General features: G+C 46.4%; 111 protein-coding genes and 3 tRNA genes (1 of these 114 only partly in view). 60 read left to right on the plus strand and 54 right to left on the minus strand.

Features of this window, described 5'->3' with window-relative positions; all coding sequences use genetic code 11:
• The 5 genes from hpnD to MDMS009_RS07110 all read left to right on the plus strand — a co-directional run.
• Nucleotides 1–851 (plus strand): presqualene diphosphate synthase HpnD (hpnD, locus tag MDMS009_RS07090; protein WP_008290869.1); only part of this gene is annotated, 851 nt, incomplete at its 5' end.
• Entirely contained in the window at nt 848–2,137 is a 1,290-nt protein-coding gene (gene hpnE, locus MDMS009_RS07095) for a hydroxysqualene dehydroxylase HpnE (protein WP_008291072.1), read from the plus strand. The genes hpnD and hpnE, both read left to right, overlap by 4 nt.
• Before the next feature lie 96 nt (nt 2,138–2,233).
• Complete coding sequence (locus MDMS009_RS07100; RefSeq protein WP_237700490.1) at nt 2,234–2,545, plus strand: hypothetical protein; 312 nt, start codon at nt 2,234–2,236, stop codon at nt 2,543–2,545.
• Between the two features lie 5 nt (nt 2,546–2,550).
• Nucleotides 2,551–3,264 (plus strand): SDR family NAD(P)-dependent oxidoreductase, encoded by a 714-nt coding sequence (locus MDMS009_RS07105; protein WP_008291160.1) that lies wholly within the window; start codon nt 2,551–2,553, stop codon nt 3,262–3,264.
• Between the two features lie 123 nt (nt 3,265–3,387).
• The gene (locus tag MDMS009_RS07110; RefSeq protein ID WP_008290914.1) at nt 3,388–4,320 is read left to right on the plus strand and encodes a GGDEF domain-containing protein; all 933 of its coding nucleotides are present in this window, start codon (nt 3,388–3,390) and stop codon (nt 4,318–4,320) included.
• 5 nt (nt 4,321–4,325) lie between these two features.
• On the opposite strand, the gene rluB is transcribed toward MDMS009_RS07110, so the two are convergent.
• The 12 genes from rluB to MDMS009_RS07170 all read right to left on the minus strand — a co-directional run bounded on the left by rluB (nt 4,326) and on the right by MDMS009_RS07170 (nt 16,837).
• Complete coding sequence (gene rluB / locus MDMS009_RS07115) at nt 4,326–5,207, minus strand: 23S rRNA pseudouridine(2605) synthase RluB (protein ID WP_008290998.1); 882 nt, start codon at nt 5,205–5,207, stop codon at nt 4,326–4,328.
• An 18-nt stretch (nt 5,208–5,225) separates the two neighbouring features.
• Nucleotides 5,226–6,443, minus strand: a complete 1,218-nt coding sequence (locus MDMS009_RS07120; RefSeq protein WP_154646991.1) for a tryptophan--tRNA ligase — start codon at nt 6,441–6,443, stop codon at nt 5,226–5,228.
• A gap of 30 nt (nt 6,444–6,473) precedes the next feature.
• A complete protein-coding gene (locus MDMS009_RS07125; protein WP_008291158.1) occupies nt 6,474–7,151 on the minus strand; it encodes a site-2 protease family protein in 678 nt (225 codons plus the stop codon).
• Nucleotides 7,144–8,418 carry a serine--tRNA ligase gene (gene serS, locus MDMS009_RS07130; protein ID WP_008291170.1) on the minus strand — a complete coding sequence of 425 codons (1,275 nt, stop codon included), beginning with the start codon at nt 8,416–8,418 and terminating at the stop codon, nt 7,144–7,146. Before serS ends, MDMS009_RS07125 begins: the two co-directional genes overlap by 8 nt.
• A gap of 4 nt (nt 8,419–8,422) precedes the next feature.
• On the minus strand, nt 8,423–8,722 hold the full coding sequence (locus MDMS009_RS07135; RefSeq protein WP_036311522.1) for a DUF190 domain-containing protein: 300 nt from the start codon (nt 8,720–8,722) through the stop codon (nt 8,423–8,425).
• The gene (gene crcB, locus MDMS009_RS07140) at nt 8,719–9,093 is read right to left on the minus strand and encodes a fluoride efflux transporter CrcB (RefSeq protein ID WP_008290931.1); all 375 of its coding nucleotides are present in this window, start codon (nt 9,091–9,093) and stop codon (nt 8,719–8,721) included. The genes MDMS009_RS07135 and crcB overlap by 4 nt, the downstream gene beginning before the upstream one ends.
• A 129-nt stretch (nt 9,094–9,222) precedes the next feature.
• Nucleotides 9,223–10,284 (minus strand): class II fructose-bisphosphate aldolase, encoded by a 1,062-nt coding sequence (fba, locus tag MDMS009_RS07145; protein ID WP_008290870.1) that lies wholly within the window; start codon nt 10,282–10,284, stop codon nt 9,223–9,225.
• Between the two features lie 39 nt (nt 10,285–10,323).
• Complete coding sequence (gene pyk / locus MDMS009_RS07150) at nt 10,324–11,778, minus strand: pyruvate kinase (protein ID WP_008290981.1); 1,455 nt, start codon at nt 11,776–11,778, stop codon at nt 10,324–10,326.
• A gap of 14 nt (nt 11,779–11,792) precedes the next feature.
• Nucleotides 11,793–12,980 carry a phosphoglycerate kinase gene (locus MDMS009_RS07155; RefSeq protein WP_036311518.1) on the minus strand — a complete coding sequence of 396 codons (1,188 nt, stop codon included), beginning with the start codon at nt 12,978–12,980 and terminating at the stop codon, nt 11,793–11,795.
• Nucleotides 12,981–13,116: 136 nt separating this feature from the next.
• Nucleotides 13,117–14,115, minus strand: a complete 999-nt coding sequence (gene gap, locus MDMS009_RS07160; protein WP_008291076.1) for a type I glyceraldehyde-3-phosphate dehydrogenase — start codon at nt 14,113–14,115, stop codon at nt 13,117–13,119.
• A gap of 152 nt (nt 14,116–14,267) precedes the next feature.
• Nucleotides 14,268–16,256, minus strand: coding sequence for a transketolase (gene tkt / locus MDMS009_RS07165; protein WP_043888037.1), 1,989 nt, complete (start codon nt 16,254–16,256; stop codon nt 14,268–14,270).
• Between the two features lie 26 nt (nt 16,257–16,282).
• Nucleotides 16,283–16,837, minus strand: coding sequence for a thioredoxin family protein (locus MDMS009_RS07170; protein ID WP_008290996.1), 555 nt, complete (start codon nt 16,835–16,837; stop codon nt 16,283–16,285).
• Nucleotides 16,838–17,243: 406 nt separating this feature from the next.
• On the opposite strand from MDMS009_RS07170, the gene mrcB reads away from it, so the two are divergent.
• Nucleotides 17,244–19,598, plus strand: coding sequence for a penicillin-binding protein 1B (gene mrcB / locus MDMS009_RS07175; protein WP_008291168.1), 2,355 nt, complete (start codon nt 17,244–17,246; stop codon nt 19,596–19,598).
• Nucleotides 19,599–19,607: 9 nt separating this feature from the next.
• Nucleotides 19,608–20,180, plus strand: a complete 573-nt coding sequence (locus tag MDMS009_RS07180; protein WP_008291152.1) for a tetratricopeptide repeat protein — start codon at nt 19,608–19,610, stop codon at nt 20,178–20,180.
• A gap of 48 nt (nt 20,181–20,228) precedes the next feature.
• Here the strand turns inward: MDMS009_RS07180 and dapB are convergent, their stop codons facing one another.
• The 7 genes from dapB to MDMS009_RS07215 form a co-directional block, all read right to left on the minus strand.
• Nucleotides 20,229–21,032, minus strand: a complete 804-nt coding sequence (gene dapB / locus MDMS009_RS07185; protein ID WP_008291016.1) for a 4-hydroxy-tetrahydrodipicolinate reductase — start codon at nt 21,030–21,032, stop codon at nt 20,229–20,231.
• A gap of 67 nt (nt 21,033–21,099) precedes the next feature.
• Complete coding sequence (dnaJ, locus tag MDMS009_RS07190) at nt 21,100–22,224, minus strand: molecular chaperone DnaJ (protein ID WP_008291148.1); 1,125 nt, start codon at nt 22,222–22,224, stop codon at nt 21,100–21,102.
• 92 nt (nt 22,225–22,316) lie between these two features.
• Entirely contained in the window at nt 22,317–24,236 is a 1,920-nt protein-coding gene (dnaK, locus tag MDMS009_RS07195; protein ID WP_008291107.1) for a molecular chaperone DnaK, read from the minus strand.
• A gap of 97 nt (nt 24,237–24,333) precedes the next feature.
• Complete coding sequence (gene grpE, locus MDMS009_RS07200) at nt 24,334–24,879, minus strand: nucleotide exchange factor GrpE (protein WP_008291062.1); 546 nt, start codon at nt 24,877–24,879, stop codon at nt 24,334–24,336.
• A 95-nt stretch (nt 24,880–24,974) separates the two neighbouring features.
• Entirely contained in the window at nt 24,975–25,712 is a 738-nt protein-coding gene (dnaQ, locus tag MDMS009_RS07205) for a DNA polymerase III subunit epsilon (RefSeq protein ID WP_008290958.1), read from the minus strand.
• A 15-nt stretch (nt 25,713–25,727) separates the two neighbouring features.
• The gene (gene rnhA / locus MDMS009_RS07210; RefSeq protein WP_008291167.1) at nt 25,728–26,165 is read right to left on the minus strand and encodes a ribonuclease HI; all 438 of its coding nucleotides are present in this window, start codon (nt 26,163–26,165) and stop codon (nt 25,728–25,730) included.
• Nucleotides 26,152–26,883, minus strand: coding sequence for a class I SAM-dependent methyltransferase (locus MDMS009_RS07215; RefSeq protein ID WP_008290989.1), 732 nt, complete (start codon nt 26,881–26,883; stop codon nt 26,152–26,154). The genes rnhA and MDMS009_RS07215 overlap by 14 nt, the downstream gene beginning before the upstream one ends.
• A gap of 23 nt (nt 26,884–26,906) precedes the next feature.
• On the opposite strand from MDMS009_RS07215, the gene gloB reads away from it, so the two are divergent.
• Nucleotides 26,907–27,677, plus strand: a complete 771-nt coding sequence (gene gloB, locus MDMS009_RS07220; RefSeq protein ID WP_008291113.1) for a hydroxyacylglutathione hydrolase — start codon at nt 26,907–26,909, stop codon at nt 27,675–27,677.
• Here the strand turns inward: gloB and MDMS009_RS07225 are convergent.
• The 5 genes from MDMS009_RS07225 to MDMS009_RS07245 are packed head-to-tail and all read right to left on the minus strand — an operon-like array spanning nt 27,668 to nt 32,075.
• Nucleotides 27,668–28,486, minus strand: a complete 819-nt coding sequence (locus tag MDMS009_RS07225) for a mechanosensitive ion channel family protein (RefSeq protein WP_008291061.1) — start codon at nt 28,484–28,486, stop codon at nt 27,668–27,670. The genes gloB and MDMS009_RS07225 overlap by 10 nt on opposite strands.
• A gap of 1 nt (nt 28,487) precedes the next feature.
• Nucleotides 28,488–29,510: a quinone-dependent dihydroorotate dehydrogenase gene (locus tag MDMS009_RS07230; protein WP_043888038.1), complete on the minus strand. Its 1,023-nt coding sequence runs from the start codon at nt 29,508–29,510 to the stop codon at nt 28,488–28,490.
• Nucleotides 29,511–29,513: 3 nt separating this feature from the next.
• Nucleotides 29,514–30,356 (minus strand): DUF2797 domain-containing protein, encoded by an 843-nt coding sequence (locus tag MDMS009_RS07235; RefSeq protein WP_008291038.1) that lies wholly within the window; start codon nt 30,354–30,356, stop codon nt 29,514–29,516.
• A gap of 60 nt (nt 30,357–30,416) precedes the next feature.
• Nucleotides 30,417–31,259 carry a mechanosensitive ion channel family protein gene (locus MDMS009_RS07240; protein WP_008290963.1) on the minus strand — a complete coding sequence of 281 codons (843 nt, stop codon included), beginning with the start codon at nt 31,257–31,259 and terminating at the stop codon, nt 30,417–30,419.
• A 15-nt stretch (nt 31,260–31,274) separates the two neighbouring features.
• Nucleotides 31,275–32,075, minus strand: coding sequence for a hypothetical protein (locus MDMS009_RS07245; RefSeq protein ID WP_008290947.1), 801 nt, complete (start codon nt 32,073–32,075; stop codon nt 31,275–31,277).
• Between the two features lie 67 nt (nt 32,076–32,142).
• Between MDMS009_RS07245 and MDMS009_RS07250 the strand changes: the two genes are divergently transcribed.
• The 3 genes from MDMS009_RS07250 (at nt 32,143) to MDMS009_RS07260 (ending at nt 38,649) form a co-directional block, all read left to right on the plus strand.
• On the plus strand, nt 32,143–33,726 hold the full coding sequence (locus MDMS009_RS07250) for a lytic transglycosylase (RefSeq protein ID WP_008291017.1): 1,584 nt from the start codon (nt 32,143–32,145) through the stop codon (nt 33,724–33,726).
• Between the two features lie 6 nt (nt 33,727–33,732).
• Nucleotides 33,733–34,206, plus strand: a complete 474-nt coding sequence (gene trmL, locus MDMS009_RS07255) for a tRNA (uridine(34)/cytosine(34)/5-carboxymethylaminomethyluridine(34)-2'-O)-methyltransferase TrmL (protein ID WP_008290948.1) — start codon at nt 33,733–33,735, stop codon at nt 34,204–34,206.
• A 210-nt stretch (nt 34,207–34,416) separates the two neighbouring features.
• Complete coding sequence (locus MDMS009_RS07260) at nt 34,417–38,649, plus strand: EAL domain-containing protein (protein ID WP_008291024.1); 4,233 nt, start codon at nt 34,417–34,419, stop codon at nt 38,647–38,649.
• A 7-nt stretch (nt 38,650–38,656) separates the two neighbouring features.
• On the opposite strand, the gene MDMS009_RS07265 is transcribed toward MDMS009_RS07260, so the two are convergent.
• The 3 genes from MDMS009_RS07265 to MDMS009_RS07275 are packed head-to-tail and all read right to left on the minus strand — an operon-like array spanning nt 38,657 to nt 40,480.
• Nucleotides 38,657–39,610, minus strand: a complete 954-nt coding sequence (locus MDMS009_RS07265; RefSeq protein WP_008290937.1) for a YVTN family beta-propeller repeat protein — start codon at nt 39,608–39,610, stop codon at nt 38,657–38,659.
• Complete coding sequence (locus tag MDMS009_RS07270; RefSeq protein ID WP_043888039.1) at nt 39,611–40,138, minus strand: SRPBCC family protein; 528 nt, start codon at nt 40,136–40,138, stop codon at nt 39,611–39,613.
• Nucleotides 40,139–40,153: 15 nt separating this feature from the next.
• Nucleotides 40,154–40,480, minus strand: a complete 327-nt coding sequence (locus MDMS009_RS07275; RefSeq protein ID WP_036311475.1) for a hypothetical protein — start codon at nt 40,478–40,480, stop codon at nt 40,154–40,156.
• A gap of 217 nt (nt 40,481–40,697) precedes the next feature.
• Here MDMS009_RS07275 and MDMS009_RS07280 point away from each other — a divergent pair, with 217 nt between their 5' ends.
• The 12 genes from MDMS009_RS07280 to MDMS009_RS07335 all read left to right on the plus strand — a co-directional run bounded on the left by MDMS009_RS07280 (nt 40,698) and on the right by MDMS009_RS07335 (nt 51,740).
• Nucleotides 40,698–41,669 carry a histidine kinase gene (locus tag MDMS009_RS07280; protein WP_008291132.1) on the plus strand — a complete coding sequence of 324 codons (972 nt, stop codon included), beginning with the start codon at nt 40,698–40,700 and terminating at the stop codon, nt 41,667–41,669.
• The gene (locus MDMS009_RS07285) at nt 41,670–42,317 is read left to right on the plus strand and encodes a response regulator (RefSeq protein WP_043888040.1); all 648 of its coding nucleotides are present in this window, start codon (nt 41,670–41,672) and stop codon (nt 42,315–42,317) included.
• Nucleotides 42,318–42,574: 257 nt separating this feature from the next.
• Complete coding sequence (locus tag MDMS009_RS07290; RefSeq protein ID WP_008291047.1) at nt 42,575–44,458, plus strand: methanol/ethanol family PQQ-dependent dehydrogenase; 1,884 nt, start codon at nt 42,575–42,577, stop codon at nt 44,456–44,458.
• A gap of 95 nt (nt 44,459–44,553) precedes the next feature.
• Nucleotides 44,554–45,405 carry a methanol oxidation system protein MoxJ gene (moxJ, locus tag MDMS009_RS07295; protein ID WP_154646992.1) on the plus strand — a complete coding sequence of 284 codons (852 nt, stop codon included), beginning with the start codon at nt 44,554–44,556 and terminating at the stop codon, nt 45,403–45,405.
• A 38-nt stretch (nt 45,406–45,443) separates the two neighbouring features.
• Nucleotides 45,444–46,025 carry a cytochrome c(L), periplasmic gene (gene moxG / locus MDMS009_RS07300; RefSeq protein WP_008291129.1) on the plus strand — a complete coding sequence of 194 codons (582 nt, stop codon included), beginning with the start codon at nt 45,444–45,446 and terminating at the stop codon, nt 46,023–46,025.
• Nucleotides 46,026–46,099: 74 nt separating this feature from the next.
• A complete protein-coding gene (locus tag MDMS009_RS07305) occupies nt 46,100–46,366 on the plus strand; it encodes a methanol dehydrogenase (RefSeq protein WP_008290952.1) in 267 nt (88 codons plus the stop codon).
• Nucleotides 46,367–46,431: 65 nt separating this feature from the next.
• Entirely contained in the window at nt 46,432–47,466 is a 1,035-nt protein-coding gene (locus MDMS009_RS07310; RefSeq protein WP_043888041.1) for an AAA family ATPase, read from the plus strand.
• The gene (locus MDMS009_RS07315) at nt 47,463–48,269 is read left to right on the plus strand and encodes a DUF58 domain-containing protein (protein WP_154646993.1); all 807 of its coding nucleotides are present in this window, start codon (nt 47,463–47,465) and stop codon (nt 48,267–48,269) included. Before MDMS009_RS07310 ends, MDMS009_RS07315 begins: the two co-directional genes overlap by 4 nt.
• Before the next feature lie 8 nt (nt 48,270–48,277).
• Entirely contained in the window at nt 48,278–49,213 is a 936-nt protein-coding gene (locus MDMS009_RS07320) for a hypothetical protein (protein ID WP_008291114.1), read from the plus strand.
• The gene (locus MDMS009_RS07325) at nt 49,210–50,190 is read left to right on the plus strand and encodes a vWA domain-containing protein (RefSeq protein WP_008290972.1); all 981 of its coding nucleotides are present in this window, start codon (nt 49,210–49,212) and stop codon (nt 50,188–50,190) included. The genes MDMS009_RS07320 and MDMS009_RS07325 overlap by 4 nt, the downstream gene beginning before the upstream one ends.
• The gene (locus MDMS009_RS07330; protein ID WP_008290977.1) at nt 50,187–50,756 is read left to right on the plus strand and encodes a hypothetical protein; all 570 of its coding nucleotides are present in this window, start codon (nt 50,187–50,189) and stop codon (nt 50,754–50,756) included. Before MDMS009_RS07325 ends, MDMS009_RS07330 begins: the two co-directional genes overlap by 4 nt.
• Nucleotides 50,757–50,768: 12 nt before the next feature.
• Nucleotides 50,769–51,740 carry a vWA domain-containing protein gene (locus MDMS009_RS07335; RefSeq protein ID WP_008290980.1) on the plus strand — a complete coding sequence of 324 codons (972 nt, stop codon included), beginning with the start codon at nt 50,769–50,771 and terminating at the stop codon, nt 51,738–51,740.
• A 420-nt stretch (nt 51,741–52,160) separates the two neighbouring features.
• On the opposite strand, the gene MDMS009_RS07340 is transcribed toward MDMS009_RS07335, so the two are convergent.
• The 10 genes from MDMS009_RS07340 to MDMS009_RS07385 all read right to left on the minus strand — a co-directional run bounded on the left by MDMS009_RS07340 (nt 52,161) and on the right by MDMS009_RS07385 (nt 60,261).
• Nucleotides 52,161–52,237: transfer RNA gene (locus MDMS009_RS07340), tRNA-Met, on the minus strand.
• Between the two features lie 60 nt (nt 52,238–52,297).
• A complete protein-coding gene (locus tag MDMS009_RS07345; RefSeq protein ID WP_008290893.1) occupies nt 52,298–53,332 on the minus strand; it encodes a phospholipase A in 1,035 nt (344 codons plus the stop codon).
• 70 nt (nt 53,333–53,402) lie between these two features.
• Nucleotides 53,403–54,494, minus strand: coding sequence for a redox-regulated ATPase YchF (gene ychF, locus MDMS009_RS07350; RefSeq protein ID WP_008291135.1), 1,092 nt, complete (start codon nt 54,492–54,494; stop codon nt 53,403–53,405).
• Nucleotides 54,495–54,503: 9 nt separating this feature from the next.
• Nucleotides 54,504–55,076: an aminoacyl-tRNA hydrolase gene (gene pth / locus MDMS009_RS07355; RefSeq protein ID WP_008290974.1), complete on the minus strand. Its 573-nt coding sequence runs from the start codon at nt 55,074–55,076 to the stop codon at nt 54,504–54,506.
• 23 nt (nt 55,077–55,099) lie between these two features.
• Nucleotides 55,100–55,789: a 50S ribosomal protein L25/general stress protein Ctc gene (locus tag MDMS009_RS07360; RefSeq protein WP_043888042.1), complete on the minus strand. Its 690-nt coding sequence runs from the start codon at nt 55,787–55,789 to the stop codon at nt 55,100–55,102.
• Between the two features lie 108 nt (nt 55,790–55,897).
• Complete coding sequence (locus tag MDMS009_RS07365) at nt 55,898–56,833, minus strand: ribose-phosphate diphosphokinase (RefSeq protein WP_008291166.1); 936 nt, start codon at nt 56,831–56,833, stop codon at nt 55,898–55,900.
• Nucleotides 56,834–56,923: 90 nt separating this feature from the next.
• Nucleotides 56,924–56,998: transfer RNA gene (locus tag MDMS009_RS07370), tRNA-Gln, on the minus strand.
• 16 nt (nt 56,999–57,014) lie between these two features.
• Nucleotides 57,015–57,878 (minus strand): 4-(cytidine 5'-diphospho)-2-C-methyl-D-erythritol kinase, encoded by an 864-nt coding sequence (ispE, locus tag MDMS009_RS07375; RefSeq protein WP_043888043.1) that lies wholly within the window; start codon nt 57,876–57,878, stop codon nt 57,015–57,017.
• On the minus strand, nt 57,875–58,474 hold the full coding sequence (gene lolB / locus MDMS009_RS07380) for a lipoprotein insertase outer membrane protein LolB (RefSeq protein WP_008290967.1): 600 nt from the start codon (nt 58,472–58,474) through the stop codon (nt 57,875–57,877). Before lolB ends, ispE begins: the two co-directional genes overlap by 4 nt.
• Complete coding sequence (locus MDMS009_RS07385; protein WP_008291041.1) at nt 58,471–60,261, minus strand: tetratricopeptide repeat protein; 1,791 nt, start codon at nt 60,259–60,261, stop codon at nt 58,471–58,473. Before MDMS009_RS07385 ends, lolB begins: the two co-directional genes overlap by 4 nt.
• 118 nt (nt 60,262–60,379) lie before the next feature.
• Here MDMS009_RS07385 and hemA point away from each other — a divergent pair, with 118 nt between their 5' ends.
• Entirely contained in the window at nt 60,380–61,639 is a 1,260-nt protein-coding gene (gene hemA / locus MDMS009_RS07390; RefSeq protein ID WP_008291138.1) for a glutamyl-tRNA reductase, read from the plus strand.
• On the plus strand, nt 61,636–62,724 hold the full coding sequence (gene prfA, locus MDMS009_RS07395; protein WP_008291042.1) for a peptide chain release factor 1: 1,089 nt from the start codon (nt 61,636–61,638) through the stop codon (nt 62,722–62,724). Before hemA ends, prfA begins: the two co-directional genes overlap by 4 nt.
• On the opposite strand, the gene hemF is transcribed toward prfA, so the two are convergent.
• The 3 genes from hemF to purD all read right to left on the minus strand — a co-directional run bounded on the left by hemF (nt 62,721) and on the right by purD (nt 65,537).
• Nucleotides 62,721–63,629, minus strand: coding sequence for an oxygen-dependent coproporphyrinogen oxidase (hemF, locus tag MDMS009_RS07400; protein WP_008290999.1), 909 nt, complete (start codon nt 63,627–63,629; stop codon nt 62,721–62,723). The genes prfA and hemF overlap by 4 nt on opposite strands.
• On the minus strand, nt 63,626–64,180 hold the full coding sequence (locus tag MDMS009_RS07405) for an L-threonylcarbamoyladenylate synthase (protein ID WP_043888044.1): 555 nt from the start codon (nt 64,178–64,180) through the stop codon (nt 63,626–63,628). Before MDMS009_RS07405 ends, hemF begins: the two co-directional genes overlap by 4 nt.
• A 61-nt stretch (nt 64,181–64,241) precedes the next feature.
• Nucleotides 64,242–65,537 carry a phosphoribosylamine--glycine ligase gene (gene purD, locus MDMS009_RS07410; RefSeq protein ID WP_008291097.1) on the minus strand — a complete coding sequence of 432 codons (1,296 nt, stop codon included), beginning with the start codon at nt 65,535–65,537 and terminating at the stop codon, nt 64,242–64,244.
• 172 nt (nt 65,538–65,709) lie between these two features.
• Here purD and MDMS009_RS07415 point away from each other — a divergent pair, with 172 nt between their 5' ends.
• The 4 genes from MDMS009_RS07415 to MDMS009_RS07430 all read left to right on the plus strand — a co-directional run bounded on the left by MDMS009_RS07415 (nt 65,710) and on the right by MDMS009_RS07430 (nt 68,901).
• A complete protein-coding gene (locus tag MDMS009_RS07415; RefSeq protein ID WP_008291096.1) occupies nt 65,710–66,381 on the plus strand; it encodes an LOG family protein in 672 nt (223 codons plus the stop codon).
• Between the two features lie 240 nt (nt 66,382–66,621).
• Complete coding sequence (locus MDMS009_RS07420; protein WP_008291028.1) at nt 66,622–68,355, plus strand: chloride channel protein; 1,734 nt, start codon at nt 66,622–66,624, stop codon at nt 68,353–68,355.
• Nucleotides 68,356–68,398: 43 nt separating this feature from the next.
• Nucleotides 68,399–68,485 (plus strand) — tRNA-Leu (locus MDMS009_RS07425).
• A gap of 149 nt (nt 68,486–68,634) precedes the next feature.
• A complete protein-coding gene (locus MDMS009_RS07430) occupies nt 68,635–68,901 on the plus strand; it encodes a hypothetical protein (protein WP_008290938.1) in 267 nt (88 codons plus the stop codon).
• 526 nt (nt 68,902–69,427) lie between these two features.
• Here the strand turns inward: MDMS009_RS07430 and MDMS009_RS07440 are convergent.
• Entirely contained in the window at nt 69,428–70,051 is a 624-nt protein-coding gene (locus MDMS009_RS07440; protein WP_008291039.1) for an arylesterase, read from the minus strand.
• A 27-nt stretch (nt 70,052–70,078) separates the two neighbouring features.
• On the opposite strand from MDMS009_RS07440, the gene MDMS009_RS07445 reads away from it, so the two are divergent.
• The 16 genes from MDMS009_RS07445 to MDMS009_RS07515 all read left to right on the plus strand — a co-directional run bounded on the left by MDMS009_RS07445 (nt 70,079) and on the right by MDMS009_RS07515 (nt 87,289).
• Nucleotides 70,079–70,756, plus strand: a complete 678-nt coding sequence (locus MDMS009_RS07445) for an ABC transporter ATP-binding protein (protein ID WP_008291094.1) — start codon at nt 70,079–70,081, stop codon at nt 70,754–70,756.
• A 2-nt stretch (nt 70,757–70,758) separates the two neighbouring features.
• The gene (locus tag MDMS009_RS07450) at nt 70,759–73,218 is read left to right on the plus strand and encodes an ABC transporter permease (RefSeq protein WP_008291055.1); all 2,460 of its coding nucleotides are present in this window, start codon (nt 70,759–70,761) and stop codon (nt 73,216–73,218) included.
• Between the two features lie 186 nt (nt 73,219–73,404).
• Entirely contained in the window at nt 73,405–74,001 is a 597-nt protein-coding gene (locus MDMS009_RS07455) for a DUF2238 domain-containing protein (protein ID WP_043888046.1), read from the plus strand.
• Between the two features lie 247 nt (nt 74,002–74,248).
• A complete protein-coding gene (locus tag MDMS009_RS07460) occupies nt 74,249–74,806 on the plus strand; it encodes a hypothetical protein (protein WP_008290875.1) in 558 nt (185 codons plus the stop codon).
• Between the two features lie 46 nt (nt 74,807–74,852).
• Entirely contained in the window at nt 74,853–76,040 is a 1,188-nt protein-coding gene (locus MDMS009_RS07465; RefSeq protein ID WP_237700491.1) for a hypothetical protein, read from the plus strand.
• A 9-nt stretch (nt 76,041–76,049) separates the two neighbouring features.
• Nucleotides 76,050–77,492, plus strand: a complete 1,443-nt coding sequence (locus MDMS009_RS07470) for a hypothetical protein (protein WP_008291140.1) — start codon at nt 76,050–76,052, stop codon at nt 77,490–77,492.
• Entirely contained in the window at nt 77,479–79,488 is a 2,010-nt protein-coding gene (locus MDMS009_RS07475) for a PEGA domain-containing protein (RefSeq protein WP_008291099.1), read from the plus strand. The genes MDMS009_RS07470 and MDMS009_RS07475 overlap by 14 nt, the downstream gene beginning before the upstream one ends.
• Nucleotides 79,488–79,625, plus strand: a complete 138-nt coding sequence (locus MDMS009_RS16395; RefSeq protein WP_008290921.1) for a hypothetical protein — start codon at nt 79,488–79,490, stop codon at nt 79,623–79,625. Before MDMS009_RS07475 ends, MDMS009_RS16395 begins: the two co-directional genes overlap by 1 nt.
• Before the next feature lie 3 nt (nt 79,626–79,628).
• Nucleotides 79,629–80,417 (plus strand): MotA/TolQ/ExbB proton channel family protein, encoded by a 789-nt coding sequence (locus tag MDMS009_RS07480; RefSeq protein ID WP_008290867.1) that lies wholly within the window; start codon nt 79,629–79,631, stop codon nt 80,415–80,417.
• Nucleotides 80,418–80,423: 6 nt separating this feature from the next.
• Nucleotides 80,424–81,488: a VWA domain-containing protein gene (locus tag MDMS009_RS07485; protein ID WP_008291079.1), complete on the plus strand. Its 1,065-nt coding sequence runs from the start codon at nt 80,424–80,426 to the stop codon at nt 81,486–81,488.
• A 77-nt stretch (nt 81,489–81,565) separates the two neighbouring features.
• Nucleotides 81,566–82,435 (plus strand): hypothetical protein, encoded by an 870-nt coding sequence (locus MDMS009_RS07490; RefSeq protein WP_237700492.1) that lies wholly within the window; start codon nt 81,566–81,568, stop codon nt 82,433–82,435.
• Nucleotides 82,436–82,655: 220 nt separating this feature from the next.
• Entirely contained in the window at nt 82,656–82,991 is a 336-nt protein-coding gene (locus tag MDMS009_RS07495; protein ID WP_237700493.1) for a winged helix-turn-helix domain-containing protein, read from the plus strand.
• Between the two features lie 80 nt (nt 82,992–83,071).
• The gene (locus MDMS009_RS07500; RefSeq protein WP_008290970.1) at nt 83,072–83,812 is read left to right on the plus strand and encodes a hypothetical protein; all 741 of its coding nucleotides are present in this window, start codon (nt 83,072–83,074) and stop codon (nt 83,810–83,812) included.
• The gene (locus MDMS009_RS07505) at nt 83,769–84,320 is read left to right on the plus strand and encodes a hypothetical protein (protein ID WP_043888047.1); all 552 of its coding nucleotides are present in this window, start codon (nt 83,769–83,771) and stop codon (nt 84,318–84,320) included. Before MDMS009_RS07500 ends, MDMS009_RS07505 begins: the two co-directional genes overlap by 44 nt.
• A gap of 111 nt (nt 84,321–84,431) precedes the next feature.
• Complete coding sequence (locus tag MDMS009_RS07510) at nt 84,432–86,408, plus strand: TonB-dependent receptor (protein ID WP_161596151.1); 1,977 nt, start codon at nt 84,432–84,434, stop codon at nt 86,406–86,408.
• 20 nt (nt 86,409–86,428) lie between these two features.
• Nucleotides 86,429–87,289 carry a hypothetical protein gene (locus MDMS009_RS07515; protein WP_043888048.1) on the plus strand — a complete coding sequence of 287 codons (861 nt, stop codon included), beginning with the start codon at nt 86,429–86,431 and terminating at the stop codon, nt 87,287–87,289.
• 80 nt (nt 87,290–87,369) lie between these two features.
• Here MDMS009_RS07515 and MDMS009_RS16255 read toward each other — a convergent pair whose 3' ends face one another.
• The gene (locus MDMS009_RS16255; protein ID WP_008291004.1) at nt 87,370–87,540 is read right to left on the minus strand and encodes a hypothetical protein; all 171 of its coding nucleotides are present in this window, start codon (nt 87,538–87,540) and stop codon (nt 87,370–87,372) included.
• A gap of 270 nt (nt 87,541–87,810) precedes the next feature.
• Complete coding sequence (gene pqqA, locus MDMS009_RS16580) at nt 87,811–87,882, minus strand: pyrroloquinoline quinone precursor peptide PqqA (RefSeq protein WP_081443609.1); 72 nt, start codon at nt 87,880–87,882, stop codon at nt 87,811–87,813.
• A gap of 179 nt (nt 87,883–88,061) precedes the next feature.
• On the opposite strand from pqqA, the gene MDMS009_RS07520 reads away from it, so the two are divergent.
• Nucleotides 88,062–88,274, plus strand: coding sequence for a hypothetical protein (locus MDMS009_RS07520; protein ID WP_043888049.1), 213 nt, complete (start codon nt 88,062–88,064; stop codon nt 88,272–88,274).
• Here the strand turns inward: MDMS009_RS07520 and MDMS009_RS07525 are convergent, their stop codons facing one another.
• Nucleotides 88,275–89,225 carry a LysR family transcriptional regulator gene (locus MDMS009_RS07525; protein WP_008291085.1) on the minus strand — a complete coding sequence of 317 codons (951 nt, stop codon included), beginning with the start codon at nt 89,223–89,225 and terminating at the stop codon, nt 88,275–88,277.
• A 115-nt stretch (nt 89,226–89,340) separates the two neighbouring features.
• Between MDMS009_RS07525 and MDMS009_RS07530 the strand changes: the two genes are divergently transcribed.
• Together MDMS009_RS07530 and oadA are read left to right on the plus strand one after the other, a co-directional pair.
• A complete protein-coding gene (locus MDMS009_RS07530; RefSeq protein ID WP_008291051.1) occupies nt 89,341–90,756 on the plus strand; it encodes an acetyl-CoA carboxylase biotin carboxylase subunit in 1,416 nt (471 codons plus the stop codon).
• Between the two features lie 26 nt (nt 90,757–90,782).
• A complete protein-coding gene (gene oadA, locus MDMS009_RS07535; RefSeq protein WP_008290895.1) occupies nt 90,783–92,582 on the plus strand; it encodes a sodium-extruding oxaloacetate decarboxylase subunit alpha in 1,800 nt (599 codons plus the stop codon).
• Nucleotide 92,583: 1 nt separating this feature from the next.
• On the opposite strand, the gene MDMS009_RS07540 is transcribed toward oadA, so the two are convergent.
• Nucleotides 92,584–93,132, minus strand: coding sequence for a Slp family lipoprotein (locus MDMS009_RS07540; protein ID WP_008291136.1), 549 nt, complete (start codon nt 93,130–93,132; stop codon nt 92,584–92,586).
• Between the two features lie 170 nt (nt 93,133–93,302).
• Here MDMS009_RS07540 and MDMS009_RS07545 point away from each other — a divergent pair, with 170 nt between their 5' ends.
• Nucleotides 93,303–93,728: a hypothetical protein gene (locus MDMS009_RS07545; RefSeq protein WP_154646994.1), complete on the plus strand. Its 426-nt coding sequence runs from the start codon at nt 93,303–93,305 to the stop codon at nt 93,726–93,728.
• Here the strand turns inward: MDMS009_RS07545 and MDMS009_RS07550 are convergent.
• The 3 genes from MDMS009_RS07550 to MDMS009_RS16485 form a co-directional block, all read right to left on the minus strand.
• Nucleotides 93,704–94,570 (minus strand): HDOD domain-containing protein, encoded by an 867-nt coding sequence (locus tag MDMS009_RS07550; RefSeq protein ID WP_008290889.1) that lies wholly within the window; start codon nt 94,568–94,570, stop codon nt 93,704–93,706. The genes MDMS009_RS07545 and MDMS009_RS07550 overlap by 25 nt on opposite strands.
• Nucleotides 94,571–94,598: 28 nt before the next feature.
• Nucleotides 94,599–97,946: an EAL domain-containing protein gene (locus MDMS009_RS07555; protein ID WP_154646995.1), complete on the minus strand. Its 3,348-nt coding sequence runs from the start codon at nt 97,944–97,946 to the stop codon at nt 94,599–94,601.
• Nucleotides 97,947–98,182: 236 nt separating this feature from the next.
• A complete protein-coding gene (locus tag MDMS009_RS16485; protein ID WP_237700494.1) occupies nt 98,183–98,377 on the minus strand; it encodes a hypothetical protein in 195 nt (64 codons plus the stop codon).
• Nucleotides 98,378–98,446: 69 nt separating this feature from the next.
• Between MDMS009_RS16485 and MDMS009_RS07560 the strand changes: the two genes are divergently transcribed.
• From MDMS009_RS07560 to MDMS009_RS07575, 4 genes are all read left to right on the plus strand, one after another.
• Nucleotides 98,447–99,238 (plus strand): flagellar motor protein MotB, encoded by a 792-nt coding sequence (locus MDMS009_RS07560; protein ID WP_008290881.1) that lies wholly within the window; start codon nt 98,447–98,449, stop codon nt 99,236–99,238.
• Between the two features lie 73 nt (nt 99,239–99,311).
• On the plus strand, nt 99,312–100,952 hold the full coding sequence (locus tag MDMS009_RS07565; RefSeq protein ID WP_008290966.1) for an acetolactate synthase large subunit: 1,641 nt from the start codon (nt 99,312–99,314) through the stop codon (nt 100,950–100,952).
• A 12-nt stretch (nt 100,953–100,964) separates the two neighbouring features.
• Nucleotides 100,965–102,416 carry an aldehyde dehydrogenase family protein gene (locus MDMS009_RS07570; RefSeq protein ID WP_008290978.1) on the plus strand — a complete coding sequence of 484 codons (1,452 nt, stop codon included), beginning with the start codon at nt 100,965–100,967 and terminating at the stop codon, nt 102,414–102,416.
• A 137-nt stretch (nt 102,417–102,553) separates the two neighbouring features.
• Complete coding sequence (locus MDMS009_RS07575; RefSeq protein ID WP_008290909.1) at nt 102,554–104,104, plus strand: S8 family serine peptidase; 1,551 nt, start codon at nt 102,554–102,556, stop codon at nt 104,102–104,104.
• Between the two features lie 115 nt (nt 104,105–104,219).
• Here MDMS009_RS07575 and MDMS009_RS07580 read toward each other — a convergent pair whose 3' ends face one another.
• Nucleotides 104,220–105,032, minus strand: a complete 813-nt coding sequence (locus MDMS009_RS07580) for an alpha/beta hydrolase (RefSeq protein ID WP_008291128.1) — start codon at nt 105,030–105,032, stop codon at nt 104,220–104,222.
• A 202-nt stretch (nt 105,033–105,234) separates the two neighbouring features.
• Between MDMS009_RS07580 and MDMS009_RS07585 the strand changes: the two genes are divergently transcribed.
• The 3 genes from MDMS009_RS07585 to MDMS009_RS07595 all read left to right on the plus strand — a co-directional run bounded on the left by MDMS009_RS07585 (nt 105,235) and on the right by MDMS009_RS07595 (nt 107,944).
• On the plus strand, nt 105,235–106,362 hold the full coding sequence (locus tag MDMS009_RS07585; RefSeq protein ID WP_008291081.1) for a WG repeat-containing protein: 1,128 nt from the start codon (nt 105,235–105,237) through the stop codon (nt 106,360–106,362).
• A 259-nt stretch (nt 106,363–106,621) separates the two neighbouring features.
• Complete coding sequence (locus MDMS009_RS07590; protein ID WP_008290933.1) at nt 106,622–107,416, plus strand: EAL domain-containing protein; 795 nt, start codon at nt 106,622–106,624, stop codon at nt 107,414–107,416.
• Between the two features lie 108 nt (nt 107,417–107,524).
• The gene (locus tag MDMS009_RS07595) at nt 107,525–107,944 is read left to right on the plus strand and encodes a BLUF domain-containing protein (protein ID WP_008291053.1); all 420 of its coding nucleotides are present in this window, start codon (nt 107,525–107,527) and stop codon (nt 107,942–107,944) included.
• Nucleotides 107,945–107,950: 6 nt separating this feature from the next.
• On the opposite strand, the gene MDMS009_RS07600 is transcribed toward MDMS009_RS07595, so the two are convergent.
• The 3 genes from MDMS009_RS07600 to MDMS009_RS07610 all read right to left on the minus strand — a co-directional run bounded on the left by MDMS009_RS07600 (nt 107,951) and on the right by MDMS009_RS07610 (nt 109,764).
• Nucleotides 107,951–108,625: a hypothetical protein gene (locus MDMS009_RS07600; protein WP_008291010.1), complete on the minus strand. Its 675-nt coding sequence runs from the start codon at nt 108,623–108,625 to the stop codon at nt 107,951–107,953.
• Between the two features lie 112 nt (nt 108,626–108,737).
• A complete protein-coding gene (tpx, locus tag MDMS009_RS07605) occupies nt 108,738–109,232 on the minus strand; it encodes a thiol peroxidase (RefSeq protein WP_008291157.1) in 495 nt (164 codons plus the stop codon).
• A 109-nt stretch (nt 109,233–109,341) separates the two neighbouring features.
• Nucleotides 109,342–109,764 (minus strand): hypothetical protein, encoded by a 423-nt coding sequence (locus tag MDMS009_RS07610; RefSeq protein WP_154646996.1) that lies wholly within the window; start codon nt 109,762–109,764, stop codon nt 109,342–109,344.
• Between the two features lie 174 nt (nt 109,765–109,938).
• Here MDMS009_RS07610 and MDMS009_RS07615 point away from each other — a divergent pair, with 174 nt between their 5' ends.
• Genes MDMS009_RS07615 through MDMS009_RS07630 form a run of 4 tightly spaced genes read left to right on the plus strand, consistent with a single transcriptional unit; the run spans nt 109,939 to nt 114,003 of the window.
• Nucleotides 109,939–110,904 carry a mitochondrial fission ELM1 family protein gene (locus MDMS009_RS07615; RefSeq protein WP_008290878.1) on the plus strand — a complete coding sequence of 322 codons (966 nt, stop codon included), beginning with the start codon at nt 109,939–109,941 and terminating at the stop codon, nt 110,902–110,904.
• A 6-nt stretch (nt 110,905–110,910) separates the two neighbouring features.
• Nucleotides 110,911–112,035 (plus strand): glycosyltransferase family 4 protein, encoded by a 1,125-nt coding sequence (locus MDMS009_RS07620; protein ID WP_008291086.1) that lies wholly within the window; start codon nt 110,911–110,913, stop codon nt 112,033–112,035.
• Complete coding sequence (locus tag MDMS009_RS07625) at nt 112,032–113,054, plus strand: glycosyltransferase (protein WP_008291030.1); 1,023 nt, start codon at nt 112,032–112,034, stop codon at nt 113,052–113,054. The genes MDMS009_RS07620 and MDMS009_RS07625 overlap by 4 nt, the downstream gene beginning before the upstream one ends.
• Nucleotides 113,038–114,003 (plus strand): glycosyltransferase family 9 protein, encoded by a 966-nt coding sequence (locus tag MDMS009_RS07630; RefSeq protein ID WP_043888051.1) that lies wholly within the window; start codon nt 113,038–113,040, stop codon nt 114,001–114,003. Before MDMS009_RS07625 ends, MDMS009_RS07630 begins: the two co-directional genes overlap by 17 nt.
• Here the strand turns inward: MDMS009_RS07630 and MDMS009_RS07635 are convergent.
• Together MDMS009_RS07635 and MDMS009_RS07640 are read right to left on the minus strand one after the other, a co-directional pair.
• On the minus strand, nt 113,894–115,150 hold the full coding sequence (locus MDMS009_RS07635) for an O-antigen ligase family protein (RefSeq protein ID WP_008290882.1): 1,257 nt from the start codon (nt 115,148–115,150) through the stop codon (nt 113,894–113,896). The genes MDMS009_RS07630 and MDMS009_RS07635 overlap by 110 nt on opposite strands.
• A gap of 111 nt (nt 115,151–115,261) precedes the next feature.
• Nucleotides 115,262–115,343, minus strand: partial view of a TolC family outer membrane protein gene (locus MDMS009_RS07640; RefSeq protein ID WP_052298150.1) — the 3' end only. The gene runs 1,265 nt beyond the window's last position; 82 of the gene's 1,347 nt are visible here — the last part of the coding sequence; its start codon lies beyond the right edge, outside the window; the stop codon is at nt 115,262–115,264.

Here is a 115,343-nt window from a genome sequence, read left to right on the forward strand (position 1 = left end):
AAATGACGCCTGATGAGTACTGCAAAGACAAAGCGGCAAAAAGTGGCTCAAGCTTTTATTACAGCTTTATGTTTTTGCCGCCCCAAAAGCGCCAGGCCATTACCGCATTGTATGCCTTTTGTCGTGAAGTTGATGATGCCGTTGACGAAATAGCGGATCCCGATGTTGCCGCTAAAACCCTAGCTTGGTGGCGAACAGAAATCGAACAAACCTTTAATGGCTCACCGACACACCCTGTTGGTAAGTCGTTAAAAACAGCACTGGAACATTTTGAGCTTCATCAAGAGTACTTTTTGGAAATCATTGATGGCATGGAAATGGATCTGCAGCAACACCGTTATCCGGCCTTCAAACACCTGGCTTTATACTGCCATCGCGTCGCCAGTGTCGTGGGCTTACTCGCCGCCGAAATTTTTGGTTACCAGAACCGAAAGACACTGAAATACGCTGAAAAGCTAGGATTGGCCTTTCAGATGACTAACATCATTCGTGATGTGCGCGAAGATGCGGAGCGAGGTCGTGTCTACTTGCCTCAAGAAGATCTTGATCGCTTTCATGTCGACGTAGATGACATTCTTGCCTTAAAACAAACACCAGCATTAACGGCTTTATTACAGTTTGAAACTGAGCGTGCACGTCACTTTTACCAGGAAGCCAAAGCCGCCTTGCCGGCTGAAGATCGTTTCAATCAACGTACCGGCCTGATTATGTCTGCCATCTATGAAGCGACACTGGATGAATTAGAAAAAGAAGGGTTCCAGGTCATGCAGCATCGGATATCCTTAACACCACTCAGAAAACTCTGGCTAGCCTGGCGCACAGCACGAAAAGAGAAAAAACACGCTCCATGACGACGCTAGTCGTAGGTGGCGGCTGGAGTGGCTTAGCGACAGCCGTTCGGCTCACACAACAAGGCGAAACCGTTCACTTGCTTGAAGCTGCTAAGCAACTAGGTGGTCGCGCCCGTAATGTCGCATGGCAAGATTTGACGATCGATAATGGCCAACATTTGTTAATCGGCGCCTATCAACACACTCTCGCTATTTTAAATACTGTCGGCGCCAAAGAATCTGATTTATTCCAACGTCAGCCGCTTAACATAGCGATTCACCATCCGCATTACCCCACACTTCAAATCAATGCAGGTGAAACCTTGCCATGGCCAGCGAGTGTCGCCTGGCGTCTATGGAAAGACAATGGCTTTGCCGTTTTCTTACAGGTTTCACGCTTATTAGTTGCCAGTCAGCGCATGAAAGCAACGTCTTCTGATCTCACAGTCAAAGTATGGCTGACACAGCACAAGCAATCGCTACGGTTAATTGAGCAACTATGGGAACCTCTGTGTTTAGCCATGCTTAACACGCCTATTGACTGCGCATCGGCTAAAATCTTTTCAAGTGTATTGGTAGACACATTTAAAACACGCCAAAACACTGATTTGTTGATACCTACTTCAGCCCTCGGTGATTGTTTTCCTCGTCATGCAGCGGCCTATATTCAGCGTCATGGCGGCAAAATTAGTCTACAAGCACGTGTTAAGCGGCTAAAAATAGAAAACAATGCGATTCAGGGCGTTTTCATGGACGATAACACGTTCATCAAAGCCGATAAGCTGGTGATTGCAACCAGCCCAACTAATAGCAAAGCTTTACTGAGCCCATATCTCGACTTTGCAGAGCCCGGTAGCTATCCCATTGCAACCATCTATCTGCAGTATCCTTCAGCAATCACTCTGCCTGAAACCATCATCGGCATGTCGGGCATCAGCAGTCAGTGGTTGTTTGATCGTCAAGATCTAAAACCAGGACTCGTCGCTGTGGTCATCAGTGGGCCCGGTGAGCATGAGCGCCTTGAAAAACCAGCGCTAGTCGAACGGGTCGCGCAAGAACTCAAGCAATTTCTGCCTCAGTTACCTGCCATGCCCAAAGAGAGCTTGGTAATACGGGAAAAACGGGCAACTTTTGCCTGTAACGTTGACATTGAACGTCAAAGGCCCAACAATCGCACTGAGATTACCGGCTTGTGGCTGGCAGGCGACTATATCGCAAATGGTTATCCAGCAACTTTGGAAGGTGCCATCATTAATGGCGTTGAAACTGCGAGGCAGTTAATAGATCACCAGCATATCAGTCGCTAAGCTTGTAATCGCTTGCTATACTCTAAATCTTTGCTTTTATAACAATAAGGGAATGTCATGTTGAACCATATTCGTTTGATGTTTATCGCTTTTTTCATGGGTCTGTTTCTAGTTGCCTGTGGCGACGATAACAGCACTCAAGACACTGCTGAAGAAGCTGCACCAATGGCTTCTGAAGAAATGGCACCTGCAGCTGAAGAGCCTGCTGTTGCTGAAGAAACAAGCTCTATTGATGGCATGACAGAAGAAGAAGCTGTTGCTAAATGGGGTGAACCTGATGTTACTCAAACGCGTACTATTGATGCGTTGACCATTACTCACCATGAATGGCATGGCGAAGATGGTATTACATCTGTGCAATTCCATAATGGCGTTGCCAAATTCAGCCAGAATATTCCGGCTAAATAAGCTTGATGCAACACCCCGCTGAGGGCGGTCTACTCAACGATCGAATCATTCTTATCACCGGTGCCGCTCGCGGCATCGGTGCCTCAGTAGCCAGATCCTGTGCCGCAAACGGTGCAACAGTTATTCTGTTAGACAAACAGATAAAACTGCTGGAGACGGTCTATGATCAAATCGAACAAGCCGGTAACCCTACTCCTGCTATATATCCACTCGACCTCAAAGGTGCCAGTGAGCCTGACTATCAACAGTTAGCCACGACCATTACCGATAACTTTGGTCGTCTAGATGCTGTCGTTCACTGTGCCGCTACTTTAGGGCAACTTGCTCCTGTTGAACATCAGGACACCAAGACATGGCTGGAGACGTTGCATATCAACCTCACTGCTGCCGTTTTGTTAAGCAAAGCCTGTTTGCCTCTTTTAAAGCAACAGCAAAGCAGCCAACTCATTTTCACAACTGATACTCACAGCCATACCGCCTATTGGGGCGCTTATGGCATTAGTAAGGCTGCCATTGAGGCTTTTGCGGCTCAACTTCGAGATGAACTTGAAGCGCAAGGTCGTGTAGCCGTCCACTGTGTTAACCCGGGCACTGTCAAAACAGAATTATTTGCTCGCGCCTTTCCTGCTACGGATCCAAGCGCATTACCGGAAGCCGATGATATCGCACCGCAATACCTAGCTTTGTTATGTGAATCCGATCACAGACAAACCACCTAAAGCTTGATCTCAGACACTGTCAAATCCATGACAGTCACATCTATTCTATTGTTTTTATTTAGCTTAATGTAATTGGCACATTTTTAGCAGGTTAATTGTCATACTTGTTAAGGATGTGCACAAATGGAACATCAGTTACATAGTGGTACGGCGAAACTAACCCTGGTCGAGGGAGGCCGCCACACAGAAATAAATTATGGCAAAGCCAATAGCAAAGCTACCGCTAATGTATTTGCACGCTTGCCCAGTATTCTCCAAACGACATTGATGCTGGAAGAGTTGCTCGGATTATTTCAGGAACAAACACAGCCAATCCTGGCTTTTGATAGCTTTCATTTTCTACATCAAGGTGTTTATCAGGTTGACAGTGACACCGCGCATCATCACCGCTGTCATTACAAACTGGAAATGAATGGTACCTATTTAGGGGATCTGACACTAACCCGTAGGCACAAATTCAGCGACAGTGATATTAAACTGCTTGAAGACTTGCTTTGCCTGCTGGTCTACCCCATCCGTAACTGCCTGCTGTATCGTCAGGCGCTGTCTTCAGCATTGAAAGACAATCTGACGGGCCTAGGCAATCGAAGTGCATATGAAACAAATCTTACTCGAGAAATTGATATCGCACGACGTCATCAAACACCATTGTCATTGCTTGTGATGGATATTGATAACTTCAAAAACATCAATGATAGCTATGGCCACAACAGTGGTGATCGTGCTTTGAAAGTAGTGGCAGATACGGTGGTTCAGGCATTACGCCTCAGTGATGCTTGTTATCGCTTTGGCGGCGAAGAATTTACCATCTTGTTAGGTAATACGGATATTAAAGCAGCACGCCTTGTTGCTGAACGAATTCGCATCGCGGTATCTCAAATACTTTGTAACGATGGCAAGCAGAACTTCAGTTTCACTGCCAGTCTGGGCATCGCACAACTGCATCAGAGAGAGCAGGGTTATCATCTATTTGAACGCGCTGATATGGCCTTATATCAGGCCAAACAGACAGGCCGTAACCTGACTGTCTGTGCGCCATCACCTGCTCAGGTTTAGAATATTTAACGCCCGCGAATTCGCGGTGAACGTTTCCCAGTCGCTTTATCCTGAGTTTGTTTTTTGCCACGGTAAGGTGACTCTTTTTTAGCAGTTGCCTGATTTCTGACCGGTTTCTGCTGACGTTTGCCGGTTTTTTCCGTTTGTTGCGGCTTCATTCCCGCTTGTTCATACAAATGTTCTAGATCGGCACCTTCGACCTTGGTCCAATGGCCCATGCGCAGATTGTTTGGAATAATAATCGGCCCATAACGCACACGCATCAAACGACTAACCTGTACGCCCTGACTTTCCCACAAGCGTCTCACTTCGCGGTTACGGCCTTCCTGAATCACCACGTGATACCAGTGATTAGCGCCTTCACCACCTGATTCTTGAATATCAGCAAAATGGGCTTCACCATCTTCCAACATTACGCCATCGCGTAAATTTTGCATGATTTCAGGGGTTACCTCACCCAACACGCGAACAGCATACTCCCGATCCATTTCATTGGATGGGTGCATCAGGCGGTTCGCCAGTTCACCATCGGTCGTCAATATAATCAAACCGCTGGTGTTTAAATCAAGCCGTCCGACACTGACCCAGCGACCTTGCTCTGGTGTTGGTAACGCTTGAAAAATAGTACGACGCCCTTCGGGGTCGCTACGTGTACACACTTCACCCACGGGTTTGTTATACAAAATAACTTGTTGTGGTTGCTGCCACAGACGCTTCGGAGACAACAGCTTGTTGTCTAGTTTTAGTCTGTCACCTTCACTGATTTGATCGCCCAGCGTTGCCGTTTCGCCATTACAGCTAACTTTGCCTTCTTTGATCCAGGTTTCAACCTGACGTCTGGAGCCATAACCAGCTCGTGCCAGTACTTTTTGAATTCGTTCAGCCATAACTAATTTGAGTGACCTTTATTTATAATTCAGACCCATAGCGGTTCTGACTTCTACTAGCGTTTCTTGTGCTACTTCACGTGCGGCAGCAGTACCATCATCAATGATACGACGAACATCTTCTGGATGCTGACTGAAATCATTGGCGCGCTCACGAATGGGTTTCAGTTCTGCAGTAACCGCATCAATAAGTGGCCCTTTACAGTCCAAACAGCCAATACCAGCACTGCGGCAACCCTCTTGCACCCATTGTTTTTGATCTTCAGTGGCATAGACTTCATGCAACTGCCAAACAGGACAACGGTCTGGATCACCCGGATCACTTCGACGAACGCGATTGGTATCGGTTGGCATGCGTTTAATTTTTTCTGCCAGTGAGTCTTCCGGCTCACGAATAGAAATCGTATTGCCATAGGATTTCGACATCTTTTGACCATCTAAGCCCGGCATCTTAGAAGCGGGAGTTAATAACGCTTTCGGTTCTGGCAAAATGACTTTACCGGCGCCTTCCAAGTAGCCAAACAAACGCTCCATATCACCGAGCGCAAGGTTCTGCTGGTTTTTCAGCAGCTCTCGTGCTGTGGCCAGCGCTTCGCTGTCGCCTTGTTCCTGATAGGCTTTACGCAAATTATTATATAACTTGGCATTTTTCTTACCCATCTTTTTAGTCGCAGCTTCAGCTTTTTCTTCGAAGTCTTTTTCACGCCCGTATAAATGGTTAAAGCGTCTTGCCACTTCACGCGTTAATTCAACGTGCGCGACCTGATCTTCGCCAACCGGCACCTGACCGGCACGGTAAATCAGGATATCGGCACTTTGCAGCAAGGGATAACCCAAAAAGCCGTATGTCGATAAATCTTTTTCTTTCAGTTTTTCCTGTTGATCCTTGTAGGTAGGAACACGTTCCAGCCAAGACAAAGGCGTCATCATCGATAGCAACAAGTGAAGCTCAGCATGCTCAGGTACTTTTGATTGCAGAAACAGTGATGCCGCCGAGGGTTCAATACCTGCCGCCAGCCAATCAATCACCATCTCCCATACACTGTCTTCAATCACACCACTATCTTCATAATGTGTGGTCAATGCATGCCAATCTGCCACAAAAAAGAAGCAGTCAAATTCATGCTGTAATTTGATCCAGTTTTTCAGTACACCGTGATAGTGGCCCAGATGCAATTGTCCGGTGGGACGCATGCCTGAAACAATTCGACGGGACTGTAAAGCGACTGTATCCAAAGTGTTCTCCTGATATTGCCTTAACCAGCGCTATAAAATGCTGAAAATTTGTGGTGGCAAACTAAATATCGTAGCCAGCACACTCAGCAGGCCACTGATCAAAGGCCATAAAATCATGCCGAGGATGCCGAAATACAGCAAACCCAGCAAAATAAAAAATCCATACGGTTCTAAACGGCTCACTTGCCAGCCCACAGGGCCCGGCAACATACTTACTAATATACGACCACCATCAAGCGGGGGGAGCGGTAATAAATTTAACATCATCAGCATCGCATTTATTAGTACTCCAGCAACGCCCATAAACATCATCGCCTCTCCCAGTCCGACACCGGACTGAACCAGAGAAAGACCGATTTTTGCGACCAACGCCCAAATCGTTGCCATCACTAGGTTAGCCATCGGTCCGGCTAACGCCACCCAGGCCATGTCTGTTTTTGGCTTACGCAGGTTTTGGTAACTCACCGGTACCGGCTTTGCCCAACCAAAGATAAAACCGCCCATGAGCAATAAAATGCCGGGCACCAATAAGGTTCCAATCGGATCAACGTGCTTGATTGGGTTCAGCGTTAAACGCCCCATCATTTGAGCCGTTCGGTCGCCTAAGCGTAACGCCACCCAACCATGTGCCACTTCATGCAAAGTAATCGCAAATAACACCGGTATTGCCCAGATAATAACTTTCTGGACCAGACTGAATTCAAGCACTGATTTTTTCCTGACCACCCATATAGGGTTGCAAGGCTTCTGGTATCACAACCGATCCATCCGCTTGCTGATGATTTTCTAGCACCGCGAGTAAAGTACGTCCCACCGCCAGTCCAGACCCATTCAAGGTATGCACAAGCTCTGGCTTACCCGTTTCCGGATTACGCCAGCGCGCTTGCAGACGTCTTGCCTGAAAGTCACCAAAATTACTGCATGAGGAAATCTCACGATAGGTATTCTGACTCGGTAACCACACTTCCAGATCGTAGGTCTTGGTAGAAGAAAAGCCCAGATCGCCAGTACACAAATTGACTTTGCGATATGGCAGCTCTAACAATTGCAGGATCTTTTCGGCATGCGCGGTCAATTCTTCATGTGCCGCGGCAGAATCTTGTGGACGAACGATTTGTACTAGCTCAACCTTTTCAAACTGATGTTGACGAATTAATCCTCTGACATCACGACCGTGCGAACCCGCCTCACTCCGAAAACATGGCGTATGCGCTACAAATCTCAATGGTAATTCGGTGTTTTCGCTGATGGTATCGCGAACAATATTCGTCACCGGCACTTCTGCTGTCGGGATCAGATAAAACTGACCGTCATCGACTTTAAATAAGTCTTCTTCAAACTTCGGTAACTGGCCTGTACCGCGTAAAGAGTCAGCATTAACTAAATAAGGTACATAGGTTTCTGTATAACCATGCTGTTCGCTGTGTGTATCCAGCATAAACTGGGTCAACGCTCGTTGCAGCTTCGCTAATGGCCCCGATAAGGTGACAAAACGCGCCGCACTTATTTTTGCCGCCGTCTCAAAGTCCATGCCGTTAAGACTTGCGCCCAAATCAACATGATCTTTGGGTTCAAAATCAAATTGGCGAGGTTCGCCCCAACGGGTTACTTCTCGGTTATCAGTCTCATCTTTACCCGCCGGCACATCAGCTTGTGGCAGATTAGGAATCCCCATCGCGATATCGTTGATTTTCTCGAGCACAGCATTGAGCTGCACTTCAGCGGCTTTATGGCGGTCGCCCAGATCTTCAATTTCTTTTAACAGCGGCGCAATATCTTCACCGGCTGCTTTAGCTTTACCGATATTTTTTGAACGGCTATTACGCTCTGTTTGCAGTTCTTGTGCATTCAACTGGGCTTTTTTTCGCTCTTGCTCTAACTGCGCCAATTGCTGAATATCGAGTTGAAAACCACGTCGCGCAAGTTCTTTCGCTACGGTTTCAGCTTCATTTCTTAATAACTTTGGGTCTAACATTACTTCAAATTCCAGATTGTGCGGGCCAGCTAATAACAAGCTCTGGCTTAACCAAATTTCCTAACTTTTCAATCACTTCTTTTACGCGTTCAGGTTTATCAAAAAATTCAATGATGATTGGCAACTCAGATGAAAGCGCTAACAACGAAGCTTTATGCAGTCGATGATCAGTGCCGAGTCCGGCGACACCTTTAAATACCGTGAATCCACGGGCGTCTAGTTCGACCATTCGTGTGATAATTTTATTGATATCATCTCTACCTTCAATCAGATAGATCCGTGCCATTGTCACAGCCTGACTCATAACTGCCTTCCTATTCCTAAACCAACCCAGGTTGCTAACAAACAACAGGTGATACTCATGAACACATTAATCAGCGCTTTCGCCCAGTCGCCACTCTCAAGTAACGCTAATGTTTCGAACGAAAATGATGAAAAAGTTGTAAACGCACCTAAGACCCCAAATAGCAGGCCTGATCTCAATTCAATGGAGCTGATTTGTCGCTCAACCAACATGATGAATAAAAAGCCCATCAGAAGCGAACCAAGCACGTTAACAGTTAATGTGCCATAGGGAAAGTCTCTGCCTAGCAGGCGATGAACGTTAGTAGAAACAATAAACCTAAGCGTTGCACCGACTGCACCGCCAATCGCGATTGCTAATAGTTGATTCACGCACCAAACCCCATAGCTAAAAGCGATAGTTTACCGCATTCAGGCATTTTGCTCGCAACTGATTGGTTTATGACAAAAAAGCAGACAAGTTCTGTCTGATTAAAACGTCTGTTTGCTTGCTGATACCAGCTACGGCTTTAATTCACCTTTGGCATAGCGCTCGACCATTTTACCTAATGAAATAGGCTTTATTTTACTAGCATGGCCCGCACTGCCAAATGCCTCATATCGCGCCTGACAAATTGCTTGCATTGCCGCTGTTGACGCTTTGAGGAACTTACGTGGATCGAAAATGGTTTTGTTGGCCTCATCCATCATAAATTGCCGAACGGCACCCGTTGATGCCATACGCAGATCGGTATCAATATTCACCTTGCGCACACCATACTTGATCCCTTCCACAATTTCTTCAACGGGCACGCCGTAGGTCTGACCAATATCACCGCCATGGGTATTAATAATTTTTAACCAGTCCTGTGGTACAGAACTGGAACCATGCATGACAAAATGGGTACCGGGTAACTTCTGCTGTAATGTTTTTAAGTGACTAATCGCTAAGACATCACCTGTTGGTGGCTGACTGAACTTGTAAGCACCGTGACTGGTTCCAATCGCTACTGCTAAGGCATCAACTTCAGTCAGTTTTACAAACTCTACGGCTTCATCAGGATCGGTCAGCAATTGACTGTGATCTAATGACTCTTCTGCACCATGGCCATCTTCTTCGCCCATCATGCCGGTTTCTAATGAGCCTAAACAGCCCAACTCTCCCTCTACCGACACGCCACAGGCATGCGCCATATCAACAACCGTGCGCGTCACCTTAACGTTATAGTCAAACTCAGAAGGCGTTTTCATATCTTCCAGCAGGGAGCCGTCCATCATCACTGAACTAAAACCTGATTGGATGGACCGTGCACAGATATGCGGTGCCGCACCATGATCCTGATGCATTACCACAGGAATATTAGGATACTGCTCGACAGCCGCCTGAATAAGGTGTCTGAGAAATGGCTCACCAGCATAAGCACGTGCACCCACACTGCCTTGCATAATAACCGGACTATCGACAGCCGCTGCAGCTTGCATGATCGCGTGCACTTGTTCCATGTTACTGACATTGAACGCCGGAATACCAAATTCATGTTCAGCCGCATAATCCAACAATTGACGCAATGAAACGAGAGCCATAACTCCTCCCCTAGTTATAAAACGGCGACTATTCGCAGCTTAGTTTATTTGCTGAGGTTCTATCATCGACCCCACCTGAACCAATTTGAGTGCATTGGTACTGCCTGCGACCTCTAAGTCACCTTTGGTAATGATTACTATATCACCCTTACTCACCACACCGCGGCGTTCTAACTCATCGATCATAGCTCGATTCAAGGTCGCATGATCATCATGCGGGCGTGGAAAAAGGATAGGATAAACCCCACGGTACAACGTCACTCGCCTGGCAGTATGGGTATGTGGTGTCATCGCAAAAATGGGGATACCAGAACTGATACGAGACATCCACAAGGTCGTTGCTCCCGACTCTGTTAATGCAGCAATGGCCTTAACATTCAGATGATTTGCCAGATACATCGCCCCCATGGCAATGGCTTCATCCATCAACTCAAAATGCGAATCGATACGGTGACGCGAGACACGGATCTCACGTTCCTGCTCGGCTTGTAAACAAATTCGATGCACGGCAGCAATTGTTTTGATCGGGTTTTTACCCACAGCCGTCTCACCTGAGAGCATGACTGCGTCCGTCCCATCTAATACGGCATTTGCTACATCAAATACTTCGGCACGGGTAGGAATGGGATTGTGAATCATCGATTCCATCATCTGCGTAGCAGTAATCGTGATACGGTTCATTCGCCGCGCCATACTGATAATACGTTTCTGGATCGGTGGTAACGCCGCATCACCCATTTCTACACCCAGATCCCCACGCGCCACCATAATGGCATCGGCAGCGGTGATGATTTCCTCAATTGCATCTACCGCTTCGGCGCGTTCAATTTTAGCCACTATCGCAGCATGTCCACCGGCTTCCTGCAAAAGTCTTCTGGCTTCGTGAATATCATCCGCTGAACGAGGAAACGACACCGCAAGATAATCGGCTTCCATTTTTGCCGCGGTAATAATGTCTTGTTTATCTTTATCCGTTAATGCCGCAGCAGAGAGACCGCCACCTTGACGGTTGATTCCTTTGTTATTGGACAACTCACCGCCAAACACTACTTGAGTCGTTATCCGTGAGCCTTCAACCTTGTCTACCATCAAGACAATACGACCATCATCCAGAAGCAAAGTATCACCCGCAGCGACATCCTCAGGTAGCGCTTTGTAATCAATACCGACTTGTTGTTGATCACCGGCGTTAGTATCAAGATTAGCATCGAGGGTGAAATAATCACTCTCGGTTAAGTTAACTTTGTCATCTTTGAACCGTGCGATGCGGATTTTGGGGCCCTGCAAATCCGCTAGGATGCCAACCGGTTTGTTACAGACTTTGGCTCGCTCACGTACTAGGTTGGCAAGGCCGATATGAGCACTGGGATCACCATGGGAGAAGTTCAGTCTCACCACATTCATGCCTGCCTCAAACATGGCATCCAACACAGCGGGACTTTGAGTGGCTGGCCCCAGAGTCGCAAGAATTTTTGTTCGTCTAATGGCCGTCACTATGAACTCCTTGTTTAACTTGAGGCTGCGCGTTGCTCCAAAATCTCAACCGCAGGCAGCTTCTTACCTTCCAAGAATTCTAGGAAAGCACCGCCACCAGTGGAAATATAGGAAACATCGTCGCAGATTTTGTATTTGGCAACCGCCGCCAGCGTGTCACCACCGCCCGCTATAGAAAAGGCATCGGACTCAGCAATCGCCATGGCAATTTCTTTGGTGCCTTCACCAAATTGGTTAAATTCAAATACACCGACCGGCCCGTTCCAGACAATGGTGCCTGCATTTTTCAAAATTTCAGCTAACTTTTCAGCAGTTTTTGGACCGATATCAAATATCATATCATCGTCCTGCACATCGGCAACGGCTTTTGTTTCCGCCTCAGCATTTTCAGCAAACTGTTTACCGCACACCACATCGGTCGGAACAGGAATATCACCACCGCGTGATTGCGCATCTGCTTGTAGCTTCTTACAGGTACCAATTAAGTCGGCCTCATACAAGGAGTTACCGACATTACCGCCATCAGCAGCAATAAAAGTATTCGCAATGCCGCCACCGACAATCAACTGATCCACTTTCTTCGATAACGTTTCCAGCACGGTCAACTTCGTTGAAACCTTCGAGCCACCCACAATCGCTACCAAGGGACGGGCCGGGTTATCTAAAGCCTTACCAAGCGCTTCCAGTTCTCCCGCTAATAGTGGACCGGCACACGCTATCGGAGCATATTTTGCCACCCCATGAGTCGAGGCTTGTGCGCGATGCGCGGTACCGAAAGCGTCCATCACAAACACATCGCACATCTTGGCCATACGTCTCGACAAGGCTTCATCATTGGCTTTTTCACCTAGGTTGAAGCGGACGTTTTCACATAGAACAACCTCACCTGGCTCTACCGGAATAAACTCAGGCTCTAACCAATTCTGTTCCAGTCTCACTGGCTGATTTAATAAGGCTGACAGAAAGTTGGCTACCGGCGCCATGGAATATTGATGAACATATTCACCTTCTGTTGGTCGACCAAGGTGCGACATAATCATGACCCTGGCACCGGCATCTAATGCTGCCTGAATCGTCGGTAAAGAAGCATGAATGCGTGTTCCATCGGCCACAACGCCTTTTTTCAAGGGAACATTAAGGTCTTGTCGAATTAAGACACGTTTACCAGCCAAGTCTAAATCAGCCATCTTGATCACGGACATGAAAATTTCCTCGTCAACAATTTAAATCGGTAAGCAGCTATTCCAGTATAACGCTCACCTGTTTTTTTGGGGGGCATAAAAAAGGCCTCCTGTGACCAGGAAGCCTTAATTTTATTTTGTCTTTTTTACGTAATGATTACTGACCCACATGCTGCACTAAGCGCATCATATTGCAGGTATAGCCATATTCGTTATCGTACCAAGCCACGACTTTGACAAAAGTTTTATCCAGAGCGATACCAGCACCAGCATCAAAGTTTGAAGGCGCTGTGTGACCACGGAAATCAGTCGAAACAACACTTTCCTCAGTATAGCCCAGGACATCTTTTAACTCGCCAGCCGCTGCTGTTTGCATGGCTTGGCAAATGGCATCATAGGTCGCATCTTTTTCTAACTCAACTGTTAGGTCGACCACAGACACATCAGACGTGGGCACTCGAAATGCCATACCTGTCAGTTTGCCATTCAAGTCTGGCAACACTTTACCGACGGCTTTGGCTGCACCGGTTGATGAAGGAATAATATTTTCCAGAATACCGCGGCCACCACGCCAATCTTTCATCGATGGTCCGTCAACCGTTTTCTGAGTTGCGGTCGCCGCATGCACTGTTGTCATCAAGCCACGTTTAATTCCGAAGCTATCATGTAACACTTTGGCAACAGGGGCTAAAGCATTGGTGGTGCATGACGCTGCCGAAACAATAGCTTGTCCGTCATAATCTTTATGATTCACACCATAAACAAACATCGGTGTGTGATCTTTCGATGGCGCAGACTGCACCACTTTCTTTGCGCCCGCTTCGATATGTGCCTGACAACTTTCCTCAGTCAAGAAGAAACCGGTGCATTCAATGATCAGATCCGCACCCACTTCATCCCATTTGAGATCAGCCGGGTTACGTTCAGCAGTAATACGGATGGTTCTGCCATTCACAACCAAGTTACCGTCTCTGACCTCGACCTCACCATGAAAACGACCATGAACAGAGTCATATTTGAGCATGTATGCAAGGTATTCAGGGTCTAGCAGATCATTGATCGCAACCACTTCAATATCCGTGAAGTCTTTTATCGCCGCGCGAAAAGCCATACGTCCAATACGGCCAAAGCCATTAATACCTACTCGAATTGTCATGCTCAATCCTCTTAAATTCGTTTATCTGTCTAAAAACTACAATCTTTCAAGATTACACTTTTTAAACAATAAAATGCCAGATTAAAAAAAACCAGTGGGCCGCAAAGCCCACTGGTCATTTTATGCTTTAAACGTAACAATAATCGAGGTGATTACAGAACGTCTTTAACAGTTTTAACAACGTTCTCAACAGTGAAACCGAAGTGTTTGAACAAATCACCGCCCGGCGCAGATTCACCGAAGGTGTTGATACCAACACTACCGCCTTCCAGACCAACATATTTAGCCCAGAAGTCAGTCACACCAGCTTCTACAGAAACACGTTTAACACCTGGTGTCAGAACGCTATCTTTGTAAGCTTGGTCTTGACGATCAAACACGTTAGTAGAAGGCATAGAAACGACGCGTGCTTTCACACCGTCTGCTTTCAATGCTTCTTGTGCTTTCACAGCCAGGTCAACTTCTGAACCCGTTGCGATGATGATGACATCAGCAGCGCCACCTTCTGCTTCAGACAGAACGTAAGCACCTTTGCGAATCGCATCGAAATCAGCCACATCGTGTTTAATACCTGGGATACCTTGACGGCTAAATACCAAGCTTGATGGACCATCCATACGTTCAACAGCCGCTGTCCAAGCTACCGCTACTTCGGTCGCATCAGAAGGACGCCATACATCCATGTTAGGGATGTAACGCAGACCTGCTGTGTTTTCGATAGGTTGGTGAGTCGGACCATCTTCACCCTGACCGATAGAGTCATGAGTCAAGACTGCGATAGTGCGTTGTTTCATCAATGCAGCCATACGCAATGCAGACTTCGCATAGTCAGAGAACATGTGGAAAGTACCACCAAATGGCAGCAGACCACCGTGCAGAGCCATACCGTTCATGATGGCAAACATACCAAACTCACGCACACCGTATGAGATGTAGTTGCCTGGCTCTTTACCAGACACGTGTTTGAAGCTTGGGCAGCTTGTCAGGTTAGAACCGGTCAAGTCAGCAGAACCACCCAAGAACTCAGGCAGAACAGGCGCTAGTTCAGTAATAACCATTTGAGATGCTTTACGAGATGCAACGCTTGGCGCATCTTCGTTGATTTTAGCAATCATTGCATCAGTGGCTTGTTTCCAGTTTGCTGGCAAATCACCCGCCATACGACGTGTAAATTCTGCAGCCAACTCTGGGAATTCAGCTTTGTACGCTTCGAATTTTTTGTTCCATTCTGCTTCAGCTGCATCACCGTTAGCTTTTGCATCCCAACCAGCATAAACATCTTCAGGGATAACAAATGGCTCAGATTCCCAACCTAACTCTTTACGAGTCAGTGCAACTTCTTCTTCACCCAGCGCTGCACCGTGGCAGTCGTGGCTTGCAGATTTGTTTGGTGAACCAAAACCGATAATGGTTTTACAGCAGATCAGTGAAGGCTTGTCTTTAACAGATTTCGCTTCTTCAATCGCTTTGTTGATAGCATCTGAATCATGACCATCGACTGAAACAACGTGCCAGCCATAAGCTTCAAAACGTTTAACAGTATCGTCTGTGTACCAACCATCGATGTGACCGTCGATAGAGATGTTGTTGTCATCCCAGAATGCGATCAGGTTACCCAGACCCCAAGTACCAGCCAGTGCACATGCTTCATGTGAAACACCTTCCATCAAACAACCATCGCCCATGAAGACGTAAGTGTTGTGGTTAACGATGTCATGACCTGGTTTGTTGAACTGATCCGCCATCAGTTTTTCAGCCATAGCAAAACCAACACCGTTGGTGATACCTTGACCCAGAGGACCTGTTGTTGTTTCTACACCTGGTGCATAACCGTATTCAGGGTGACCCGCGCACTGAGAGTGCAGTTGACGGAAGGTCTTCAGTGAATCCATTGGCAAGTCATAACCTGACAAATGCAACAATGAATAAATCAACATAGAACCGTGGCCGTTAGACAGCACAAAACGATCGCGGTCAGCCCAATTTGGGTTGTTAGGGTTGTGTTTCATATGATCGTTCCACAACACCTCGGCGATATCCGCCATACCCATAGGCGCACCCGGGTGACCAGAATTCGCCTTCTGTACTGCATCCATGCTCAGAGCACGGATTGCATTAGCTAAATGTCTACGTGTAGCCATTCTCTACATTCTCCTATTAAAAAAAGTTAAGCTGCTCGCCACTTGATCGAGCAACCCATACTAGGGGTTTGATTTTCCGGGCCGTGGCCTGTTTCAGCGACCTGTTTCATTGCTTCAAACAGATCCCGTCTTACATCGGTTGCCGCTGCTTCTTTTCTGCTGGCATCCAGACGACCGCGGTATTGTAACTGCAGGTCTTTGTTGTACCCGAAAAAATCAGGGGTGCAGACTGCCTCATACTGCTGGGCGACCTGCTGTGTTTCATCATATAAATAAGGAAATGAAAACCCTTGTTGCTGAGCAACACGCTTCATATTGTCGAAAGAGTCTTCGGGGTAATCATTCGCATCATTCGCCATAATGGCGACTGAGTTTATACCCATTTTTTTGAGTTCATTGGTATCACGAACCAGCCGATCGATAACTGCTTGGACATAGGGGCAGTGATTGCAAATAAACATGACCAATAGGCCATTTTCACCGCGGCAATCATCCAATGTCCAAATCTTACCGTCTGTTCCCGGCAGAGAAAAATCAATGGCCGGTAAGCCAAAGTCACACACTGGTGTCTCTAAAGCCATAAACTCTCACGTCAGTTGCTGTTTCTCGCGGTTTCAGGTGGAAAAATTACCTATGAAACCAATTTGGAGTTCTGCATATTACCAGACAATTTGAATAATGCGAAATCAAGCAAGCTGCAATGGTAAAGATAGGTAGGCTTTTGTATCACGGGAAAAAACCGCTGCTCACAGTAAACTCAGACATCACAGAAATACGCTTCGATACGCAGGCTGGTCTTATAGTCCGAGGCAAGCAAAAAAGTATGCGCTAGCGGATAATATCTGCCTTAGCAATTGAGGCTCTGGTAGCATGAGTGGCAATGACGTAGTTTGATGCCATCTATTTAACGGAAATCGGCTGCCTAATGGTTTAATCTGGACAACGATTTGTCCGCTAATTTCATTCCTGTTCTGATACTGGTTCTTTATGGCTCGTAAAAAAACCACCAAACCAACAAAACGCAAAACAGCGCGTCGAACTAACAAAAAATCTAATTCCGGCTTTATCAGTAAAGCGACGCTATTCAAACTGCTATTCACATTAGTAGTGCTACTCGGTTTACTAACTCTCTTTTTAGATGTGCAGATCCGCAGTCAATTTGAAGGTAAACGCTGGGCAGTACCTGCCAAAGTGTTCGCTCGCCCCCTCGAGCTTTATGCCGGTGCGCCACTGTCGATTCAAGATTTAAAAATTGAGTTACGCGGCTTAGGTTATCAATTTGTGAGCAAAGCCTCACGGCCCGGACAAGCAGCTTTTTCGGCTTCCCGAGCCATTATTGCTACCCGTGGTTTTGCCTTTACTGATGGACAAGAACCCGCTCGCAAACTGGTAATAGATTTTAATCATCATGCCGTCACCTCACTGAGTGAAGCTAATGGCAATGATTTGGCTCTAGTTCGCCTCGAACCGGTTTTGATCGGTGGTATTTATCCCCTGAATAACGAAGATCGTGATCTGATTCAGTTGGATGATGCACCGCAAACATTAATTGATGCGCTGATCGCTATTGAAGACCGCGATTTCTATCAGCATTACGGTATTTCGCCCAAAGGTATTGCCCGCGCGATGGTGGCTAACATCAAAGCTGGCGGTTTTGTTCAAGGTGGCAGCACACTGACGCAGCAGCTGATAAAGAACTTTTACCTGACCTCCGATAGGAGCTTGATTCGAAAGTTATTAGAAATACCGATGGCGGTTCTGCTGGAGCTTCACTACAGCAAAGATGACATCCTCGAAGCCTATTTGAATGAAGTGTACTTAGGCCAAGATGGGGCACGAGCGATTCATGGTTTTGGCTTGGGTGCCAATTACTTCTTTGCCCAACCAATTCATGAGCTCAAACTGCATCAAGTCGCCTTAATGGCTGGCATGGTAAAAGGGCCTTCTTACTATGATCCTCGTCGTCATCCACAAAGAGCAACAAAACGGCGAAACCTAGTCTTAAAAGTGTTGTTTGAACAGGGTGAAATCACCCAAGAGCAATATCAGCAAGCATCCACAGCCCCCTTAGACGTTGTCGAAAAAGGAACCTTATTAAAAGAAGCCTACCCGGCTTATCTGGATCTGGTTAAACGCCAGTTGCGTCGACATTACCGTGATGATGATCTTAATTCTGAAGGGCTACGCATCTTTACCAGCTTGGATCCCATTACCCAGAATCAGGCAGAAACAGCGCTCAAATCCACCATCGGTAGTTTAGAAAAAACCTACGGAAAACGCGTTGAAAAACTGCAAGGCAGCATGGTTGTAACAGATCCGCAAACAGGTGAAGTCTTAGCGGTTATAGGTGATCGAAATACCCGCTATAAGGGCTTCAACCGTGCTTTGGACTCATTGCGCCCGATTGGCTCGTTAGTGAAGCCCGCGGTGTATCTGACGGCATTAGAAAATGGGTATACCTTAAGCACCCCATTAGATGATTCGCCTTATGTCTTAGATTTACCTAATGGTCAGACATGGAAACCACAAAACTTTGATAAACAATCTCATTCAGAGGTAACACTGCTCGAAGCACTGGCCAAGTCATATAATATTTCAACAGCACGATTGGGGATGGAAGTCGGTCTGGATAAGGTTATCGATACTCTGGTGAGACTTGGGATAAAACGCCGCTTTGATGCATATCCCTCATTATTATTAGGCGCACAAGGACTGTCACCACTGGAAGTCGCCACTATGTATCAAACCATCGCTGCCAATGGTTTCCAAATGCCACCAAGATCAATTCGTACTGTCACTGATAGTGAAGGTAATGCCTTATCCAGCTACCCGTTCCAGCTTAAACAGACAGTAGAAAGTGATGATATTTTTCTGTTACAAACGGCAATGCAGGATGTCACCCGTCAAGGGACAGCCCGCAGCATATATCAGAGCTTGCCAGCCTCGATTAAAGTCGCGGGTAAAACGGGTACCTCCGATGAACAGCGTGATAGCTGGTTTGCTGGGTTCAGTGGCAACCGTCTTGCCGTAGTCTGGTTGGGAGAGGATGACAATTCGCCGTTACCGTTTACTGGCTCAGGTGGTGCACTCAAAGTCTGGAAGCAGTTTATGTCAACCCAGTCTCTTCAATCATTTCACGCCACGACACCAGATAATATTGAATGGGTATGGGTCGATGATGATAATGGCAAATTATCTGCCGAGTATTGCGAAAATGCTCGTCAATTGCCATTCGTGAAGGGTAGCGAACCTGAACTTACAGCTGATTGTTTTGCCAAACCCGGAGAAGACAAAGATCCTATCTCTCGTTCAATCGATTGGATCAAAGACTGGTTCGAATAAGGAACGTATATGACACATAATATCTCGCGCTTTTTTATCATTACTGCCCTGATGGCGCTGATGTCTGCCTGTAGCGTGGCCCCTAAATACGAACCCAGCCAGCCACCGGTAGATGATCGCACCACTGATGCTGAGCCCATCCCTGCTGAGCCGAGTCAAGATAAAAGCTATGAGACTTATGACGAACCGGCGCAGACATCGCCTATGCCCAGCCCTGAAACTCAGGCAATACCAACACCTGAACCACAGCCTCAGGTTCAACAAAACTCCGCCGTGATTGCTTTGTTAGACAACGCTGATCAATCACGCGCTGCGGGTGATTTTCGTTCTGCGCAGAATAGTTTACAGCGGGCTCAGCGTATTGCCCCACGCGATCCAGAAGTCTATTTTTCTCTGTCACAAACACATCTGGAATTAGAAGACTACGATTTAGCAGAGCAGGTAGCGTTAAAAGGGGTGTCGCTGGTGCAAGGGAATAATAACCAACGCAAAAAATTCTGGAATCTGATTGCCAAAATTAGGCTCAGAGCTGGCGATGCAAATGGTGCCCGTCAAGCGGAAGCCAAAGCCAGTAGTTACTAAAAATAGGCCAGCCATAAAGACTGGCCTATTGTGACACCTGTTGGATTGTTACAGGCCTAATACATCCTGCATATCAAACAAGCCGTTTTTGTGTTGCATCAGCCACGCTGACGCTCGCATTGCTCCAAAAGCAAAGGTCATTCGGCTAGAGGCTTTATGGGTAATTTCAACGCGTTCGCCTTCAGCAGCAAACATGACCGTATGATCACCAACAATATCGCCCGCACGCAGAGTCGCAAAACCAATGGTGTCACGGTCTCGTTCGCCAGTACGACCTTCACGCCCATATACTGCACATTGTTTTAAATCACGACCCAACGCATCAGCCACCACTTCGCCCATTCGCAATGCGGTACCTGATGGCGCATCGACTTTATGCCGATGATGGGCTTCAACGATTTCAATATCGACATCATCGCCCAATACACGGGCAGCAATATCTAACAGTTTTAAAGAAAGATTAACGCCGACACTCATATTGGGTGCCAAGATAACGGCAACCTGCTTAGCAGCCTCATCAATCGTTTGTTTCTGTGCATCATCAAACCCGGTTGTGCCAATCACAGGGCGACAGTGATTAGCAACACAATGTGGCAACAAGGCCATTGTTACTTCAGGTAAGGTGAAGTCAATGATGATGTCAGAGTCTTTGGTCGCTTGAGCTACATCGGCTGTAATAGCTACACCTAGTTTGCCAACACCGGCCAGTTCACCTGCATCTGCGCCTAGCAATGAAGAGTCAGCACGATCGATGGCCGCACTCAACTCCAAGCCATCTGTTTGATCGACTGCCTGAATTAAACAACGCCCCATACGGCCAGCAGCGCCATTAATCGCAATCTTAGTTGCCATTTATCTTCCTCAAATTCATTTCGGTCTTTAGCTGAGCAGTATCGCCAGCCGCCCCGTTGGATGCAAGTTATTCGAAAAAACGTTTCACTGCATCTAACCAAGAAGAGTGTTTCGGGTTATGTTTATCACCGCCCCCTTGCATAGTGTCTTCAAGCTCTTGCAACAATTCTTTCTGCTTTTTAGAGAGTTTTACCGGTGTTTCAATAATCACACGGCACATCAAGTCACCGATTGCACCACCGCGAACAGACTGGATGCCTTTACCTCGTAACCTGAACTGTTGACCGGTTTGCGTACCTTCAGGAATTTTTAAGTTAGCCTTGCCTTCCAGCGTCGGTACCTCTACATCCCCACCCAAAGCGGCAGTAACAAAGCTCAACGGCACATCACAAAACAGATTAGTGCCATCACGGGTAAATACATCGTGACGTTTGACCGACACTTCCACATAGAGATCACCTGCTGGTGCACCGTGACTGCCCGCTTCGCCTTCGCCTTGCAGACGAATACGGTCACCGGTATCAACACCCGCCGGGACTTTAACCGACAAGGTTTTATTTTCCTGAACGAAACCTTCACCATGACAATCCGTACACGGATCTTTGATCATCTTACCTGTGCCTCCGCAATGCGGACAGGCTTGTTGCATAGTGAAGAAACCTTGCTGAATTCTTACCTGTCCATGACCGCCACAAGTGGTACAGGTAACAGGTTCAGTGCCTTTTTTCGCACCGCTACCATCACAGGTTTTACATTCCACATTAACTGGAATACGAATTTTAGCGGTTGTTCCCGCCACTGCCTCTTCCAGTGATAGATCAAGTCGATACCGTAAATCTGCACCGCGGTAGGCTTGCTGTCTGCCGCCAGCGCCGCCAGCACCAAAGATGTCGTTGAAAACATCACCAAAGATATCGCTAAAGCCGCCAGCACCGCCGCCCCGGCCAAATCCACCGCCCATCGATTGATCGACGCCATCATGACCAAACTGGTCATAGGCAGTCCGTTTCTGACTATCCGATAAGATCTCGTAAGCTTCTTTGGCTTCTTTGAACTTGGACTCCGCTTCGGCATCATCGGGGTTACGATCTGGATGATACTTCATCGCCATACGACGATAGGCCTTCTTGATTTCGGCCTCTGTTGCCGTTCGCGATATACCTAAAACTTCGTAAAAGTCTCTTTTGGCCATTGTTATTGTTTTCCCACCTGCTTAAACAACAAAACAGGCGCCGGTGTTACCTGACGCCTGTTTGTCTGGTTTCTCATAATCCGGTTTACGGATTATTTTTTGTTGTCATCATCTACTTCTTCGAACTCAGCATCAACAACGTCATCAGCTTGTGCATTATCTTCTGCTGCTGCTTCACCGGCACCGGCTTCTGCATTTTCAGCATAAGCACGTTCTGCCAGTTTCGCTGAGGCTTCACTCAACGCCGCCGTTTTCGCTTCAATATCGTCTTTGTCTTCACCCTTAATCGCTTCTTGCAGGGCTTCAACAGCTGACTCGATATTGGCTTTTTCGTCCGCTTCGACTTTATCACCCAAATCTTTCAGTGATTTGGTTGTCGCATGAACTAATGCATCTGCTTGGTTACGCGCAGTCACCAAGTCGTGGAATTTTTTATCTTCCTCAGCATGAGCTTCTGCATCTTGCACCATTTGTTCAACTTCGTCGTCAGACAAACCGCTTGATGCTTTGATAACAATAGACTGTTCTTTGCCCGTCGCTTTATCTTTCGCTGATACGTGCAAAATACCGTTGGCATCAATGTTAAATGTTACTTCGATTTGCGGTGTTCCACGTGGTGCCGGTGGAATATCAGCCAAGTCAAAACGACCTAGTGATTTATTCGCCGATGCCATTTCACGCTCACCTTGCAGCACATGAATGGTTACAGCAGGCTGATTGTCTTCTGCTGTTGAGAACACTTGATTCGCTTTAGTTGGAATCGTAGTATTTTTCTCAACCAGTTTGGTCATTACGCCACCCATGGTTTCAATACCCAGGCTCAGTGGCGTCACGTCCAGCAGCAATACATCTTTCACATCACCTGCCAGAACCGCCGCTTGAATCGCTGCACCCATAGCGACTGCTTCGTCAGGGTTAACGTCTTTGCGTGGCTCTTTGCCAAACATTTCTTTAACCGCTTCCTGAACCTTCGGCATACGGGTTTGACCACCAACCAGAATGACATCATCAATTTCTGAGGTGGACAGGCCAGCGTCTTTCAACGCCATCTTGCATGGTTCCATACTGCGTGTGATCAGATCTTCTACCAACGACTCAAGCTTGGCACGAGTCAGGCGCATTTCCATGTGTTTCGGACCTGATGCATCAGCTGTGATGTATGGTAGGTTGATATCAGTTTGCTGGCTTGAAGACAGTTCAATCTTCGCTTTTTCCGCCGCGTCTTTCAGACGTTGCAAAGCTAGTGGATCTTTGGCCAGATCAACACCTTGGTCTTTTTTGAACTGCGCAACCAAATGGTCAATGATGCGTTGGTCAAAGTCTTCACCACCGAGGAAGGTATCACCATTTGTGGCTAATACTTCAAATTGGTGCTCGCCTTCAATATCAGCGATTTCGATAACAGACACGTCGAACGTACCACCACCCAGGTCATAAACCACAATGGTAGAATCACCACGTTTTTTGTCCATACCATAAGCCAGTGCAGCAGCAGTCGGCTCATTGATAATACGTTTCACTTCAAGACCCGCAATCTTACCGGCATCTTTTGTGGCTTGACGTTGTGAGTCATTAAAGTAAGCAGGAACGGTGACAACCGCTTCCGTGACTTCTTCGCCGAGGAATTCTTCCGCGGTTTTTTTCATTTTCATCAAAACACGGGCAGAAATTTCAGGCGGCGCCATTTTCTTATCGTTCGCTGAAACCCAAGCATCGCCATTATCCGCTTCAACGATTTTGTAAGGCACCATGTCGATGTCGCGCTGAACGACATCATCTTTGAACTTACGACCGATCAGACGTTTAATCGCAAACAATGTGTTGCTCGGGTTAGTCACGGCTTGGCGTTTTGCAGACTGCCCTACCAATACTTCATCGTCTTTAGTGAAAGCAACGATCGACGGGGTTGTGCGATCGCCTTCGCTATTTTCAATAACACGTGCTTTACCGTCTTCAAGCACTGAAACGCAGGAATTAGTTGTTCCCAAGTCAATACCAATAATTTTACCCATAATTATCACTCCATCATTCTTGTTTCTTGCTGGCTTAACCAGCCTTCGAATACTTATGTGGGGGACGAAATCAGAATTTCAAGTCCAGCCCGAGATTTTATTGAGACACTACTACCATCGCAGGGCGCAGCAGGCGGCCGTTAAAGCTGTAACCCTTTTGCATTACAGTGATGACCTGATTGGCTTCAATACCTTCAGAGGGTTGCATCGATACAGCCTGGTGCAATTCGGGATCAAAGGCCTGACCTTCTGGATTGACTTGCTCAAGGCCCAGCTTGCCAATATTACTCAGCAGCATTTTGAGGGTCATTTCCATCCCTTCACGAACAGTTTCCAAGGTGGCTTCTTCGCCATTAGCTGCACTTAAGCCCAGTTCAAGGCTGTCGCAAATAGGCAAAAGTTCATTCACAAATTTGTCTAAGGCATGTTTGTGTGCGCTTTCTAAGTCACGTGCATGACGACGGCGCATGTTTTCCAGATCGGCTCTGGCTAACAGTAATTCATTCCAGTGCTCATCGGCTTTGCTACGCGCATCTTCCAGCAGCTTTTCTGTGCTCTGCTCGACTTCCGGCTGCACGTTTTCTTCAGAATCGTTTATGTTGTCTTGTTCCAGATCTGGCTTTTCGATTTCTTCGTTACTCATGATGTCATCGTTCCGGTTTGCTTGGGATAGAACGTCAACTTGGGGTCAAAAAAATCAATTTCAAGCCAAGCAAGGCAGAAATTTTACCGTCAGGACTATGAGTTTGTTTCCGCTAGCCAGACACATTGACCATCACTGGCCTTGTTTACTTTCTCCAGCATGTCTTGGTGAGCGGCTAATTCATCATCATTGGCTTTTAGCACCATCAGGCTTTCACGTTTGAGCTGCGTGATTTCTGCCTGGCCGTCACCTTTTTTCGGTGTTGCATCTTCTTTAGCCATCAAGGTCAGGCTCACCTGCCCCCCGGTCATGGCTAGATAGACATCTGCCAAAATCTCAGCATCAAGTAAGGCGCCATGCAATTCACGATTAGCGTTATTGACGTCATAACGCTTGCACAAGGCATCCAGGTTATTTTTCTGTCCTGGATGTTTGTCCCGTGCCATTTTCAGGGTATCTAAGACGGTGGAAAGGGTCTCAACGCGACGTGTCTCCCCATCAAGCTTGGCCAGTTCATGGTTAATGAAACCGACGTCAAACGGAGCATTATGAATAACCAGCTCAGCACCCTCGATAAAACTCAGGAACTCTTCTGCGATTTCTGTAAATAGCGGTTTATCGGCCAGAAACTCGTTGGTAATGCCATGTACTTCAATGGCGCCGGCATCAATGTCACGCTGCGGGTTGATGTACTGATGAAAGGTTTGCCCCGTCAGTCGGCGGTTTACCATCTCAACGCAACCAATTTCGATAATACGGTGATCATCAGCGGTGCTGATACCGGTGGTTTCGGTATCGAGAATAACTTGGCGTTTCTGAGTTAATTCAGCCACAACGAATCCTAAATTTTATCCTGCAATTTGTTCTCTGGCTCGAACCGCCAGCTGATCAGCACGTTCATTTTCGACATGACCTTGATGTCCGCGAACCCATTGCCATTCAACTTCATGTTGGTTGATAGCGTTATCAAGTCGTTGCCATAACTCGACATTCTTAACCGGTTTTTTAGCGGCTGTTTTCCAGTTTTTAGCTTTCCAGCCCGGCAGCCACTCTGTCATGCCCTTTATCACGTACTGTGAGTCGGTGGTAATGGTAACACGGCATGGTCGTTTCAATGCCTCTAACGCTACGATCACCGCCATCATTTCCATGCGGTTATTGGTGGTCTGTTTTTCACTACCTGACAGTTCTTTTTCTGTGCCACTGGAACGTAAAATAGCACCCCAACCACCGGGGCCTGGGTTACCACTACAGGCACCATCGGTAAAAATTTCAACATGATCCATGTTTGTTATCTCGTGTAATCGGCTTATTGACCAGCCCCGGACTTGGAAACAAGCGATGTTGGCGCTTATTCTCCCGCAATGGCGTCAACGGAATGGTACGTTTGGTCGCTACCATAACAGAGACCGCACCAAACCAGGGCCATAATCGTTTTCCCCAACGCTCCAGAAAATGACTCCCTTCCAACCAGCGAGGATGTTTAAATGGCGGTCTGAACAAAATTTTATGTTGCTCTGTCACTTCGAAATTAAGCAAGGCTAACCAGTCTTTCAGCCGTGTTTTTGTGAAAAAGTAACCATGCCAAGGTGCCGCGTCTTGCCAAGAAAATAAACGACGTAATCCCCATAAACTAATCGGATTGAAACAACACAAAATAACTTTGCCATCAGCGGCAAGTACGCGCTCCGTTTCTCGCAATACCTGATGAGGATCATCGGCATACTCCAGAACATGCAGTAATAACAGATTGTCTATACTATGAGATCTGAATGGTAGTGCTTCTGGCAATGCAGTAATGTCGCCCTCAGCGCCAAGCCAAGACTGATTTTCAATGCGGTTGGACAAGGGCTGTAGTCGCGCACCGCCACCAATTTGTATTGTAAAAGACCCCAGTATAGGGCTAGTTAGACCGGCAATTTTCTCCTGCTCAAGCGCCAACACCAACTCACCGAGCGGACTTTGCCACCAATCGCTAATTTGCAAAGGCTTGTTGTCGGTCATCACTCTGCCCCATAGGAGAAATCATGCTACATGTGCACCCAGTGCCCGCATTTCAAGATAATTATATCTGGCTGATTCAAGCAAAGAACAGCCAAAAGATTTTGATTGTCGACCCAGGCGATGCCATACCTGTTATTGAAGCCATCAATCAACACAACTTGCAACCAGTTGCGATACTGATTACTCACCATCATGCCGATCATATTGGTGGCATTCCTGCCTTATTAGAACAGTTTAACGTGCCCGTTTATGGCCCTGCGGCAGAAAATATTCCAATGATTAGCCATCCACTTAATGCTCTTGATGAATTACATATCGATCCAGACTTTCCCTGTTTTCAGGTATTAGATACCCCGGGCCACACTGCAGGTCATATCTGTTACCTGGCGGCGAACAAACTTTTTTGTGGTGACACGCTATTTGCCGGTGGTTGTGGTCGCTTATTAGGTGGCACGGCAACGGACTTGTTTGACTCTTTGCAACGACTATCGAATCTGCCGGCTGATACCGAAATTTATTGTGCGCATGAATATACTGAAGCCAATCTGCGCTTTGCCAAAGCAGTAGAAAAAAATAACCGGGATTTAGACAGTCGCATTAAGCAAACTCGGCAACAACGCGAGGACAATCAAGCAACTGTGCCATCGTTGTTAGCAGAGGAGCTTGCGACAAACCCTTTTCTGCGGAGTCATAACCCCAATGTAAAACGGGCAGCCGAACACTATGCCGGCCACCCGTTAGATAATGCAGAAGCGGTCTTTACCACGCTTAGACAGTGGAAAGATCAGTTTTGATCAGCGTTATTTGCTTCTAACTTATTGAGATGTACATCCATTTGCGGATAAGGAATGGAAATGCCATTCTCATCAAACTTGAGTTTAATTTGTTCAATCAACTCTGAGCGCACTGGCCAGAAGTCTCCGGCACTCACCCATGGACGCACATCAAAGTTAACACTGCTGTCAGCTAACTCAGACACTCGAATCACCGGTTCAGGGTCGGCCATCACTTTTTCATGACCCGTGACGATTTCAGTAATCAGATTCTTCGCTTTAAGTAAATCATCGTCATAGCCGATACCGAATGTCATATCAATGCGACGAGTATCACGTGCGGAATAGTTGGTAATGGTGTCTGAGTAAATCAGACCATTAGGCACAATCACTTCACGGTTATCACCCGTTTTCATGATGGTGTTGAAAATACTGATGTGTTCGATGATGCCCATTGAGCCACCCGCTTCTACAAAATCGCCGATTTTGAACGGACGAAACATGATCAACATCACACCAGCCGCAAAGTTCTGCAGAGAGTCTTTCAACGCCAAACCAACAGCCAGACCCGCGGCACCTAACACAGCAATCATAGACGTTGTGTCGACACCCAGTTGATCCAAAGCTGCAATCAGCACAAACAGCATTAACACAGCGTTAGCTATGACGCTGAGGAAGTTAATCAAAATCGGGTCAATATCAGCTCGTACCATTAATTTACGGGATAATTTGACTAACCATTTCACTACTACGCGACCGACAAAAACGATCAGTGCAGCAAAAAAGATATTTGTCAGCCAAAACCCGACAACGCTTCCTGTAGCTTCCATGTTAGTTCCTCTTTTCGATTGATTGAATAATATCGCGAATCAACGCCGGGCCGTGATAAATCAAGCCACTATAGACTTGTACCAGAGAGGCTCCAGCATTGAGTTTTTCAACGGCATCGTTACCGCTCATAATGCCACCCGCAGCGATAATCGGCATATCATCCGGCAACGCAACACGGAACTGCCTGACAACTTCCGTCGATTTCGCTAACACCGGCGCGCCACTCAAGCCACCGGCCTCATCAGCATGTTTCAGACCTTCAACACCTTCACGAGACATGGTGGTATTGGTAGCAATGACAGCATCTACCTTATGACGACTGAATGAGTCTGCCAACTGTTTCACTTCATCTTCGTTGAGATCAGGAGCAACTTTTACTGCCATGGGTACATAACGGCCATGCTCTTTAGCCAGTTTTTCCTGTTCTTGTTTCAACGCTTTCAGAAGCGCATCCAGTGAGTCACCAAACTGTAAGGTTCTTAACCCCGGCGTGTTAGGTGAGGAGATATTAATGGTGACGTAATCAGCGTGCAGGTAAACCTTATTCAGGCCGATAAGGTAATCATCCACAGCGTTTTCAACTGGCGTATCAACATTTTTACCGATATTAATACCAATTAAACTGCGGGTTTTGGCAACTTTAACCTGTTGTATCAAATGATCCACACCCAAGTTATTGAAGCCCATGCGATTAATAATGCCTTGCGCTTCCGGAAGGCGGAACAATCGCGGTGTTGGGTTACCCGGCTGTGGTCGCGGCGTCACCGTACCGATTTCGACAAAACCAAAACCTAGTGCTGACATGGCTTCAATATAATCGCCATTTTTATCTAAGCCTGCCGCCAGTCCGACGGCATTGGGAAAGGTCAGTCCCATGACTCTGACAGGACTTGCCTTCTGTTTTTTATAAAGTAGGGATGACAGGCCTGTCATTTCCATCATATTAAGGCCGCTAAGGCCGATATGATGTGACTTTTCCGCGTCCAGACGGAACATCAAATTACGCATCATGCGGTAAAACATCTTTTAAACCACCATTTCTATTTGATAGCCGCTGAATTTGCGGATATTGATAACACCTTTGTCAAAAATCAGGTATTGCCCTTTGATACCTTGAAGTTCAGCGGTAATTTCAGGTGTTTTATCAAAGTTTAATGAAGTCACTTTGCTTGGATACTGCTCAACAGGATAACGGATAGTCACCACCGGTTCAGCAGGCAGAAACTGAATAGCATCGTCACCAAACTGCTGCTGTAACGTTTTAATCTCATCGGCACATTCAGCGACTAAACGATCTCGCACCATTGTTAAGTCGAGTGGCTCAGCGTCCCCCTTAAGCATTTTCCGCCAATCAGTACGATCTGAGACGTGGTTCTTAAACATCACCTCAACCAGTCCGGACTGATAACGTGTTTTGACCCGAAAGATGGGTCTCGCTTGTGTCGCGCCTTGATCTATCCAACGCGTGGGCACCTGATTAATGCGGGTTATTCCGACTTTTAAACCTGAGCTATTGGCGAGATAAACGATATGATCCTGCATGCAGACCGCTTCGCCCCACTCCGGCTCACGACAAGTGCCCTGCTCATAATGACAGGTTTCGGGTTTCATAAAACACAAGTCGCATTGTGCTAGCTTCTGCGAGCAGGGGAAGCAAAAACCACCGCTGTAGCTTTTTTTGGTTTTACGCTGGCAGTTCAAGCAGTTAATTTCGCCCTGATAAGTCAGCGTGATCGTTTTACCTACCAGCGCATTCATCGGCATGGTTTGATCGCCAATACGCATGTCATATTGTGCTTCGGTAGCGGCTGGCAAGGTCACCGCCATTTTTGTCAGTTGACCACTGAGTTTATTCACAGATTTCCCCATCTCATCAATCTGGGCGTCATGTTAGCTTAGTTACGCTGTATTCGACAGTTGTCACTACTGTCATGACGTCTCATCACGATCATTGATAACCCGGATTGGAAATGGTTCTGTTACCGAGCCGGTATAAAGAGAGCGATGCGGAAACGGGATTTCAATACCTTCCAAATCAAAGGCTTCTTTGATTTCCTCATGAATGCTGTTTTTGAGATCAATAAATTTTTCACGTTTGACCCACACGGAAAATTGCATGTCCAAGGAGGATTCTCCGAAGCCAAGAAAAACAAAAATAGGCTTTGGCTCATCTAAACAAAGCGGGTTTCTCTCGGCCACGTGCTCCAGCACCGCTCGCACTCGCTTGATATCTTCTTTGTAGGCAACGCCAATGGCTAAATCAATACGGCGAATAGGAAAGCGGGTCAATGTTGTCACTTCTGATTTAATCAGCGTTTCATTGGGAATCCGCACAAATAAATTATCAAAGGTGCGTAGTTTTACGGATAACAAATCAATCGATAACACCTCCCCCGTAGTTGTACCGACACGGATCAAGTCGCCCACTGAAAAAGGCCTTTCTGCCACCAGAAACAAGCCACTGATAATGTTGGATGCAGACGTCTGCGATGCAAAACCAATCGCAACCGACAAAATACCTGCCGCGCCGATCAACACGCCGAGATTGAAGCCGATAGCATTCAAGCCCATCACCACAAACACCAGCAATACGAGATAAGACGCAATACGCGCCATCAGCAATTGCTGATGAATATCAAACCGGCTTTTGCTCCACTGACGTATCCCTCGACTAGTCATTCTCGCCAGAATAAAACCAATCAGCAGGTACATCAGTGCTTCGACGATTGCTATCACCAAGCCACTATCAATTTTGCCCAGCCATTGTTCCATAATGATTACCGTTTATTACCCGAATAAAGCTGAAATTGCCTTGGTGATTTTGCTACGACCAATGTCTTCTCTGGCCTCACTCACTTTGACTAAGGCTGACTCATTGAGTCCACCACTGACAACCTCATCAACACTGAGAATGGCATCTTGGTTATCACGCCTGACCAACGTAATCCGGGGTGTCCAGAAGTGGCCCTGTTGATCAGCGTATAAAATAAGATTGGGGGCAGGCACACTGATTTTGTCTAAGGTCAGCATTTGTTCAGATTGATTTTGTATACGCACCTCAATAGCAGCTCTCGCTTTATTGTTAGCAATGGGCTTCACATCAAGTTGCTCACTGACCTGTGAGGCGTAGCTAATCACGCCTTCTCGGGTGTTAGGACCAAACCAGGAGTCACAGACTCTGACAGTAGGAATATCAAATAATGGCTTTGCCCCATCGTCCACCCAACCTTGCACCCACAATGGTAAACAAACAAATAAGGTGACTTCCTGGAAAGGCAACAACGTCACCGAAACAACGGGACGACATACCACCGGCCTATCGGCTAATGCCGGTTTCAAGGTAACGGTTTTAGGTAGCTCCGCAAACACAAATCGCTGTTCATGATCGAAAGGCTCAGTTTTTTCTTCCGCTAAATACTGTTCCAGCTCTGGCTCGAACTGATTGACTTCATCTTGCCATTCATAACTCAGCCACCATTGATGCGGTAAGGAACGAAGTTGCAAACATAAATCAGCACAGCGAAAGAAGCGTTGCCCTCCCTTGCAAAAATCTATCGTTTCCCACCAGTTCGTTTTTATTTCTGACATCTCAAAGTGACATTTTTGTTAACTAGACAAAGACATACTGACAAACCTTCCCTATAATAGCCCGAATATGCAAATTCGTGATCTGATTAAATCAGCGCTGGTTTCACTGCTTGTGTTGCTGGTCGCATCGTGTAGTAGCTCTCCTGAAAAGGCCGCTGAGAGTTCGGTTTCCTCAAAAGTTCCGACGACTAAATCCACCCAAAGTAAGCCCACGGCGTGGCAACAAGCTTACCAAGAACCGCAAGAAACAAGCCCTAACGCTCCCCGGAAAACTGTAGAAAAATCACCGTCATCCGAACCCATTACTGATGTTTGGGATCGTATCCGTGACGGCTTTGTCATCTCAGATTACCAGCAATTGCATCCAGATTCAGAAAGACATCTACGTTGGTTTGTAGACCATCCCGAGTACGTGGCTCGTGTGGTAGAAAGAGCCCGCCCTTACCTACACCACATCGTCGAAGAAGTGCAAAAGCGTGATATGCCGATGGAAATCGTTTTATTACCCGTGGTTGAGAGTGGCTTCAAACCCTACGCCTACTCGAAAAGTCACGCTGCAGGTTTATGGCAATTTATACCGGGCACAGGCAAGGTTTACGGTTTACAACAAAACTGGTGGTATGACGGTCGTCGTGATGTGATTCAATCGACTCGCGCCGCCTTAGATTACCTTGAAAAACTGCATAATGACTTTGGCGACTGGCAACTGGCGCTGGCTGCTTACAATTGTGGTGAAGGCACCGTAGGTCGGGCAATCAAGCGTAATCAAGCGAAAGGCAAAGCCACCGATTTCTGGTCTTTAGATCTGCCAAGCGAAACATCCGCGTATGTACCTAAATTGATGGCTGTTAGTCATATGGTCAAATACCCTGAACGTTATGATCTCAGCCTCAGCCCTGTTGATAACAAGCCTTATCTGACAACGGTCAATATCGGTTCACAAATCGATCTGGCAAAAGCAGCAACCATGGCTGGGCTTAGTAAAGATGAGTTATTCATTTTGAATCCCGCTTTTAATCGCTGGGCCACGGCACCAGAAGGGCCTCACGTTTTGGTGCTGCCTCTGACCAAAGCGGAGCAGTTCAAACGAGCCTTAGCTGAAATGCCTGCACAAAATCGCGTTAAGTGGGCACGTCACAAAATTCAACGTGGCGAATCCTTAAGCGTTATTGCTAGTCACTATGCCACCACGGTCAGCGTGATCAAAAAAGCGAATAATCTGCAAAGTAATAATATTCGTGCCGGAAGTCACTTATTAATACCGGCATCGCCCGCTCAATCAGCCACGCTGGCTGCCAATGAAGCAACCAAGAGCTCAAACGATAGCGCCCAGAAGAAAACCTACACCGTTAAAGCCGGTGATACTTGGTGGGACATCGCACGTAAATACGACACCGATGTGCCGACTTTGACGCAATGGAATAAGCAATCGAATCATGCTGTGTTACAGCCTGGTCAAACACTGGTGATCTGGACCAATGACGTGCAACGTAAATCGGTCAATTACACGATTCGCGACGGAGACTCACTCTGGGGTATCTCTCGTAAGTTCAATGTCAGTGTGGCGCAAGTTCGGGAATGGAATGGCCTGAGCGATCGTACCTTATTACAGCCTGGCCAGAACCTTACTCTCTATCTGGATGAAACCTGATTTAACGTGCTCCACATCGCGCTGTTTGAACCGGAAATCCCCCCGAATACCGGCAATATTATTCGCCTTTGTGCCAATACGGGTGCACAACTACATTTGATCGAGCCTCTTGGCTTTGCGCTTGATGACAAAAGGCTTCGCCGAGCCGGACTGGATTATCATGAGTTTGCTAACTTAAAAATTCATAGCGACTTTGCCCAGTTTCAGCAATGGCAACAACAAAGGCGCGTGTTTGCATGCACAACCAAAGCACGACAGCATCATCATGACGTGCAGTATCAGGATGAAGATATCTTATTGTTCGGCCCTGAATCTCGAGGCTTACCAGCCGAGGTTTTAGATAGTCTTACAGCCGAGTTCAAAATTCGAATCCCGATGTTGCCTGACAGCCGCAGCCTCAACCTCTCTAATGCTACCGGCATTATTCTCTATCAAGCATGGCAACAGCTTGGTTTCCCCGGTGCCGTCAGCTATGACTAAATCACTGCTATTTCAAACCAATTTTCTAATAGTTTGATCTTGTTCAACCGCCACTAAGCCTAGCTCAAGTATAGTAAAAGCGATTTCACTTCATTAACCGTGTTGCGTAGGTCTGACTTTCTTCAATTACACAAAAAACGTCCTTAAGATGGAAGTTACTACCAATGCTGCTATCATCGACCCTCTCTTAATTCGATAACACCTTTGTTTATGCCTCGATTCAGTCTGCTGTTATTCATTTTGTTGATGCCTTGTTTTGCACTGGCGAATCAACAGCAAATGGGACAGCACGCGCTGGAGCCTGTCACATTGCAATTAAAATGGCAGCACCAATTCCAATTTGCGGGCTATATTGCTGCGAAAGAAAAAGGCTTTTATCACGACGCTGGACTTGATGTCACGATTCATCAACGCACGCCTGATATCGAAGTCATTGATGAAGTGGTCAAAGGTAATGCGCAGTATGGCATAGGCGGTATGGGGATTTTGTCTCACTACGCCAACGGTGCTCCAATCAAGGCCTTAGCTGCCATTTTCCAACATGACGCATTAGTCTTTCTCAGTAAGGCCGATTCGGGGATTGTTAGTCCTTATGAGATTGCTGGAAAGCGAGTCATGTTTGATTCGTCCACGGGTAATGATGCCGTACTTCGCGTATTACTTGATGATGCAGGAATGTCGTATAACGATATCACCATTGTGCCACAGGACTTTGCTATAGAAAGTCTGAGTAATGGTCAGGTTGATGTCATGTCAGCCTATATCACCTCGCAACCTTTTGAGTTTCGGCAAAAGGGTGAAGCGATCAACATTATCAACCCACAAAATTACGGTTTTGATTTTTATGGGGATTTACTGTTCACCAGTGTCGAAGAATTAAAAAATCATCCCGGTCGTGCTGAGCGCATGTTGCAGGCATCATTAAAAGGCTGGGACTATGCGCTGCAACATCCCGAAGAAATCATCCAGATCATAAAAAATAAATATAACAGTGCCATCAGTGTTGAACAACTGCGCTATGAAGCCCGTGAGACCAACAAACTCATTGTGCCAGAGGTCATTCCGCTTGGTACTATCCAACCCGCTCGTTTACGCCGCATAGCCGACTTGTATGCAAAGCTTGGGGTGGTTCCGCGCCTTTCAGATAAAACACTTAATCATTTTATCCATCGTCAACAAAAGACCACATTATCTCCTCAAGTTCAGCAATGGCTGACTGAACACCCTGTTCTCAAGGTCGGTATCGATCCTGACTTTGCCCCCTATGAGTGGATAAATGAAAAAGGCGAGTACGTCGGTTTGGCAGCGGAATATATTCGTCTACTGGAACAACGACTAGACGTATCTTTCCAGATAGTTCATGACAAACCTTGGCATGAAATTATGGACATGGCTAAACGTGGTGAACTGGATATGCTGTCTTGCCTGAATCAAACTGACAGTCGAGAAGAACATTTAGATTTTACAGCCCCGTATGTCTCCAACCCTGTGGTCATTGTCAATGCAGACCGCAATGGGTATGTCGGTTCACTGGACAACCTCAACGGTAAAACCGTCGCTATTGAGGAAGGTTACTTCACTCACGAAACCTTAAGGTCGGATTACCCAGAGATCACGCTTTTACTGACAGAGAATACACAGCAAGCATTAGAGAAAGTCGCCGCCGGCGAAGCTGATGCCTATATCGGTGATGCCGCTTATGCAAATTATGCTGTGAAGAAAAATGACCTGCTGAACTTACAGTTTGCCGGTCAAATCTCAGAAACTTCGGCATATCGCATCGGTATCAGCAAGGCAAACCCGGAGTTACTCGAAGCCATCAATATGGTGCTTGATAATCTCACCGAGGCAGAACGTAAAGTCATAGAGGATAAATGGCTAGGCCTTACTGTCACCAGTGGTCCACAACTAGCAACGTTAATTAAAATCTCGTCTGCCGTTATGGTGTTGTTTCTTTTGTTTGCTTACTGGATTTATCGACTTAGAAAATCGGGACGTGCTCTGGCTCAAAGTGAAACCAGGCTTCGTGAAGTATTAAATGCCTCTCCCGTACCGCAGGGTATTTTAAATGAAGTTGGACAGGTGACTTATTTAAATCAGGCATTCATCACTACCTTTGGTTACACACTCGCTGATATTCCTACCGTTAATGATTGGTGGCAGAAAGCATTTCCCGAAAAAACGCATCGTGAAACCATCCAAGCAGAATGGCAATTACACATTGAAGACTCGCTTAACCGGAGTGACACGTTAAAACCTGTAGAAAGCGATGTCGTCTGCAAAAATGGTGATAAAAAAACTGTTATTTGTAATGCCACACATGTTGCTTCAGCAACAGATAAACACACGCTGGTCATTCTTTACGATATTAGCGAACGTAAAAAAGCGGAAGAACGGCTCAAAATGTCCGGCCGCGTATTCAATCAAGCGCATGAAGGCATTTTGATTACTGATGCCAAAGGCTTGCTTGTTGATGTAAACCCGGCTTTTTCTGAAATCACCGGCTATAGCCGAGAAGAAGTGATTGGTAAAAATCCTTCCATCTTACAATCAGACAAACACAGCCGTGTTTTCTTCCAAGAAATGTGGACTAGCTTAGAAGAGAAAGGGCACTGGCAAGGTGAAATCTGGAACCTGAAAAAGAACGGTCAGCTATTTGCCGAGTTACTAACGATTTCAACCTTAGTCGACGAGCGTGGTGAAACGCTACATTATCTCGGCTTATTTTCAGATATTACCCAAAGTAAAGAACAGCAACATGCGCTGGAGTTGATGGCACATTACGATATGCTCACCCAGCTTCCTAACAGAACATTATTTGCCGATCGCTTCCATCAAGCCATCGCTCATAGTAAGCGTAATCACAGCTTACTCGCTGTGGTTTTTTTAGATCTGGATGGCTTCAAGCCAGTTAATGATCGTTACGGCCATGACGTTGGTGATCAATTACTGATCGAAGTTGCACAACGCATTAAAGCCAGTATTCGCCAAGATGATACCGCGTCACGGTTGGGTGGTGATGAGTTTGTTTTATTACTGAATGATATTAGCTCCGTCGACCACTGTGAACGGCTGATTAATCGCATTCGTCACGCTATTGAACTGCCGTACCAACTCGACGAAGACACAATAAGCTTAAGCGCCAGCTTAGGCATTACGATTTATCCACTTGACGATGCAGATGCCGACACCCTGCTCAGACATGCCGATCAGGCCATGTATCAGGCTAAATTAGCCGGACGGCAGCGCCATCACATTTTTGATGCATTACACGATCAACAGATAAGCCAACAACAAAATCAATATAAAGCCATACAAGATGCGCTTAAGGCTGATCAACTTGTGCTGCATTATCAACCCAAGGTCAACATGGGAACCGGCCAAATCATCGGTGTAGAAGCTTTGATCCGCTGGAACCATCCGGAACATGGTTTGGTACTACCTGGCCGCTTTCTCCCCGCAATACAAGGTACAGAGCTAGAAATTCACGTCGGTAACTGGGTTATCGAGCATGTCATGCAACAAGTCGAAGCATGGTTGCGAGATGGTATCGAAATGGAAATCAGCATTAATATTTCGTCACACCATCTGCAATGGAAGGGTTTCTTTGAACAACTGGATCATGTGCTAGGACGACACCCTCATGTGCCGGCTAACTTACTGCAACTAGAAATTTTAGAGAGTAGTGTATTGAGCGATATCAATAAGATATCCAGTATCATCAATACCTGCCGAAATGTTCTGGGCATTCGGATTTCTTTGGATGATTTTGGCACGGGTTACTCATCCTTAACCCACCTTCGCCACCTGCCCGTTGATGTGGTCAAAATTGATCAAAGCTTTGTCCGCGACATTATCGATGATCCCAACGACTACACCATTATTGATGGCGTTATTGGGCTCACCCAAGCTTTCCACCATCAAGTTATTGCAGAAGGCGTTGAGACCATTGAGCATGGACTGATGTTGATGACGATGGGCTGTGAACTAGCGCAGGGCTATGTGATTGCGAAACCCATGCCTGCCAAGGACTTCACTGAATGGTTTTCTAACTATAAGCCCAATCCACAATGGCTTAAACATGCCGAAGCATCTCTAGATTCTCAACAAACCATGATTCAACTGATGCGTATTCAAGGCCATCACTGGTTAGACAAAATTATCCACAACCTACAGTCAACACCAGACAAAATTGAACACTGGCCATTAATGAATCATAAAAAGAGCCACTTTATGCATTGGCTGGAACAAGCTAAAAAACAAAACTTGTTCAATAAAACCTGGCGCGAAGATATCAAACTGGCTTACACCGAGCTTTATCATGAAGCGAATAGCCTGAAATACCAATTTCAAGAAGGCTATGAAGATGCCGGTGAAATAGGTATTAAAGGCTTATACGAGCGCTTCCAAACGATTGAATCACTGTTACGTGAATTTGATTAAAAACACTTCAGTCAGCAAGAAATCGCCCCAAACTGCGTGGTGACTCATCAACTTTCCAGCGGGAACTCTCTTGCATCGTTTCTAAGTTGATAACAGAGACATCATTGCTGAACCAGTTTGTAACGAATCCTTGTGTACCATCGGATGATAAAGAAATGCTCTCGGGCATTTCTCCAACGGGGATTTGTGTCAATTTTTTGAGCGTACTGACATCAAAGACCCACACATCATTACTGCCCTGATTGGCAACCATAACGTGACTGTTATCATGCGTGACATCAACACCATACGGCGCCATTCCTGTCTCAACAGTCGCTTTCACTTCATAGCTTTGACCATCAATGACGGTTAGCTTATCGTCCTGAATAGAAGTGACGAAAATATGGTTTCCATCAGGACTAACCGAAACAGCATAAGGCGCTTTACCTGTGGGCACTTCGGCATACTGGCGAGGTCTATCCGCATCTAACACAGACAAAGTATTGCTGTTTCGGTTAGCCACATATAGTCGTCGTTTTTTTGTATCCAAGGCAAGGCCCGCGGGGTTTTCCCCAACAGCTAATATGTCAACGACCAAACGTGACTCGGCATTGATAACCAATATGGCATTACGCTCCCAATCAGAAACAAATACCTGACGTTTACCAGAGTCATCCACAACAATGCCAAACGGTTGCCCACCGGTTTTTATTTCATCGATGACAGCATAGGTCGTCATGTCAATCACACTGATTTTTCCCATCTCAGGGTGAGTGACATAAAAACGGTTGCGTAAGCTATCAATCGCCACGCCAACAGGTGCCTTGCTAACATCGACTTTAGCCAAGACTTTGCCTTCTTGCTCCAAATCGAGCACCGACACTCTATCAACCGCTTGGTGCGTTAAAAATGCCCGCTCTGCTGCCACAGGTATCGCGACTAATAACAGCGAACTCAAACCGATACGCAATAAAGGCTTCATTTATTTTTGACCTTCCAGCTCTGCTTTTAACGCATTCATACCGTCTTGAGCAAAATCGGTCATCGCTTCAACGGCCGCTTCATCACTATAATGTTCTGGTGGGAAATTCCCTGTGTCAGCACGATAAAACCGTCCCTGCCAGAGCATTTCTGTACCGGCATCAGACTCGGTTAGCTCAACACTGACACTATAGAAACTGACTGGAAACACTTCGATATCTTCTTCAAGCAGACGATATCCCAGATAATGCCGGTCGGCATCTAACTCATCCAGACTTTCCGTAATCGTACCCTTATCTTTAAATGCTAAAACACGCGTACCTTGTTCATCTGTCGGTACCGATGACTCCACCGATGGATGCCAGTCAGCGATAGCATTAAAGTCACTTACTTTCTCCCATACCGCTTCGATAGGTGCCTCAATGACGACGCTTTCATCAATTTTTTGGGGAGTGGGGCCATGTGCAAATACAGCATTTGACAGAAGTAGCTGTGACGCGACCAAGGCAGTGGTTGCCCATCTATTCATAATTAGCCTCTAGTTTTACTTGTTAGGAATACGGTTTGTGTGACCCAGCGTCTCAACAGCATCATTGACAATGCCTATCTGGGTGAAGCGATAACGCTTATCTGAATTGACTTGAGTGACGAGATCGCGATAAATCCAGAACTCTATCGTGCCGCTGGTATTTTCTTTTTTTTCAATAGAGTCCGGCTCGCCCAGAGTGCTTTTGATAAAATCTGCATCTTTCCCTGCAAACTCTTTCAAAAAGGCTAATTCTTCATACACCTTTTTTTGATCCGCCTGTGCTGACGATATGCCAGGCAACATAAAGAGAAACGATAAAGCCAATATGGGCAAAAATTTCATAGTAATCCTCGTGGGTTGAAAGTAACCCACTTATCCTACTGAGCATGACCATAGCACCGTTAGAGATAACGGCTTAGATTTCACCGGGACACGGTCATGTTACCGACTATGAATTACTCCTCATTTACCCTTCCCCTCTGTGTTCTCTTCGCATTCTGATTCATACTTCGAAAAATTATTAATACACACACAACGGGTTAACTTCCTTCCTTTACTCATGAATGCTACTGATAAACAACGCATGCACCAAGATACCCTTCTCGTGCTCATCGTGACATTGCTGACCTACCTCGTGGCAGGCTATTTTGATCTGGCTGAACGTTACATTGATTGGACTGCACTTGGCGAGATTTATCAGCTTGATGAAGCAGTCTTTGTCCTTTTAAGTGGCTGTATCGGCATGATCTGGTTTAGCTTTCGACGTCGTTCTGAATTAACGAAAAGCTTACAAACCAACCTCGCCATGCAAAATGAACTACAACAAACCAATCAGCATATTAGCCACTTATTAGATGAAAACAAGGCTCTTATAAAACATACCGCCCTCGTTAGAGAGTCAGAAAGACAACACCTGGCCACAGAGCTACATGACGTTTTTGGTCAACATCTCGCAGCCATGGATGCCAACTTAACGGTAGCACTCAATGTTACTGATAATGATGACTTACAAACCATGTTGCAGTCTGTGATGGACAGTACAACGCACTTACGTTCAATCACCAAAAATAAGCTTCGTAACCTCAAGCCCCCCATTCTAAAAAGCATCGGGTTGTCAGGTGCATTACAAGAGCTATTTCAAGATTGGCAACAGTCATTTCCTGAAATAAGTCTCTCATCGTTACTCTCTATCGAGGATGACATCCTCGATGAGGAAACCGCACTCACTTTGTATCGAGCCGTTCAGGAAGGCTTGGTCAATGTCAGTCGCCATGCTCAAGCCACTGAAGTAAGTATTGTTCTAAATGAAATAACGCCTTCTTCACTGGCTGGCAACACATCACTACATCTCAGGCTCAGCGATAACGGTAAAGGATTACCACCCAAAGAACCTATAAAAGGTCTGGGACTAATAGGAATTCGTGAACGCGTGGAAGCACAAAGTGGCACCTTTTCTCTTGTAAAAGCAAGCCCTCAAGGCACACAGCTTGAGTTAACTATTCCTCTTAATCTGAACAAGCAAGGTATCTAAATGAACACCACTGTTCTTCTTATTGATGATCACGCAATTTTACGTGATGGCTATCAGCAATTATTAAACTCGGCTGGTTTTGATGTTGTCGCGCAAGCCAGTAGCGCTGAAGAAGGCTATCGCCTTTATCTCAACCACAAACCAGATATATGCATTATTGATATCAGTATGCCAGGCGCCGGCGGGCTGGAATGTATACGCCGAATTTGTACACGCGATCCTCAGGCATTGGTTTTAGTCTGTACTATGCACGAAGACTCAACACTTGCAATGCGTGCTATGGAGATGGGAGCGAGAGGTTACATCACCAAATCGTGTCCTTCATCGGTATTAATTGAGGCCGTTAAAACTGTTGCTGATAAAGGCCGATATCTCAGTACTGAAATTGCTCGCTCGATAGCCATGGAAAAATTAGTGCATACCGATCAAAAAGTGCACTCATTATCACACCAAGAATTTGCCGTTTTTCGCATGGTTGCTGAGGGAAAAGGTATCAACGAGATGGCCGAAAGCCTGGCACTTGCACCTAAAACAGTCTCTAACTATAAAACGAATATGATGAGAAAGCTGGGTACCAGCAATTTAGCTGAAATCATTTTTCTTGCTCAAAAAACGGGCATTATTCAACCACCGCCAACAACCGTCTAACCCTGTCTTAACTTTAGTACCTATCATCACCAGTATTACAGATTAAGTTAACTCATTGTTTAGTAGGGAAACCTTTCCCATTTACCACTTTTACCTCCCTATATTAAGGATAGTTTCCCGAACCATTTCAGGCTTAGCTCTCTATCTAGCCTCTATTTAAAAACGGATGATGACTTTCGTGCTCAGTAAACGTCATAAAAACGATACTGCATCACAAAGTCAGCATGGGCTGACACTTAAAACAATTAGGAGGATATATGAGAGAAACGCAACATAACCGATGGTCAACAGTCGGTACTGCACTTGCTGTCTCATCTGCAATCGGAATGATGTCAGGCATGGCAGTCGCTAACGAAAAGTTGGTTGAATTGCAGCAAAGTAATGAAAACTGGGTCATGCAGGGTAAAGACTTCTCTGGTACTCACTACAGTACTGCAACACAAATCAACAAAAAGAATGTAAAAAGACTCCGTCCATCGTGGTCGTTTTCAACTGGTGTACTTAATGGGCACGAAGGTGCGCCATTAGTTATTGATGGCACCATGTTTATTCACACTCCGTTCCCTAATAATACCTTTGCTGTCGATCTGGATGAGCCAGGCGTCATTAAATGGGAACATAAACCAAAACAAGATCCTGCTGCACGCGCCGTTGCTTGTTGTGATGTTGTCAACCGTGGTCTTGCTTACTGGCCGGGTGATGACAAAACACCAGCCATGATCGTAAAAAGCCAACTTGACGGTCACGTTGTTGCTTTGAACGCTGAAACAGGTGAAGTTCATTGGAAAGTAGAAAACGCTGATATCAGTGTTGGCCAAACAGAAACCGCTGCACCTTTCGTGGCAAAAGATTTGGTTATCCAAGGTTCATCAGGTGCGGAATTAGGTGTCCGTGGTTACGTCACAGCTTATGACATTCACACCGGTGAAATGGCATGGCGTTGGTATGCCACAGGTCCTGATTCTGATATCGGTCTGCAAAAAGACTTTAATAGTGATAACCCTCACTATGGTCAGAAAAACTTAGGTGTTTCAACCTGGGAAGACAAGGCATGGAAAATTGGTGGTGGTACCAACTGGGGTTGGTATGCGTATGACCCTGATTTAGACATGTTCTACTACGGTTCAGGTAACCCAGCACCGTGGAATGAAACCATGCGTCCGGGTGATAACAAATGGACAATGACCATTTGGGGTCGTGACTTGGAAACCGGCTTAGCCAAATTCGGTTACCAAAAAACACCACATGATGAATGGGATTACGCTGGCGTTAACGTCATGATGCTTTCTGAGCAAAAAGACAAAAACGGCAAAATGCGTAAGCTGCTGACGCATCCAGATCGTAACGGTATTGTTTACACACTAGACCGTGAAACTGGTGACTTGGTATCTGCCAACAAAATGGACGATACCGCTAACTGGGTGAAAAAAGTGGATCTGGAAACAGGTTTACCAATTCGTGACCCTGAGTACGGTACTCGTATGGGCCACCGTTCACGTGATATTTGTCCATCTGCTATGGGTTTCCATAACCAAGGCTTTGACTCATACGATCCAAAACGTGAATTGTTCTACCTGGGTATCAACCACCTGTGTATGGATTGGGAACCGTTCATGTTGCCATACCGCGCGGGTCAGTTCTTCGTTGGTGCCAACGTATGGACATACCCTGGTCCTAAAGGTGATCGTCAAAACGGTGTTGGCTCAGGTCAAGTTAAAGCCTATAACGCGATTACTGGTGATTTTGCCTGGGAAAAAATGGAGAAATTCTCTATCTGGGGCGGCACCATGGCAACCGCTGGCGGCTTAGTCGTTTACGGTACGCTGGATGGTTTCATCAAAGCGCGTGACGCCGACAACGGTGAGCTTTTATGGAAATTCAAACTGCCATCTGGCGCTATTGGTCACCCAATGACTTACACCCATGAAGGTACGCAATATGTTGCTATCAACTACGGTGTGGGTGGTTGGCCTGCTGTTGGTCTGGTCTTTGACCTGAATGACCCATCAGCTGGTCTAGGTGCTGTAGGTGCATTTAAAGAACTGGCACGTAACACTCAAATGGGTGGTGGTGTGATGGTCTTTGCACTTGATGGTAAAAGCCCGTACGACGACCTGAGCTTGGGTGAATTCAGTAAGTAATCATTACTTACAAATTCACTGACGTTCAGTCGTGATTAAACTTGGCCGGTGGCCTTCGAGCCACCGGTCATCCAATCATAAAGCGAGAGCTAAGCATGACGAAACCAATCATTAACCAATCTAAGCCCACCTCAATGAAGTCGCTTTTCTCTGCCGTTCTGGCAGCTGGCTTAGCGATGTCAGCATCGGTACAGGCAAACACTGAAATGTTGAAAGTGTGTGCAGCTACTGACGAAATGCCCTACTCAAACCAGCAGCAGCAAGGTTTTGAAAATGAACTTGCTCAAGTTCTGGCAAAAGAAATGGGACGAGAATTGCAGTACGAATGGCTCGACAAAGCAGCCATTTTTCTGGTGACAGAAAAACTGCTCAAAAATGAATGTGACGTCGTTATGGGTGTTGATAGTGATGATCCTAGGGTCGCAACTAGCAATCCATACTATAAATCAGGCTATGCCTTTATCTACCCAGCAAATGAAGAGGTGAATATTCAAAGCTGGCAGAGCGATGATCTAAAAAGTATGAATAAGTTTGCCGTCGTTCCAGGTAGCCCTTCTGAGGTCATGCTGCGTGAAATTGACAAATATGAAGGCAACTTTAATTACACCATGTCTCTTATCGGCTTTAAATCGCGTCGTAATCAATATGTGCGTTATGACCCAGACATGATGGTGTCAGAAGTCGTCAATGGCAAGGCTGACATTGCTCATCTATGGGCGCCTGAAGCGGCCCGATACGTGAAGTCATCACCCGTACCGTTAAAAATGGTGTTATCAGAAGCTGTCGCACCAACAAATGATGGTGAAGGTGTAAAGCAACACTTTGCACAATCGATTGCCGTACGGACTGAAGACACTGCGTTGCTGAAGGAAATCAATACCGCACTGCAAGAAGCTGACTCAGAAATCGAAGCAATTCTGAAGAAAGAAGGGGTACCGCTTTTATAAAAAGCGCCTTCTCATAAGTAACAGGAAATTATCATTACATGAATTACAAAACAATTTTGCCTAAAAAAATGCGTGGCATCGTCCTACTTACACTGTCGGTGCTGTCAGTCGCCATGATACCGGTTGCACAATCTCAACTAATGTTCCGCAACACAGTGACCGGTGATGTGCTTGACCTATCCTTTGGTAAAAAAGGCGAAAAGACTGAAGCGGTGGAGCACTTCCTCAACACGGGTGAAAATCATTACAACACCGATGAGGATGCCATTAAAGCGGGTGAAAGCTTATTTGCTTCTGCTTGCTCAGGTTGTCACGGTCATTTGGCAGAAGGCAAGCTCGGTCCAGCCTTAGGTGATGACTATTACACCTACCCTAAGAATGCGAATGACAAAGGCTTGTTCGAAACCATCTATGGCGGTGCTCGAAGCATGATGGGGCCGCAATATAACAACCTGTCTAAAGATGAAATTCTTCAGATCATGGCTTGGATTCGCAGCATCTATTGGGGCTCTACAGAAAAGGCAGACTGGTTAACTGAGGAAGAAAAAGAAACCTTCCAACCAGCGGCCATGCCGGCAGAGTTCAAAGAAGCACTAGAAAATTTTAATAAGAATCATTGATTAATGGGTGGTGCATTACGCTCATATCAATGCACCAATTCATTATGTTGTCCGCTAATAAAGGAGAGAAAAAAATGAAATTTAAATCACTTGCCGTTGCAGCTTCTGCTCTGATGATATTGTCAGGCGGTGCAGTAGCTTATGACGGAACAAAATGTAGTGCCCCGGGTGACTGCTGGGAAGCAAAACCAGGGTTTCCAGACAAAATTAAAGGTACTAAATACGACCCTAAACACAGTGAGAAAGAGCTGAACAAACAAACTCAAGCAATGCAAGCAATGGAAAAACGCAATGCTGAACGTGTTGAACAGTTCAAGAAATCCGGTAACTGGGTTTATTAATCCTTGCCACAGCATAACCGGCTCCCTTGGGGGCCGGTTTTCATTTATCAAGAAGACTCGTGTTTATGACTAACGCTTCTCCACAATCTGACATCTCCATATCTGACTGGCATTCGCTAATCAGTCATATGGAAAACAGCATCAACAGCACCATTCTCGGACAAGAACAAATCGTAAGACTGATCACCATCGCGACGTTGTCTCGAGGGCATATCCTACTCGAAGGTGATGTCGGGGTTGGTAAAACCACACTACTGAAAACCGTCGCCGAAACACTAGGCGGAAACTTTGAGCGAATTGAAGGCACAATCGACTTGATGCCCCATGATTTGGTCTATTACACCTATATTGCTGAAAATGGTAAACCCGGCGTCAGTTCTGGCCCTGTTCTCAAACATGGCGATGAGCTTTCTATCTTCTTTTTCAATGAGATTAACCGTGCTCGCCCTCAAGTGCATTCACTGTTATTGAGAATCATGGCTGAACGCAGTGTTCATGCGTTTAATCAAACCCATGTTTTCCCACATCTACAGGTATTTGCTGATCGAAATCGTATTGAAAAGGACGAAACGTTTGAGCTTCCAGCTGCCGCGAGAGATCGTTTCATGATGGAACTCCATGTTGAACAGCCGCAAGCAGAAAACCAATTGAAAGACTTAATGTTTAACCCTCGCTTTCATGATGCTGACAAGCTGGTTGATTCTGCAGATAAAGCCATTGTCCCGTTTCAACAACTCAATCATATTGCAGCATCGATACAAGATACAGTCCAAGCCAGCCCAACTATTAAAAACTATGGTTACCATCTTTGTCGCGCGATCCGTGAACCTGCCAACTATGGCATCAGCTTATCCGATGTTGACTCAAACACGCTCATCAAAGGCGGAATGGGGCCTCGTGGTATGAGTTATCTGGCTAGAGGCGCACGCGTAAATGCATGGCTAAATGAGCGTGAAGCAGTTATCCCTGAAGACTTTCACACTATTATTAAGCAAATAGCCAAGCATAGAATTTTTCTTAATCCCGTCTATGATTATGACCGCGACGCTATTATTGATAGTTTACTAGATTCGGTATTAAACACTATTCAGTCGCCATGAGCCTGGTGTTCGACTACAAAGCCACAACGCTGCTTAGAGGGCTTATGCTGGGTATGCATAAAAGTAAACAGCGAGGGACTGGCTCCGACTTTTATAAAAAATCCTCATTTCTTGATGAACCGGACACCTCGCGTCTTGATCTGAACGCCAGCCTCACAGATCCGTTTGAAGGCTTACATGTAAAGACTTTCCGTCAGCGGAGTAAGTTGGATGTTCAGATCTTTGTCGATGGCTCCTCATCCATGCTTTATGCCGACAAGATAAAGCACATCCAACAGTTGTTTGACAGTATTCATCAGTCCGTTGAAGCCGCTTCAGATCACTTTTATGGTTATCTGATGACACAATCACTCAGCACTATTGATAGTGCCAGTACTCTGCAACAGGCTTTTTCTGACATCAGACCCGAACAAAACCGCGCTGAATCTTATATCAAGCTTCCACAGGTCAATTTGCCACGCCCCTCTCTCGTCTTCATCATTTCAGACTTTCACTGGCCTGAGAAACAACTGGAAGCAATGATGACCTTGCTCTCCTCTCACCTGGTGGTGCCTGTCGTCGTATGGTCCAACGCAGAATATGCAGATTACCCTCTTTGGCGCTTTGTCGAAGTCACCGATCTTGAAACCGGTAAATCACGCTTAGTCTTCGTTAGTCGTCGTCAGAAAAATGCTATAGAGCAACGCTACCAACAGCGTAAACACTATCTTAACCAGCAGTTCAGACGCTTTAACCAGCGCCCTTTTTGGTTAACCGATCACTACGATCCACGTGATATGAGTCGCTACTTTGCGATGCAATAGGAGACCTCGTGAAGATTTCGGCTTACCTTTTTTTACTACTTACTAGTCTGTTTTGGCAGCCCGCTTTTGCAGCGGAAAGTACTGCTATTAAGATACTGCAACAAGACCGTGGTCGCGATTACGGTTTGATGGTCGGAGAGCTGATTCACCATCATTACATTATTAGCACTGATAGTGAATACACACTTACCACCGCATCATTACCAATAGAAGGGGAGTTAAATTATTGGCTTGACTTGCACTCCGTTGAATTGAAATCCACCGAGAAGCAAAACCGAACCATCTATCGCTTAAGTCTTGTCTACCAGAGTTTTTACGCACCACTTGATGTAAGAGCACTGACCATTCCCGCCATCACCTTAGATTTCCTCACAAGCCAGGAACAACGTGTCTCGCTGACCTTGGATGAGTGGACATTTACCATGTCACCGATAAAAGAGATCACACCCAGTGGGGTGGGCAATAGTGATGGTGTAGATCATTTTATGAAGCCGAGCATTCAACCACATCGGTTAAAACTAAAACCGATTGAAACCAGGCTGATTATCCTATGCTCATTACTGTTACTTTGTTTGTTGTTTTACGTTGCCTTATCGGGCTGGTTACCACGTCTCAACCGCTCACCTTTCTTACAGGCAAAACGTCAAATCAAAGCCCTGAGCAAACAGGATCTTAAGCAAACTGAACACTATCAGGCTTGTTTACAAGCGCTGCATCAAGCCATTAACCAACGCGCTGGCCAAACCATTTTCTTCAGCCGTTTAGATACCTTTTTGAACACACATCCCGCTTTCCAAACGCTAGACAAACCTTTACGTAACTTTTTTACACAATCAGAGGCCAGCTTTTTCTTTGCCGCAACTCCCGAGCCGAGCTATATAAAAGACTGTATCCGTTTATGTCACCAGCTTGCTGATGCCGACAAGGTATCGTTGAAATCATGAATCTGGCTTTTTCCCAGCCGTGGCTGTTACTCCTGTTACCGCTTTGCCTACTACCCTACTTTAGTAGCTTATTCGAACGTCAGGCTACACCGACGATTGCGTTGATTACGGCTGATACTGTCACTATATGGTTAAACCGACTGATACACTTGTTTGCTGCTATGGCTATCGGCAGTATCATTCTTGGTCTCGCCGGAATTCATCTACTAGAACAAACCGTTACCCGAACCGGAAGCGGTGCACACATCGTGTTTGTATTGGATCGTAGTGCCAGTATGAATGAAACTTTTGGCGGTGAAACGCCGGACGAAGATGAGCAATCTAAAGCCAAAGCGGCTCGTCGCATCCTCTCCAATTTTGTCACTAACCGTCCCCATGATTTATTTGGTGTCGCTGGCTTTAGCACCCAGCCCTTTTATATAAGCCCTCTGACAGAACACAAAACAGCAATTCAAGCCGCCATCAACAGCATGGAAACCCCCGGCCTTGCATTTACCAATGTTGCAAAAGGCCTGGGAATGGGACTGTCGTATTTTAAGGCGCAGCCACATACCGGATCCAGAGTGATCGTTTTAGTCTCAGATGGTGCTGCGACCTTAGATCACCGTGCCCAGAAAACCTTACGGGAATGGTTTGAACGCTATCGTGTCAGCCTGTACTGGTTTTTTCTGCGTACTGAAAACGGACAAGGCATTTATTCTGAACCGGAATCAAACCGGGATGATAACCCCCGCGTCATGCCAGAACGTTATCTGCATAAATTTTTTAACAGCTTATCTGTTCCCTATCACGCTTATGAGGTGGACACCCCAGAGTCGTTGCAAGCAGCAATTCATGAACTCGATGAATTAGAGAGTTTACCGTTGGTTTATCAGGAAAAGATCCCGCGTCAGCCGCTTGCGCCTGTTTTCTATTTTATTGCACTGCTTTGCACTTTATTGCTCGTCGCGGTTAAAAGTCTGGAGAAAAAAGCATGATCTTGCGTCGTTCTAAGCTGAAGTGGCTGTTCTTATCCCTCATCATCATACTCAGTATTTGGCTGCTACAAACAGCACAGCTCTGGTTTGAGGGCAAAAAGGTCAACCACACTTTAAACATGTTGCAAGCAGGCCTCTATATTGAAGAGGGTGAAATTGATCTTGGCTTACCCAATACCCAATTTGCCTATGCCTACCACCTACAACAACACAATATGTTTGAAGCTGCCGTCGATGCCTATGGCAAAGCCGAACGTGTCAGTGAGCCCCAACAGCTGAAGTACATTTATTTCAACATGGGAAATTTATACCTTGAGCAGGCGATTAAATTGGCTGAACAAATGGGTATCGATAGAGCCACGGCACTGGCCGATGTGGCCAAAGATTTGTACAAGTCGGCATTGAAAGTTGAACCCTCTTTCTGGCCGGCAAAATACAATTATGAGGCTGCACAACGTCTTTCTCGTGACTTACCCTTAGGCGAACTGCAAGAAGGCAATGATGCTGAAGAAAGCTCAGAAGAACTGTGGTCTGCGATGCCGGGCTTCCCACTTGGATTACCCTAAGCTGACATCACCATGACTCGACTCACCTGCCTTATTTCTGCTGCCATTCTGCTTCTTATCAGCTTGCTGTTACCGTTAATTCCATTTCCGGTAAAAACCTATGATTTCGTCTATATGCTGGATATCACCCGAAGCATGAATGTACAAGATTATACGGATAGCGATGGTGGTTCGATTAGTCGTTTAGATAAAGCTAAACAGGCCATGCTGACTTCAGCTCGCTCACTCCCATGCGGTTCTCGCATCGGTCTTGGCGTATTTACTGAAAGGATGCCGGCGTTACTTTTTTCGCCGATTGAGGTCTGTAAGGACTACGCCATTATTGAAGCCAGCATCAATCAGCTGGACTGGCGTATGGCATGGGTTGCTGACAGTAATATTACTCAAGGCTTATACAACACGCTGGAATTAATGAGCTACGACCTACTGGCTCAAAGTAAGCTTGTGTTTTTTAGCGATGGTCATGAAGCGCCTCCCATTAACCCACGCTATGCACCGGATTACAGCTATCTGGAACTGTTACAAGATCAAGCCGATAGTTGGCGGGCGGGACTGATTGTTGGCGTAGGGCAATCTAATTTAAGTAAGATTCCTAAATACGATGAAGATGGCACTCAGATTGGTTTCTACCAAGCTGAAGATGTCCCACATGCGACACGCTTTGGCCTGCCCTCGGATCCCACCAAAATCGAAGGTTATATCCCTCGAAATGGCCCCTGGGGGACTGAGAAAGTAGTCGGAACCGAGCACTTATCCAGTATTCGAGAAGACTACCTGAAACAGCTTGCTGAACAAGCCAAAATGCATTACCAGCATCTTGATATCTCTGCTTCGCTCACTGAGGCACTTCAACAGCCCGACTTCGCACAGCGCAAGGTACAACCTACGGCGATAAACCCGTTGTTTGCGAGTCTTGCTTTATTACTATTAGTCTATTGTTATCACCCATTTCGACACAAATGGCCAGAATTTAGCGTCAAATAAAGGCTAGTTTATCTATTCAATAAGGTGACGGATATAACAAGCGGTATATTACGAAGTATGTAGGGGCCTCCATACCCAGCTTACTGGGCTTATTTATATCTATCTGATACTTATACTCAGGTCTCGATAATAATAACGAGGTGTGACCGTTCCTGATACACATGCCTGACGTGAGTTAATTTAACATTCGTCAACTCATTCTATTGTCATCTAGGTGTGCTTGTAACGCTACAATTTCTACTTCAGCCAAAGGCATGTGATTAGGGTAAAAAATAGGAGCTGGATGTGCCACATAAAAACTTGAATAAACCGTAACATATATGAGGCGATTCTAGTCAAGTCACTATTGATTAAGTAAGCGTCAATGTGACATTGATTGAAGCTGAAATAGGATGACCCGCAAAAGGGTGGAGAGAAGAGTGGTGGCTATGCCTAGATTCGAACTAGGGACCCCATCATTATGAGTGATGTGCTCTAACCAACTGAGCTACATAGCCATCTATAGAAGCGCGCCATATTACGATAACGCTGGCAAAATATCAAGACTTAAAATGTTTTTATAACCAGTCGCTGAACTGAATACCAAAACCAATACTATTACTGTGGGCGTTGTAATCGATCAGGCTCTCACCATAACCATTAAACCATTGCACATAGCCACGGATATTGTTCGATAACGGAAAACTCCAGCCCATCTGGATAGCGCCATAGTTTTCACCAAAATCAAGGTTGTTTCTCACCATCACATCCAGACTATGATCCCCTGCTTTATATATAGCACTGAGCTCAAAGTTACCCATGTAATCATCGATATCCGGATTATCATCATTATCCAGAGACTCAGCGACTCTCAACCATGGTTTAAATGAGTAATACCAGTTGTTATGCTCCAAGGTGAAATCAGCATATACACGGTTCCAGCTGCGTGATAACTGACCCGCTTGACCATTAGATTGATGTGAAATACCTGTGCGGATCAATGAGTTTTTGATACCAAACAATTCAAAATCGTTTTTAAACGCTAACCATGCTTCTGGTTCGTGATTAGATTCACGAAATGGGGCTGAGCCTTCTTTATTAAACTGCTGCCAAAAGGAGCGATTGGTGTAGGCGACAAATAAATCCGCACGGTTGTTGAATAAGCCATAGACAATCGGCGTTTTTAAACTAATTTGAAATTTCGTTTCCCACGGCTGAAAGCGAAAGTCTTCATTCGGATCATCACGCTCAAACGGAGCCTCATTAGGTGAGGACATATTGTTGCTCAATATGATGTAGTTTGGTTTGTGTGGCAACAGCACAAAGGGATTCCGTGCTTCTTTTTTCTCAAGAAACTGTCGACGGGAGAGGGCCGACTTATCTGCGGTGGTCACGCCCTGTTCTGTCACCTGAATGTCTACAGGCTTAGTGTCAGTGTTTTCTTCTAAGTCGGCCTTCGATGCTTGCTCTGAGGGATCACAGTACTGTCTTAGCTGACCTATCGTGACAGTATCGTCTGCTGTTGCCATTTGTGTCAGCAGACATTGGTTAAAGTTATCTTCAGACTGGGCAGCGTAAGGCCACCAGAACGCTGCTAATAACAACGACGGCATGATGCACTTCATAGCTTATTCCTACAGAGGAAATGTTTATTAACTTAGCAGTATGGTTATAACAGATTGCTTACACATTGAAGCGGAAGTGCATCACATCACCATCTTTAATGATGTACTCTTTACCTTCCAGGCGCCATTTACCGGCGTCTTTTGCCCCCTGCTCACCATTGAACTGCACGTAGTCATCGTAACTAACGACTTCGGCACGGATAAAGCCTTTCTGGAAGTCGGTGTGAATCACGCCAGCGCCTTCTGGTGCTGTTGCCTCTAGCTTCACTGTCCAGGCACGGACTTCTTTAACCCCAGCTGTGAAGTAAGTATGCAAACCAAGTAACTGGTAACCACTGCGTATGACACGATTCAGCCCCGGTTCTTCTTGACCCAGTTCTGCTAAAAAGTCGGCTTTTTCGTCATCTTCTAAATCAGCAATTTCAGATTCAATCGCAGCACAAATTGGCACCACAATCGCACCTTCTTGTTCGGCCAATTTTTTAACAGCGTCTAACGCAGCATTGTTCTCAAAACCGTCTTCAGACACGTTAGCGATGTACATCGTTGGTTTGGTTGTCAGTAAATGCAAATCACGAATCAAAGCCGTTTGATCAACATCTAAGCCCATCGCTCGAACAGGCTGACCACTATCAAGGTGTTCCCGCATTTTAGTAAGCAACTCTAGGCGTGCTTTTGCCGTTTTATCACCACTTTTCGCATCACGAGTCGTTTTAGTAATGGCTTTTTCAACGCTTTCCAAATCAGCTAACGCTAATTCAGTATTAATCACTTCAATATCGTCTAGTGGCGAGACTTTACCTGCCACATGCACCACATTTTCATCTTCAAAACAGCGAACAACATGGGCTATCGCATCGGTTTCGCGAATATTAGCCAAGAACTTGTTACCAAGACCTTCGCCCTTTGAGGCGCCTTCAACCAGTCCCGCAATATCCACAAATTCCATCGTGGTCGGCATCACCCGTTCCGGGCTGACAATCGCAGCCAATTTATCCATACGCGGATCCGGAACCGGCACAATGCCTACATTAGGTTCAATGGTACAAAACGGGTAGTTCTGTGCATCAATACCCGCTTCGGTCAACGCGTTAAACAAGGTGGATTTACCCACATTAGGCAAACCGACAATACCGCACTTGAATCCCATGAAAATATCCTATTGTGAATGTAGCCAGTTCATCGCTTTATCCAGTTTATCGGACAAAACGTCTGGCAATATCTGTAATACGTTGTCTATAGCGGTCTCGACCTGCTGACGATCAGTAGGTGAAGGTTTGCTCAGCACATAGTCAGACACTAATTTGCTGTGCCCCGGATGACCAATGCCCAAACGACAACGTAAAAAATTCTTACCCCCTGTCTGCGCAATAATGTCTCGAAGTCCATTATGCCCGCCATGACCACCATCTCGCTTCAATCTCACCACACCAGGCTCGAGATCAAGTTCATCGTGCACGACTAAAATGTTTTGCAGGGGAATTTTGTAAAAGTTAGCCAATGCCGCCACAGACTGACCGCTGCGGTTCATAAACGTCAAAGGCTTTAGGAGATAGACTTTATGCTCGTCTAAAGAGCACTGAACCAACTGACCGTGGTATCGGTTTTGAACCGTAAAGTTCGCTCCCAATTCCCGTGCCAGTTGGTCCAGTAGCCAGAACCCGACATTGTGTCGGGTTCCTTCATATTGTGAGCCTGGGTTGCCCAGTCCAGCGATTATCCAGCTAGCCATTTAACACCCCAAACTCGACTGAATTACTCTTCAGTTGCTTCTTCGCCACCTTCTGCTTCATCTGCAGCAGAATCAACGTCTTCGTCTTCTTCAACTTCCTGTACGCGAGGCATATGAATGCTCGCAACAGCTTGGTCATAAGCAGAACGTTCGCCTTCTTCCAGCTCTTCTTCTTGGTGATGAGTCAATGCTGTCAGGCTGACACCTTTAGGCAGAACCAGCTCTGTCAGGTGAAGACTGCCGTCCATTTCCATACCAGAAATATCTGCTTCAATGTATTCAGGCAGATCTTGTGGCAAACAGGCAATTTCAACTTCAGTAATCATGTGTGATACCTGACCACCATCTTTCACGCCCGGCGCAACATCTTCACCGATAAAGTGAACAGGAACAGTCATGGTCATTTCATGTTTTGCATCAACACGTAAAAAGTCAGCATGAATGATTTTGTTGTCATTCGCAGGATGACGTTGCAGATCTTTCAGTACTACCTGATCTTTCTTACCAGCAATATCCAAAGTCAGAATGTGTGCATAAAATGCTTCTTCATCCAAATGACGCAGGAACTGGTTGTGATTGATTGAGATAGATACAGGGTCTTTATCTGCACCATAAACAACAGCTGGAATTTTGCCCGCATGACGAAGGCGGCGGCTCGCACCTTTCCCCTCATCAGTACGCGCTTCAGCTTGTACTTCAAATAAATTTTCCATCTTTTTCTCCAAAAAGCATGGACTTTCGCCCATCAAAAATACCGCCCATAGGCGGCTCAAGCCTCCCCCGCGACCAGGTTCGGCACGTCAAAGCCAGTAAATTTCTGGCTAATCCATATACAAGGAGCTAACAGACTCCTCGTTACTAATTCTATACATCGCTTCGGCTAACATTTCGGCAATGCTAAGCACGCGAATTTTGTCACACGCATCAGCATGTGGTTGAAGCGGAATCGTATCAGTCACCACAACTTCATCTAACACTGACTTAGTAATGTTATCGATCGCAGGCCCCGATAAAACCGGATGCGTCGAATAAGCCACGACTTTTTTCGCACCATGCTCTTTCAATGCAGCCGCTGCTGCACATAAAGTACCGGCAGTATCGACCATATCGTCAATCAACACGCAGACACGGTCATTAACGTCACCGATGATATTCATCACCTTGGCTTCATTTGCACGTGGACGGCGCTTATCAATAATCGCCAGTTCGACATCGAGATGTTTTGCCAGAGCTCGGGCACGAACCACACCACCCACATCAGGCGACACCACAACCAAGTCTTGGTATTTATGCTTCCAGATATCACCCAAAAGCACCGGTGAGGCATACACATTATCAACAGGGCAATCAAAAAAGCCCTGGATTTGATCCGCATGCAGATCAACGGTCAACACGCGGTCAGCGCCAACACCGGTTAGCATGTTGGCAACAACCTTAGCAGTAATAGCTACCCGTGCTGAGCGTGGACGACGATCTTGGCGTGAATAGCCGAAATACGGCACAACCAAGGTAATACGTTTGGCCGATGCACGACGAATTGCGTCGGTCATCACCATTAATTCCATCAAATTATCATTGGTCGGCATGCAAGTTGGTTGCACGATAAACACGTCCTTACCACGGACGTTATCGAGAATTTCAACCATCACTTCGCCATCGCTGAACTGTTCAACAGTCGCTTTGCCAAGGGAAATATTGAGGAAATTAGCAATATTCTGAGCCAGCCTGCGATTGGCATTACCAGTGAATACCATCATGCGGCTATCGGCTGTTCTTTGCTGTAACTGGAGGAGTCGGTTTTGTGTCACGGTAGAGGCGCCGAGTTTTCTATCAAAAAAACAAAAGAGTGGCTGGGGTACCAGGATTCGAACCTGGGAATGACGGGATCAAAACCCGTTGCCTTACCACTTGGCGATACCCCAACTGTAAAAACTCATTCTAACATCTTGCTGTCACATTTGGCTGATTAAAAACCAAAGCGTGTGCAGTGAGTGGCGACCGGTTAGTACCTTTGGCCACAAACCCCTGCCAGTCGGAAGGCAAGTTATCCACTACGTCTTGTGCTTGCTGCTGATCATCAAACTCAGCGAACACGCACGCACCGGTTCCAGTCATCCTCGGCTTAGCATATTGAGCCAGCCAATTCAGTGCTTGCGCAACTGCTGGATAGTGCATTCTTACTACATCTTCACAGACGTTTCTGCCTTCCCCCGAAAGGAAGCGCGATATTGTGATAGGTTCGCAGTCCCGTGTCAATTCCGCTGATGAAAATATTTCAGCTGTTGATACGTGGCAATCTGGCTTAATCACGACAAACCAAGGTTCTGTGGGCGATATCGGGGTAAATTGCTCACCAACGCCCTCTGCCCAAGCAGCCTGTCCGCTGATGAAAATAGGCACGTCTGCGCCTAGTTGCAATCCGAGCTGCGCTAATTCGGCTCGTTTCAGACCGCATTCCCAAAGCTGATTTAACGCCACTAACGTTGTGGCGGCATTGGAGCTCCCGCCACCTAAACCGCCGCCCATCGGTAACCGTTTAGTAATCCCAATAACGGCACCCTTTTGACTTCCCGTGTGCCGCTGTAACAGCTTGGCAGCCCGAACAATCAGATTCTCATCATCATTCACATCGGGCATTGATTCGCGCAGACTGATCGCTGCTGTTTGAGTGATTTCAAACTCAAGGTCGTCACCATAATCCAAAAACTGAAACGCCGTTTGCAGCTCATGATAGCCATCACTTCGACGACCGGTGATATGCAAAAACAAGTTCAGCTTGGCCGGTGCGGGCCACGTTGTCACTTGGGTCGGCTCCAGTCCGTCACGACTAAGCGCACACTCAAATCAGGGTGTTTCATAAACACTTTCGACGGCATCGAATAGGTTTCAAATGGCATATAGCGCAAAAACTCAATTGTCCAACCGGCCTGTTTAAGTAAAGTCAGGCGACCTTGTTCATCAAGCTGTTTATTCTCAATCGCCGCTTGTGAATAAGGCACACCACGTACCCAGTCCCGTAGCGCACTAACAGGCAACAACCATCCCATGGCTTCTGCCAGTAATTGTTCCGGCGTTGCAGCCGTCATCGTTTCGCCATCATCCAGTGTCAACGTCACCTCTTGTTGATCACCATCTAAGGCAACACCACCTTGTGAAAATGGGCCGAAAAGTTTGATATGAAACTGCTCGTGCTGTTCTTCCCACTTGATACCAGCATTCCAGCCTTCTTGGCCTTGCGTAATCGCCGTGCGACCTTTGAAGGCCCAGTGGGTTAACTCTTCCTGCTGAACTAGCCGCTGCTGCCATAAGATATCAGCACTCTGTGTGGGTTTTTGTTGCCAAAATGGCGTACAACCTGATGTCAAAACAATCAGGCTGAGTAGCAACAGTTTTCTCATTTGCCATACCTGCGCATGGTGTCTAATAACAAACGATTATCAGCATCCTGCTGCAATCCCTGCTGCCACATTTTCATCGCTTCGGTTTGCTTACCTTTTTCCCACAACACTTCACCAAGGTGGGCAATAAACTCCACGTCCGGTTGCACTTGAAGGGCTTCCCGGAGGTATTTTTCAGCTTTATCCAGTTCACCCAGACGGTAATACGCCCACCCCAGACTATCTAGATAAAACGGGTCGCCAGGCTTTATCTCCAGCGCTTTTTGAATCATCACCAATGCTTCCTGATGACGATCAGTACGATCAGTCAGTGTGTATCCCAACGCATTGAGTGCTTGTGCATTGTTAGGATCTTTTTCCAGGATCCAGCGTAGATCTTTTTCCAGCACATCGAGTTTATTGATGGATTCTGCAATCATCGCTCTGCTGTAGCGTAGCTCTTCACTTTGTGGGTACTGACCCATCGCATCGGTCAATAAATCAAATGCGTCCTGACTCTGATCCGCTTCACGTAGAATGCTGGCTTCAAACAGGTAATACTGCAAAGCCTGCTCCGGTAGGTCTTGGCGCATCGCAGCCAAATGAGCTCGCGCTTTATCAAGCTCACCACGTTCCAGCAAAATATTAATGTAATTATTTTGGGCATTGTCGAAGCGGTTACTGTGAACAGGTACCGAAGCAAACCAAACTAAAGCAGCATCCAGGTTGCCATTCATCTGCTCGGACAGCCCCATAAAATAGGTAGCCTGCTGCGTCGGATCACCCTGTTTGAGTAACTGGCTGAAAAACGATTTCGCCTCTTGGCCATCTTTGTCTTCAAGTGCTAACAAACCCAAAGCAAACAGCACATCACGATTAGTTGGTTTTTCGGCATGCAAGGCCTCAAACACTGCTCGCGCTTTTTCTGACTCACCTTGATCGCCGAGTAATTTGCCATAAGTGAAACGCAATTCATCCGAGGCATTCTTTCGCTTAGCGGCTCTGGCAATCAGCTTCACGCCCTCTTCCGCGCGCCCCATGCGTTGCAAAATATCCGCTTTCAAAATGAGGTAATCCTCATTACGAGGCTCAGCTTCGACTAGTGGCGATATCTCAGCAAGCGCCGCATCAAACTGCTTATAAAAAGCGCTCAGTCGAGCATGAGCAAATTGCGCTGCCGGATCACCCTGCTGATATAGGTCCAGTCTCTCTAAGATACCTAACGCCTGTTCCTGAGTCGCAGCTTCGGTCAAGCTTTCAGAAACACGTGCCAAGTATTCAGTTTTTTTGTCAGGCTCTAAGCTCAATGCTTTATTAACAGCTTCGACAACACCATCAAAATCTTCTTCCCACATCAAAAACGGCGTTTGCATGATGTAAACATCGGCTTCGTTAGGGGAGACTTCAACCCAGCGATCTAATGCGCGGCTAATGCGCTGCTTATCGCGGGACAAACTAGCTACTTGAGCACTTCGACTTGCTAACTTGGGTGACTCAACCATGTCCGCTGCACGGTGGTATAAATCCACAGCAGCACCGATTTCGCCGCGTTGACCAGCAACTTCAGCAGTCAAAATGTAATACATTAGTTCAGGCGTAAATGGCAGAGTTACTTCCACTTCGGCATCTTTTTCAGACTCCGCCTCAGCGGGTTTTTCGACTTCTGTTTCGGCTGATTGGTTACCAGAAGTGGCTATCTGCTGTGCTGGTGATGAGGCGCACGCTAATAACAAAAGCGGCATGCCTAATAAGCCAACACGCTTTAGGAACTCACTGGCATTCTTCCAGAATGATTGCATTGAATCCATATTAAAACGACCTGAACGTTTGATTTTGATAGTATGGCGTATTAATTTTATCTAACACCAGACGCTTGCAATTACGGCTGTAGAGTTTAACAGCATTTAAATACGACTTTATCTCAATATGCATCTTGTCACCTACGGCATCAATCATAATACGGCTCCCGTCCATATTCGCGAGCTGTTTGCGTTTGATGTTAATCAACTACCGGTAGCATTGTCTGCCCTGCATCAGCAAGAGTCCGTGCTTGAAGTCGTGATTTTATCGACCTGTAATCGCACCGAGATATATTGCTGTCTAGACGATGATTCTGACAACCAGATCTTGGCTTGGTTGCATCAGTTCCACCAACAACAAGTTGACGTTATCGCGCCCTATCTTTATCACTATCAATCCGATGACGCGATACGGCACTTGCTACGCGTTGCCTGTGGGCTGGATTCCATGGTGTTGGGTGAACCCCAAATTTTGGGACAACTCAAAGATGCCTACAGCCAATCACTCAATGCCGTTACCTTAGGTAAATCATTGGGGCGCCTGTTTCAACATGCTTTTGCAGTCGCCAAACAAGTTCGCACCGATACCGCGATTGGTAACAGTCCCGTTTCAGTCGCTTTTGCAGCGGTCAGCTTGGCAAAACAAATTTTCAGCAACCTCGGCGATTCAACAGCCTTACTAATAGGTGCCGGTGATACGATCGAGCTCGCTGCCCGTCATTTATTTGATAATGGTATCAAGCGTTTAATCATTGCCAATCGCACTATTGAAAGAGCACATAATCTCGCCATGCAGGTAGATGGTTATGCCATCAGCCTGAGCGAACTTCCAGCACACCTTGCTGAAGCAGATATTGTGATTAGTTCTACCGCCAGCCAGCTACCTATATTGGGTAAGGGTGCTGTCGAGCGTGCTTTAAAACAACGCAAACGCAAACCCATTTTTATGGTGGATATTGCAGTACCCCGAGATATTGAAGCTGAAGTGGGGCAACTGGAAGACATCTATCTGTACTGTGTGGATGATTTAAAAGAAATCATCGAAGAAAATTTACAATCTCGCCGTGATGCAGCACTTCAAGCTGAAGAAATTATTGACTCCCAAGTTGATCATTTTATGGCTTGGCTACGTACTCAGGATGCTGTCCCTGTTATCAGAGCAATACGTGACAACGCAGAGGAGATGAGTAAAGACTCACTTGTGAAAGCGATGAGACAGCTGGAACAAGGCATGGCGCCAGAGCAGGCAATGGCGGAATTGGCCCGCAGTCTAACCAATAAATTATTGCACGAACCCAGCCGGCAATTACGCCAGTCCGGCTTTGATGAAGATGGCCAATTGCTGGACTCAGCCCGCCGTCTTTTTAATATCAAGGATCAAAAGTGAAAGAGTCGATCAAAAATAAACTGGAATCCCTCGTCGATCGTCATGAAGAAATCGCCGGCTTACTGGCTGATCCAGACACCATGGCTGACCAGAACAAATTTCGCACATTATCGCAAGAATATGCACAATTAGAACCCGTTGTAAGCAATTTCACCGCATATCGCCACACATTATCAGCTATTGAAGATGCCAACCTGATGCTGGAAGAAGACGATGCCGAGATGCGTGAAATGGCACGTGAAGAACTCAATCAGGCGGAACAAACACAAGAAGAACTTGAGCTGAGCCTGCAAAAGCTATTACTGCCGAAAGATCCCAACGATCAACGCAATATTTTCCTCGAAATACGTGCAGGAACGGGTGGCGATGAAGCGGCTATTTTCTCCGGTGATCTGTTCAGAATGTATAGCAAATATGCTGAAGTCAGACGCTGGAAAGTAGAAGTCATCAATGCACAGGAAGGCGAGCATGGTGGCTATAAAGAAATGATCTGCCGCATTGTTGGCGAAGGCGCGTATTCAAGGCTCAAGTTTGAGTCTGGTGCGCATCGTGTACAACGTGTGCCTGAAACCGAGTCACAGGGCCGTATCCACACTTCGGCTTGCACGGTCGCTATATTGCCCGAAGTTGATGAAATTGATGCCGTGGATATCAATCCTGCCGATATTCGGGTCGACACTTTCCGCGCCTCTGGTGCCGGTGGTCAGCACGTTAATAAAACTGATTCCGCTATTCGTATTACTCACCTGCCGACAGGTATTGTGGTGGAATGTCAGGAAGAGCGTTCTCAGCATAAAAACCGTGCTAAAGCGATGTCGGTATTACAGTCGCGGATTATGGCAGAGCAAGTTCAAAAGCAAGAAGCAGAACAGGCCGAAACCCGTAAGTCGTTAGTCGGCAGTGGTGATCGTAGTGAGCGTATTCGCACTTATAACTACCCGCAAGGCCGTATCACCGATCATCGCATCAACCTCACCTTATATAAATTAAATGAGATTGTTGAAGGTGATTTGGATCAAGTGATTGAACCGCTGATTAACGAGTATCAGGCAGATCAATTAGCGCTGTTATCTGGCGAGAGTTAAACCCACTGTTTAGGCGGAAGGAAGTCTGTATATAAACGGGCTTCCGCTGACCCTGGCTCGGGTTGCCAGTTATAGCGCCATGTCACCAGCGGCGGCAACGACATCAGAATGGATTCGGTGCGACCACCCGACTGTAGTCCAAACAAAGTACCGCGGTCATAGACCAGATTAAATTCAACATAGCGTCCGCGGCGATACAGTTGAAAATCACGCTCTTGTTCGCCATACACTTCATTCATGCGTTTTTTGACGATAGGCGTATAGGCCTTGATATAGCTGTTACCAACTGATTGCAGAAAAGCAAAACAGCGCTCAAACCCCCATTCATTGAGATCATCAAAAAACAAACCACCGACACCGCGGCATTCATCTCGATGTTTCAGGTAAAAGTAGTCATCACACCATTGCTTAAATCGTGGGTAGACTGCTTCCCCAAAGGGTTCACAGGCTTTTTTCGCTTCACTATGCCAATGAATCACATCGTCTTCATTACCGTAATAAGGGGTGAGATCATAGCCGCCACCAAACCACCAAATCGGTTCTTCACCCTCTTTTTCAGCGATGAAAAATCGTACATTGGCATGCGATGTCGGTATGTATGGATTGTTCGGGTGAATGACTAATGACACGCCCATGGCTTTGAAGCTGCGTCCGGCAAGTTCGGGACGGCTGGCTGTTGCCGATGGTGGCATATTGTCGCCACTTACTTCTGAAAAGTTGACACCGCCTTGCTCAAACACTGCGCCATTGGTTAAAACACGTGTGCGTCCGCCACCACCTTCTGCTCGTTGCCACTCATCAAGCTCAAATTTAGCATCACCATCTATAGCTTCAAGTGCATTGCAAATAGTATCTTGTAGCGTAAGTAAATATTCACGTACTGCATCAATATCAGGCTGACTCATCGCAATGTTTCTCCGGTTTGACCATCACGGATCTGACTAGGCTTATCTGCTCCACCCAAAGCACCGGGAAGAACATAGTCTATGGCAGGCAACTGCCAGCGTACCTGATGAACATTCATAGCGGGTTTGAGTCCGGTGATATTGGCGCTGGTTGACACAATCGCGCCACCAAACGCTTCACAAAGCTGTCGAGTTAAAGGGTGCGCTGTCACGCGAACGGCAATGGTATCGTGCATACCCGTCAGATAACCAGGCACATCTGATCGTGCTGGCAATAGCCAGGTCACGGGGCCCGGCCAGGTTTGCTGTAGCTGTTCTAACATTGCCGCTGAAACGGGCTCGATAAAGTCTTGTAATTGATTAAAATCAGCGGCAATTAAGATCAGCCCTTTCGTCCATGGACGTTGCTTGATTTCCAGCAACGTCAACACTGCCTCCTCATCCCAAGGATCACAGCCAACGCCGTACACGGCCTCTGTGGGGTAGGCAATCGTACCGCCCAGATTGAGCGTTTTAACCGCTTGTCTTAAACGCCAGTTCAATGCAGCCATGTCATTCCCCACAGAAAAAATCAGTTATCGCTATTGGTCCGCTTATCTCGGTTAGTACAGACTAATTTTTTACAGCTTGCTCACGAGCCACCGCACGATAGGCAATATCAGTTCGGAAATAGGCATCGTTCCAGCTAATTTTTGCTAACGACTGGTAAGCACTTGCCTGTGCTTCGGCAACTGTGTGTCCCAATGCTGTGACACATAAAACGCGTCCGCCAGCTGTGACTACATTGCCATCTTGTGATGCTGTGCCGGCATGGAAAACTTTATTGCCGTTGGACTCAGCATTTTCGATACCACTGATAACATCACCTTTACGGTAGCTTTCCGGATAGCCACCGGCTGCCATGACAACACCAATTGCCGCTCGTGAATCCCAGTTAGCATCCACTTCATTCAAACGTTTATCTAATGCCGCTTCACACAGTTCGACCAAGTCTGACTGCAAACGCATCAAAATAGGCTGAGTTTCCGGATCACCGAAACGACAATTATATTCCACAACCTTAGGCGCACCGGTGTCATCAATCATCACGCCGGCATATAAAAACCCTGTGTAAGGGCGACCATCTGCGGCCATGCCTTTCACTGTTGGCTCAATCACTTGTTGCATGATCCGTTGATAGACGCTGTCCGTCACAACGGGTGCTGGCGAGTAAGCGCCCATTCCGCCAGTATTTGGGCCTTTATCACCGTTATCACGCGCTTTATGATCCTGTGATGTTGCCAATGGCAAAATATTTTCACCATCGACCATCACGATAAAGCTAGCTTCTTCACCGACCATAAACTCTTCGATAACGACGCGGCTACCCGCCTCACCAAAGGCATTGCCCGACAACATATCTTCGACTGCGGCAATCGCCTGTTGCTCGGTTTCCGCAACAATAACGCCTTTGCCTGCAGCCAGACCATCGGCTTTCACCACAATCGGCGCACCCTGCTGTTTGATGTAAGCAGTGGCCGGTGCAACCTCGGTAAAGACTTGATAATCAGCAGTTGGAATTTTATGACGTGCTAAAAAGTCCTTGGTAAAACTTTTTGAAGCTTCCAGTTCGGCAGCCGCCTGACTCGGCCCAAAGCATCGTAAACCCGCAGCTTCAAAGGCATCAACCACACCCATCACTAATGGCACTTCAGGGCCGACTACCGTTAGCGCAATGTCATTATCTTTAGCAAAGCTCACCAGCCCTTCAATATCTTCCACTTGGATATTGACGTTGCTGATACCGGTTTCATTTTCTGTGCCGGGGTTACCGGGCGCAACAAAAACCGCTGTGCTTTTGGGTGATTGAGCGAGCTTCCAGGCCAGCGCATGTTCGCGCCCACCGCCACCGATAACAAGTACTTTCATAATATTTCGCCGAGTATGCTAAAAAGCCGATTATCATACCGTAGATGACCTAATTTCTAAACAACATCTGAGCTGAGCTGCGAAGTTAAAATCGTCTTTGATCAGGCAATTGCAAAGCATTGAGGTTTTATTTATCTTGGACTAAAGCAATCAGAAAAGGCTGTGTCATCACATGGAAGATCTGAAAACATCGGAAGCCTGGCGCGTATTTCGTATTCAGGGTGAACTCATTGATGGCATTGAAACCCTCAATGAATTGGGGCCTGCTGTTTCCATTTTCGGTAGTGCCCGGTTGATGGCTGACTCTCCCTACTACACAGCAGCTAAAGAAGTTGCTCGGTCACTTTCACAAGCAGGCTTTGCCGTCATAACCGGTGGTGGTCAAGGCATTATGGGCGCTGCGAATGAAGGTGCATTCAAACAAGGCTCCGTCTCCGTTGGCCTTAATATTGAGCTTCCTCACGAACAAGTCGCTAATCCCAATCAGGACTTGCACTTAAGTTTTCGCTACTTTTTTGTGCGCAAGCTGATGTTCGTTAAATACTCAACGGGTTTTATCGTGTTTCCCGGCGGTTTTGGCACGTTGAATGAGTTTTTTGAAGCCCTGACCTTAATACAAACGCAGAAAATTCGTCAGTTTCCGGTCATCCTCTATGGCTCAAAGTTCTGGCAGGGAATGATGGAATGGCTCAAGCAAGAAGTCACCAGCCTGGGCTGCATTGATGCAGGCGATATGTTTTTATTTCGTATTGTTGATCGTCCTGAAGACGTTTTACCATTAATTCAACATCATGTAGACAGCGTGTCGCAATCGACGGTTGATGATCAGCGTTCAAAGACTTGAACCAAATCAATTAAATCGAGATGAAGCAAAAGCCTTACATTGATGGCCGGGTTTAGCCAACTATTTCCACGTTATTTCCCCCTTCTTAGAACAGTTTGCCCAAGATGGCTTGTTGCAGTATAACTAGGTTTATATTGAGTTTTTGCCCGCCGGGCGTTTGCTGCTCCAAACTATCTGTATAGCATTTGATAAATACAGCCAGTCTGCCCGGGAGCGTTTTTCCAAGGTCATATAGCTAGCATGCTGGAGAAAATCAGACAGTATTTTATTTTTGGTGACTCAGCAGCAAAACTATACGGTCTGGCTATTCTCACAGGCCTGCTAGCTAGCCTGATCATTATCGCCTTTCGGCTATTTATTGATTATGGCCAAATCCTGCTTTTTCCCAGCGGCGTTGTCGAAGACTTTGAAAACCTGCCTTGGCACTGGATCGTTGGTCTTCCTATTCTGGGTGGCTTACTGATTGGTTTGTTACTTACCGGTCTCAAACCAGAACAACGTAACACCGGAGTAGTCCATGTCATCGAACGTCTCACCTCACATGAAGGCCGTTTGCCATGGCAGAATGCGGTTCGACAATTTATTGGTGCCAGTATTGCGTTGATGACCGGCCACTCTGTGGGTCGTGAAGGCCCTAGTGTCCACCTCGGCGCAGCCAGTGGTAGCCAACTCGCCAGTTTTCTCGACCTTCCTAATAACAGCGTCCGCATTTTAGTGGCTTGTGGCAGTGCTGCAGCCATTGCCGCTTCATTTAACACTCCTATCGCCGGCGTTATTTTTGCGATGGAAGTGATCATGATGGAATATCACATCGCCAGTTTTCTTCCCATCATCCTCGCGTCAGTCACCGGCACGGTGATAAGCCGAGTAACGTTTGGTGAAACAGCCGTTTTCGCCAATCTCTCAGCGGATATGCAGTCACTGTGGGAAATTCCATATATCGTTCTGATGGGTGTTGTTATTGGTGGCCTTGCCACTTTATTTATTCGCAGCCTCGACTTTTTTTCACAACTATTCAAACAACGCCCTTTCTGGCTTCGTACAACCTTTGCAGGCGTACTGGTTGGCTTAGCGGGTTTGTTTATGCCCGATGTTATGGGCATGAGCTATAACGCCATCAGCGGCATTTCGATGAATCAAATTGCACTCAGTGCACTGCTGATTTTGATGCTCTTAAAACTCTTTTTATCGACCGCCTGTGTTGGGCTTGGCATTCCGGGTGGTTTAATCGGCCCAACACTCGTCGTTGGCGCCAGTGCAGGAGCCGCACTGGGTGTCATTGGCGCCTTTTTCTTTCCAGATTTATCCTCATCAATGACCTTTTATGCTGTTATCGGCATGTGCGCGATGATGGGGGCGACCTTAAAAGCGCCTTTAGCCGCACTGATGGCAATGCTTGAACTCACCGGCAACCCCAATATTATTCTGCCCGGAATGCTCGCTATCGTATTCTCCAGTCTGGTTAACCATGACTACTTCAAACAAGACGCACTCTTTCTCAAACTCCTGCGAACCCGAGGCCTAGACTTTCGTAATGACCCCGTCACTCAAACCTTGCGCAGAATTAGTGTCGCCAATGCCATGCAACGTAACTTCATCATTATGTCGCGCCATGTCAGCACGCAGGCAGCGGTACACGCTTTAGACTCGAACCCTGACTGGGTATTAATCAAAGAAGATAGAGAGCCGGTCGCCCTGATGCCCGCCGGGGATTTAGCGCGCGCAGTCAGTACAGAAGAACAAGAAGAAATGGATTTGATGCAAATTCCGGCTAACCGCCGTAATGTCCATAAAATCTCATTACACACCAGCTTGCACGAAGCCGTCCAATCGCTGGAAAGCCACCATGTAGAGGCTTTATACGTAACCCGCATGACCGCGCCAATGATTGAAAGAACCTATGGAATTTTGACGCGAGAAACCATTGAATCACACTATCAACTGCCTTATGCCGTCACGGCGAAACATCAATAGCTGACCAATCGGAAAATCTCAGTTATAATGCCCCGCTTGTGTTGCCCAGGTGGTGAAATTGGTAGACACAAGGGACTTAAAATCCCTCGACTTTGCGGTCGTGCCGGTTCGATTCCGGCCCTGGGCACCAACAAATACGAAAGCCCCAATACATTCAGTGTGTTGGGGCTTTTTTGTTGCTGTGTCCTCACCAACAAAAGCCTGATTGAATGAAATGTATTTACATTTCATGTCCGCCAAGACTATATTCCGATTTTCCCTCCGTCTTAGGCGCCGATCGTGCTCACTCCCGAAGAAAAAATAAAATTGAGAGAAGCGGCTTATCGCATTTCAAGTTTAGAAAACTTGGAAGCTCAAAGTTGGGATGATGCCTGGGATGGAAAATATCCTGAAGAACCGGGTGAAAGCCAGCTAGAAGAACAGTATCGACTTTTAGAAAAGATGGCATTAGATATAAAAGCAGGAGGTGATGGATATGAGAACTACGACCTTAAAGAATACATCAGGATGATGTGGCTGGATGATATTTTTATAGATAATGCATAGAGATTGCCCGGAACTCTCCGCTCAATTCGGTGGTAACCCAAAAGACAGCTATTTGTCGTTGCTTTTTTTGCTAATCTACTTTCTCAACATTCCAGATATTAATCGCCCGAATTTTATTAGGCATTTCAATCGTTGGAAGCGTCTCTTTATTAATCACCTGCTCCTTATTTATCAACTTATTCAAATACAAGATATAAGCGGTAAGGTGATAAACCTCGACATCGCTTAAAGACTTGGGAGCGTAATGCGGCTATTAATTCATAAAACGGTCACCTTAAATGCGATTAAACCCGCACAGACTCAAGCGAGCTTATTTATCAGCGTTGAAGGGGATGAAATTTATTTGCAGGGGTCGAGATGAAGAATCAGGTTTGGTATTTGAGGCCGCAGCAGGACAGGTAGTGCAGATGAATCTTTATCAAAAGGCGGTATGGGTTATCAGAACTTAACCATGAAGCATTCAAAGCATCAATACAACAGCGTGTTGTGGCGTTTTTGGTGTCATCAATAAGGCCTCTCGATCCTTTTATTCAGAATCACTGAGTAATGGCTGTAAATGAGGGAAAATAGTTTCTAATACGATCGGCTGGCCCGCTTTATTAGGGTGCAGCCCATCTGCCTGCATCAGTTCTTTATTGAGTGCAACGCCTTGTAACATAAAAGGTACATAGGCTAACTGGTAGTCGGCTGCGATGTTTTTATACAGATTAAAAAACATCTCGGTATAACGTTTGCCGAAGTTTTGAGGAATTTGGTTACCAATGAGTAAAACTTGGGCATTGGATTGATGTGCTTGTTCAATCATGGTTTCCAAGTTCTGACTAGTCTGAGTCAGCGGATAACCTCGCAACGCATCATTCGCACCCAGTTCAAGAATTACCCAACGGGGTTGATGTTCTGATAAAAGCTTGTCAAAGCGGGCAAGACCACCTTGTGTGGTTTCGCCGCTAACACTGGCATTAACGACTTTTATCGCGGGGTGCGTCTCAGAAAGTTGGTTTTGCAGTAAACTTACCCAGCCTACTTCTGGTCGCATGTTGTGGGCAGCACTGAGACTGTCCCCCATGACCAGCAAGGTCGAGGCAGATGCCAGCTTGCTCAATAGCAGTGTGGCAAGCAATACAAACCAGACGTGTCGTTTAAAAAACATAATAACCTTATTCAAAAGTGAACCCAGATGGCAGTTAAGACAGCAATAAAAGTAAAAAATTTGACTCATACCGTCACTGCCAACACCGGCGACTTAACGATTCTGAAAAAAATCAATATGGAAATCAAGGAAGGCGAGTCGGTCGCCATCATCGGCGCTTCCGGCTCTGGCAAGTCTACATTACTCGGTTTGTTGGCCGGTCTTGATATTAACACCGCTGGCGACATTTACCTTTACGACCATGCCTTTTCCGAGATGGATGAAGAGCAACGGGCCATACTCCGCGGCCAATATGTCGGCTTTATTTTCCAATCTTTCCATCTGCTACCCAGCCTGCAAGCGGTCGAGAACGTGATGCTGCCAGCCGAGTTAAAAGGGGATAAAGATGCCCGCCAGAAAGCCGAAGCCTTATTGAGCAAAGTGGGTCTGTCTGAGCGATTAACGCATTACCCCAACCAGTTATCCGGTGGTGAGCAGCAGCGCGTTGCGATTGCCCGGGCGTTTGCCTCCAGTCCTAAAATCCTGTTTGCTGACGAGCCGACCGGTAACCTTGACGAAGGCAACGGTAAAATCATTATCGACCAGTTATTTGATCTCAACCACACTCACGGAACAACGCTGGTGATGGTCACGCATGACAATGAACTAGCCCAAAAATGTGACCGTCAACTTGTTATGTCTGCCGGTCAACTGGTGGAAAACTAATCATGCGCTTTGCATTACGATTACTGCTCAGAGACCTGCGTAGTGGCGACATTCTCACGCTGATCATTGCCTTGATTATTTCAGTGAGTACCGTCACAGCCATCAGTTTATTTATCGACCGGCTACAACTTTCTTTCGAAAAGGAATCAGCCAGTCTGATGGCGGCTGATCGCATGATCCGTAGCGATGATGAGATTCCGCAGCACTGGCAGCAAAAAGCGCGAGAGCTCTCCCTGCAGCACGCTGAAAACATCGCTTTCAGAACCATGGTTTTTGCCGGTGAGGCGTTACAGCTAGGTCAATTAAGCGCCGTCACTGACAGTTATCCCTTACGCGGCTCATTTCTTGTCGATACCACGCTGTTTGGTGCGGGAAAAACCACCGTTAGTCCGCCACAACAAGGTCAGATATGGGTATCATCACGACTGGCCAGCTTACTGAATATCAGTATCGGTGAGCAGGTAGATGTCGGAGAGACTAAGCTGACCGTTTCTGGCTTTCTGGTTAGAGACCCGGGTTCCACTAGCTCAGCTTTTGCGGTATCCCCCCGGGCGGTAATGAATCTGGCTGACTTGGCGGCAACCGGCGTCATTATTCCTGGTAGTCGTGTTCGCTACAGTCTGCTATTAGCTGGCAGCAATGAGGCCTTAGATGCTTATCAAAACTGGGTTACCCCACAGCTCAATGACGGCCAGCGTTGGCGAACACCTGTACAAAAAGGTGAGCGCATTGGCGATACCATCCACAAAGCACAATCGTTTCTATTACTAGCCGGCACACTGGCCGTTATTCTGTCCGGTATTGCTATCGCGCTGGCTTCTTCTCGTTTTGTAAAACGCCACTTAATGCAGGTCGCCGTATTAAAAACCTTAGGGGCAACTCCGGGCGGTTTAGTTAAACTCTTTTCCATTCAGTTCTTGGTGTTATTTGTGTTTGGCATCGTTTTCGGTCTGGCTATGGGCTGGCTGATTCAGGGACTGATTTCATCGTTATTGTCTGACTTGATGTCGACAGCATTGCCCGAACCTTCTATCAACCGCTTATGGCTCGGTGTGGCCACGGGCTTTGTGTCGATGCTGGCGTTTTGTCTGCCGATGATGCAGCGCCTTATCAAAATCTCACCGATGTCGGTCTTACAACCCGCGCTCAAGCTGGAACAGAACACTCTGTTGATCTACAGCTTGGGCTTTATCGGCATGTATGCGCTGATGTGCCTCTATACAGAAGGTTTCTTGCTGCCCAGCATTATGACTCTGGCCATTGTCGGGATTGGTTTGACTGTTTCTTTAGTGGGCTTTGGTGTATTCAGGCTTGGACGCTCATTAACATCCGGTGCTACCAGTGGTTGGCAAATTGGGCTCGCTTCCCTGTACCGGCGGCTAGTGCCTAACCTGTTTCAACTACTGGTCTTTACACTCATTATCATGCTGGGTTTGATTCTGGTGGGGGTGAAAACCAGTCTGATATCCGATTGGCAGCAGCAATTACCTGCAAATGCACCCAATCATTATTTATTTAATGTTCAAACGCATCAGATTGAAGCCATTAATCAACTCAGCAATGAACTGAAAGTGCCTAGATCAGACTGGTACCCGATGATACGGGGACGTGTGGTTGCCGTGAATGATACCCCGATCCAAACGCTTTATCCTGAAGGTCAAGGAGAGCCGGAGCTGTATGAGCGCGAACTGAATCTGACCTGGTCGGATAGCCTCAGCAGAGGCAATAAACTGGTATCGGGGGACTTTACTGCTAACGGCCTGTCAATTGAACAAACGGTAGCGGAGGAAGCTGGGCTCAATTTGGGTGATGAATTAGCAATCAATATCGGCGGCAACCCGGTGACCTTACCCATCACCTCAATTCGTTTAGTCGATTGGGGTTCAATGCAGCCCAATTTTTACTTGATTTTGCCCAAAGCCACACTACAAGACTACACGGCCAATTTTGTCAGTAGTGTGTTTGTCAGTGATGCTGATGCTCAGGCTTTTTATCAAAAAATGGCGCAGTTCCCTACCGTATCGATGCTCAATGTGGGTGAACTCTTAAAACAAATACAAACGGTCATCAGCCAATTATCGCAAGCCATTCAGCTTGTGCTGATCTGCATTCTGAGCGCCGGTGCTCTGGTATTACTGGCTAGTGTTCGCGCAACACTGGAAGAACGGCTGGAAGAAGGTGCGTTACTAAGGGTGTTAGGTGCAAGAAAGGCTTTGGTACAGCAATCGCTGTTTGTTGAGTTTGGCGCTTTAGGTCTATTTTCCGGATTGATTGCCGCTGCAGGCGCAGAAGCTTGTCTGTATGGATTGCAGGTGTTTGTATTTAATGCTCAAGCCAGCTGGCACCCACTGCTGTGGGGACTAGGACCGTTGATTGGGATCGTTATTATTTGTGCGATTGGCATCAGTGCCAGCAGAACAGTATTGAAAGTACCGCCAATGCATTTATTGCGTGAATTTTAGAGGCAAGCAACTGACGATAACCCAAAACCTCCTGTACACAATCAACCATGGCGGGCGAGTCCCGTCAATTTTCGGAGATGTCAGCTCATTCAGAGTGAAATTCCACATATGTAATTTCACTCTCCAGAACGCTACTTACAGCGTATAAGCGTCCTCAAATTAAGAACTGTTATACTTCTGATGACTATGCATTTTTCAACATCAGAAAAAGCGATTCTAGGCTTCACTGCTTTGTATACAGCGGCTTTCGCTGTGTTTTTTATTCGTCATTTTAATATTGAATTTATCGCCTACGCTGGCGTCATTATCTTTATTTTCACCTTGCTCTACACAACACTCGATAAGACCAAAATCCCCGCTTCACTTTTAGCTGCAATCTCTCTATGGGGGCTCCTTCACATGATGGGAGGGAGCATACAAACAGCAGACGGGGTGCTATACGCGTGGAAAATTTACCCATTTTTTGATGGTGGCGGCGAGTTGTACATTCTTAAATTTGATCAAGCCGTACACGGCTATCTTTATGCCGTTGTGGCATTGCTGTTTCTTCACTTACTTCGCAACTATTTTGGAAACAACCATAGCCAGATTCTTGTCGGATTTATCGCTGTTATGGCATCTCTTGGGGTAAGCGCTATCAATGAAATCCTTGAGTTTGTTGCGGTACTGACGGTGCCAGATAATGGTGTTGGTGGCTATTTTAATACGGCGCTTGATATTGTTTTTAACTTTGTTGGTGCACTCATCGCAGTATTGGGTTTTTATCTGTTTCATAAAAGATAGCAACCATGGGGCCGGTGCGAAAACGGTAGGAACAATAGCTGGGCAACGTTAAAAACAGCAATACGGAATGTTAATTAGGGCTTTTTTTGTTTCTATACTGTTTGTAAGATAGCAATCTTTCGAACGTAACGCTTATCGTTCCTGTCTACATCAGTAATCGCTGGCACCTTTGGCACCGAACAGGTCATCATAGATGTCAGACTAAGTTAGGAGGTAGCGATATGACTAATAAGGATACATCTCAAGGATGAGATCGGATTACATCATCTCTGCTTTACTGTTCAGTTGCTTACTGAACGGATTTGGCTCGGCTCAAGCCCAGGATGCTATCAGCGCCAACATCGATTGCAGCGACATCAATATCGACTATGTCGATAACCCCGAGCTAACCCGCGCTGAAAAAATCGCTTTGATGGAAAAAGCGTTTTACGACTCCTTAAATAAATTCGAACTTTGTAAACTGTCTTCCCCCACGACCAGTTCATCGAATAATGGTGGTCAAGCAGGCACTGAAGGCGGAAACAGTACCGAATCTGTTGCCAGCGAAGAACTTCAAGGAACAGAGTCGGCCATGGATCCTACTGAGACTTCGTCAATGGCAGATGCGCAAACTGATGAAGACACATCAGGCACCACTAATGCACCGACTAATGGAACAACACCAGAAGACATTCCGCCAGCCGCTAATGATGATGCGATAGCGGCACAAATACGGCTTGCAGCCGAAGCGGAGACAGACCCGGAGATTCGTAAAAAACTCTGGGATGAATACAGAAATTATAAGGGGATGAACGTTGAACAGTGACCGTTTTAGACGACCGTCTAAATTTCTTATCTACATGCTGGTGTTGATGCATGTCTTAACAGGCTGCGCCAACACCCTGACAAAATCTGATGGTGACGTGCAGACAGGGCCACAGCTATCTTCGTCGTTTGATGAAAAAACAACCGAGGTCAGTTACCAGGGACCAAAACTGGATGTCATTATTCCTGCGTTTTCTCATGGTCTGTCTGAAGATGCCGAGAATTATGAAGAAGAAGGTGTCTGGCCTGAGCTTCGTCGGGCAGAAGCAAACCGCTTTGCCTATAAACTCAAAAAAGCGTTGGATGACACGGGTAAATTTGGGGCCGTCAGAGTGACCCCCAACAACACCGCATCAGGCGATCTTTATGTCTTGGGTGAAATCATTGAGTCCAACGGTGAAGACGTTGAGTTTGATCTCACCTTGGTTGATGCCAGTGGTAAAGAATGGCTTGATGAAACCATCCAACATGAAGTCGGTGAAGGCTTTTATAAAAACCCCAGAAACGAAGGCAAAGACGCCTACGATCCGGCTTTTGAGCAAGCTGCAGTCGAAATCGTCGAAGCGCTTTTAGATGAAGATATTGCCGATCTGGCTGAGTTACAAAATATTGCCGAATTACGTTTTGGTGCCAGTTTTAATGATGATGCCTTCACTGAACATTTAGACACCAGCACAACACCAATACAGTTGTTAAGTATGCCGAGTGATGCCGATCCGCTTTACCAACGCATTCAATCAGTTCGGGTCAGAGAACAGCTTTTTATTGATAATTTGCAATCCAACTACAGCCAGTTTTCGAACCAGATGCAAGACAGTTACTTGCTTTGGCAAGAGGCCAGTTTCACTGAAACACAGCTTCAAAAAGAAGCCAGAAATAAAGGCTTATTGAAAATAGCAGGTGGTGTTTTGTTAATTGCTGCAGCGGTGGCAGCCGCAGCATCTGGTAGCTCATATGACAACAACATCGGCAATGAAGTCGCTGCTATCGCCGCCGGTGTCGGTGGTGCCGCACTGATCAGCAGTGGTATCACCTCCCGCGAAGAAGCCAAATTCCATCAGGATGCGATTAATGAACTGGGCGAGTCAGCTAACCTGGAGATGTCGCCACAAGTGATACAGTTTGAAGAAGAAACTGTCGAGCTCACGGGTGATATGAATGAACAATTCCAGCAATGGCGTACATTTATGGCCCGAATGTATGCACTTGAAGCCACACCTGATAGACAACTGTAAGCTGCAAAAATGATTACTGAGGAAATCGCACGGGCAAAACAGGCTAAGCAAAAACGCTTATTCACAGGGCTCATCATTGTCATCGTTTTAGGGTTACTGGCCACAGCGCTTCTCTATGTCGTTACTAATATGAGCCTGGTCAGTCCAGATGACGATTCGCAGCCAACAGACGACAACACGCCAGCAATGTCTTCAGAAACAGGACAAAAGCAAGGCAATGAGGCTGAACTCAGACAAGCCTACCTGGAAGCCTTTGCGTACTTTGAGAACACGCTGAAACCACAGCTTGCAACTATCGATATCGTCAACTGGGACAATGCCCTATCCGACACGCTTAAACGACAGGAAAAAGAAGCCCTCAGTGCCTTTTCTGCGGGTCAGTATGCGAATGCGAAAGCGGCGATGGATGACCTCATTGCGACTGCAGAGAAAGCCATTACAGACAGCAAGTCGGCATTTGAAGAAGCAATGCAACAAGCACAATCAGCTTATCAAAATGATGACTATGATCGTGCTCGACTAGCTATTGATAACGCACAAATGCTTGATAACAGCTCACAACAAGCACAAGCCCTGGCATCGCAAATTGAACGCATTCCACAAATAACCGATCTTAAGGAAGCGATTCGTGTAGCAAAAGTTGAAAATAACGCCAGCAAAGAACTCAGCCTGATTAACCAGTTACTCGATATCGCTCCCGACCGTACTGCTATGCAGGAGCGAGCCGATACCTTGCGTAGCCAACTGGCAGAAACTCAGTTCAGCCGTTTGATTAATCAATCCTATCGCGCCATTGAAAACCGCCAAGCGACTGAGGCTAAAAAAGCGCTCAGTGCTGCCGAAAAAATGTATCCAAGCCGTTCTGCGGTCACTGATATAAAAAAGCAAATAGCGGCACTTGACTCACAACTTCGTTTTGAAACCCATCGTGAAAACGCATTAGCGGCGGAAAAGTCCGATGACTGGAACACGGCAAAACAACAACTCGAACTCGCCCTTAAAGAAAAACCTGCTGACAAAATGATCAGCGACAAATTTGCCGATGCCGAGCGCATTGTCAGCCTGTCACAAACACTGAAACATTTACTGGCAACCCCATACCGCTTAGCTAACCCGCAAAATAAAACCGCGGCTGATATCGCTTTAATACAATCTCAATCCTATACACAGAAAAGTCCGACACTCGCTAAAATGAGAGCTCAACTTGAATCAACCTTGCGTGCCGTCAATACACCGGTTGAAGTGACCGTGTTATCAGATGGCAACACCTTTGTTTCCGTTCGAGGTGTTGGCAATGTCGGTACCACCACATCAAAAGTCATTGAACTCAAACCAGGTCCTTATACCTTTGAAGGCAAGCGACAAGGCTATAAATCCAAACTCGTTGAGGTCATGATCCCGCTCGACTCAAACTTTTATCAACTCCGCGTGGTGGCTGATGAACGACTTTAATCAAGCTATTGAAGCAGCGCGTCGTAAGCAACGGCTTATGACGCTGTCTTTGCTCGCGGGGTTTGTTGTCATTGTGCTGTTGATAATGACGGTGGTGTTTGCCTCGCGAGGCACGCGTATTGAAGTATTACCTTCGGAGATCACCTCACAAGCACAGGTTAACACTGAGCGCGGCCTTGCCTTTGTTATTTATGGGCATCTTTACAGTCTGTCATCAGTTGCAGAAATTAAAGCCCAAGCCCCCGGCTTTATGCCAACAAAACAACAGCTCAGCCATGATGACTTTGGTAAAGTCACAACGATCACGCTGCAGCCACTGCCGGGCGAATTTGTCCTCACCACCTCGGCAAACACTGATGAAACCAGCTGGCTTATCAATGATGACATTGCCGCTGTCGCCAGTACCTTTCAAAAAAAGCTGGAAGCGGGTGAGTATGCGATTACTGTGAGCCACCCTTATTATGAAACAGAGTCACGCACCTATTCGGTGGATCGCGGCGAGCGAATTGAAGAACAGATTGAACTTACCCCTATTGAGCGAACAGTCAGCATCAACAGCACACCAAAAGGCGCGACCGTCAGCATTGATGATACTGAGATGGGCGAAACGCCATTCCAGTTATCGCTTGCTGGCGGTAGACATGCCGTTGAAATTACCAAACCCGGTTTTGACCCGACGCTTGACGAAGTAGAAATTAAAAATACGGCCAACGATATCTCTAGACATTACCAACTGTCGCCCAAAAGCGCGGGCGTTAGTGTCTCCGTATCCCCTGCTGGCGGCACACTGATGCGAAATGGCAGTCCCGTTGCTATCACAGCTAAAGTCAATATCAACGCTGGTCAGAAAACCACGCTGACTTACACCAAACCCGGCTTTTTCCCACAATCGCACACCTTAACGTTAGCCGCCGATGAACAACGTGATATTAAGTTTTCTCTGCAAAAAGAGATGGGCGAGGTTGAAATCAATGCAACACCTCAGGCAACGGTAACCATCAATGGTAAAACAGCGGGGCAAACACCACTCAAGCTATCTCTCCATGCTGTCACACATGAAATTGAAGTGAGCTTGTCCGGGTATCGCAGCGTCACAAAAACCCTCACACCATCAGCTAAATCGCCTGCAAAACTATCAATAACACTTCTCCCGGAGAAAAAAGCACGTCTGTTAGAAGCGCCGAGAACCTATCAAACTAAAGCTGGCGGTGAGATGGTGCTGTTCACGCCCAATGATAAAGTGCTTATGGGTGCCTCGCGTGGTGAACCAGGGCAACGCGCCAATGAGTTTGTTAAAACGGCCACTATCACCAAGCCCTTTTATGCTGGCCGCCATGAAGTCACCAATGCGGCCTACTCGCAGTTTAAGCCCGATCATAAAGGCGCGGGTAATGTGCCGGTAACCTCGGTGTCTTGGTTAGATGCGGTTCAGTATGCAAACTGGTTGAGTCGTGCTGAAAACTTAACGCCCGTTTATGGGGTAACAGGCGGCAAGCTTCACTCAGTAAATAATGATGCTGATGGCTATCGTCTACTGAGCGAAGCAGAATGGGAATGGCTGGCTCGCAAGGCGGGACGTCCCACACAGACTCAATTTGTTTGGGGAAGCAATAAAACCCTGCCGTCTAAAGCAGCCAATATTGCCGATGAATCAAGTAAAGGAAGCGTCACCACATTTGTTCCCCGTTATGATGATGGTAAACCAGGTATCGCACCCGTCATGAGTATGCAACGTGAGTTATCAGGTTTGTTTGATATGGGCGGTAACGTCAGTGAATGGACACATGACAGTTACAACCTTAACGTGCCTCAAAAAGGCGCCGTTTTTGCTCATATGCTGGATACGAAAACAACAGGAATGCGCGTGGTTAAAGGCGCAAACTGGCGCTCTGGTACGCTAACGGAACTACGAGCTTCTTTTCGCGAAGGTTTAGTGGAAACCAGAGATGATCTAGGCTTTCGATTAGGCCGTTTTCTCTACGGAGGTAACGAATAATGCGCACCAAAAAATTTGTCTTATCAACGCTTGTTATCGTCGTTTTACTGCTCGCTTCAACGATGCTCCATAACGTCTACGCAGGTAAACCTTTTATCAGTCTTAACGCCCCTGTTTCCTTTCCTGTGGATATTTAAATCATGCAAGACACACTCAAAAACTTTGCGGCATTAGTCGTATCTTTAATCGTCGTGCATATGATTTATATTGGTTATATCCGGCCAGAAGCCGCACAGCTTATGGAGTATGCCTTAGCCCAAGGCCAGTCATCACCACGGGATATTGTCGTTATTATCAAAGACTATGAGCAGGAAATTTGTTTCATCTTAATGTTCTGGGGCTGTTTTTTAATAGCTGGCGCTTACCGTGAGATCCTAAAAACCAAATACCTTTACAGTGTTGATCTGATCAAAGATGTCCGTATTGACACTGATAACCCTGAAACTAATGGCGCCCGCCATGATTTAGATGTGAACGGGATCATCGACCGGCTGGATAAAGAGATCCCCCAGGATTGCATGAAATCGCCGCTGGTTCACACTTTACGCTCATCATTATGGCGCTACAGCTCAACCGATAACGTGCAAAATCTATCTGATGCCATTGAGAGCAATTTAGAGGCCTTAGCCGTGAAGCAAGACTCTGAAAACACAATGATTCGCTATCTGATCTGGGCAATACCTTCGATTGGTTTTATTGGCACTGTACGCGGTATCGGGCAAGCATTATCTCAAGCCGACGAAGCATTAGCCGGAGATATCTCGGGCATGACCGACAGTCTGGGCGTTGCATTTAACTCAACGCTGGTCGCCCTGCTTATCAGTATCTTTTTAATGTTTTTATTCCACCAACTGCAACGCTTGCAGGACAGTCAGATAGTCGATACCCAGGACTACTGCGATAAATACCTTTTACGGCGAATCAGGTAATCAAGTTTGGCACATAAAAGTCGACGCGCAGAAGGCTCCAACCTTGCCTTTCTGGACATTATGTCCTGTGGGCTGGGCGCCGTTATTTTAGTGTTTATGCTGGTCAAACAAAATATTGCCGACGCACCTGCCGAAATAGATAACCTGAAACAAGATATCAGCACACTGGAGCAGGCAAGAGATGAGGCTCAGCAAAACCTCGCGGAGCTACGCGCCCGACTCAAAAAAGAAAATGTGGATCTGGCGGCGATGGGCCGCGACTTCAAGCAACAGCGTGATGATCTCGAAGGTAAAAAAACCGCCCTACAGCAAGCCACTTCTGAGCTTGATGCGTTGAAAGAGACTATTACTCAAATCCCCGCTCCAACGAAAGAGGATTTGGTTGAAAGCCAACAAATCAATGAAGAAAACTACCTGTTAGGGCTTAAGGTCGAGGGAGACAAAATCGCCATTTTGGTCGATGTCAGCGCATCGATGACCCATGAAAAACTGATCGACATTATCAAAACCAAAAGTGGGTCTCAGCAAGGCAAGCTCGCTGCTGAAAAATGGTTACGCACCAGACGGGTCGTCGAATGGCTGTTAGCCAGATTGCCAAAAACCAGTCAGGTGGTCGTTATTGCCTATAGTGAAGACGCCCGTCAGCTAGGTGGAAAAGGTTGGATGACAGCCAAGGCATCCAACACAGTGTCATCTATTATCAATGAATTAAAAACTATCGTGCCTGAAGGCGCGACGAACTTGCAGAAGGGACTCAACGTTGCCAAATCGTTTGCGCCCAGCAATTATTATGTCATCACCGATGGGCTTCCCACTAAAGGTGAGTCTCGCTATAAAAGCCTGAATCCGTTTTCGAGTTGTGGTTCATTAACTGGCACAGCAAAAACCATTTCGGGCGAATGTCGTAAGCGCTTATTTAAGCAGACCGTGAGTGAAAGCGGCCCCAAAAGCGCGCAAGTCGATATCGTACTACTGCCTTTAGAAGGCGACCCTGAAGCTGCCTATGAATACTGGTTATGGGCATCCAGCACACAAGGCTTAGTCATCAGTCCCGCGAGTAACTGGCCATGAAACGGCGGCATAAAAGTTTAGATATTTTCAGCCTGTCTTTTCTTGATGTTATCTCCTGCGGCTTTGGTGCCGTTGTGATGTTAATTTTAATTGCTAAAACAGATGTTGAATCTTCTGTTGCTGGTGCTGATGAGGTGAGTTCGCTGTTAGCATCGTTGATCAGCCTGCAAAACTCAGTGACAGAGATTCAGCAAGAGATGGACGCCGACTTAAATACCTTGCAACAACTCTCTGGCCAAAAGCAATCAGTGGCACAAGCCTCACAAGCTCTGGAAAACCAGCGCCAGTCACTCGAGCAAAAAAATGCTTCTATTGCTGAACGTATCTCAGGGTTAAGCCTTGTCGAGGAAAGACTGAAACAAGCGTCATTGAGCACACCACAAAGGCCCAACAATGAACGTGATATTGAAGTGGGCGGCATACCTGTCGACAGTGATTATGTTGTTTTCATTGTCGATACCTCGGGCAGTATGAAAAGTATCTGGGGAAGCGTGTCAAAAGAAGTGATCAATGTGCTCAATATTCATCCGGAAGTAAAAGGCTTTCAGATCCTGAATGATATGGGTAAGCCCCTTATTTCAGGCTACGATGGAAAATGGATCCCGGATACAGCAAGCAGACGACAAAGTGTGATTGCGCTATTCAAAAAATGGAATGCCTTATCTAACTCAAGTCCGGTTGAAGGCTTAACTGTGGCACTGCGAAAATACGCCAAACCAAATATTACGACCTCCATCTACGTATTTGGTGATGAATACTCCGGTGGCGGGTATGATGCTGTGATTAATACCGTGGCAAAAGAAAACCGCACCCTCAGCTCTGGTCGTAAGCTTGCCAAAATCCACGCCGTTGGCTTTATTTCGGCGGGCACCACGGACAGATTTAGCGTTTTAATGCGAGAAATGACCCAACAAAATGACGGTACCTTTATCGCTCTGCCAAGATAGTCTTGGCCAGAAAATCATTAAAATCCGTTGTTTTATGCTTATTTAAGACTCTCATGTCGCTAAATGCATCGAAAATAACAAAGAAAGAAATTTCATTCGCCTTATTTTTATCACTATCCTTGTGCTAGCACAGGCAAATATATGTACTTCTTTGCCTATTCAAGGTAGCGTTTAAAACCTGTTCAACTTCACTACTCAGTGCGACGATATGGCAAAATCCGTGAGTATAAAAATCAGATTTCATAACAACGATATCGTGGCAATAGGCCCCGGTAAGGCTGACTTGCTCGAAGCAATTGAAACGCATGGCTCCATTTCAGCGGCAGGACGCGCGATGGGAATGTCCTATAAACGTTCATGGGATCTGGTCAACGCCATGAACACCAGCTTTAAGCACCCCCTCGTGCACACCAGCAAAGGCGGCAGTCATGGTGGCGGAGCAACAGTGACAACATTCGGTCAGGAAATTTTGCAGCACTACAGGCAGTTAGAACAAAAAGTACACGCCTCTATCGAAGCAGAAGCAGCTGCCATTACCGCATTACTCGATCGCTAAATGACAATAAGCATTTGGTAGCATTTACAGCTACCGATATATATGCTGGAATATCACGATTCATTTTATAAAAGTTGCTTATGGGCACTCGCCTCTTTATTGGTATTGATGACACAGATAATCTGGATAGCCGAGGCACGGGGTTTCATGCCCGGGCGTTATGCAACAGTATCAACCAACGTCATTTAGGTAATTGTCGTTTTGTCACGCGTCATCAATTATTGATGAGCCCGCTGGTTCCCTTTACCTCACACAATAGCGCGGCGTGTCTGGTTGTAGAGCAGCCGGGCGACATTGGGCAATTGGAATCACTGTGTATCGATTATTTGATAGAAAACAGTGCTGATGGCGCTGATGCAGGACTCTGTCTACTCCCTGAGCAGGTACTGACGGTAAGCCTGATGCAATTTGGCATCATTTGTAAGCACCGTGTTGTCACTCAAGCGATAGCAACAAGCCTGGCAACACAACATGGGATTCGCTTGCACGGTCTGACAGGAACCAAAGACGGGCTGATAGGTGCTCTAGCGGCTGCCACCTTATGCGGTTCAGGAAATGATGGTCGCTTACTCTGGCTGGCGGGAATGCGAGATCACGCTGAGCAAACGCTATCGCTTAAACAGCTTCAAGAATCTACCGATATTGCTGTTGTGCAAAATCGTGAAGGGCTACCTCTTGTCGATGTTACAACTCAGATCGATATGGGCACATGGCCCCGGGCAATATGGCTAGGTGGCGAGCCTTGTCTAATCGTTGAACCACATGAGGAAAAAGCAGATGTCTGGCAAGTCGCTGCAAAAAGCTATCTCAAACAGTTCTGAACTTTTTAATTCAAGTCTCAGTAAACATGCGCTGATTGCCTTAGCCGGCGTCATTGCGATGCTCTTACATGAAAGTTTTCGTTATGGGCTAGACTTGCCGGGGCGGCAAGGTCTGACATTAATGGCCATTCTTGTCTTTGTCCGCTGCGCCTCACCCTACAACTACAGCAGCACATTAGCTGGTGCAGGTGGGCTTGTCGCCGCCCTCATCTGGCGAGATAACCCAACGGCTGCGGTGATTGTGCTAAGTCAGGGTATTTTCATTGATTTGTTGTACCGTCAATTGTCGCGCTCCCCAATCACGCTGTGGTTATTACCAGTTGGCGTTGGTTTTATCCATATGATCAAACCCATGTTAAAAGTCGGGTTGATGGTGGTCGCCGGTATTGAAACTGATTCGTTTCGACATGGTCTAGCCTATCCCTTTATCACCCATTTCCTATTTGGTGGCGTTGGCGCTTTGATTGGCTTTATGGCCTGGCGCAGTCTGAAAAAACACACACAATAAATCATTTTTAAGGTTCTCATGAAGCACTCAAAAAATTCGTTTAAATATCGATATATTTCAAAAAATATATCCAAATACCTATTCGCCTTTAGCATTTTCCCTCTGACGCCGGTGTTCGCCAGCGAACAACCGGTTTACGAACTCTCAAATATCGTGGTCAACGCAGAAGCTGAGTCAGGGACTGTTTATCAGGTCGATCAAGACGATATTGAATTGATAGGAGCCAGAAGCTTGGAAGATGCATTGCGCCTATCACCCAGCACCAATGTTCGCTATGGTGGTGATGGCACGCCACGTATGGATATCCGAGGTCTAAGAACCCGGCAGATTAAACTCCTGGTTAACGGCGTACCCTTTAACTCCACCTTTGATGGCCAATTCGACCCCAGCTTGATTCCTGCCTTCGGCATAGGAAGGGTTGATCTTAATGTCGGCAGTTCCTCAGTGCTTTATGGCGATGGGGGTATGGCTGGCGTTATTGATATAAAAACACGCGCGATGGGACAAGGGTTTAATGCGACGACTAAAGTTGAGCGTGGCAGTGATGACTTCTGGCTCGCCAATGGCCAAGTTGGCTATGGCGATGCGGATCAAGACTTCTTCTTTGGCTACGGTGTACGAGATCGCGACGCCTTTTCAGTCTCTAACGATTTTTCCAGCACTCTCACAGCAGATGCTGAAAATTTTCAAGACAGTAACGATCGTAACAACAGTGATAACCGCCGCGAAAACCTTGTGTTAAGTTATTACCGTCATCTAACGGAGAAGTTAACGGTTGGTATCTTCGCCACCTATTTGGAAGGCGAGTACGGCAAACCACCGATCACGCTTGATAACAGCGTAGATGATTTTGCCCAACGTGCACGCTTTGAACGCGTCGAATCTCAACACGGTTACACCATTCAAGTTGGCGCAGACTACGATTTCACCGATAACTGGATCGGTAAATTATGGTTCTTCGATAACCAATTAGAGGAACGCACCGCCAGCTACGACACACTATCGCTTAACACGATCAGCTCAAACAACACGTTTCGTCGTACCGAAGAAACACAATTAAGAGGCTTTCACAGCCAACTCTCTGGTTTATTACCTGAGACTGCGACCCAACTCGCCTTTAGCATTGATCATCGCAACGAAATTTATGATGAGAATGGTATCGAATGCAACATCTCTTCCGGTGGCGGTGGCGGTGGCGGTGGCGGTGGCGGTGGCGGTGGCGCACCTTGCCCAACCACAGCCTATGATTCAACAATGACTGATGAAGATCTGTCTGTGCAGTCTTACGCCTTCGAGGTCACTCAGCCATTACCCTTTAATGTCACCGCAACCGTAGGCATAGGTCATCATAAATTAAATATCGATGGTGCCAGTGATGAAACAGCAAGCAGCGCACAATTTGCATTAAGCAAAGCACTAACATCGATCACTCGCATTTATGGCAGTGTGGCAAGAAAAGTTGATGCCCCCACCATCAGACAACTTTTTGAACAAGATGCAGGTAATCCAGCACTAGGGTTTCAACGCGCTAAGCATTATGAAATAGGCCTCAGAAATCGCTGGCAGCAGGGCAGCTTGGATATCGCGGTTTGGCAATCGGATATTGATGACTTTATCGAACGCGATGACACAACAGACTTATTTGAAAATCGTGATGAGCTAAGATTCAAAGGTGTCGATATCTCGGGCAGTTATCAGCTAACGCCGAAGTTCACGGTTAACGCCGGCATCGGTTTCCTGGACGCTGAAGATACATCATCGAATGCGGCATCGAAGCAGTTGCAGTATCGTCCTACACACAAAGCAACGCTGCAAACGGTGTATACAATGTCACCGCGCTGGCAGTTAAGTGGTGATATCACCCGAGTCGGCTCGCAAAATTACTTCAACCGTAATGATGCGTCAGAGCGGCGTAAGCTGGACAGCTTTGAACTGGTCAATACGCGCCTAAAATACACGGTTCCCAATGGGGCAGCCGATGTTTATGTCGGCATTGAAAACCTGTTTGATGAGGATTATGAAACCAGTTATGGTTATCCACAAGCTGGCCGGTTTCTCTATACGGGCATGAACATTCGTTGGCATTAATGCTCAAAAAAGGAACCATCATGCTCATTACAACTGGACATAATAAATGGGTCAAACTACTCCATCGCTTTTGTCTTCTGCTAATCACGTTCCACCTGACAGCATGTGCTCAATCGACTCAGATGCCAGCCAGCACTCAGGTTCGGCTTGCCGTCGTCAATACGCCCCAAGACAGCGGCTTATTGACGTATTTGTTAGCAGAATTTGAAGCACAGACGGGGCATCAGGTCATCGTGGAGAAAAGTGACGATCCCTTTGCCATAGCCTTGGCAGGAAATGCCGATATGATCATTTCGCATTATGGCAAAGCCGGTATGGCTGAGTTTGTTGCTGATGGATATGGCTCGTGGCCAAACATGGTGTTCGCAAACCAGGCGGCATTAATTGGCCCAAAAAATGATCCTGCTCGAGTCGGTGATAGCAGTAGTCTGGCAGAAGCGTTTAGAGCAATTGCCAACAACGGTCAAACACTGATTGCAAACAATAATGGCGGTATTTCGGCATTGACTGAACTCGTCAGCACAGCGAGTGGACTGTCACTGGATAGCGACTGGTATCGAGATTTAGGCGTTAGCAAAGGACGTGCAATTAAAGTCGCCGAAAAAGAGCATGCCTATGTTATTTGGGGAGCGATACCCTTCCTCACGTTTCAAGCAAAGCATCACACGGAGATGGCCATACTGTTTAGTGCAGATCCTTTACTACAAAGGATCATGGCTATCACGCGTCCCAAACCTGAGCACTTCCCCGCCACCAACACGAAAGCGGCAAAAATATTGGAAACCTACCTACTTAGCACGGCTACACAAACTAAGATAATGCGCTTTCGTGCAGCAGGGTCTGATCACCAACTTTGGTGGCCCGCAGGCAGACATAATTAACAGCGTAGAACTAACAAAAAGAGCCTCAGCCTGAATCAGGCTGAGGCTCTTTTGTGGCGCTATGAAACCCTTAATACGGCCTATTTGCCGCGGTTTTTCACACCTTGATTACCTGGCAACGTGTTTGAGTCTCTCGGCTCTGGCAGGTTGGGATCATTTTTCTTTTCTTCGTGAGCAATTAATTTTTTAAATACAAAACCAATCACAACGAGAACAAGAATGGCGATTATGGTGATTGTCGTTTTATCCATTCCGATTTTTCCTTCGATGATGTCAATACAAAAGCGACTAAGCGTAATTTATTAGTGCTTTTTATAATTTAGCAGAAATCACCAAAAACGCTCAGAAAATTGTCACGCTGTTTTTTTACATGACTGAAAACCAGTGTAATTAACCCACTGTTGTCGCTGGATTCAGTTCTTCTTGTGACACCTGTCTTAGCCATTTTTTGATGAATTCAAATAATCTGAGCCAAAAAAAAGCCCCGACTGGCGGGGCTTTTTCTGGTTTGGCTAACTGTATTATCTGTTGCAGATATACATTGTTACTTCAAAGCCAAAACGCATGTCTGAGTATTCTGGTTTAGTCCACATGATTATTACCTCAATTAAGTTTGTCTGATGTTACGATTTGAATGTTACGCCTCCATGAAGAAAGGCAATACAGCGAATTACTTGTTAGGGGTCAGGATTTTGCTGAATCACTATTTTTTGCTTTACCAGCTTAGTGAATTCAGTAAGGATGGCAATCATAGACACTTTGGAGAACGTTCATGAAACCACAAGTCAGTATCGAACAAGTATTATCCGCCGAGCCACCCTACTTTGTGATTCATAAAGACGAACAGGGCCAACTAGAGACATTAGATAACCATTTTGCCAGCTACCAACAGGCTTTGGACTTTGTCTTAGAGCAAGGCTGGCAGGTAAAGCGTGAGCAAGCTAACAGCTCACTGCATGTGGAAACACGCTTTTTGAAACCCTGATTATTGCTTATCCAATTGCGTAAAGTAGTGATGAATAGACTTTAAATTCGATTGAATATAATCCAAAAAGGCTTGTGTCACGGGCGTCAAATGTTTGCCTTTAGGGTAAACCAAACACCAACTCCGGCGAAGTGGAAAGCCTTTTATTTCAGGACTGACTAACACCCCTTGGTGTATTTCTGACAACACGCTGAGCTTCGGTAATACTGCAACACCCAAGCCCGCTTGCACACCATGTTTAATGGCATCATTCGAGCCTATTTCCATATAAGAACGCAGGTTGAGACGTTGTTGCTGGCAGTGTTGCTCTAATGCCAGGCGGTTACCGGAGCCTGACTCTCGCATCAGTAAGTTTTCATCCATAAACTGCTGTGGTGTAACGTGCTTATTTTTGGCAAAAGGATGACTGGCTGGGACAACCGGAATCAACTCATTATCCAAAAATGGCAAAGAAGCCAGCGACCGATCATTCGGTACTAATCCCATTACCACCAAATCATCACTATTCTGATTGAGCAGCTCTACCGCCTCAGCCCGATTGGCAATATTGAGGGTGACATTCACCGTCGGATACAGCGTCGTGAACTCCTTCAACAAATGCGGAATGGCATATTGAGCAGTACTCACCGCACTCAACCGCAAATCTCCTGATAGCTGGCCTTGCAGCAAGTGCAGATCACTTTGCAAATGCACAATCTGTTCAAATATCGAACGAATCCGTTCCGCCACGTTTTCTCCAGCACGCGTACAGTAAAGTCGTCGCCCGACGTATTCAAATAAGGGCTGCCCCAAAGCCTGCTCTAACTTACGGATTTGTGAACTTACTGCGGGCTGCGTTAAACCCAGTTTTTCTGCTGCTTTACGGTAACCGCGTTCTTGATATACCGCCTCAAAAACCTGCATTTGTCGAAATGACAAACGATTTAATAACTGCTGAAGGGACAGGGACATAGGCTTCCTAATGCATCTAATATAAGTTAAAACTTATCACTAGTAGAAATTATATCAATTTTTAATTATGTCTCGTTTTCACTACGCTATTTGCATCTAAACCGGAGGCTGCCCCATGCTGAAAAAAGTGCTCATTGCCAATCGCGGCGAAATCGCAGTTCGCATCGTTAGAGCTTGTGCCGAAATGGGTATTCGTTCCGTTGCTATCTACACTGAGCCAGACCGCTATGCTTTGCATGTAAAACGTGCCGATGAATCATTCTCCCTTGGTGATGACCCCTTAGCCGGCTATTTAGATCCGCTACGTATTGTGAATTTAGCTGTCGAAACGGGCTGTGATGCCATCCATCCCGGTTATGGTTTTCTCTCTGAAAATGCAGAGTTCGCTCGCCTGTGTGAAAAAAATAACATTACTTTTATCGGTCCCAAATCTACCGTCATCGATAAAATGGGGGATAAAACGGCTGCGCGCGACAGTATGCGTGAAGCTGACGTTCCCATCACACCCGGCTCTGATGGCAACCTCGCCGATCTAGATGAAGCGCTGAGTCTGGCTGAGGAAGTGGGTTATCCGGTCATGATCAAAGCCACATCGGGTGGCGGTGGTCGTGGTATTCGTCGTTGTGACAGTGCAGAAGAGTTACGTCAGCAGTACCCTCGCGTCATTTCAGAAGCAACCAAAGCATTCGGAAGTGCTGAAGTGTTTCTGGAAAAATGTATCGTCAACCCACGGCATATTGAAGTGCAGATCTTGGCGGATACACACGGTAATGTGATTCATCTTTATGAACGAGACTGCTCTATTCAGCGCCGTAACCAGAAACTCATTGAAATTGCGCCGAGCCCACAACTTACCCCAGAACAACGTGATTATGTCGGCGATTTAGCGGTACGCGCAGCTCAAGCTGTGGGTTATGAAAACGCCGGTACGGTCGAGTTTCTGCTAACCGGTAATGAAGTGTATTTCATGGAAATGAATACCCGAGTTCAGGTTGAGCACACCATTACCGAACAAATCACCGGCGTCGATATTGTCCGCGAACAAATACGCATCGCTGCGGGGGAAAAGCTAAGCTACCGCCAGCAAGATATTCAATATCGAGGATTTGCTTTGCAATTTCGGATCAATGCCGAAGATCCCAAAAACGATTTTTTGCCCAGTTTTGGCCGCATCACCCACTATTATGCGCCCGGTGGACCCGGCGTTCGTGTTGATACCGCGATTTATACGGGCTATGAAATACCACCATATTTTGACTCCATGTGCTTAAAACTGGTGGTCTGGGCATTGGACTGGGAAGATGCCATCAACCGTGGCCAACGCGCTTTGGATGATATGCGTTTACACGGAATCAAAACCACTGCCACTTATTATCAACAAATCCTTAATCATCCTGATTTTCGTAGCGGCCATTTCGATACCGGTTTTGTGCCTGCTCACCCTGAACTACTGAATTATTCCGATAAACGACGTCCCAGCGCGGTTGCGCTGGCTTTAGCCACCGCCATTGCAGCCCATACCGGCTGGTAAGCCGCTCTCAAGCTGGAGAAAGATGTATGAAAAAAATTGAAGTTACTGATGTCATTCTGCGTGATGCCCATCAATCCCTTATTGCCACACGCATGCGAACAGAGGACATGCTACCCATCTGCGACAAGCTGGATAAAGTCGGCTATTGGTCATTAGAAGCATGGGGCGGTGCGACCTTTGATGCCTGCGTTAGATTCCTCAAAGAAGATCCGTGGGAAAGACTACGCCAGTTAAAACAAGCATTGCCCAATACCCGACTGCAAATGTTGCTACGCGGACAAAACCTGCTTGGTTATCGTCATTATGCTGATGATGTGGTGACCGCTTTTGTTGAGCGTGCCGCTGACAATGGTATTGATGTATTTCGTATTTTCGATGCCTTAAATGATCTACGTAACCTCGAAACAGCAATGACCGCGGTGAAAAAAGCGGGTAAACATGCTCAAGGCACGATCAGCTATACCACCAGCCCGGTGCATACCGCTGATTTGTTTGTAAAACAGGCTAAAGATCTGCAAAACATGGGGGCAGACTCCATTGCCATCAAAGATATGGCGGGTTTATTAGCCCCCTATCCGACCTACGATCTGGTCAAAGCCATTAAAGCAGAAGTTGATCTTCCGCTGGTCATTCACAGTCATGCAACGTCAGGGCTTGCCGCACAGTGTCAGCTAAAAGCCATTGAAGCCGGTGCCGATCGTATTGATACTGCTATTTCCTCTTTTGCTTGGGGTACGAGCCATCCGGCAACCGAATCGCAAGTAGCGGCATTACGAAATACCGAGTTTGATACTGGACTCGACTTAAACCTGTTATCCGACATTGCCGACTATTTCCGCGACGTTCGTAAAAAATACCATCAATATGAAAGTGAATTTACCCGTGAGGATGTCTCGGTTCAGATCAATCAGGTGCCGGGCGGTATGATGTCGAACCTAGCCAATCAGCTGAAAGAACAAAATGCCCTGGATCGCATTCGTGATGTCTTTGCTGAAATTCCTCGCGTTCGTGAAGACTTAGGTTTTCCACCGTTAGTGACGCCAACATCACAAATTGTCGGCACACAAGCGGTTTATAACGTGCTGGCAGGTGAACGCTACAAAACCATTACCAATGAAGTAAAACGTTATTTGCAGGGCGGTTATGGGCATCCACCCGCAGCCGTCAACGCAGCGTTGCAAAAGAAAGCCGTCGGCAATGAAGACATTATCGAGTCGCGTCCTGCCGATGCATTGCGACCTGAGCTCGATAAACTGCGTGCAGACATCGGTGAACTCGCCACATCAGAAGAAGATGTCCTGACATTTGCCATGTTCCCTGACTTGGGCCGCGACTTTTTACAGCAACGTGCCAACGGCACATTAAAACCTGAGCCATTATTAGCTGCCACAGAAAATGGCAATAATCAAAGCAAAGACCCCATTGCGACAGAGTTTAAAGTCGACGTACATGGTGAAAGTTACGATATCGCCATAACCGGTGTCGGTGATGTCGGTGGCGGTAAACGCAAGTTCTATATCTCCATTGATGGTATGCCTGAAGAAGTCACCTTTGAGGCCTTAAATGAATATATCAGTGAAGGTGTGAGTGGCGGCCGCAAGAAAGCATCGGCACCCGGCGATGTCACCGCGCCGTTACCCGGCAATGTCGTTGAAGTATTGGTTGCAGAGGGCGATCAGGTCGAAGCGGGGCAAGCTTTGCTGGTTATGGAAGCAATGAAGATGGAAACAGAGTTACTAGCAAATATTGCGGGCACAGTGAATAAGCTGCACGTGAGCAAAGGTGATCGCGTGACTCCCGGTGAGACATTGATTGAAATTGCTTAATCTACCAGTAAAAACCGCGACCATAATGCCAGTGTGTACGTGAACGCGGGTAGCTCACACCATAGCCAAAGTGGTCATAGTAATAGGGGTATCCGCGCCAATAAGGATCGTCCTCGTAGCTTGAGACAGTCCAACGGTAGATATCGCTTATCTGCACCACTGGCACGGTCATGGTTTTTTTATCAACGGTGATCGTGTCTTGCTTGGAGATTAAACCTGTTACGGTAACGCGCGTGTCCTCTTTATAAATATAGGGGTCGATAAACTCGTTTGTTTGAGCGAGAAAGCGACCATCACTGTCAGCCTTGATATTAGGTCGTCCAAAACTGTTTAATGGGAATTGAGCAATATGCAATGTTGACCCATTGTCGGTGTTTTCCACTTTGACAATCTGGCCGCCCCAACGCACTTTTTCTCCCTGATGAGCACTGACTTTGCCGTTCAGTTGAGCCAACTGTAAATCAGGGCTGGGAGCATTTTTTATAGCCACAGGAACGTTGCTACAGGCCGTTAAGATCAGCAGCATCACGGTTGATACGAGTATTTTCATGCTTCCTCCAATACGTCCGTAACAATACGGGACAATCATTATTGCTATGGACTGCAAATCGCTGACTGAGTTTCACGATGAAACGGGATGAAGTCAGGAATTTCATCCCTTATAGCGGTAACAAGAAACTGGCACACTGTGTCTGTGACATAACTTAGGGAAGATTTATAGTGACAACAAGAGACACAACCTATCAAGCGCTAATGGCGTCGGCAGAAGACACGTCGTTACGTTCACGCAACCACAATGATGAGTTAATCGGCATCGACTTTTGTCAGCAACTGGATGCACTAAGCAACGAGCAAGTCACAACCTTAGAGCAAGCATGGAATAACAAACGTCGTCAGGCGTTGAAAGAAAAAATCTCGGCTCAGTTTATGATCGTGCAGTTAACGCTATTGATGCTGGTCGCAGCCATTAGTGCCTGGTTTATTGGTGGCATTATCGGTATGTTCACCAGCCTGATTGGCTTAATGGGCTTATTTATCGTTATCGATAGTAAACGTGTCACAGATGCAAAGAAGAATCTTAGTGACGCAGAGCGTGTGTATTCTGTGCTCAGTAAGACGAATCAGAGTTCGCCATACAGACTGTGATATTCCTCCAGCAGATCTGCCAGCATATCTTCGTAATCAATGTCGCTCATGCCGAGGCGTGTCAGCACCAGCTCTTTTGCCATAGGCCACTCAGCATCTATTTTTCCATACTTGTATATTGTGGCAGCATGTGACGCAATCTTGATTAAACAATATAAATCTTTCTGACTCTCTGTCACGGATTGATCATTGATGAAATCTGGTTCGTGATGTCTTAACACCAGCTCACACAAAGACTTCGGCAAATTCCATGAGGAGGCGACAAAATAGCCAACAATGGCGTGGTTAGTCCGATAATGACCTTCTTCAATATCCGTGAAAACATGATGGGGCGAATGATTCGCCTCAAACAGTACGTCTTTGTAATTGTCATACTTCATCGCCATCAATGGTATGCCACAATCCCGGAACAACCCTAGGGCATATAAGTCTTCAGGATAAAGATCAACCTTATCGGCCACGTACTTCAGTACAAGCTGCGACATGGTGGCTACCTCCATCGTATTGTCCCAAAATTTTTCCAGGGAAATCGAGGCCTTGCCACCCAGGCTCTTGCGTAATGTGAAGTAGGTGATGAGATGCTCAAGCTTGTCTGCACCAAGCAATATCACTGCCTGACGAATATCAGATAGCTCACGACTCATACCAAATATAGGTGAGTTAACGGTTTTCAGTACGACAGCAGACAGCGCCACATCCTGCGCGATGACATCAGCAAAGTCGACGGGATCTGGATCGGATTTCGCTAATTCTTGCTGTATCGCAATCAGTACCGTTGGCTTGGGTGGAATGCTGAACTGACTGGTGATGTTCTCTGCATTTGTTTCGCTAATATCTAACATCAAGTATTTCCTTATACGATAAGCCTGATTATCGCTCTGGCTCTATGGTTCGTCCAGCCAGTCTAGTAGTTGGCTGCATCGCATTTGCGACTAATTCCTGCATGCTTTCAAATCGTTGACCAAACTCAGTTAATGCCGCCATGGCATCCTGAGGGTTACCGGCTAGGTAAGTCTCGCGAAGCTCATGCGCCAACGCATGCAAGTTATCATGATTCTGTTCCAGTTTATCCAGCCAGATTTCATCAAACATACCCTGGCCATGAACACGACTCAGCCAACTACCACAGTGACACTTACGGTTATCCATAATCGGCCAGTGTTCAACCTTGTCAGCATCACGTTTTATATTGTTAATAAAACTCTCATACCAATGATTTGAGGTCAACTCAAACAGCTTTAAAGCCTGTTGACGTATCGATAATGGCTGAGCTGCAAAGGTTTGCCACTCAATATTAGGCTTATAGGCATTAAGCCAAATCAATACCTCTTCGGCTGGCATGGGTTTGGCGATACCGTAGCCTTGTGCACGTTCACAGCCGCTCATTAATAACATTAACCCAGATTCTGTGGTTTCAACCCCCTCAGCAATCACCTGGCGGTTAAACGCCTCGGCCAGTCCACTCACACCATCGACAATGGTGTAATCCTGCGGGTCATCTAACATGTCACGAACAAACGTCTGATCAATTTTGATAGTGCTGGCTGTTAAGTGTCTGAGATGCGTCAGTGACGAATAGCCGGTACCAAAATCATCCAAGGCGATCGACACACCAAGCAAATCACGGCATAACTTAATCACTTTACTGATCGCGCCGATATCCCCTAAGGCACTGGTCTCAACAATCTCAAGCTGAAGATAACGAGAATCAATATCAGCGTGTGTTGCCAAAGCCGCTTCGACATCATCAATAAAGTGGGCTGACTGTAAATGCAGTGACGCAACGTTAACGCTCACCTCTATTTCTTTACCTTCGTCATGCCAGACTTGCAGCTGCTGCATCGCTGAACGCATTACCCAGTTACCGACATCAATTTCGATCTCGGAACCTTCAATCAGTGGCAAAAAGTGGATGGGGCTCAGCAATCCCTTCTTGGGGTGAACCCAGCGAATCAATGCTTCCATACCAAACACTTCACCGGTTCGCATATTCACCTTAGGCTGATAAAACAGACGGAATTGATCTTGTTCCAAGCCCAGACGAATTTGCTGTAACCATTGCTGTTTTTCGATGTTCTGGCGGTTCTTCGCCGGATTGAAAAGCTTATAGGTATTTCGCCCAGCCAGTTTTGCTTGATACATGGTTTGGTCAGCATGCCTGAGCAAGGTATCCAAATCCGCATTCTCTTGCGGATAAAAGGTCACACCACTGGAAGCACTAATGTCGATTCGCGTATCATTGACGTTGTAGGGCTGAGCCAATGATTCATGAATGCGGCGAAGCATAAACTCACACTCAGACTGCGATTCGATATCACGAAATAAGATCGCAAACTCATCACCACCAAACCGCGAAATGGTGTCTTCATCTCGCACATTCTTGCGTAAGCGCACGGCCACTTCAATCAGTAACTGGTCACCGACCTCATGACCATAGGTATCATTGACCGGCTTAAAGTTATCCAGATCCAGAAAGCAGATCGCCAACATCGTCTCTGTGCGATTACTGTGTGCCATCGCTTGTGAGAAACGATCAGCAAACAAGACGCGGTTGGGTAGCTTTGTCAGCACATCATAATGTGCCATCATTTCCAGCGTTTCCTGCTGCTGCTTGGTTTGTGTGATATCTGAAAACAAGCCCACAAAGTGGCGACTTTGACCATCATCATCCGTTATCGCTGAAATGGTTAACAATTCGGCATATAACTCGCCATTCTTACGTCGATTCCATACCTCGCCCTGCCAATAGCCATGCTCAATAATCGATTGCCACATTTTGCTAAAAAATTCTGGAGAATGCTTACCTGAGTTGAGGATGTCAGGCCCTTTACCCAGTACCTCTTCACGACTAAAACCGGTTATTTCACAAAAGGCCGGGTTCACATCGGTAATCGTGCCGCTGGTATCGGTAATGATGATACCTTCCTGAGCCTGATTAAATACTCTGGAGGAGAAACGTAACTGTTCTTCAGCTTCTTTACGCACAGTGATGTCATACACTACCAGCAACAGTTCACTGTCGAATGTATCTTGCAAAAAGGATGTGCTGAGCAGGGCGACTTTTGTCTGCCCATGCAGGGTATTTATCTCCAGCTCCATTGACGATGGGGGCTGCGTCTTATCGCCATGATGCAAATGAGCCAGATAAGCCTTGAACTCGTCGCGATAACGTTGAGGGTGTGCCGTAATCTTCCACCAAGACTCTCCCCCCTGAACATGCTCGAGTTGATAGCCATAATTATCGCTAAACGCCTGATTGATAAAACTCACCTCCCTGTTAGCGTTAAGTAGCAGGTAAGGTATCGGTGACCCCTCGATAAGATGACGAAACTTTTGATTGGCCATTGATGCAGCAAAGATAAAGCGTATAAACAAAGCCAGTAGCAAAAACAAGGTCATGGCGACACCGTATATCAGAATCCGTTTTTGCCAGACATCTCGAGGCATATCAGACCAGCCACCCAGCGGTGCTGCTGACAGTATCCATTCTCCTTCCGGTAACTTTAACGTCTGCGTTAGCTTGGGCGAATTAAATAAGGCAGGATCACCAAAAAAAACATCACCTTGTCGGCCTAAACTATCTGAACCTTTGATCGCTAAATTGATGGGCATGCCATCATCATTAAGTCCGTTTTTTTCCAAAAAAAGTTCAATATCAATGACCGCAGAAATCAATCCCCAAAAGTATTCTTCGTTGCTTGCTTGTTTTTGCAAAAAAACAGGGATGCGGGTAATTAAGCCCAACCCCCCTTGTTTTAACTCCAACGGGCCAGCTAATACCAGCTCACGCGTTCGCCTTGCTCTATCCGCCGCCTCAAATTGTGACGGGGTATTTCGATAATCCAAACCCACCGCCGCACGGTTGCCCTCCATAGGGTACATATAGCGAATAACCATATCTGGGGCAGCGGCAATATTGCGTATTTCTGACTGGGCATTGACCAAGTGACGAACCGCTTGTTCAAACTGATCTTGTGACAGCGTTGGGTTAATCGCAAATAGACCAGGCAAACCACGAACGATTTGAATATGGTTTTGTAAGTTAGTAAAAAGTCGGTTGTGATAGAGGCTTAATTGTTTTTGGGTATCGCTGTAGAGCTCGTTCTGATGTCGCTCAACCAAGCTCATATTCAGATACGCTGCAGCGATGAGCAGCAGCGTAGCCAATACTGTCAGTATGCTATAGAAGGCTAGCTTGGTTGATATAGTTTGTTGCATGTCCTAAATATCGACACCAATTAGAGTGAACGTAGTTTTTTTTATGAGTCACGGTGAGTGCTCCCTTGAGTGAGTTCATTATACGCAGCACTATGAGGGTGATGTCGATTCAGTTTTTATTGCTACTAAATCCCTTTCCAAGCCATCAATCACAACCCTGTTTTCTGCCTTGTACTTTTGCTTAATAAAGCGCTTTATCTATCTGGCTAACAGAATGGCATTACTGGCATCAATAATCATCGCGCCAATGCTGATACTGCAATGAATCGACTTTTCCGTCGTATCCTCAGCAACACGACGAACCCGTTCATTCCTTCTAGCAATTGCTCAATATTGATGTCCTGCATCACCGCCATCGGCCGACCACTTAGAGAGGCTTTAGCAAGCAAGTGATGCAGAAAATGCAGGGGCAAACTAGCTTTATTTTGCATTTTCGCTAAAACGCGCTAGCCTGATGTTAGATTGACTCAAACGAAACTCACTCAGAGCGGACTACACGGTTGAAATCACGTTCTCAAAAGCCAGTCGACAATGTGCCTCGTTACATGGGAACGTTTGCTGACTTAATGACACTATTAATGTGCTTCTTTGTATTATTGGTCGCCATGGCGGAAATCGACGCGCTAAAATTCAAAATGGTGGTGCGCTCAATGGAAGATGCCTTCGGTGTGCAACGCCCTGAGCCCGATGAACCTGAAATCATTATGGGCACCAGCGTTATCAAGCAAACGTTTTCCACCGCAGCACCCAAAGAAACCCCTTTATCAACAGTCCGCCAGGCCAGTGATTCAGATAAAGACGCGTTAAAAGTTGAGGATGCCGCAGTGTATGAAGCGGCTAGAATGCAGACATTAATGGATGATTTAACGAAAAAGTTTAGCACCGCCATCAACAACGACCTGTTGAGCCTGGAACAATTACCGGATCGGATCATGATCCGAATCAATGAAAAAACCTCGTTCACCTCAGGGGGAGCCAAATTAAAAACCGCTTTTCTGCCGGTTTTGAGTTTAATAGCTGAGACACTGGCTGAGCTTGATGACACGTTTATCGTATCCGGCCATAGCGACAATGTGCCATTACGATCCGGCAACTACCGATCGAATTGGGAACTCTCTGGCGCACGAGCAACCTCAGTAGTTCATGCTTTGTTAAGACACCCAAAGCTGGTTCCATCACAATTTCGCATCGAAGCTTACGCTGATACGCAACCCGTAGAGTCAAACGACACCGCAGCGGGCCGAGCAACAAACCGACGAGTAGAAATTGGCATTGTAAACAACTCGCCGTAAGCTAAATTATCGCTATATAATCGATCTCAACGCAACGATGAGACCTTCACAACAAACTGATTAAGGACACATCATGAAAACATCTGACCTGCTCGTAAAAGCACTGGAAAACGAAGGGGTCGAGTATATTTTCGGAATACCTGGTGAGGAAAATCTGGATTTCCTTGACTCGTTACAACACTCGTCAATCAAACTTATTGTTACCCGTCATGAGCAGGGTGCCGGATTCATGGCTGCCAATTATGGCCGGCTGACCGGTAAACCCGGTGTCTGCCTCTCCACCTTAGGTCCTGGCGCAACAAACTTGGTAACCCCCGCAGCGTATGCTCAATTAGGCGGGATGCCAATGCTGATCATTACCGGTCAAAAGCCGATTAAAGCCAGCAAACAAGCACTGTTTCAGATCGTTGATGTGGTCAACATGATGCGACCTATAACCAAGTTCACCAAACAGGTCGTGCACGGCAATACCATTGCTGCCATCGTTCGCGAATCCTTTCGTATTGCCGTCGAAGAGCGTCCCGGCGCGGTACATATCGAATTACCCGAAGATATTGCCGCTGAAGAAGCACATGAGCGTATCTACACGGTGGAGACGATTCGTCGGCCTGACGCGGATAACCGCACCATCCAACATGCATTAAAAATGATCGAAGATGCGGAAATGCCACTGTTACTGATTGGTGCCGGAGCCAATCGTAAGCGAACCAGTGTGGCTCTGACCAAATTTGTCGAACACACTGGCATTCCGTTTTTCAACACACAACTCGGTAAAGGCGTTATTGATGAACGCCACGATAGTTATCTTGGTACGGCGGCATTGTCTGAATCCGATTTCCTCCACTGCGCTATCGATCGTGCGGATCTGATCATCAATGTGGGTCATGATGAGGTCGAAAAGCCGCCTTTTTTCATGAAGGATGGTGGCGCACAGGTTATTCATATCAACTTCCATGCAGCCGAAATTGATCCCGTGTACTTCCCTCAACTTGATGTCGTGGGTGATATTGCAACATCAATCAACCGCTTATGTGCCGGCCTTTCAGCGCAACAACATTGGGACTTTTCATACTTCTACAAAGTGAAAAAAGAAGTGAATCTTCGCCTTTCAAAATACAGCGATGATGAGCGTTTCCCCGTCTTACCTCAGAGTGCTGTGCGTATTATTCGCGATGCGATGGGCGAGGAAGATATTCTGGCGCTTGATAATGGTGTGTATAAAGTCTGGTTTGCCCGTAACTACCCAAGCTATTACTACAACTCGTTGCTTTTGGATAACGCTTTAGCCACGATGGGTGCTGGTTTACCCACTGCTATGATGGCAAAACTGTTACACCCAGAACAAAAAGTGATGGCCGTGTGCGGTGATGGTGGCTTTTTGATGAATTCACAAGAGTTGGAAACTGCAGTCAGATTAGGGCTGGATCTTGTGGTGCTGATTCTCAATGACAACGCCTACGGCATGATTCGCTGGAAGCAGGAAGGTATGGGCTTCAAAGATTTTGGCCTCACCTTTAATAACCCCGACTTCGTCAAATATGCGGATAGTTATGGTGCCATTGGCCATCGTCCTACTAGCCATGCCGAATTTACTAAAGTGCTGGATACAGCCTTGAACTCAAAAGGTGTTCATTTAATTGATTTGGCGGTTGATTATTCGTTGAATCATTCGATATTGAATGAAGGCCTCAAACAAAAAATCTGCATTCTGTAAGGAGACCCCGATATGAACGCTATTCCCCACTTTCCCTTGATGATCGCCGGTCTAAACAAAAACCAAGCTAATCATGCAGAAGTTTATTCACCTTATAGCGATAAGCTCATTGCCACGGTTGATAAAGCAAACGGCGATGACGTTGAGCTGGCTTTGGCCACTGCTCATGCAACGTATCGTGATCGTAAAAACTGGTTGAGCGTTGTTGAGCGCATCACTATTCTCGAAAAAGCTGTGGCGATGATGACAGAGCAAGCAGATGAGTTAGCTGCCGGTGCAGCCGAAGAAGGCGGCAAGCCACTGCCAGATTCTAATGTAGAGATGGTGCGTTGTATTGATAGTATTCGTGCTTGTATTGATGGTCTGCGAAATGATGCACCACACACCATTCCAATGGGCATTAACCCAGCATCACAACATCGCTTGACTACCATCCGTAAAGAGCCAATTGGTGTTGTGGTTGCCATTAGCGCTTTCAACCATCCATTAAACTTGATTGCACACCAAGTAGGCCCCGCTATCGCAACAGGCTGTCCGGTTATTGTTAAACCAGCGGAAAATACGCCTTTGTCTTGCTTTCGTCTGGTAGAGATTTTCCATAAAGCCGGTCTGCCCGCTGAGTGGTGTCAGGCATTATTAACGGAGGATCATCAGGTTGCTGAACAATTAGCTACTGATTCTCGGGTCGCATTTCTTAGCTTTATCGGAAGTGCCAAAGTCGGTTGGTATTTGCATTCTAAACTGGCACCCGGTGCACGTTGTGCACTTGAGCATGGTGGCGTTGCCCCCGTTATCGTCACTGAAGAGGCAGATATCGATGCTGCAATACCCGGTTTGGCAAAAGGCAGCTTTTATCACGCTGGCCAAGTCTGTGTCTCCGTACAGCGGATTTATGCACACAGCAGCATTGCTCGTGAGCTTGCAGACAAACTCGCCGCTGCGGCACAAACTATGGTCGTTGGCGACCCTTTATCTGCTCAAACCGAAGTTGGCCCGATTATTCGTAAAGGCGAACTGACCCGAATCGCATCCTGGGTACAAGAAGCCGTCGATTTGGGTGCCGAGTTGCTGTGTGGTGGACAGGAAATGGCGCATAATTGCTATGCACCAACCGTATTATTCAACCCGCCAACCAAAGCAAGAGTTTCACACGCCGAAGTGTTTGGTCCCGTTGTATGTATTTATCCATTTGACGATCTCGATGCAGCCATTGAACAAGCCAATTCATTGGAATTTGCCTTTCAGTCATCGGTGTACAGCAAAAATATTGATACCGCTTTATATGTGTCAGACAAGCTCGATGCTTCTGCCGTCATGATCAACGAACATACTGCATTCCGTGTCGACTGGATGCCATTTGCTGGCCTTAAACATTCAGGCTTGGGCACTGGCGGCATTCCTTACACGATGGAAGATATGCAGGTTGAAAAAATGATTGTAATTACCTCAAAAGGTATCAGCTGACACGCGTAAACTGGAACTAATTAGTCAGGCACAGCATAAACATCAGTAAAAGGATAATTAACAGCACAGCGTTGTCAGATTAATCGGAGGCACAGCGATATGCAGATGACGCTTTTTAATACAAGGAATCAGTGGCCATGCAGTTATGGACTAAACGGCCTTTCCTGATCGCCCTAATCAACCTGATACTGCTTCTGTCAGTAGTCACTTATGTGGCTGCTGACAACGATGTCAGAGCAGTCAAAAAATCTCAGCATAACGATACTTTTAAACGCTTATCCAGAGACAAGCCTCACCTGTTCAACCAAATCGATAACGGCTGTGTATTACCGGGCGAAGTTATTCATTTAAAAGGCGATAATCTCAGCAGTCTTAACAACTATCACTTGGTACTGAGGACGAAACGTCAGTTCGTTGCCCTCAAACAACTCAGCATCAGCAAACATCAGATCCTTGTCCAGATCCCTCGTGATACCGCACTCAAGCGTGGGCAACGCTATTCATTGTTATTACTTGGTAGTGAAGGTGTAAATGTCAGTAAAAAAACCGGCATTAGCTTGAAGCTATGTCCTACTATCAACAAACGGCGTCTATTAACGGTTCGAGAAGCGCATGAAGATGGCGAAATACTGATCTTGGCCAGTTCTGGCATTACCGATCAAATTATAAAAGAAGGTACCAAGCTAGGGTATATCTTATTACGCCGCTACCAACTTAACAGCCTCAATCAAACGCTAATGGTACTGGGTGGCTCAGACAAAAAACTCACTCGCGCTATATCTAATCTCAGGGCGACATTCACTGATGCAAAAATCGATTTCAATCATCATTATTTCACCAACCAACAGCCTGCCTTAATCAAGGCTACCCACCAAGTGCAGTGGCCCGCCCGCTCAACCTGCCTCCCCAACAACGCTAACCCTGTAACAATAGGCTTGCTGGATGGTGGCATTGATCTGGCACACCCTGCGTTAGCGGCCAAAACCATCAAGACACACAACTTCTTATTACCTGCTCAAACTACGGATAATCAGCATGCCACCGCGATAGCAGTCTTTCTTGTGGGCAATCAAGATCAGCAAGGGGTCGAGGGGCTAGTTCCCTTTGTTAGCTTGAAAGCGGCTGGTGTAGTGAGAAAACAGTCAGGAATAGGCATCGCTACAGCAGAGTCTCTCACTCGTGCGCTCGACTGGTTTATCAAAGAACAGGTGCAGCTGGTGAATGTATCGTTGACCAGTCCACATGCCAACACAGTCACGGACGCTCTTTTTGCCGAAAGCATCAAGCAAGGACTTATTATTTTCGCAGCGGCCGGTAATAATAGCCAAAAACTCAGTGCTAGCTATCCCGCTGCCCTGCCTGGTGTTATCGCTATCAGCGCCGTAAATGCCGAAGGTAAAGTGTTAGCCTCAGCAAACCAAGGCGACTACATCGATTTCGCCGCTCCCGGTGTCGATATCAGAACCATTTCCGGCAAACAACACGATAAATACCCTTCCGGCACCTCATTTGCCGTGCCGCATGCTATCAGTATTGCTGCTTTGTATTTAAACCAACAGGCAAGCCTCTCTCGTGACCGTTTATTTGAAAGCATGCAACATCACGCCGTCGATCTAGGTAATCAAGGTTATGACAACCACTATGGTTGGGGGCAGTTACAGGTGTCGCAGAAAATGTGTCACCACTAGCATGTGCTAACAGTATCCCCTTGCTCTGTCAGACTTTCTGAGTAGAGGCTAACTATGGCAGCCATCGGAGCTTCGACGTGGACGTGGGTATACAAAAAAGTGAGGCAGTGGTGCATTAATGTTGCTGGATAAATGTGACAATCTCATTGAGCAAGCGACCTTCACCGCGCAAGGGTTTAGCAAGTTTAGACACCATCGCTACATGACCATAGCCATCAAACTCAACTAATTCCACTTTACCCTTTTTTTCTTGAATTTTAGCAGCAAGATTACGGCTATTTTTCGGCCAAACCGTCAAGTCGTTATTTCCCACCAGCAGCAACATGGGGGGACTGTTGCCATCAACAAAATGAATCGGCTGACTTTGCCAACGCTGATGCTCTGGTCCAAAGATGGTTTTCAGTGTGTCACTCTTAAGAGGAAGAAAGTCATAAGGCCCAGCCAGACCAATCATGCCTCGAAGATCGCCTGGCCCTAACGCGTAATGAGCAAGATAGCGTTTATCTAGCACTAATAAGGCGGCGATGTGTGCGCCAGCGGAATGTCCAGCCACAAAGACCTGATTACCATCACCACCATGCTTGGAAATATTCGTTTTCACCCAGTCGACCGCCCGCGCAGCGTCATCAACAAAGTCGGGAAAAATCACATCCGGGTAAACTCTATAGTCAGGTAAGACGACTATGAAGCCTGCCGAACTCAACGCTTCAGCGACAAATTTATAATCTTCCTTGCGACCTGACTCCCAACTGCCGCCATAGAAAAAAACGATCGTTTTGCTTGCGGTGTTTTTCGCTACATCAAGAGGTAAATAAATATCTAACTTTTGCCTGTCATGAGCGCCGTAGCCAATATCGGCAATCCTCTGATAGCCATTATCAGGGATCACCGCATTCAACACGGTTATCGGGGTGCAGGCACTGACCAACCACAGCAGTCCTGCAGAACATAAAGCGTGTATTGAATGACGAGGGTTTTGCACTCTTTTGCCTCTATAGAAATGCCTTTTTTCACCACCATGGCGCACAAACAGCATAAGCTTTTGAGTTATCAGTATTTATTTGTTCACGTGAAATTCACGTAAAGCTAACCACACTCAAATAGCCCCTAATTTCACTGGGATTCGTTATATGTCAGGCCGCAGCTTATTGTTACCCGCTATTGTATTAATACTCTCTCAAAGCTTGCTATCCCTCTCTGCACAAGCCGACCCCGGAGACATGCTGATACCGTACCAATTCGATGCGGCGAACAGTTTTGATAATGGTAGCGCCACAGTCGTTAAGGTAAAGCAAGGCCGCCCTCTAACGGGTCTTATCAATCACGCTGGTGAATACGTTTTGAAAGCACAAAAAAACACCGAAATTTATGATTTTCGTTCGGGACTGGCACCGATAAAGCATGGTATTCATTGGGGATTTATCAATCGTGCAGGTGAACTGACTATTGCTGCTGAATTTGCCAAAGTGATGCATTTCTATCATGGCTATGCAGCCGTGCTAAAAGACGGGAAATGGGGATACATTGATCAGCAAGGAGCTTGGCTGCTTGAGCCCCAGTTTGAACGAGCATACCGGTTTAACAATGATGGTATTGCCAGTGTTAAACAAAACGGTATGTGGGGCTTTATTCGAAAAAATGGTACCTGGCTTATTAAGCCACAGTATCAAGATGTATTAATTTTCGATGAGGGTTTGGCACCAGTAAAAACAGCAACAGCCTGGGGCTATATCAATGAAAAAGCCGAGTTTATTATTCCACCGCAGTTTGATCGGGCTCTCGATTTTGAAACCGGCATTGCCATCGTCAACCAAGGCAAAGAATGGTGGTTTATCAACAAAGATGGTTCAGCCATCACTGAAAAACGCTATGACAAGCTTCTACCGTTTCGCGAAGAAATGGCTGTCATTGTGAAAGACGGCAAGCATGGCTATGTCAATCGGGATGGCAAAGTCATCGTCTCCCCCCGCTTTGATGATGCCTGGTCATTTAGTGACGGGCTCGCCCGTGTCGAAGTTGATGCTAAAGTGGGTTATGTCGACCACACTGGTAAGTTTGTGATCACACCACAATTTAAATGGGGTCACTCTTTCAGTGAAGGTCTGGCGGCTGTCACATTAAATTATTGGGAATACGGCTATATCGACAAACAGGGCATTATGGTGATCAAACCGCAATTTGATGATGCCCAGCCATTTCATGATGGTATGGCTGCTGTGCAGGAGCAGGGTAAGTGGGGCTATATTTCTCGTCAGTGATAGTCATCATAGTATTTAAGCACGAGTAATGGCTTATATCCCGTCGCACAGAGGTTTTTATCATAAGCGCCATCATTATCGCGTTTAATCGTCGCTGAAAACCAGCGCACCCTTACCTCTGTAAACCACTGATAATATTAAATAAAAAGCAGCCCTCACCAAAAAACCTTCATTACGATAAAGAATTCCACTTGTAGGAGCTAATTCTTTATGCAAATCTAACACTACCAGATTAAAGTCAATATTTACGTAGAAAAAAATGATTAATAAAGAAACCAATAACAATGGCGCTGGCTGCTCGCAATGTCAGGATACCCCAGAGCTCGAATTTCAGTTCTCAATGGCTTTTCAGCCCATCGTTGATATAAGCTCAAAAACCATTTTTGGATATGAAGCCCTCGTTAGGGGCATCAATCAAGAGCCGGCTATCGAGGTGCTGAACAAACTTAACAACGATAATCGCTATCAGTTTGACCAGACTATCCGCGTAAAAGCACTTCAACTGTCATCTGAACTCAATCTTGAAGGCATGCTAAGCATCAATTTTCTGCCTAATGCGGTTTACAATCCTAAAACCTGCATTAGAACGACCCTCGAAGCCGCAAGAAAACTTAACTTCCCTACAGATAGGATTATGTTTGAAGTGACGGAAGCGGAAAAAATAACCGATCATGCTCATCTGAAAAATATTTTCGCTGAATATAAAAAACATAACTTCACTACGGCTATTGACGACTTTGGCTCGGGCTACGCAGGATTGAACCTTCTTGCCGACTGGCAACCCGACATTATCAAACTGGACATGGGTTTGGTAAGGCATATTGATACCGATCCTGTTCGGCAGGCTTTGGTCAGAGCAATGATAACGGCTTGTTTGGGGCTGGATATTAAAGTGATCGCGGAAGGTATTGAAACTAAAGAAGAGCTGAAAACACTTATCAACATGGATGTGGTTTTATTTCAGGGTTATCTCCTAGCCAGACCGCAATTTGAGGCTTTGCCTGAGATCACTGAAGAGGTCTGGCAAACTATTAGTCATGCTCAAGCCAACTGACAACATGCCATGAAACTGGCTTCTGCCTTTCCTCAAGCTGTTAGAAGTCATCTCGCCTCCTCATTGCTTACGACAGAAACTCGACATACCTACTCCTGAAAATTAGCGATGAAAATAAACAACAACATCCGACTCATTTATTTCAGTCAGTCACTACCGTCATTAAGCAAGGCAGATATAGAAAACATCTTGCTTGAATCTCGACAAAATAATGAAAAAATTGATGTCAGTGGCATTCTTTGCTTCGGCGGTAGCGATTTTATCCAGGTTTTAGAAGGCGAGGAGTCTACAATCATCTCGCTTTATGCCAAGATTTTAAAGGATACAAGACATCAATCCTGCCAATTGCTGGATATCCATTTCGCAGACTCTCGCCTTTTTGAAAAGTGGTCAATGGGATTTGTCGAGCGGTCAAAAGCCGACTTTGAAAAACTCCACCTCATACTCAACCAGAGTAAAAAATCTAATAAATTGGCTTCAAGTGAAATTACGACCTTATTAAAGACCTACCTCGGCTCAAACCAATAAATATTGTTATGACGGCTTCATGCGCATTGAGTCGAGCATGCCATTAACAATTCGGGCAGCATTTTCACTGCGTGTACCACGAAAGGTCGATACCAACATTTTTGCCTCATTAAAGGCGTTATCAATATCTTCTTGAAACAACTGCCTAAAGCGGTTTACGCCAATAATGTACACCCCGCCCGGCTGCTCAATTTGACTTAAAATTTCCTGCTCTTCTTCACTATGCCGCTGCGCAATCAACTCACCGACTAGACAGCTATAGAGAGGGATTCCCATTATAAAGGTGAGTAGTTTATTAACCTCTCGGGGATTATGAAGCTTCCAATATTGTGCATATGCCGATATGCGCCTAAAGCGTGGCCAGTCGAGTTTCGTCAAAGCGGCTATCGGACCGGATGGCTGCCCACCATCAAAGATAATCTCAATATCCTGACAAAAGCTATGAAAGTCGGGGATTACTGCATCACTTAAATCACGCGATACGATAGCAATATCGGCTTCCAATTCTTCTAAGGCTTGTAAGGGAGCGTCGTAGAATTCCACGCGAGACTGCAAGCTGTTGTCTTGCTCATCACGCCAAAAACGTAACGCTTTGGCCTGTGGATGAAATTCAGCCATCACCGCTACAGATGAAAAAAGAACAGCATGCTCTGTCATCATATCGGCTCCCGTCACAGCCATTATTCAGCACCGCGCAACGACACCACTATTTACACTGTGCTTAATGACATATTAACAGGCATAAAAAAGCCCCGGAAGCTTTTGCTACCGGGGCTTCTTTACAATCTATTGATTAAGCCAGTGCTGCCAGGGCTTTATCATAATCGGGTTCATCAGCAATTTCAGCAACTTGCTCGGTGTAGAGCACATTGCCATCATCACCAATGACAACCACAGCACGTGAACACAACTCTGCCAAAGGTCCTTCTTTTACGGTCAAACCGTAATCCTCAGCAAAACTAGAACGAAATGCCGATGCAACAACCACGTTTTCAATGCCTTCCGCACCACAAAAACGCGCCATTGCAAAGGGTAAGTCTTTAGATACACAAACAACGGTGGTGTTAGCTAACGAGGCCGCTTTGCTATTAAACTCACGCACCGATGTCGCACAGGTTGGGGTATCAATCGACGGAAAGATATTCAATACAATACGACCAGACAAGTCCGATAAGTTCAGATCGGATAAATCATCTTTTGTCAGGGTAAATGCGGGCGCATTGCTACCGACAGCGGGCAGCTCACCGGCTGTTTTGAAAGGGGTGCCTTTTAAAGTCACTGTTGCCATAGAATAAATCCTCCTGATGACTATTTTTGATAAGAATAACGGATGACGAGCCTTACATTGACAGTGCCAACTGTCAACCTGAGCAGCCTTATCCGATGAGTAAAATTTGTTAATTGTGTGATTGCATAAACTGACTGAGGTGGCCATGCACTGCTCTGGCATCAGTCAAGTTACGTTTGGCTATACGAACGCGCTTATCTTCAATCATCGCAATCATTGCTACCACGCCTACTATACTGGAAATGGTTCCTGCAATGCCGCCAGATATCCAGGCAATATAAATGGCAAGACTAATCAACATAAAGACCTGTACTACCATCCATTGCGAAGCTAACTTTTCTTTACGACAGGTATGACATTTGTACTGCCATAGTTGCTCAAGTTCCAACAACTCAGCCTGACTCAGAACCGATAGCTTGTTGTAATACTCAATACCGATGAGTTCATCGTTATGGTTACGTGAAACTAAGTGAATATCCTCTGCCATCTCCTTAAGGGCCACAAAGGTATCTTCGTCACGTTCAATCATCATCGCTCCTTGCAACGGTTTACCCCACTATGCCGCATTGCCGCCACCAGCCTCTAGGGAAGGTTTTCCTAATTTTTTGTATCTCACTTGCTGAGCTTCATAAAACTTTAATACACTGTCCCTATAGTGCATTCATAAAACTACCTGAACCGTTCACCTAAGCTAAAGGTATCTGAAATGAATGCACGCACTGAGAACCCCATTATCATCTGGCGACTCACTGATGGTAAGCCGGGACATCAAAGCCAGAGTCAGGGCTTGGTCAATGCGCTGAAACGTAAGATGCCGTGTGAATGTTTTGATATTCCTGTCAAAGGCCGCTTACAGCCGGTATTCGACTTACTCAGTGCTATTTGGCCTGCCGGTCAAGGCCTGCCTTTACCTGATTTCATTATCGGTGCCGGACATCGTACCCACTTACATATGCTGGCAGCTAAGAAAGTCTACGGAGGTCAAACCATTGTCTTGATGCAGCCCAGTTTGCCCGTCTCATTGTTTGATTTGAGCCTGATTCCAGAACATGACCGTTACCAAGGCAATGGAACAGTAATTGAAACGCGAGGCGTACTCAATCCAATCCAGGCACATGGTTCGCACAACAAAGAGCAGTCTTTGATTATGATTGGCGGCCCATCTAAGCATTGTGATTGGGATACCCACAGACTGGTTTCTCAAATCACCCAATTGTGTAAGCAAAACCCAAGTGTGAAATATTGTCTAACGACATCAAGACGCACGCCGAGTGACTTTGTCTCGGCTATGCTGCGTTTATCGCTCAGCAATCTTGATATTGTTCCTTTTGAGCAAACCGGACATGGCTGGGTCGCGGAGCAGTTGGCAAACAGTTTTAGTGCGTGGATTACTGAGGATTCCGTTTCCATGGTCTACGAAGCACTCACCGCACAAACCGCGGTAGGCCTATTGAATATGCCAATAAAACGTGAAAATCGTGTTTCTCACGGCATGAATACATTAATCGATGATGGTCATATCGTCCGTTTTGACAGCTTAGGACTTTATAAAAAACAACTGAGACCGGTTGTTGGTTTTATCGAGTCGAACCGCTGTGCTAATTGGATTTTGCATCACTGGTTGGAGCCAGCTACCGCATTTATCCCTCAGGCTGTGCCACAAAACGGTTAGGCCTGGATGCAACAAAAACTGCACATTGTTCAGGTTTTACCCGCATTACAATCAGGTGGGGTTGAGCGTGGCACCTTGGAAGTGGCCGATTATCTTGTACAACAAGGTCATCAATCTACGGTGATATCGGCGGGTGGCCGTTTAGTCACGGCCCTTGAAGCGGGTGGTAGCCAGCATATTCAAATGCCAATCGGCCAGAAATCATTGTGGACACTTAGACTGATTCCAGCATTACGCCGGTTTCTTCGCGACAATCAGGTTGATATTTTGCATGTTCGGTCCCGTTTCCCTGCCTGGGTGTGTTTTTTAGCATGGAAAACCATGGATCCGACTACCCGTCCCAAACTCATCACTACCGTGCACGGTACTTATTCTGTGAATGCCTATAGCAACATCATGACTAAAGGCGAGCAGATCATCGTCATTTCCAACATGATCCGCGAATATGTACTCAATAATTATCGTGTATCCGCAGAAAAACTCACCCTCAATTACCGCGGTGTCAGTGATCAGGCACATCCTTATGGATATCGGCCTGATGCCCAGTGGTTACAACGATGGTACGACGCACACCCCGAAACAGACCAGAAACAGCTTATCTGCCTGCCTGCACGTCTGACACGCTGGAAAGGCCAACGTGACTTTATTGAGATTATTGCTCAGTTAAAACAAAGCCATCCCAACGTACATGGCTTAATCGTCGGCGATGTTCAAAAAGGCAAAACAGCCTTCCTTGAAGAGCTCAAACGTTATGCCGCCCAGCTAGGTATCAGTGATAACATCAGCTTTACCGGCCATCGTAGTGATATTCGTGAGGTAATGGCGGTATCAGACATTGTTATGTCTTTATCCCTCCAACCTGAAGCATTTGGTCGCACTGCGATTGAAGCACTGAGCTTAGGTGTTCCCGTTATTGCCTATTCTCATGGCGGTGTGGCAGAGCAAATGTCAGCCGTTTTACCCTCAGGTCTCGTGGCCGTTGGCGATACGCAACAAGCTGCAGAGTTAGCCTTAAGCTGGTTAAAAATCCCCCCCAGCGTGCCGACAAAACACCCTTTCAGTTTAAGCAACATGCTCGACAATACACTTAAGGTCTATCGCAAAGCGTTAAACCAACAGGCTTTGTCATGAGGATCTGCCAATTATTACTCAGCCGTGGGCAAGGCGGCTTAGAAAAACACGTTCGTGAACTCACGATACAGCTTCACGCTGATGGTCATGACGTCATTGTGGTCGCGGATAGATCGTTTCTGCGAGATCTCCCGGCCGGTATCGAGCGTCATGCTATTCCCAGTCATTTAAGCCGCTTTAATCCGCTGTTGTTATTTTCCGTAGTAAATATTTTACGCCAGATCAATGCCGATATTATTCATGCTCAGGCGAATAAAGCGGCAACGGTGTTAAGCAAATTACACCCCTGGCTAGCGGCTAAAACCGTTGGCACCGTTCACAATATAAAACGTAATCTCACGCCTTATAAAAAGCTGGATCACGTCATCACCGTCAGTCAGCAACTCTCTAATGGTTTTAAAGACAATGTCAGCGTGGTTTATAACGGTATTGCAGAGGTAAGCCCTCAACCACGCGATCTACGTCAGGCATTTCATTTGGATGCCGACAAGCCTGTTTTGGTCGCTGTTGGCAGACTGGTGGAAGCAAAAGGGTTTGACATGCTGCTTGAGGCAATTCGAGGCTTGCCCTTAAGTTTGTTAATTATTGGGGAAGGACCAGAAAGACAAACACTGGAAAAGCGAATACAAAGTTTGCCAAGCACGACACAGTGCCACCTTTTGGGTCAACGTGAGGATGCCACCCACCTGATGGCATCCGCTGACGCTGTTGTCATTAGCTCTCGTCGCGAGGGGTTTTCCTATGTGTTCAATGAGGCTGTGCTTTGCAATAGCCGTGTTTTAGCCACTGATGTACCGGTTGCTAATGAGGTGCTGCCAAGCGATTTAATCACACCGATCGCTGACCCCAAAGCCTTTCGTACTCGCTTACAAAATTTACTAGCCGATTTACTAGGATGGTCAACCTTAATGCAAAAGCCTCAGCGTCAAGCAGCTGAAACCATGACTCTCAGAGCCATGAGTAGTAATACCGTAAACGTCTATCAATCATTGATCACTACTCATGCCAAAACCTACTGACAAAATTCTCGTTATTAAACACGGCGCTTTTGGTGATCTTATTCAGGCTGATGGGGTATTGCGTGATATACGAAATCATTATCCACAGGCAGAAATCGTCTTGCTCACTAGTCCTGAGTTTGAGAGCCTTATGCACCGTTGTCCGCATATTGATCGCATCCTCACTGACTCGAGATCACCGGCTTGGCAGCTAACAAAACATATCGCCTTATCAAAGACTCTCAAGCATGAGTTGTTTACGCAAATCATTGATCTTCAAAATTCCGATCGAACGCGCCTGTATCGTCGTTACATCTTACCCAAGAGTCAGTGGATTGCGCGCTTGTCGGGGCTTGAGCCAGAGTCCGGCCTAAAAGGCCAATTAGCCTTGTTAAAGCAGGCTGATATCCCTATACATCATGCATATTCACCCAATGTGTCGTGGATGGCGGACAATATTTCGTTTTTGTTGAAACGCCATCGCGTTCAATCGCCCTACATAGCATTAATTCCGGGCTGCTCAGCCAGTCACCCCGAGAAACGCTGGCCTTTTTATAAAGAACTCGCCACAGCCTTACTAAAACACGGCTTTGATGTCGTCAATATTTTAGGACCCGATGAGCTTGAGATGGCCGACCATATGCCCGGGCATTGCCTGACCAAGCAACACGGCTTGTTCAGTTGGTTTGAACTTGCGGGCATACTGAATCAGGCGAGTTTTGTGATTGGCAATGATACTGGCCCCAGCCATGTTGCTTCATGTCTAGGCAAACAAGGTCTAGCCTTATTTGGGGCGCATAGCTCTGTCACCAGAGCGGAGATCCGTCGTGGCGATTTTCGCGCCTTAAAAGCCAATGATCTCAGTCAACTTTCGGTTGAAACGGTTTTGGCTGCGGTATTACCGAAACTGCCAACACCCACCCAACCCCCAACCACACTAAAGCGCCGACCCAATTATTCAGTACGCTAATTCCCCCGGTTAACGGCCAGAAGCTTACCGTTAACACCACAAAACTTTGTGTCGCTGTGAGCCAGGCTTGTCGCTGAATAAGCCTCATTAATGCTGCCAAGTAAATACCGACCAGTAACAAGATGAATAAGCCCACACCAATCAAACCGGTCTCAGCGCCAAGCTGTAAGTAAAGATTATGTGGATGCGTACATTGCATGGTCGAATCCGCAAATAGGCCCAGCTGTTCGCAGGTTAGCTGATAGGTATGAATACCACTTCCTACCCACAGGTTCTGCTGCCAGGCTTGCCATGCGGCTGAAAATACCTGCCCATAATCTGATTGCCAGAATGCGGCTAATTTGTCAGTAATACTGGTCACACTCCTCGCCGTCATATCCGGTGATGACAGCATGATCAGGTAAAACACGACGCCGATAGCAAGGAAAGTCATCAATAAACGTGATCGGTACTCACGATAGTGAATAAATAAAGCACTACTAATCATCACACTGCCAGCAAAAAACAATATGAGTGCCATGCGCTCACCTGTGATAAACATAAATGCCAGCCCTAACAACAGACCAAGTGGGTACATCTGAACCTTAAACCAAGGCGATAAATGTCGTAGCTGCCATAACTGTATTGCAAATAACGCAATAAACCACACGCGAAGCATCAGCGTTCCTGGCACCGGATTGCGAAAGGGGCCTGTCAAACGCACTTCAGTAAATCGTTCTATCCCAAACCAATCAACATAATAAAAGTACTGCCAAGCAGTATCCGCAACAACAAACACCGTCACAACCACTAAGGACAATAAAAACTGTTTCTGACGCTGCGGTGACACAAACAGCCAGTATGCTAAAGCCGCTGCAAATAAAGGCCATCTAATAAAAGTAAGTGCATACTTCAGGCTTTCATCGAAAGACACACTGAGCGGTAAATTCACTAACACGATATAGGCCCAAAACAGTAAGGCTAGACGAAACCATGCCTGATTAAGCCAGTCCCAGTTTTTACCCTGATAGCTGTGATATAGAAATAAAAGCCCAATGAACACAACGGTGGTGTCAGCCAAGGCACGTGAAAATAATAATAACGCCGGCAAAAGCCAGGGAATGATGGTTTCAGCGTGATGCAAAACGCGGGATTGTGGATGAGTCATAAAACCAGACAAAATAAATGACTAGTATATTGACCAAATATTGCAGCTTTATGGCAAAAAAAAGCCCCGATACATGTCGTATCAGGGCTTCTTGTTTTAATCGCTTATCGTTTATTCAGCTGATGTGTCATCGCTGGCTACAGTGAGCGCTTCATCTGGTGCTTCCAATTCCAGACGTTCGAGCAATTTACCC

Source organism: Methylophaga thiooxydans DMS010, assembly GCF_000156355.1.
In the GTDB taxonomy this organism is placed as follows: domain Bacteria; phylum Pseudomonadota; class Gammaproteobacteria; order Nitrosococcales; family Methylophagaceae; genus Methylophaga; species Methylophaga thiooxydans.

What these genes read in the sequence shown, in the direction of transcription:
- MDMS009_RS07630 (WP_043888051.1), top strand. Translation starts at nt 113,038, where the DNA reads ATGCCAAAACCTACTGACAAAATTCTCGTTATTAAACACGGCGCTTTT.
- dapB (WP_008291016.1), bottom strand. Translation starts at nt 21,032, where the DNA reads ATGGCAACTAAGATTGCGATTAATGGCGCTGCTGGCCGTATGGGGCGT.
- MDMS009_RS07540 (WP_008291136.1), bottom strand. Translation starts at nt 93,132, where the DNA reads ATGAAAATACTCGTATCAACCGTGATGCTGCTGATCTTAACGGCCTGT.
- MDMS009_RS07590 (WP_008290933.1), top strand. Translation starts at nt 106,622, where the DNA reads ATGATTAATAAAGAAACCAATAACAATGGCGCTGGCTGCTCGCAATGT.
- MDMS009_RS07275 (WP_036311475.1), bottom strand. Translation starts at nt 40,480, where the DNA reads ATGAAATTTTTGCCCATATTGGCTTTATCGTTTCTCTTTATGTTGCCT.
- tkt (WP_043888037.1), bottom strand. Translation starts at nt 16,256, where the DNA reads ATGGCTACACGTAGACATTTAGCTAATGCAATCCGTGCTCTGAGCATG.
- MDMS009_RS07335 (WP_008290980.1), top strand. Translation starts at nt 50,769, where the DNA reads ATGACTCGACTCACCTGCCTTATTTCTGCTGCCATTCTGCTTCTTATC.
- tpx (WP_008291157.1), bottom strand. Translation starts at nt 109,232, where the DNA reads ATGGCAACAGTGACTTTAAAAGGCACCCCTTTCAAAACAGCCGGTGAG.
- moxJ (WP_154646992.1), top strand. Translation starts at nt 44,554, where the DNA reads ATGACGAAACCAATCATTAACCAATCTAAGCCCACCTCAATGAAGTCG.
- MDMS009_RS07100 (WP_237700490.1), top strand. Translation starts at nt 2,234, where the DNA reads ATGGGTCTGTTTCTAGTTGCCTGTGGCGACGATAACAGCACTCAAGAC.
- MDMS009_RS07315 (WP_154646993.1), top strand. Translation starts at nt 47,463, where the DNA reads ATGAGCCTGGTGTTCGACTACAAAGCCACAACGCTGCTTAGAGGGCTT.
- MDMS009_RS07530 (WP_008291051.1), top strand. Translation starts at nt 89,341, where the DNA reads ATGCTGAAAAAAGTGCTCATTGCCAATCGCGGCGAAATCGCAGTTCGC.
- MDMS009_RS16485 (WP_237700494.1), bottom strand. Translation starts at nt 98,377, where the DNA reads ATGCAAAATAAAGCTAGTTTGCCCCTGCATTTTCTGCATCACTTGCTT.
- MDMS009_RS07515 (WP_043888048.1), top strand. Translation starts at nt 86,429, where the DNA reads ATGCTCATTACAACTGGACATAATAAATGGGTCAAACTACTCCATCGC.
- MDMS009_RS07520 (WP_043888049.1), top strand. Translation starts at nt 88,062, where the DNA reads ATGAAACCACAAGTCAGTATCGAACAAGTATTATCCGCCGAGCCACCC.
- MDMS009_RS07620 (WP_008291086.1), top strand. Translation starts at nt 110,911, where the DNA reads ATGCAACAAAAACTGCACATTGTTCAGGTTTTACCCGCATTACAATCA.
- hpnE (WP_008291072.1), top strand. Translation starts at nt 848, where the DNA reads ATGACGACGCTAGTCGTAGGTGGCGGCTGGAGTGGCTTAGCGACAGCC.
- oadA (WP_008290895.1), top strand. Translation starts at nt 90,783, where the DNA reads ATGAAAAAAATTGAAGTTACTGATGTCATTCTGCGTGATGCCCATCAA.
- MDMS009_RS07155 (WP_036311518.1), bottom strand. Translation starts at nt 12,980, where the DNA reads ATGTCCGTGATCAAGATGGCTGATTTAGACTTGGCTGGTAAACGTGTC.
- MDMS009_RS07285 (WP_043888040.1), top strand. Translation starts at nt 41,670, where the DNA reads ATGAACACCACTGTTCTTCTTATTGATGATCACGCAATTTTACGTGAT.
- MDMS009_RS07525 (WP_008291085.1), bottom strand. Translation starts at nt 89,225, where the DNA reads ATGTCCCTGTCCCTTCAGCAGTTATTAAATCGTTTGTCATTTCGACAA.
- MDMS009_RS07325 (WP_008290972.1), top strand. Translation starts at nt 49,210, where the DNA reads ATGAATCTGGCTTTTTCCCAGCCGTGGCTGTTACTCCTGTTACCGCTT.
- MDMS009_RS07635 (WP_008290882.1), bottom strand. Translation starts at nt 115,150, where the DNA reads ATGACTCATCCACAATCCCGCGTTTTGCATCACGCTGAAACCATCATT.
- MDMS009_RS07420 (WP_008291028.1), top strand. Translation starts at nt 66,622, where the DNA reads ATGCTGGAGAAAATCAGACAGTATTTTATTTTTGGTGACTCAGCAGCA.
- MDMS009_RS07570 (WP_008290978.1), top strand. Translation starts at nt 100,965, where the DNA reads ATGAACGCTATTCCCCACTTTCCCTTGATGATCGCCGGTCTAAACAAA.
- MDMS009_RS07110 (WP_008290914.1), top strand. Translation starts at nt 3,388, where the DNA reads ATGGAACATCAGTTACATAGTGGTACGGCGAAACTAACCCTGGTCGAG.
- serS (WP_008291170.1), bottom strand. Translation starts at nt 8,418, where the DNA reads ATGTTAGACCCAAAGTTATTAAGAAATGAAGCTGAAACCGTAGCGAAA.
- MDMS009_RS07225 (WP_008291061.1), bottom strand. Translation starts at nt 28,486, where the DNA reads ATGGAAGCTACAGGAAGCGTTGTCGGGTTTTGGCTGACAAATATCTTT.
- MDMS009_RS07500 (WP_008290970.1), top strand. Translation starts at nt 83,072, where the DNA reads ATGGGCACTCGCCTCTTTATTGGTATTGATGACACAGATAATCTGGAT.
- MDMS009_RS07600 (WP_008291010.1), bottom strand. Translation starts at nt 108,625, where the DNA reads ATGGCTGTGACGGGAGCCGATATGATGACAGAGCATGCTGTTCTTTTT.
- MDMS009_RS07365 (WP_008291166.1), bottom strand. Translation starts at nt 56,833, where the DNA reads ATGATGGTATTCACTGGTAATGCCAATCGCAGGCTGGCTCAGAATATT.
- MDMS009_RS16255 (WP_008291004.1), bottom strand. Translation starts at nt 87,540, where the DNA reads ATGGATAAAACGACAATCACCATAATCGCCATTCTTGTTCTCGTTGTG.
- MDMS009_RS07610 (WP_154646996.1), bottom strand. Translation starts at nt 109,764, where the DNA reads ATGATGATTGAACGTGACGAAGATACCTTTGTGGCCCTTAAGGAGATG.
- MDMS009_RS07305 (WP_008290952.1), top strand. Translation starts at nt 46,100, where the DNA reads ATGAAATTTAAATCACTTGCCGTTGCAGCTTCTGCTCTGATGATATTG.
- grpE (WP_008291062.1), bottom strand. Translation starts at nt 24,879, where the DNA reads ATGAGTAACGAAGAAATCGAAAAGCCAGATCTGGAACAAGACAACATA.
- hemF (WP_008290999.1), bottom strand. Translation starts at nt 63,629, where the DNA reads ATGAGTCAGCCTGATATTGATGCAGTACGTGAATATTTACTTACGCTA.
- MDMS009_RS07480 (WP_008290867.1), top strand. Translation starts at nt 79,629, where the DNA reads ATGCAAGACACACTCAAAAACTTTGCGGCATTAGTCGTATCTTTAATC.
- MDMS009_RS07565 (WP_008290966.1), top strand. Translation starts at nt 99,312, where the DNA reads ATGAAAACATCTGACCTGCTCGTAAAAGCACTGGAAAACGAAGGGGTC.
- MDMS009_RS07585 (WP_008291081.1), top strand. Translation starts at nt 105,235, where the DNA reads ATGTCAGGCCGCAGCTTATTGTTACCCGCTATTGTATTAATACTCTCT.
- MDMS009_RS07595 (WP_008291053.1), top strand. Translation starts at nt 107,525, where the DNA reads ATGAAAATAAACAACAACATCCGACTCATTTATTTCAGTCAGTCACTA.
- MDMS009_RS07460 (WP_008290875.1), top strand. Translation starts at nt 74,249, where the DNA reads ATGAGATCGGATTACATCATCTCTGCTTTACTGTTCAGTTGCTTACTG.
- MDMS009_RS07345 (WP_008290893.1), bottom strand. Translation starts at nt 53,332, where the DNA reads ATGCCGTCGTTGTTATTAGCAGCGTTCTGGTGGCCTTACGCTGCCCAG.
- MDMS009_RS07265 (WP_008290937.1), bottom strand. Translation starts at nt 39,610, where the DNA reads ATGAAGCCTTTATTGCGTATCGGTTTGAGTTCGCTGTTATTAGTCGCG.
- MDMS009_RS07445 (WP_008291094.1), top strand. Translation starts at nt 70,079, where the DNA reads ATGGCAGTTAAGACAGCAATAAAAGTAAAAAATTTGACTCATACCGTC.
- purD (WP_008291097.1), bottom strand. Translation starts at nt 65,537, where the DNA reads ATGAAAGTACTTGTTATCGGTGGCGGTGGGCGCGAACATGCGCTGGCC.
- MDMS009_RS07215 (WP_008290989.1), bottom strand. Translation starts at nt 26,883, where the DNA reads ATGACCGACAACAAGCCTTTGCAAATTAGCGATTGGTGGCAAAGTCCG.
- MDMS009_RS07415 (WP_008291096.1), top strand. Translation starts at nt 65,710, where the DNA reads ATGGAAGATCTGAAAACATCGGAAGCCTGGCGCGTATTTCGTATTCAG.
- MDMS009_RS16395 (WP_008290921.1), top strand. Translation starts at nt 79,488, where the DNA reads ATGCGCACCAAAAAATTTGTCTTATCAACGCTTGTTATCGTCGTTTTA.
- MDMS009_RS07385 (WP_008291041.1), bottom strand. Translation starts at nt 60,261, where the DNA reads ATGGATTCAATGCAATCATTCTGGAAGAATGCCAGTGAGTTCCTAAAG.
- gloB (WP_008291113.1), top strand. Translation starts at nt 26,907, where the DNA reads ATGCTACATGTGCACCCAGTGCCCGCATTTCAAGATAATTATATCTGG.
- MDMS009_RS07470 (WP_008291140.1), top strand. Translation starts at nt 76,050, where the DNA reads ATGATTACTGAGGAAATCGCACGGGCAAAACAGGCTAAGCAAAAACGC.
- MDMS009_RS07405 (WP_043888044.1), bottom strand. Translation starts at nt 64,180, where the DNA reads ATGGCTGCATTGAACTGGCGTTTAAGACAAGCGGTTAAAACGCTCAAT.
- MDMS009_RS07235 (WP_008291038.1), bottom strand. Translation starts at nt 30,356, where the DNA reads ATGGGGAAATCTGTGAATAAACTCAGTGGTCAACTGACAAAAATGGCG.
- MDMS009_RS07505 (WP_043888047.1), top strand. Translation starts at nt 83,769, where the DNA reads ATGTCTGGCAAGTCGCTGCAAAAAGCTATCTCAAACAGTTCTGAACTT.
- MDMS009_RS07465 (WP_237700491.1), top strand. Translation starts at nt 74,853, where the DNA reads ATGCATGTCTTAACAGGCTGCGCCAACACCCTGACAAAATCTGATGGT.
- gap (WP_008291076.1), bottom strand. Translation starts at nt 14,115, where the DNA reads ATGACAATTCGAGTAGGTATTAATGGCTTTGGCCGTATTGGACGTATG.
- MDMS009_RS07260 (WP_008291024.1), top strand. Translation starts at nt 34,417, where the DNA reads ATGCCTCGATTCAGTCTGCTGTTATTCATTTTGTTGATGCCTTGTTTT.
- lolB (WP_008290967.1), bottom strand. Translation starts at nt 58,474, where the DNA reads ATGAGAAAACTGTTGCTACTCAGCCTGATTGTTTTGACATCAGGTTGT.
- MDMS009_RS07310 (WP_043888041.1), top strand. Translation starts at nt 46,432, where the DNA reads ATGACTAACGCTTCTCCACAATCTGACATCTCCATATCTGACTGGCAT.
- dnaK (WP_008291107.1), bottom strand. Translation starts at nt 24,236, where the DNA reads ATGGGTAAAATTATTGGTATTGACTTGGGAACAACTAATTCCTGCGTT.
- moxG (WP_008291129.1), top strand. Translation starts at nt 45,444, where the DNA reads ATGAATTACAAAACAATTTTGCCTAAAAAAATGCGTGGCATCGTCCTA.
- MDMS009_RS07550 (WP_008290889.1), bottom strand. Translation starts at nt 94,570, where the DNA reads ATGTTAGATATTAGCGAAACAAATGCAGAGAACATCACCAGTCAGTTC.
- MDMS009_RS07270 (WP_043888039.1), bottom strand. Translation starts at nt 40,138, where the DNA reads ATGAATAGATGGGCAACCACTGCCTTGGTCGCGTCACAGCTACTTCTG.
- MDMS009_RS07290 (WP_008291047.1), top strand. Translation starts at nt 42,575, where the DNA reads ATGAGAGAAACGCAACATAACCGATGGTCAACAGTCGGTACTGCACTT.
- MDMS009_RS07135 (WP_036311522.1), bottom strand. Translation starts at nt 8,722, where the DNA reads ATGAGTCAGGCTGTGACAATGGCACGGATCTATCTGATTGAAGGTAGA.
- rnhA (WP_008291167.1), bottom strand. Translation starts at nt 26,165, where the DNA reads ATGGATCATGTTGAAATTTTTACCGATGGTGCCTGTAGTGGTAACCCA.
- MDMS009_RS07440 (WP_008291039.1), bottom strand. Translation starts at nt 70,051, where the DNA reads ATGTTTTTTAAACGACACGTCTGGTTTGTATTGCTTGCCACACTGCTA.
- rluB (WP_008290998.1), bottom strand. Translation starts at nt 5,207, where the DNA reads ATGGCTGAACGAATTCAAAAAGTACTGGCACGAGCTGGTTATGGCTCC.
- MDMS009_RS07230 (WP_043888038.1), bottom strand. Translation starts at nt 29,510, where the DNA reads ATGTTTTACCGCATGATGCGTAATTTGATGTTCCGTCTGGACGCGGAA.
- MDMS009_RS07475 (WP_008291099.1), top strand. Translation starts at nt 77,479, where the DNA reads ATGAACGACTTTAATCAAGCTATTGAAGCAGCGCGTCGTAAGCAACGG.
- MDMS009_RS07575 (WP_008290909.1), top strand. Translation starts at nt 102,554, where the DNA reads ATGCAGTTATGGACTAAACGGCCTTTCCTGATCGCCCTAATCAACCTG.
- hemA (WP_008291138.1), top strand. Translation starts at nt 60,380, where the DNA reads ATGCATCTTGTCACCTACGGCATCAATCATAATACGGCTCCCGTCCAT.
- MDMS009_RS07280 (WP_008291132.1), top strand. Translation starts at nt 40,698, where the DNA reads ATGAATGCTACTGATAAACAACGCATGCACCAAGATACCCTTCTCGTG.
- MDMS009_RS07250 (WP_008291017.1), top strand. Translation starts at nt 32,143, where the DNA reads ATGCAAATTCGTGATCTGATTAAATCAGCGCTGGTTTCACTGCTTGTG.
- MDMS009_RS07245 (WP_008290947.1), bottom strand. Translation starts at nt 32,075, where the DNA reads ATGTCAGAAATAAAAACGAACTGGTGGGAAACGATAGATTTTTGCAAG.
- pth (WP_008290974.1), bottom strand. Translation starts at nt 55,076, where the DNA reads ATGGCTAGCTGGATAATCGCTGGACTGGGCAACCCAGGCTCACAATAT.
- MDMS009_RS07490 (WP_237700492.1), top strand. Translation starts at nt 81,566, where the DNA reads ATGTTAATTTTAATTGCTAAAACAGATGTTGAATCTTCTGTTGCTGGT.
- mrcB (WP_008291168.1), top strand. Translation starts at nt 17,244, where the DNA reads ATGGCTCGTAAAAAAACCACCAAACCAACAAAACGCAAAACAGCGCGT.
- MDMS009_RS07455 (WP_043888046.1), top strand. Translation starts at nt 73,405, where the DNA reads ATGCATTTTTCAACATCAGAAAAAGCGATTCTAGGCTTCACTGCTTTG.
- MDMS009_RS07360 (WP_043888042.1), bottom strand. Translation starts at nt 55,789, where the DNA reads ATGGAAAATTTATTTGAAGTACAAGCTGAAGCGCGTACTGATGAGGGG.
- MDMS009_RS07180 (WP_008291152.1), top strand. Translation starts at nt 19,608, where the DNA reads ATGACACATAATATCTCGCGCTTTTTTATCATTACTGCCCTGATGGCG.
- MDMS009_RS07170 (WP_008290996.1), bottom strand. Translation starts at nt 16,837, where the DNA reads ATGGCTTTAGAGACACCAGTGTGTGACTTTGGCTTACCGGCCATTGAT.
- MDMS009_RS07240 (WP_008290963.1), bottom strand. Translation starts at nt 31,259, where the DNA reads ATGGAACAATGGCTGGGCAAAATTGATAGTGGCTTGGTGATAGCAATC.
- MDMS009_RS07450 (WP_008291055.1), top strand. Translation starts at nt 70,759, where the DNA reads ATGCGCTTTGCATTACGATTACTGCTCAGAGACCTGCGTAGTGGCGAC.
- MDMS009_RS07615 (WP_008290878.1), top strand. Translation starts at nt 109,939, where the DNA reads ATGAATGCACGCACTGAGAACCCCATTATCATCTGGCGACTCACTGAT.
- MDMS009_RS07330 (WP_008290977.1), top strand. Translation starts at nt 50,187, where the DNA reads ATGATCTTGCGTCGTTCTAAGCTGAAGTGGCTGTTCTTATCCCTCATC.
- MDMS009_RS07625 (WP_008291030.1), top strand. Translation starts at nt 112,032, where the DNA reads ATGAGGATCTGCCAATTATTACTCAGCCGTGGGCAAGGCGGCTTAGAA.
- MDMS009_RS07105 (WP_008291160.1), top strand. Translation starts at nt 2,551, where the DNA reads ATGCAACACCCCGCTGAGGGCGGTCTACTCAACGATCGAATCATTCTT.
- MDMS009_RS07555 (WP_154646995.1), bottom strand. Translation starts at nt 97,946, where the DNA reads ATGCAACAAACTATATCAACCAAGCTAGCCTTCTATAGCATACTGACA.
- dnaJ (WP_008291148.1), bottom strand. Translation starts at nt 22,224, where the DNA reads ATGGCCAAAAGAGACTTTTACGAAGTTTTAGGTATATCGCGAACGGCA.
- ychF (WP_008291135.1), bottom strand. Translation starts at nt 54,494, where the DNA reads ATGGGATTCAAGTGCGGTATTGTCGGTTTGCCTAATGTGGGTAAATCC.
- fba (WP_008290870.1), bottom strand. Translation starts at nt 10,284, where the DNA reads ATGGCTCTCGTTTCATTGCGTCAATTGTTGGATTATGCGGCTGAACAT.